This window comes from Acidovorax facilis, from assembly GCF_050626955.1.
Taxonomy (GTDB): Bacteria; Pseudomonadota; Gammaproteobacteria; order Burkholderiales; family Burkholderiaceae_C; genus Acidovorax; species Acidovorax facilis.
This window is the reverse complement of the sequence record NZ_CP192460.1, coordinates 1,181,045-1,294,938: the sequence shown is the minus strand read 5'-3', so window position 1 is coordinate 1,294,938 and position 113,894 is coordinate 1,181,045. Positions and strand designations below refer to the sequence as shown.

General features: G+C 65.2%; 101 protein-coding genes, 1 other RNA gene and 1 pseudogene (2 of these 103 running past the window's edge). 50 read left to right on the top strand and 53 right to left on the bottom strand.

The window, feature by feature from the left end:
• Both aceA and ACQ4MJ_RS05850 read right to left on the bottom strand, forming a co-directional pair.
• Positions 1-1,047, bottom strand: partial view of an isocitrate lyase gene (gene aceA, locus ACQ4MJ_RS05855; RefSeq protein ID WP_055402695.1) — the 5' portion only. It extends 285 nt beyond the left edge of the window; only the first 1,047 of its 1,332 coding nucleotides appear in the window; it begins with the start codon at positions 1,045-1,047; the stop codon falls past the left edge of the window.
• Positions 1,048-1,306: 259 nt separating this feature from the next.
• A complete protein-coding gene (locus tag ACQ4MJ_RS05850) occupies positions 1,307-1,729 on the bottom strand; it encodes a gamma-glutamylcyclotransferase family protein (protein WP_431149567.1) in 423 nt (140 codons plus the stop codon).
• Between the two features lie 38 nt (positions 1,730-1,767).
• Here ACQ4MJ_RS05850 and ACQ4MJ_RS05845 point away from each other — a divergent pair, with 38 nt between their 5' ends.
• Positions 1,768-2,730: a DMT family transporter gene (locus ACQ4MJ_RS05845; RefSeq protein WP_431173695.1), complete on the top strand. Its 963-nt coding sequence runs from the start codon at positions 1,768-1,770 to the stop codon at positions 2,728-2,730.
• Between the two features lie 20 nt (positions 2,731-2,750).
• Here ACQ4MJ_RS05845 and rraA read toward each other — a convergent pair whose 3' ends face one another.
• The gene (gene rraA, locus ACQ4MJ_RS05840; RefSeq protein WP_431149568.1) at positions 2,751-3,266 is read right to left on the bottom strand and encodes a ribonuclease E activity regulator RraA; all 516 of its coding nucleotides are present in this window, start codon (positions 3,264-3,266) and stop codon (positions 2,751-2,753) included.
• Between the two features lie 474 nt (positions 3,267-3,740).
• Here rraA and ACQ4MJ_RS05835 point away from each other — a divergent pair, with 474 nt between their 5' ends.
• The 9 genes from ACQ4MJ_RS05835 (at position 3,741) to hemP (ending at position 11,396) form a co-directional block, all read left to right on the top strand.
• On the top strand, positions 3,741-4,061 hold the full coding sequence (locus ACQ4MJ_RS05835; protein ID WP_055402700.1) for an SWIB/MDM2 domain-containing protein: 321 nt from the start codon (positions 3,741-3,743) through the stop codon (positions 4,059-4,061).
• 348 nt (positions 4,062-4,409) lie between these two features.
• Positions 4,410-6,581 carry a TonB-dependent receptor gene (locus ACQ4MJ_RS05830; RefSeq protein ID WP_431153111.1) on the top strand — a complete coding sequence of 724 codons (2,172 nt, stop codon included), beginning with the start codon at positions 4,410-4,412 and terminating at the stop codon, positions 6,579-6,581.
• Positions 6,582-6,742: 161 nt separating this feature from the next.
• Positions 6,743-7,426, top strand: a complete 684-nt coding sequence (locus ACQ4MJ_RS05825) for a Fe2+-dependent dioxygenase (RefSeq protein WP_431149569.1) — start codon at positions 6,743-6,745, stop codon at positions 7,424-7,426.
• Positions 7,423-8,556 carry an alpha-hydroxy acid oxidase gene (locus ACQ4MJ_RS05820; protein WP_431149570.1) on the top strand — a complete coding sequence of 378 codons (1,134 nt, stop codon included), beginning with the start codon at positions 7,423-7,425 and terminating at the stop codon, positions 8,554-8,556. Before ACQ4MJ_RS05825 ends, ACQ4MJ_RS05820 begins: the two co-directional genes overlap by 4 nt.
• Positions 8,557-8,672: 116 nt before the next feature.
• Positions 8,673-8,945, top strand: a complete 273-nt coding sequence (locus ACQ4MJ_RS05815; RefSeq protein WP_055402706.1) for a (2Fe-2S)-binding protein — start codon at positions 8,673-8,675, stop codon at positions 8,943-8,945.
• A gap of 98 nt (positions 8,946-9,043) precedes the next feature.
• Positions 9,044-9,733 (top strand): energy transducer TonB, encoded by a 690-nt coding sequence (locus ACQ4MJ_RS05810; RefSeq protein ID WP_431149571.1) that lies wholly within the window; start codon positions 9,044-9,046, stop codon positions 9,731-9,733.
• 39 nt (positions 9,734-9,772) lie between these two features.
• Positions 9,773-10,492, top strand: a complete 720-nt coding sequence (locus ACQ4MJ_RS05805; protein WP_055398135.1) for a MotA/TolQ/ExbB proton channel family protein — start codon at positions 9,773-9,775, stop codon at positions 10,490-10,492.
• A 3-nt stretch (positions 10,493-10,495) separates the two neighbouring features.
• Complete coding sequence (locus tag ACQ4MJ_RS05800) at positions 10,496-10,906, top strand: ExbD/TolR family protein (RefSeq protein ID WP_055398136.1); 411 nt, start codon at positions 10,496-10,498, stop codon at positions 10,904-10,906.
• A 268-nt stretch (positions 10,907-11,174) separates the two neighbouring features.
• Complete coding sequence (hemP, locus tag ACQ4MJ_RS05795) at positions 11,175-11,396, top strand: hemin uptake protein HemP (protein ID WP_431149572.1); 222 nt, start codon at positions 11,175-11,177, stop codon at positions 11,394-11,396.
• Between the two features lie 290 nt (positions 11,397-11,686).
• On the opposite strand, the gene ACQ4MJ_RS05790 is transcribed toward hemP, so the two are convergent.
• Complete coding sequence (locus ACQ4MJ_RS05790; protein ID WP_121420472.1) at positions 11,687-12,094, bottom strand: GlcG/HbpS family heme-binding protein; 408 nt, start codon at positions 12,092-12,094, stop codon at positions 11,687-11,689.
• Between the two features lie 250 nt (positions 12,095-12,344).
• On the opposite strand from ACQ4MJ_RS05790, the gene ACQ4MJ_RS05785 reads away from it, so the two are divergent.
• Both ACQ4MJ_RS05785 and ACQ4MJ_RS05780 read left to right on the top strand, forming a co-directional pair.
• Complete coding sequence (locus ACQ4MJ_RS05785) at positions 12,345-13,040, top strand: Bax inhibitor-1/YccA family protein (protein ID WP_055398139.1); 696 nt, start codon at positions 12,345-12,347, stop codon at positions 13,038-13,040.
• A gap of 117 nt (positions 13,041-13,157) precedes the next feature.
• Positions 13,158-13,532 carry a hypothetical protein gene (locus ACQ4MJ_RS05780; protein ID WP_055398140.1) on the top strand — a complete coding sequence of 125 codons (375 nt, stop codon included), beginning with the start codon at positions 13,158-13,160 and terminating at the stop codon, positions 13,530-13,532.
• Between the two features lie 61 nt (positions 13,533-13,593).
• Here ACQ4MJ_RS05780 and rlmD read toward each other — a convergent pair whose 3' ends face one another.
• From rlmD to ACQ4MJ_RS05765, 3 genes are all read right to left on the bottom strand, one after another.
• The gene (gene rlmD / locus ACQ4MJ_RS05775) at positions 13,594-15,057 is read right to left on the bottom strand and encodes a 23S rRNA (uracil(1939)-C(5))-methyltransferase RlmD (protein WP_121420473.1); all 1,464 of its coding nucleotides are present in this window, start codon (positions 15,055-15,057) and stop codon (positions 13,594-13,596) included.
• Between the two features lie 55 nt (positions 15,058-15,112).
• On the bottom strand, positions 15,113-15,424 hold the full coding sequence (locus ACQ4MJ_RS05770) for a hypothetical protein (RefSeq protein WP_055398142.1): 312 nt from the start codon (positions 15,422-15,424) through the stop codon (positions 15,113-15,115).
• A 109-nt stretch (positions 15,425-15,533) separates the two neighbouring features.
• Positions 15,534-16,007: an Lrp/AsnC ligand binding domain-containing protein gene (locus ACQ4MJ_RS05765; RefSeq protein WP_431153112.1), complete on the bottom strand. Its 474-nt coding sequence runs from the start codon at positions 16,005-16,007 to the stop codon at positions 15,534-15,536.
• Between the two features lie 139 nt (positions 16,008-16,146).
• Here ACQ4MJ_RS05765 and putA point away from each other — a divergent pair, with 139 nt between their 5' ends.
• A complete protein-coding gene (gene putA, locus ACQ4MJ_RS05760; RefSeq protein ID WP_431149573.1) occupies positions 16,147-19,893 on the top strand; it encodes a trifunctional transcriptional regulator/proline dehydrogenase/L-glutamate gamma-semialdehyde dehydrogenase in 3,747 nt (1,248 codons plus the stop codon).
• A 100-nt stretch (positions 19,894-19,993) separates the two neighbouring features.
• Here the strand turns inward: putA and ACQ4MJ_RS05755 are convergent, their stop codons facing one another.
• Entirely contained in the window at positions 19,994-21,064 is a 1,071-nt protein-coding gene (locus tag ACQ4MJ_RS05755; RefSeq protein WP_431149574.1) for a DUF6352 family protein, read from the bottom strand.
• A 401-nt stretch (positions 21,065-21,465) separates the two neighbouring features.
• Between ACQ4MJ_RS05755 and ACQ4MJ_RS05750 the strand changes: the two genes are divergently transcribed.
• Complete coding sequence (locus ACQ4MJ_RS05750) at positions 21,466-22,368, top strand: hypothetical protein (RefSeq protein ID WP_218300113.1); 903 nt, start codon at positions 21,466-21,468, stop codon at positions 22,366-22,368.
• A 65-nt stretch (positions 22,369-22,433) separates the two neighbouring features.
• Here the strand turns inward: ACQ4MJ_RS05750 and ACQ4MJ_RS05745 are convergent, their stop codons facing one another.
• The 5 genes from ACQ4MJ_RS05745 to guaB all read right to left on the bottom strand — a co-directional run bounded on the left by ACQ4MJ_RS05745 (position 22,434) and on the right by guaB (position 27,510).
• A complete protein-coding gene (locus ACQ4MJ_RS05745; protein ID WP_431149575.1) occupies positions 22,434-23,435 on the bottom strand; it encodes an acyltransferase in 1,002 nt (333 codons plus the stop codon).
• 32 nt (positions 23,436-23,467) lie between these two features.
• Positions 23,468-25,087, bottom strand: coding sequence for a glutamine-hydrolyzing GMP synthase (guaA, locus tag ACQ4MJ_RS05740; protein WP_431149576.1), 1,620 nt, complete (start codon positions 25,085-25,087; stop codon positions 23,468-23,470).
• A 12-nt stretch (positions 25,088-25,099) separates the two neighbouring features.
• On the bottom strand, positions 25,100-25,534 hold the full coding sequence (locus ACQ4MJ_RS05735) for a type II toxin-antitoxin system VapC family toxin (RefSeq protein WP_431149577.1): 435 nt from the start codon (positions 25,532-25,534) through the stop codon (positions 25,100-25,102).
• Positions 25,531-25,788, bottom strand: a complete 258-nt coding sequence (locus tag ACQ4MJ_RS05730) for a type II toxin-antitoxin system Phd/YefM family antitoxin (protein ID WP_431149578.1) — start codon at positions 25,786-25,788, stop codon at positions 25,531-25,533. The genes ACQ4MJ_RS05735 and ACQ4MJ_RS05730 overlap by 4 nt, the downstream gene beginning before the upstream one ends.
• Positions 25,789-26,034: 246 nt before the next feature.
• Positions 26,035-27,510: an IMP dehydrogenase gene (gene guaB / locus ACQ4MJ_RS05725; RefSeq protein ID WP_055398151.1), complete on the bottom strand. Its 1,476-nt coding sequence runs from the start codon at positions 27,508-27,510 to the stop codon at positions 26,035-26,037.
• A 108-nt stretch (positions 27,511-27,618) separates the two neighbouring features.
• On the opposite strand from guaB, the gene ACQ4MJ_RS05720 reads away from it, so the two are divergent.
• Positions 27,619-28,158, top strand: coding sequence for a DUF4124 domain-containing protein (locus ACQ4MJ_RS05720; RefSeq protein WP_431149579.1), 540 nt, complete (start codon positions 27,619-27,621; stop codon positions 28,156-28,158).
• Positions 28,159-28,179: 21 nt separating this feature from the next.
• Here ACQ4MJ_RS05720 and ACQ4MJ_RS05715 read toward each other — a convergent pair whose 3' ends face one another.
• Complete coding sequence (locus ACQ4MJ_RS05715; RefSeq protein ID WP_228897896.1) at positions 28,180-28,542, bottom strand: RnfH family protein; 363 nt, start codon at positions 28,540-28,542, stop codon at positions 28,180-28,182.
• Positions 28,535-28,975, bottom strand: coding sequence for a type II toxin-antitoxin system RatA family toxin (locus tag ACQ4MJ_RS05710; RefSeq protein ID WP_121420481.1), 441 nt, complete (start codon positions 28,973-28,975; stop codon positions 28,535-28,537). Before ACQ4MJ_RS05710 ends, ACQ4MJ_RS05715 begins: the two co-directional genes overlap by 8 nt.
• A 118-nt stretch (positions 28,976-29,093) precedes the next feature.
• Between ACQ4MJ_RS05710 and smpB the strand changes: the two genes are divergently transcribed.
• From smpB to ACQ4MJ_RS05690, 4 genes are all read left to right on the top strand, one after another.
• Positions 29,094-29,567, top strand: a complete 474-nt coding sequence (smpB, locus tag ACQ4MJ_RS05705; RefSeq protein WP_055398252.1) for an SsrA-binding protein SmpB — start codon at positions 29,094-29,096, stop codon at positions 29,565-29,567.
• Positions 29,568-29,712: 145 nt separating this feature from the next.
• A complete protein-coding gene (locus ACQ4MJ_RS05700; protein ID WP_199726981.1) occupies positions 29,713-30,084 on the top strand; it encodes a COG4315 family predicted lipoprotein in 372 nt (123 codons plus the stop codon).
• A 33-nt stretch (positions 30,085-30,117) separates the two neighbouring features.
• Positions 30,118-30,663, top strand: coding sequence for an RNA polymerase sigma factor (locus ACQ4MJ_RS05695; RefSeq protein ID WP_431149580.1), 546 nt, complete (start codon positions 30,118-30,120; stop codon positions 30,661-30,663).
• Between the two features lie 9 nt (positions 30,664-30,672).
• Entirely contained in the window at positions 30,673-31,590 is a 918-nt protein-coding gene (locus tag ACQ4MJ_RS05690) for an anti-sigma factor family protein (RefSeq protein ID WP_431149581.1), read from the top strand.
• Positions 31,591-31,641: 51 nt separating this feature from the next.
• Here ACQ4MJ_RS05690 and ACQ4MJ_RS05685 read toward each other — a convergent pair whose 3' ends face one another.
• The 12 genes from ACQ4MJ_RS05685 to ACQ4MJ_RS05630 all read right to left on the bottom strand — a co-directional run bounded on the left by ACQ4MJ_RS05685 (position 31,642) and on the right by ACQ4MJ_RS05630 (position 48,336).
• Positions 31,642-32,736, bottom strand: coding sequence for an enoyl-CoA hydratase/isomerase family protein (locus ACQ4MJ_RS05685; RefSeq protein ID WP_431149582.1), 1,095 nt, complete (start codon positions 32,734-32,736; stop codon positions 31,642-31,644).
• Positions 32,733-33,608 (bottom strand): DMT family transporter, encoded by an 876-nt coding sequence (locus ACQ4MJ_RS05680; RefSeq protein WP_121506028.1) that lies wholly within the window; start codon positions 33,606-33,608, stop codon positions 32,733-32,735. The genes ACQ4MJ_RS05685 and ACQ4MJ_RS05680 overlap by 4 nt, the downstream gene beginning before the upstream one ends.
• 91 nt (positions 33,609-33,699) lie before the next feature.
• Complete coding sequence (gene typA, locus ACQ4MJ_RS05675) at positions 33,700-35,526, bottom strand: translational GTPase TypA (protein ID WP_055398157.1); 1,827 nt, start codon at positions 35,524-35,526, stop codon at positions 33,700-33,702.
• Positions 35,523-36,515, bottom strand: a complete 993-nt coding sequence (gene truB / locus ACQ4MJ_RS05670) for a tRNA pseudouridine(55) synthase TruB (protein WP_218300145.1) — start codon at positions 36,513-36,515, stop codon at positions 35,523-35,525. Before truB ends, typA begins: the two co-directional genes overlap by 4 nt.
• Positions 36,516-36,518: 3 nt before the next feature.
• Positions 36,519-36,890 carry a 30S ribosome-binding factor RbfA gene (rbfA, locus tag ACQ4MJ_RS05665; RefSeq protein ID WP_010458038.1) on the bottom strand — a complete coding sequence of 124 codons (372 nt, stop codon included), beginning with the start codon at positions 36,888-36,890 and terminating at the stop codon, positions 36,519-36,521.
• Positions 36,891-36,908: 18 nt separating this feature from the next.
• Complete coding sequence (infB, locus tag ACQ4MJ_RS05660) at positions 36,909-39,782, bottom strand: translation initiation factor IF-2 (protein WP_121506026.1); 2,874 nt, start codon at positions 39,780-39,782, stop codon at positions 36,909-36,911.
• Between the two features lie 24 nt (positions 39,783-39,806).
• Positions 39,807-41,291 (bottom strand): transcription termination factor NusA, encoded by a 1,485-nt coding sequence (gene nusA, locus ACQ4MJ_RS05655; protein ID WP_121420486.1) that lies wholly within the window; start codon positions 41,289-41,291, stop codon positions 39,807-39,809.
• A gap of 79 nt (positions 41,292-41,370) precedes the next feature.
• The gene (gene rimP / locus ACQ4MJ_RS05650; RefSeq protein ID WP_218300146.1) at positions 41,371-41,967 is read right to left on the bottom strand and encodes a ribosome maturation factor RimP; all 597 of its coding nucleotides are present in this window, start codon (positions 41,965-41,967) and stop codon (positions 41,371-41,373) included.
• Positions 41,968-42,243: 276 nt separating this feature from the next.
• Positions 42,244-45,621 (bottom strand): SNF2-related protein, encoded by a 3,378-nt coding sequence (locus ACQ4MJ_RS05645; protein WP_431173694.1) that lies wholly within the window; start codon positions 45,619-45,621, stop codon positions 42,244-42,246.
• A gap of 160 nt (positions 45,622-45,781) precedes the next feature.
• Positions 45,782-46,186 carry a thioredoxin family protein gene (locus tag ACQ4MJ_RS05640; RefSeq protein WP_431149584.1) on the bottom strand — a complete coding sequence of 135 codons (405 nt, stop codon included), beginning with the start codon at positions 46,184-46,186 and terminating at the stop codon, positions 45,782-45,784.
• 51 nt (positions 46,187-46,237) lie between these two features.
• Positions 46,238-47,518 carry a c-type cytochrome gene (locus ACQ4MJ_RS05635; RefSeq protein ID WP_431149585.1) on the bottom strand — a complete coding sequence of 427 codons (1,281 nt, stop codon included), beginning with the start codon at positions 47,516-47,518 and terminating at the stop codon, positions 46,238-46,240.
• A gap of 14 nt (positions 47,519-47,532) precedes the next feature.
• Positions 47,533-48,336: a c-type cytochrome gene (locus ACQ4MJ_RS05630; RefSeq protein WP_431149586.1), complete on the bottom strand. Its 804-nt coding sequence runs from the start codon at positions 48,334-48,336 to the stop codon at positions 47,533-47,535.
• A 166-nt stretch (positions 48,337-48,502) separates the two neighbouring features.
• On the opposite strand from ACQ4MJ_RS05630, the gene ACQ4MJ_RS05625 reads away from it, so the two are divergent.
• Positions 48,503-49,990, top strand: a complete 1,488-nt coding sequence (locus ACQ4MJ_RS05625; protein WP_431149587.1) for a PLP-dependent aminotransferase family protein — start codon at positions 48,503-48,505, stop codon at positions 49,988-49,990.
• 188 nt (positions 49,991-50,178) lie between these two features.
• Here the strand turns inward: ACQ4MJ_RS05625 and ACQ4MJ_RS05620 are convergent, their stop codons facing one another.
• A complete protein-coding gene (locus ACQ4MJ_RS05620) occupies positions 50,179-51,990 on the bottom strand; it encodes a methyl-accepting chemotaxis protein (RefSeq protein ID WP_431149588.1) in 1,812 nt (603 codons plus the stop codon).
• Between the two features lie 332 nt (positions 51,991-52,322).
• On the opposite strand from ACQ4MJ_RS05620, the gene ACQ4MJ_RS05615 reads away from it, so the two are divergent.
• Complete coding sequence (locus ACQ4MJ_RS05615) at positions 52,323-53,129, top strand: esterase/lipase family protein (protein ID WP_055398168.1); 807 nt, start codon at positions 52,323-52,325, stop codon at positions 53,127-53,129.
• A 187-nt stretch (positions 53,130-53,316) separates the two neighbouring features.
• On the opposite strand, the gene ACQ4MJ_RS05610 is transcribed toward ACQ4MJ_RS05615, so the two are convergent.
• Positions 53,317-55,164: a methyl-accepting chemotaxis protein gene (locus ACQ4MJ_RS05610; protein WP_431149589.1), complete on the bottom strand. Its 1,848-nt coding sequence runs from the start codon at positions 55,162-55,164 to the stop codon at positions 53,317-53,319.
• A 273-nt stretch (positions 55,165-55,437) separates the two neighbouring features.
• Positions 55,438-55,974, bottom strand: a complete 537-nt coding sequence (gene ppa, locus ACQ4MJ_RS05605) for an inorganic diphosphatase (RefSeq protein WP_055398170.1) — start codon at positions 55,972-55,974, stop codon at positions 55,438-55,440.
• Between the two features lie 259 nt (positions 55,975-56,233).
• Between ppa and ACQ4MJ_RS05600 the strand changes: the two genes are divergently transcribed.
• Together ACQ4MJ_RS05600 and ACQ4MJ_RS05595 are read left to right on the top strand one after the other, a co-directional pair.
• Positions 56,234-58,315 carry a sodium-translocating pyrophosphatase gene (locus ACQ4MJ_RS05600; protein ID WP_121420493.1) on the top strand — a complete coding sequence of 694 codons (2,082 nt, stop codon included), beginning with the start codon at positions 56,234-56,236 and terminating at the stop codon, positions 58,313-58,315.
• A gap of 105 nt (positions 58,316-58,420) precedes the next feature.
• Positions 58,421-60,811 (top strand): DUF1631 family protein, encoded by a 2,391-nt coding sequence (locus ACQ4MJ_RS05595; protein WP_431149590.1) that lies wholly within the window; start codon positions 58,421-58,423, stop codon positions 60,809-60,811.
• Positions 60,812-61,118: 307 nt separating this feature from the next.
• Here ACQ4MJ_RS05595 and ACQ4MJ_RS05590 read toward each other — a convergent pair whose 3' ends face one another.
• From ACQ4MJ_RS05590 to ACQ4MJ_RS05580, 3 genes are all read right to left on the bottom strand, one after another.
• Complete coding sequence (locus ACQ4MJ_RS05590; RefSeq protein ID WP_431149591.1) at positions 61,119-62,546, bottom strand: sensor histidine kinase; 1,428 nt, start codon at positions 62,544-62,546, stop codon at positions 61,119-61,121.
• Positions 62,543-63,217, bottom strand: coding sequence for a response regulator transcription factor (locus ACQ4MJ_RS05585; RefSeq protein ID WP_121506015.1), 675 nt, complete (start codon positions 63,215-63,217; stop codon positions 62,543-62,545). Before ACQ4MJ_RS05585 ends, ACQ4MJ_RS05590 begins: the two co-directional genes overlap by 4 nt.
• A 125-nt stretch (positions 63,218-63,342) precedes the next feature.
• Positions 63,343-63,720 carry a PepSY domain-containing protein gene (locus ACQ4MJ_RS05580; protein WP_431149592.1) on the bottom strand — a complete coding sequence of 126 codons (378 nt, stop codon included), beginning with the start codon at positions 63,718-63,720 and terminating at the stop codon, positions 63,343-63,345.
• Positions 63,721-63,837: 117 nt separating this feature from the next.
• Between ACQ4MJ_RS05580 and ACQ4MJ_RS05575 the strand changes: the two genes are divergently transcribed.
• The 6 genes and pseudogenes from ACQ4MJ_RS05575 to ACQ4MJ_RS05550 all read left to right on the top strand — a co-directional run bounded on the left by ACQ4MJ_RS05575 (position 63,838) and on the right by ACQ4MJ_RS05550 (position 68,941).
• Entirely contained in the window at positions 63,838-64,251 is a 414-nt protein-coding gene (locus ACQ4MJ_RS05575; protein ID WP_431149593.1) for a DUF1924 domain-containing protein, read from the top strand.
• A gap of 11 nt (positions 64,252-64,262) precedes the next feature.
• Entirely contained in the window at positions 64,263-64,787 is a 525-nt protein-coding gene (locus ACQ4MJ_RS05570; protein WP_431149594.1) for a diheme cytochrome c, read from the top strand.
• 157 nt (positions 64,788-64,944) lie between these two features.
• Entirely contained in the window at positions 64,945-65,700 is a 756-nt protein-coding gene (locus ACQ4MJ_RS05565) for a cytochrome b/b6 domain-containing protein (protein ID WP_431149596.1), read from the top strand.
• A 40-nt stretch (positions 65,701-65,740) separates the two neighbouring features.
• Positions 65,741-65,896 (top strand): annotated as a pseudogene (locus ACQ4MJ_RS05560) (rubredoxin); the annotation flags it as partial.
• A 100-nt stretch (positions 65,897-65,996) separates the two neighbouring features.
• Positions 65,997-68,537: a cation-translocating P-type ATPase gene (locus tag ACQ4MJ_RS05555; RefSeq protein WP_431149598.1), complete on the top strand. Its 2,541-nt coding sequence runs from the start codon at positions 65,997-65,999 to the stop codon at positions 68,535-68,537.
• Positions 68,538-68,554: 17 nt separating this feature from the next.
• On the top strand, positions 68,555-68,941 hold the full coding sequence (locus ACQ4MJ_RS05550) for a VOC family protein (protein WP_431149600.1): 387 nt from the start codon (positions 68,555-68,557) through the stop codon (positions 68,939-68,941).
• Between the two features lie 4 nt (positions 68,942-68,945).
• On the opposite strand, the gene ACQ4MJ_RS05545 is transcribed toward ACQ4MJ_RS05550, so the two are convergent.
• A complete protein-coding gene (locus ACQ4MJ_RS05545; RefSeq protein ID WP_228897876.1) occupies positions 68,946-69,563 on the bottom strand; it encodes a TetR/AcrR family transcriptional regulator in 618 nt (205 codons plus the stop codon).
• Positions 69,564-69,699: 136 nt separating this feature from the next.
• Between ACQ4MJ_RS05545 and ACQ4MJ_RS05540 the strand changes: the two genes are divergently transcribed.
• The gene (locus ACQ4MJ_RS05540) at positions 69,700-70,521 is read left to right on the top strand and encodes a metal-dependent hydrolase (RefSeq protein WP_431149601.1); all 822 of its coding nucleotides are present in this window, start codon (positions 69,700-69,702) and stop codon (positions 70,519-70,521) included.
• 22 nt (positions 70,522-70,543) lie between these two features.
• Here the strand turns inward: ACQ4MJ_RS05540 and ACQ4MJ_RS05535 are convergent, their stop codons facing one another.
• Positions 70,544-71,425, bottom strand: a complete 882-nt coding sequence (locus tag ACQ4MJ_RS05535) for a bile acid:sodium symporter family protein (RefSeq protein ID WP_121506008.1) — start codon at positions 71,423-71,425, stop codon at positions 70,544-70,546.
• 16 nt (positions 71,426-71,441) lie between these two features.
• Entirely contained in the window at positions 71,442-71,966 is a 525-nt protein-coding gene (locus tag ACQ4MJ_RS05530) for a DUF962 domain-containing protein (protein ID WP_431149602.1), read from the bottom strand.
• Between the two features lie 133 nt (positions 71,967-72,099).
• Here ACQ4MJ_RS05530 and ACQ4MJ_RS05525 point away from each other — a divergent pair, with 133 nt between their 5' ends.
• From ACQ4MJ_RS05525 to ACQ4MJ_RS05500, 6 genes are all read left to right on the top strand, one after another.
• On the top strand, positions 72,100-72,804 hold the full coding sequence (locus tag ACQ4MJ_RS05525; RefSeq protein WP_055398183.1) for a Crp/Fnr family transcriptional regulator: 705 nt from the start codon (positions 72,100-72,102) through the stop codon (positions 72,802-72,804).
• 104 nt (positions 72,805-72,908) lie between these two features.
• Positions 72,909-74,342, top strand: coding sequence for an aldehyde dehydrogenase family protein (locus ACQ4MJ_RS05520; protein WP_218300166.1), 1,434 nt, complete (start codon positions 72,909-72,911; stop codon positions 74,340-74,342).
• Positions 74,343-74,474: 132 nt separating this feature from the next.
• Positions 74,475-75,098, top strand: a complete 624-nt coding sequence (locus ACQ4MJ_RS05515) for a DUF2889 domain-containing protein (RefSeq protein ID WP_431149603.1) — start codon at positions 74,475-74,477, stop codon at positions 75,096-75,098.
• A gap of 50 nt (positions 75,099-75,148) precedes the next feature.
• Entirely contained in the window at positions 75,149-75,910 is a 762-nt protein-coding gene (locus ACQ4MJ_RS05510) for an SDR family oxidoreductase (RefSeq protein ID WP_431149604.1), read from the top strand.
• 379 nt (positions 75,911-76,289) lie between these two features.
• A complete protein-coding gene (locus ACQ4MJ_RS05505; RefSeq protein WP_228897870.1) occupies positions 76,290-77,264 on the top strand; it encodes a hypothetical protein in 975 nt (324 codons plus the stop codon).
• A complete protein-coding gene (locus ACQ4MJ_RS05500; RefSeq protein ID WP_431149606.1) occupies positions 77,261-77,941 on the top strand; it encodes a hypothetical protein in 681 nt (226 codons plus the stop codon). Before ACQ4MJ_RS05505 ends, ACQ4MJ_RS05500 begins: the two co-directional genes overlap by 4 nt.
• A gap of 28 nt (positions 77,942-77,969) precedes the next feature.
• On the opposite strand, the gene ACQ4MJ_RS05495 is transcribed toward ACQ4MJ_RS05500, so the two are convergent.
• A complete protein-coding gene (locus ACQ4MJ_RS05495; protein WP_431149607.1) occupies positions 77,970-78,821 on the bottom strand; it encodes a type IV pili methyl-accepting chemotaxis transducer N-terminal domain-containing protein in 852 nt (283 codons plus the stop codon).
• A 169-nt stretch (positions 78,822-78,990) separates the two neighbouring features.
• Between ACQ4MJ_RS05495 and moaA the strand changes: the two genes are divergently transcribed.
• From moaA to ACQ4MJ_RS05465, 6 genes are all read left to right on the top strand, one after another.
• Positions 78,991-80,127 carry a GTP 3',8-cyclase MoaA gene (moaA, locus tag ACQ4MJ_RS05490; RefSeq protein ID WP_121506001.1) on the top strand — a complete coding sequence of 379 codons (1,137 nt, stop codon included), beginning with the start codon at positions 78,991-78,993 and terminating at the stop codon, positions 80,125-80,127.
• A gap of 66 nt (positions 80,128-80,193) precedes the next feature.
• The gene (locus ACQ4MJ_RS05485) at positions 80,194-80,577 is read left to right on the top strand and encodes a DUF6713 family protein (protein WP_121506000.1); all 384 of its coding nucleotides are present in this window, start codon (positions 80,194-80,196) and stop codon (positions 80,575-80,577) included.
• Positions 80,578-80,607: 30 nt separating this feature from the next.
• Complete coding sequence (gene mobA / locus ACQ4MJ_RS05480; RefSeq protein ID WP_121505999.1) at positions 80,608-81,252, top strand: molybdenum cofactor guanylyltransferase MobA; 645 nt, start codon at positions 80,608-80,610, stop codon at positions 81,250-81,252.
• 15 nt (positions 81,253-81,267) lie between these two features.
• Positions 81,268-81,813, top strand: coding sequence for a GNAT family N-acetyltransferase (locus tag ACQ4MJ_RS05475; RefSeq protein ID WP_431149610.1), 546 nt, complete (start codon positions 81,268-81,270; stop codon positions 81,811-81,813).
• A 19-nt stretch (positions 81,814-81,832) separates the two neighbouring features.
• Positions 81,833-83,191: a molybdopterin molybdotransferase MoeA gene (gene moeA, locus ACQ4MJ_RS05470; protein ID WP_431149612.1), complete on the top strand. Its 1,359-nt coding sequence runs from the start codon at positions 81,833-81,835 to the stop codon at positions 83,189-83,191.
• A 162-nt stretch (positions 83,192-83,353) separates the two neighbouring features.
• Positions 83,354-83,686, top strand: a complete 333-nt coding sequence (locus ACQ4MJ_RS05465; protein ID WP_218300177.1) for a thioredoxin family protein — start codon at positions 83,354-83,356, stop codon at positions 83,684-83,686.
• A gap of 85 nt (positions 83,687-83,771) precedes the next feature.
• Here the strand turns inward: ACQ4MJ_RS05465 and ACQ4MJ_RS05460 are convergent, their stop codons facing one another.
• From ACQ4MJ_RS05460 to ACQ4MJ_RS05445, 4 genes are all read right to left on the bottom strand, one after another.
• Positions 83,772-86,930 carry an efflux RND transporter permease subunit gene (locus tag ACQ4MJ_RS05460; protein WP_431149614.1) on the bottom strand — a complete coding sequence of 1,053 codons (3,159 nt, stop codon included), beginning with the start codon at positions 86,928-86,930 and terminating at the stop codon, positions 83,772-83,774.
• A 22-nt stretch (positions 86,931-86,952) separates the two neighbouring features.
• Positions 86,953-88,413, bottom strand: coding sequence for an efflux RND transporter periplasmic adaptor subunit (locus tag ACQ4MJ_RS05455; RefSeq protein WP_431149615.1), 1,461 nt, complete (start codon positions 88,411-88,413; stop codon positions 86,953-86,955).
• Positions 88,414-88,616: 203 nt separating this feature from the next.
• Complete coding sequence (gene rnhA / locus ACQ4MJ_RS05450) at positions 88,617-89,066, bottom strand: ribonuclease HI (protein WP_055398194.1); 450 nt, start codon at positions 89,064-89,066, stop codon at positions 88,617-88,619.
• Complete coding sequence (locus ACQ4MJ_RS05445) at positions 89,063-89,932, bottom strand: class I SAM-dependent methyltransferase (RefSeq protein WP_238385594.1); 870 nt, start codon at positions 89,930-89,932, stop codon at positions 89,063-89,065. Before ACQ4MJ_RS05445 ends, rnhA begins: the two co-directional genes overlap by 4 nt.
• On the opposite strand from ACQ4MJ_RS05445, the gene gloB reads away from it, so the two are divergent.
• Positions 89,931-90,707 (top strand): hydroxyacylglutathione hydrolase, encoded by a 777-nt coding sequence (gene gloB / locus ACQ4MJ_RS05440; RefSeq protein WP_218300265.1) that lies wholly within the window; start codon positions 89,931-89,933, stop codon positions 90,705-90,707. The two genes, ACQ4MJ_RS05445 and gloB, sit on opposite strands and share 2 nt — an antisense overlap.
• On the top strand, positions 90,704-92,224 hold the full coding sequence (locus ACQ4MJ_RS05435) for a transglycosylase SLT domain-containing protein (RefSeq protein WP_431149618.1): 1,521 nt from the start codon (positions 90,704-90,706) through the stop codon (positions 92,222-92,224). Before gloB ends, ACQ4MJ_RS05435 begins: the two co-directional genes overlap by 4 nt.
• Positions 92,225-92,275: 51 nt before the next feature.
• Here ACQ4MJ_RS05435 and ACQ4MJ_RS05430 read toward each other — a convergent pair whose 3' ends face one another.
• The 6 genes from ACQ4MJ_RS05430 to dnaX all read right to left on the bottom strand — a co-directional run bounded on the left by ACQ4MJ_RS05430 (position 92,276) and on the right by dnaX (position 97,802).
• Complete coding sequence (locus tag ACQ4MJ_RS05430) at positions 92,276-92,428, bottom strand: DUF3096 domain-containing protein (protein ID WP_082437438.1); 153 nt, start codon at positions 92,426-92,428, stop codon at positions 92,276-92,278.
• A gap of 201 nt (positions 92,429-92,629) precedes the next feature.
• Positions 92,630-93,685 carry an ABC transporter substrate-binding protein gene (locus tag ACQ4MJ_RS05425; RefSeq protein ID WP_121505991.1) on the bottom strand — a complete coding sequence of 352 codons (1,056 nt, stop codon included), beginning with the start codon at positions 93,683-93,685 and terminating at the stop codon, positions 92,630-92,632.
• 188 nt (positions 93,686-93,873) lie between these two features.
• Entirely contained in the window at positions 93,874-94,299 is a 426-nt protein-coding gene (locus ACQ4MJ_RS05420) for an MAPEG family protein (RefSeq protein WP_121420522.1), read from the bottom strand.
• Between the two features lie 102 nt (positions 94,300-94,401).
• Positions 94,402-94,992: a recombination mediator RecR gene (gene recR / locus ACQ4MJ_RS05415; protein ID WP_121505989.1), complete on the bottom strand. Its 591-nt coding sequence runs from the start codon at positions 94,990-94,992 to the stop codon at positions 94,402-94,404.
• Between the two features lie 243 nt (positions 94,993-95,235).
• A complete protein-coding gene (locus tag ACQ4MJ_RS05410) occupies positions 95,236-95,568 on the bottom strand; it encodes a YbaB/EbfC family nucleoid-associated protein (protein WP_055398201.1) in 333 nt (110 codons plus the stop codon).
• A 230-nt stretch (positions 95,569-95,798) separates the two neighbouring features.
• Positions 95,799-97,802 (bottom strand): DNA polymerase III subunit gamma/tau, encoded by a 2,004-nt coding sequence (gene dnaX / locus ACQ4MJ_RS05405; RefSeq protein WP_218300270.1) that lies wholly within the window; start codon positions 97,800-97,802, stop codon positions 95,799-95,801.
• A 98-nt stretch (positions 97,803-97,900) separates the two neighbouring features.
• Between dnaX and ffs the strand changes: the two genes are divergently transcribed.
• An RNA gene (gene ffs, locus ACQ4MJ_RS05400) (signal recognition particle sRNA small type) lies at positions 97,901-97,997 on the top strand.
• A 117-nt stretch (positions 97,998-98,114) separates the two neighbouring features.
• On the opposite strand, the gene ACQ4MJ_RS05395 is transcribed toward ffs, so the two are convergent.
• From ACQ4MJ_RS05395 to ACQ4MJ_RS05385, 3 genes are all read right to left on the bottom strand, one after another.
• Positions 98,115-99,440, bottom strand: coding sequence for a TIGR03862 family flavoprotein (locus tag ACQ4MJ_RS05395; RefSeq protein WP_228897765.1), 1,326 nt, complete (start codon positions 99,438-99,440; stop codon positions 98,115-98,117).
• 107 nt (positions 99,441-99,547) lie between these two features.
• A complete protein-coding gene (locus ACQ4MJ_RS05390; protein ID WP_431149621.1) occupies positions 99,548-103,090 on the bottom strand; it encodes a UvrD-helicase domain-containing protein in 3,543 nt (1,180 codons plus the stop codon).
• On the bottom strand, positions 103,087-105,693 hold the full coding sequence (locus ACQ4MJ_RS05385) for a PD-(D/E)XK nuclease family protein (protein WP_431149623.1): 2,607 nt from the start codon (positions 105,691-105,693) through the stop codon (positions 103,087-103,089). The genes ACQ4MJ_RS05390 and ACQ4MJ_RS05385 overlap by 4 nt, the downstream gene beginning before the upstream one ends.
• A gap of 109 nt (positions 105,694-105,802) precedes the next feature.
• Between ACQ4MJ_RS05385 and trxA the strand changes: the two genes are divergently transcribed.
• From trxA to ACQ4MJ_RS05360, 5 genes are all read left to right on the top strand, one after another.
• Positions 105,803-106,135, top strand: a complete 333-nt coding sequence (gene trxA / locus ACQ4MJ_RS05380; RefSeq protein WP_008906761.1) for a thioredoxin TrxA — start codon at positions 105,803-105,805, stop codon at positions 106,133-106,135.
• 261 nt (positions 106,136-106,396) lie between these two features.
• Complete coding sequence (rho, locus tag ACQ4MJ_RS05375) at positions 106,397-107,659, top strand: transcription termination factor Rho (protein WP_055398205.1); 1,263 nt, start codon at positions 106,397-106,399, stop codon at positions 107,657-107,659.
• A gap of 271 nt (positions 107,660-107,930) precedes the next feature.
• Positions 107,931-108,185, top strand: coding sequence for a type B 50S ribosomal protein L31 (locus ACQ4MJ_RS05370; RefSeq protein ID WP_008906759.1), 255 nt, complete (start codon positions 107,931-107,933; stop codon positions 108,183-108,185).
• Between the two features lie 106 nt (positions 108,186-108,291).
• A complete protein-coding gene (locus ACQ4MJ_RS05365) occupies positions 108,292-109,992 on the top strand; it encodes a hypothetical protein (RefSeq protein WP_431149625.1) in 1,701 nt (566 codons plus the stop codon).
• A gap of 21 nt (positions 109,993-110,013) precedes the next feature.
• Complete coding sequence (locus tag ACQ4MJ_RS05360) at positions 110,014-111,381, top strand: MATE family efflux transporter (protein WP_431149626.1); 1,368 nt, start codon at positions 110,014-110,016, stop codon at positions 111,379-111,381.
• Here the strand turns inward: ACQ4MJ_RS05360 and phoR are convergent.
• From phoR to phoU, 3 genes are all read right to left on the bottom strand, one after another.
• Complete coding sequence (gene phoR / locus ACQ4MJ_RS05355) at positions 111,335-112,678, bottom strand: phosphate regulon sensor histidine kinase PhoR (protein ID WP_218300288.1); 1,344 nt, start codon at positions 112,676-112,678, stop codon at positions 111,335-111,337. The two genes, ACQ4MJ_RS05360 and phoR, sit on opposite strands and share 47 nt — an antisense overlap.
• 125 nt (positions 112,679-112,803) lie before the next feature.
• Positions 112,804-113,511, bottom strand: a complete 708-nt coding sequence (gene phoB / locus ACQ4MJ_RS05350; RefSeq protein ID WP_431149628.1) for a phosphate regulon transcriptional regulator PhoB — start codon at positions 113,509-113,511, stop codon at positions 112,804-112,806.
• Between the two features lie 21 nt (positions 113,512-113,532).
• Positions 113,533-113,894, bottom strand: partial view of a phosphate signaling complex protein PhoU gene (phoU, locus tag ACQ4MJ_RS05345; RefSeq protein WP_055398209.1) — the 3' portion only. 340 nt of this gene lie beyond the right edge of the window; the window shows 362 of its 702 coding nt (coding positions 341-702); its start codon lies beyond the right edge, outside the window; it ends in the stop codon at positions 113,533-113,535.

The following is a 113,894-nucleotide window of genomic DNA, read 5'->3' as shown; positions in this document are numbered from 1 at the left end:
CGACAGGTCTTCCTGGAACGAAGCGATCTGCTTGTCGTTGAGGTTCTTCTTCCAGTTGAACGATGGCGAGCAGTTGTACGACAGCAGCTTGCCGGGGCAGGCGGCGTGCACAGCTTGCGCAAATTCACGGGCGAAGCCGATGTCTGGCACGCCGGTTTCGCACCACACCAGATCGGCGTAGGGGGCGTAGGCCACGCCACGGCTGATGGCTTGCTCCAGGCCGTTCTTGACGCGGTAGAAGCCTTCTTGCGTGCGCTCGCCGGTCAGGAAGGGCTTGTCGTTGGCGTCGTGGTCGGACGTGATCAGGTTGGCGGCTTCAGCGTCGGTACGGGCCAGAACGATGGTGGACACGCCCATCACGTCGGCCGCGAAACGTGCGGAGATCAGCTTTTCGCAGGCTTCTTGCGTAGGCACCAGCACCTTGCCACCCATGTGGCCGCACTTCTTCACGGCGGCCAGTTGATCTTCAAAGTGAACGCCAGCAGCGCCCGACTGGATCATGTTCTTCATCAGTTCGAACGCGTTCAGCACGCCGCCGAAACCGGCTTCAGCATCGGCCACGATAGGCAGGAAGTAGTCGATGAATTCCTTGTCGCCGGGGTTGATGCCACGGCCCCACTGGATTTCGTCAGCGCGCTTGAAGGTGTTGTTGATGCGGCGAACCATGGTGGGCACCGAGTCGTAGGCATACAGCGACTGGTCGGGATACATGGTTTCGCTGGTGTTGCCATCAGCGGCCACTTGCCAGCCCGACAGGTACACGGCTTCGAGGCCTGCCTTGGCTTGCTGCATGGCCTGGCCGGCGGAGATGGCGCCGAACGCGTTGACGTAGCCCTTCTTGGCGCCGCCGTTGATCTTGTCCCACAACTTTTCAGCGCCGCGCTTGGCCAGCGTGTGCTCAATGGGCAACGAGCCGCGCAGACGCACCACGTCGGCAGCGCTGTAACCGCGCTTCACGCCCTTCCAGCGGGGGTTGGTCGCCCAGTCTTTTTCCAGGGCGGCAATTTGCTGTTCGCGGCTCAGTTGTTCGTTGAGGGATTGGGGCATGAGATCACTCCAGAGGTTGGTTGAAAACGCCGGGCTGCTTGTGCTGCCCTTGGAGACAACTTTAAGTCTTCTATAAGACTTGTGCAAGCTCTTATGTCTTATAGAAGAGATAAATTTTCTCCTTGAAAAACAACAACTTAACCACAGCATTTCTCAATACAGAAATTGATTTCTCATATCGAGAAAAAATGTGGCAATGCAACATCTATCATATTCCACATTGAGGAATCGAAATTCCGCATTGCAAAAAAATCAGCATTCACAACGCGGCCAAAGACGGCGCTTGCAGCCAGTCCCCCCCGGCAATCCGGGGTGCAGAGACTACATACCGGGGATTGATCTCATAGACCAGGCAAGGCACGCCCTGCCCGCCCACATCAACCACGATCTCGCGCTTCACATACTCGTCACTGGGGGTCGCCCCCAGGTCCTCGATCTCGTCCAGTACGGCTTCCAGCGCTGGCTCGATGGCATACACCTCCCCGTGCACCACCCCCAGGGGCCCGCCCAACGCCATGCCGGGATAGGCCCCCAGGTGGTAGAGCACCCCAGGCACCTGGGCGGCCCCCATGAATCTTGGCGCCGGGCGAAGGCGGGTGATGTCATTGGATCCGCCGCGCCGCAAGGTGCCATAGACAAAGACATGGCGTGCAGGGCTGGCGGGCGGGGTTTCGTCGGGCATGATGCGCACCTCCTTTTCGTTGAGCGATCACCAGTCTAGTGAACACCACTCCCAGCCGCCCCTTTGCCTACCTGTGCCTGGCCCTCAGCATGGCGCTGGTGGGCAGCTACGTGGCGCTGTCCAAACCGCTGGCCGCCGTGCTGCCGGTTTTTCTGCTCGCATGGATGCGTTTTGGCATTGGTGGCATAGCCATGCTGCATTGGCTCCGCAAACCTGTGGATGAGCCGCCCCTCGCCCCACAAACCCGGCGGCTGTTGTTTCTACAGTCGTTTCTGGGCAATTTCCTGTTCACCATCTGCATGATCTATGGCGTGAGCCTCACCGATGCGGTCACGGCCGGAGTGACCCTGGCCGCGATTCCCGCCGCGGTGGCGGTGATGGGCTGGCTCTTTTTGCACGAACGCGTGGCGCCACGCACCTGGGCCGCCGTGGTTTGTGCCGTGGCGGGGATTGCCTTGTTTTCGCTATCAAAACAAGAGCATTCAGCGCATATTGGACAAGCGCTAGGCACCCAAAATACTCAAAACCTTGCATGGTTGGGGCCCTTGCTGCTGCTGGGCGCGGTGGTGTGCGAAGCTGCTTACACGGTGATCGGCAAGATGCTCACCAGCAGTCTGGGCCCCAAGCGCATCACCTCGCTCATCAACCTGTGGGGCTTTGTGCTGTCCACGCCGTTCGGGCTGTACGCCGCTTGGCATTTTGACTTTGCCGCCGTAGGCTGGGGCACCTGGACGCTGCTGGTGTTCTACGCGCTGGCCGCCTGCGTGTTGACAGTGTGGCTCTGGATGACCGGGCTCAAGGCCGTGCCGGCTGCTCAGGGCGGCGTCTTCTCGGTCATGTTGCCAGTGAGCGCGGCGCTGGTCGGCGTGCTCGTGCTGGGCGAATCACTGACCGTCTGGCAATGGGCGGCGTTTGCCATCGCGCTGGCCAGCATGCTGCTGGCCACCCTGCCCTCACGCACAGCGCTGCGTGTCGGCCGACGCGACAATCAAGCAAGGTGATGATAGCCCGACCGCGATCGCTACGCAGCCAAGGGCTGTGTGCTGACCACGATGCCATCCGCATCGGCATACAGCCAGTCGCCCGGCCGCACCCAGACCCCCTGGATCTGCACGGCCACATCGCGCTGCCCCTCGCCACGGCGCTCGGTGGGCAATGGCATCAACCCCAGCGCACGAAGGCCGACGGCTGCGGCGTTCAGTTCGGCCACGTCACGCACGCAGCCATCCACCACCAGGCCGGCCCAGCCATTGCGCGCAGCGGCAGCCGCCAGATTGCCACCCACCAGCGCGCGGCGCAGCGATCCACCCCCATCCACCACCAGCACGCGGCCCTCACCCGGCGACTCCACAGCAGCCTTGACCTGCGTGTTGTCCTCATGGCACTTGACCGTGCTCACGGGGCCCGCAAACGCGGCCACACCGCCAAAACTCTGGAAAACGGGGGGCAAAACGCGGAAAGACCCGCTCATATCATCCTTGTGCTCGTCGCAAAAATCACAGGTGCTGAAGGGGGTGGAGGAAGGTGCAGCAGTCATGTTTCGAAAGCCTTTCAGGCGGAATGAACAACAGGGAAAGCGGCTAGGAGGCTGCGCGGCAGAAGGAACATCGGCTGCAACGTGCGATAAACCGGTCTCGCGCGGTACTACCTCCTGCGCCCAAGGGTCCACCCTGGGCTTGTCGGTAGCACCGCGCGATCCCCGGTTTTCGCGCGTTTCGCTTCGATGCCTTCTGCCGCGAAGCCTCCTAGCGCCGGGCCACGCAGGTTGCCCCGCATTGTCATACAGCCCCAGGGGCAGGCCCTCAAACGCGGCCCGCGCAGGCCGCTTTGTCAAGGCAGGAGCGCAGCGTGGGCAACTTATTGGCCTGCACGCGGCACCACGGCTACAAATCGAGGCAAAAAAAGCCGTTTCTCCCTTGGAAACGCGTTTTTTTCCCAGTAGCATCAGCCTGCCAGTGGGAAAGCCTAGTTTTCGCTGGTGAAAATTTACTTCCAACAAGGAAAACCCAACATGGCAACTGCAAAAAAAGCTCCGGCAAAAACAGCCCCCGCAGCCAAGACGGCTGCTGCCCCCGCCAAGAAGCGCACCCCCAACGCTGCTTTCATGAAAGCGCTCACGCCCAGCCCCGCGCTGGCCGCCGTGGTGGGCTCGGCACCGCTGCCACGCACGGAGATCATCAGCAAGCTGTGGGTCTACATCAAGGCCAACAACCTGCAGGACGCCACCAACAAGCGCAACATCAACGCCGATGCCAAGCTCAAAGAGCTGTTCGGCAAGCCCCAGGTCTCGATGTTTGAGCTGGCTGGCCTGATTGGCAAGCACGTCAAATAATCCCCGCACCTGGTGCACCAAAGAAGCCGGCTCAGCCGGCTTTTTTTCGCCTGTACTCCAGCAGACTGTGGCGCATTAACATCAATGCAAATGAGAATGACCCGCATTTGATGTAACATAATGAAGCAAGTCGAAGCACAGCCATGTTGATCTAGCCACTGCCTCTCGCCTGCGCCTGGCGCCCCGCGCGCCATCAGCACATCCCCACCGACGGAGGCCATCTTGGCAAAACCACGCGCTCAGCGCCGCAGCTCCGTGCTGCGCCCACAACAATCCTCTCCTTCCTTCGTGTCCACCACACCGCGCGGCCTGTCGTCCGACAAGGCCCTGCTCCCGCTGGGCGCACTCATGTTGGCTGCCTCTGTGGGCGCCATGGCACAGACCACCACCCCCGAGAAAACGCTGGCCCCCGTGGTCGTCAAAGAACGTGCCGAAGCCCCCGAGGGCAAAGACAGCGTGCGCGCCACCGAGACCACCATCGGCAAGGGCAAGCAGCAGCTGCGTGACATTCCCCAGTCGGTCACCGTAGTCACCGAACGCCTGATCGACGACCGCAACCTCGACACCGTCAAGGAAGCCCTGAAGAACACCGCTGGCATCACCTTCCTGGCGGCAGAAGGCGGCGAGGAAGACATCCGCCTGCGCGGCTTTGCGCTGCAAAGCACGGGTGACATGTTCATCGACGGCATGCGCGACCCCGCGTTTTATGACCGCGATACCTTCAACCTGGACCGCGTCGAACTGCTGCGTGGCTCGGCATCGATGCTGTTCGGCCGGGGCTCCACCGGCGGCGCGGTCAACCAGGTGAGCAAGGCCCCGCGCCTTATCGATTCGCACCAGGTCGACCTGACCCTGGGCAGCCACCAATACCGCCGCATCACGGGCGACTTCAACATCCTCACCGGCGAAAACGCAGCCCTGCGCCTGAACGCGATGAGCACCACGGCCGACAACAACGGCTCGGGCAGCAGCGTCGAGAAGAAGGGCATTGCCGGCACCTACGCCTTTGGCATCGGAACGCGCGACGAGTTCTCCGTGAGCCTGTACCACCTGGACAACAAGAACGGCATGAACTACGGCATGCCCTGGATCCGCCGCAGCGCAGGCGCGCCCGCCAGCGACACCACGCTGCTGCCGCTGGACCCCAAGGCCTACTACGGCGCCGCCAGCGACTACAACGCCGGCAGTGCAAGCTTTGCCACGCTGGGTCACATCCACCGCTTTAACGGCGATGCCGAGCTCAAGACGCAACTGCGCGTGGGCCGCTTCGAGCGTGACCAGCGCGCTGGCGCCATCCGCCTGGCAGCGGCCGCCCAGCAACCCGGCGGCGTGGCTGCCACGCTGGAGAACTTCGGCCCGGCCACGCGCCTGACGCGCGGCACGCACCTGAAGATCCAGGACATGGACACGGTGCACCTGCAAAGCGACTTCAGCAAGAAATTTGAAGCCCTGGGCTACAAGCACGAATTGCTGGCAGGTGCAGACTTTTCCCACGAAAAGAAGACCGTGTATGGCGCACGCACTGCAGCGCAAGGGGGCGTCAATATCACGAAACCGCCGACCACCGTGGGCACACCGAACGACGGCGTCGGCGTGGACGAAACCCTGCGCGTGCTGCGCGACACCAGCAACTTTGAAGCCAAGGGCTTTGGCATCTATGCCCAAGACCTGATCCAGATCGCTCCGCACTGGAAGCTGCTGGCCGGCCTGCGCTACGACAACATGGACGGCCGCTACAACACGTTCGGCATTCCTGCCGATGCGCCAGGCCCCGTCACCACCACCAGCTACCGCCAGAAGATTTCCGAGTGGAGCAAGCGTGCAGGCGTGCTGTACCAGCCCAACGACCTGCAGTCGTACCACTTCTCGTACGGCACGTCGTTCAACACATCGGGAGACACGTATTCGTACAGCGCCCAGACGGTGAACACGCCGCCCGAAGCCAGCCGCAACATCGAAATCGGCGCCAAGCTGGACTCGGCCGACAAGCGCTTCACCACACGACTGGCCGTGTTCCACTCCACCAAGTACCGTGAGCGCAACACGGACCCCGACCTGAACATCGCCGTGCTGTCGGGCAAGCGCCACGCCGCGGGTGCCGAGATCGACATCACCGGCCGCTTGACGTCCAAGTGGGAGATCTATGGCTCGTACATGTGGATGCCCAGCGCAAAGATCGACATCGGTGCTGAAGGCGCCGAAGGCCAGGGTACACGCCCCTCGCTCACGCCCCGCCACAGCGGCACGGTGTGGACCACCTACCAGATCACACCCGAACTGCGCGTGGGTGGCGGCCTGAACTTCCGCAGCTCGCAAACCCCCAACCGCAACCCCGGCTGGGAAGTGCCCGGCTACGTGACCGCCGACCTGATGGCCGAATACGCCATCAACGAGCGCTACACGATCAAGGCCAATCTGAGCAACGTGACGAACAAGCTCTACGCCGACTCGATCTACAGCGGCCACTACATTCCGGGCGCGGGCCGCGTCTTCCAGGTCACGGCCAGCATGAAGTTCTGACAGGGCTCGTGCAGACATAGATGGCCACCTGCAGCTCGACGGGGCAGGCAGGTGGCAACCCTCTGTTTTGCGCGAGTTATCTCTGACCTGCGTCACAACGTTTCTTCAAGGTATTTGCCGCCCCCTTACCGGGGCGGCTTTTTTGCTTTACAACCCCCGCCATGCTCCTCACGCTCCCCGATCTTCTCTCGCCCCATGACCTGCAGACCGCCCGCCAGCTGCTGCGCAGCGCCCCCTGGGCCGATGGCAAGGACAGTGCGGGCACGCAGGCGCGCCAAGCCAAGAACAATGAACAGTTGCCCCGCGACTGCGAGGCTGCGCAGCGCATTTCAGCCCTGGTGATGGCGTCGCTGGACCGCAGTGCGCTGTTCCTGACCGCCACCCTGCCCAAGCGCGTCTTCCCCCCGCGCATCAACCGCTACGGCGGCGACGCCAACCACTACGGCGACCATGTGGACAGCGCCGTGCGTCAGATGGCGGACCGGCGCGAACGCCTGCGCACCGACATCTCGTGCACCGTGTTTCTGTCCGAGCCCGACGAATACGACGGCGGCGAGCTCTGCATCGACGACACCTTTGGTGAGCAACGCGTCAAGCTGCCTGCAGGCCACGCGGTGATCTACCCCGGCACCAGCGTGCACCAGGTGCGCCCTGTGACCCGGGGGCACCGTATGGCCTGTTTCTTCTGGGTTGAAAGCATGGTGCGCAGCGACGAGCAGCGGCGCCTGCTCTACAACATGGACATGGCACTGCTGCGCCTGCGGCAAGAGCACGGCGAATCGCCGGAGACCGTGGCCCTGACGGGGACGTACCACAACCTGCTGCGCATGTGGGCGGATACGTGAGCCAGCCTGCCTCCGATCCCCGCACCGTCCTGCCGCCTGGTATCGTGAACCTGGCGGACCACGAAACCCATGCCGCCACCCACCTGGAGCCTGGAGCCTGGGCCTATTTCAACGGGGCTGCGGCCGACGAGATCACGCTGGCTGCCAACCGCCATGCCTGGGACCGGATGGGTCTGCTGCCCCGCGTGCTGCGCCCGCTGGCGGGCGGGCACACGCGGGTGGAACTGCTCGGCCGCACGCTGGCCCACCCCATCCTGCTGGCCCCCATGGCCTACCAGCGCATGGCCCACCCCGATGGCGAACTGGGCGCCGCCTATGCCGCAGCCGCCCTGGGCGCAGGCATGGTGCTGAGCACCCAGGCAAGCACCCGGCTGGAGGCCGTGGCCAATGCCATCCGGGACGACGCGGGGCGAGGGCCATTGTGGTTTCAGCTGTACCTGCAGCACGACCGAGACTTCACCCGCGAACTGGTCGAACGGGCCGAGCGCGCGGGCTACGAAGCCCTGGTACTGACGGTAGACGCCCCCTGCCATGGCGCACGCGACCGCGAGCGCCGTGCCGGGTTCCGCCTTCCGACCGGCATCACCGCCGTCAACCTGCTGGGCATGCTGCCGGCGCCGGAAGTCCCGCTCGCCCCCGGCCAAAGCGCACTGTTCGACGGCCTTCTTCACCACGCCCCCACCTGGGCCGATGTGCAGTGGCTGCAGTCCATCACCCGGCTGCCCGTGCTGCTGAAAGGCGTGCTGCACCCCGACGACGCCCGCGAGGCCACCAACCTGGGCGTGGCGGGGATCATCGTCTCCAACCATGGTGGGCGCACGCTGGACACCACGCCCGCCACCGCCACCCAGCTGCCGCACGTGGTCGAGGCAGTCCGCGCGGTGAGCGCAGCGATGCCTGTGCTGGTGGACGGAGGCATCCGGCGCGGCACCGACGTGCTCAAGGCCATGGCCTTGGGAGCCAGCGCCGTGCTGGTGGGGCGCCCCGCCGTCCACGGCCTGACCAATGCTGGCGCAGCTGGCGTGGCCCACGTGCTGCGGCTGCTGCGCGATGAACTGGAGATCGCCATGGCGCTCACCGGCTGTGCCACCCTGGCCGACGCATCCCCGGCGCTGCTGGTGCCGCGTTGACGACCTGCCCGCCCCGTGGGCCTTGTCCCCGTTGCAGGAAATGATTTATTGCAAATGCGATAGATTCGTATTTATAATAAGATCACCTTCAACAGCCAGCCACACTGCCTGCCGCCATGATCGTCTGTGTTTGCCGCCGGATTTCCGACCGTGAGATTGCCCGCCACGCACGTGCAGGCATGAGCTTTGACGAAATCCAGTTTGAACTGGGCGTGGCCACCCAATGCGGGTGCTGCGAAAGCTGCGCCCGGGATGTGGTGGCGCAGTGCAGTGCATCGAGTCCGGTGGCCGCCCTGCACAATGAGGCAGCGCCGAAAACGATCCAGCTTGCCAGCTCCATCCTGGAAAGCAAGTCATGGAACTCCTCTCTACACTCGCAGGCAGCCTGATCCTCGTCGCAGGCTCGGCCTGGTGGATCTTTCGCAAATAATCGAGGTCTTTTAGGGCGCTAGCGCTTGATTTACAAGCGCTAGCTGCTATCATTTTTATGTCTCACCCAGATCGATTTGCCACCCCCGGGGGGCTCAGCCGCAATACCGTGATCGTGGGCTCCGTCGTCGCGCTGCATGTTGCGGGCCTCTGGGCCCTGCAATCGGGCCTGCTGCGCAAGGCCGCCGAAGTCATCGTGCCAGCAGAACTGCTGACCGAGTTCATCGCGCCCCCCGCTCCGCCCAAGGTCACCCCCCCGCCGCCAGCGCCACCCCCACCGCCCAAGCCCGCCCCCAAGGTGGCTCCGCGCCCCGCACCCATGCCGGTGGCCATTGCCGACCCCACCCCGGCGCCCAACGCCCCCACGGGCACCACCACACCCCAGCCACCTGCGCCGCCCATTGAGGCGCCCGTCGCCCCGCCTGCGCCTGCGCCAGCCCCCCCGGCTCCGCCCGCACCGCCCAAGATCGAGCTGCCGTCGAGCGACGCCGCTTACCTGAACAACCCCAAACCCAGCTACCCCGCCATCAGCAAACGCATGGGCGAACAGGGCAAGGTGGTGCTGCGCGTACTGATCGGCATCGATGGCACCCCGCAGAAGGTGGAAATCAACAAGTCCAGCGGCTTCGACCGCCTGGACCGGCAGGCCCAGGAGGCCGTCATGCGCTGGCGCTTCGTGCCGGGCAAACGCAACGGCGTGCCCGAGACCATGTGGAACCTGGTCCCTGTCAATTTCGTTCTCGAATAACCGCATTCACCACCAATCATCGCTTTAGGGAGTTTTCTCATGGAATCGCAATTCGGCATCGCCAACGTCTGGATCCAGGGTGACTTTGTCACCCGCGCCGTCGCCATCCTGCTGCTGGCCATGTCGCTGGCATCGTGGATCGTCATCCTCATCAAGGCGCTGGACATCATCAAGTTCAAGAAACACGCCCGCGCCGCACAGGATTTCTGGCACAGCGAAGACTTTGCCGCCGGCCTGACCAAGCTGGGCGCCGACCCCACCAACCCCTTCCGCCACCTGGCGCTGGAAGGCCGCGAAGCCACCGCCCACCACCGCAACACCAAGGCCCACCTGCACGACAGCCTGGACGTGAGCGACTGGGTCACCCGCTGCCTGCGCAACTGCATTGACGAGTTCACTGCACGCCTGCAATCGGGCTTGGCCATCCTGGCCTCGGTGGGTTCCACTGCGCCGTTCATCGGCCTGTTCGGCACCGTCTGGGGCATCTACCACGCGCTGCTGGCCATTGGTACCTCGGGCCAGTCCACCATCGACAAGGTGGCCGGCCCCATCGGCGAGGCGCTGATCATGACCGCCCTGGGCCTGGCCGTGGCCATCCCTGCCGTGCTGGGCTATAACGCGCTGGTGCGTGGCAACAAGTCCATCCTGGGCGGCCTCAACAGCTTTGCGCACGACCTGCATGCCTACTTTGTGACCGGCGCCCGCGTGAATGCGCCCGGCGAGCAAGGCAAGGTCCTGCCCATGAAGAAAGGTGGCTAAGCCATGGCCTTCGGAACCCAAGACGATGCCGATGACGTGATGAACGAGATCAACATGACGCCCCTCGTGGACGTCATGCTGGTGCTGCTCATCATCTTCATCATCACCGTGCCGGTGATGAAACACTCGGTGAACGTGGACCTGCCCCGCGCCACCAACCAGCCCGAGAACATCAAGCCCGAGACCGTGCGCCTGTCGGTGTCGGCCGATGGCAAGTACTTCTGGAACGAGTTCGAGGTCACGGAGGAAGAACTCTTCCCCCGACTGCAGACCGAGGCCGCCAAGGAACCCCAGCCCGACCTGCACATCCGGGGCGACAAGAACGTGCGCTACGAGTTCGTAGCCCAGGCCATGGCCGCAGCGCAGCGGGCCGGCGTGCGCAAGATTGGGTTCGTGACCGAGCCCCAGTCCTGAGTGGGTCGGGCTTTACAGGCGCAGTGAATCCATTTCGCCCGAATCAGCACCGCCTGCAGGTCACTTTCAAGAACGTTTTTACGCCTGTGCCCGGTGCAGCAACGCTGCCCGGGCACAGGCGTTGAAGGCCCTCAGAACCTGTTCAAAGTCTTTTCAGGGTCGCACAGGCCATAAAAAACAACAAAAAGAAACACCAAACCCGCTTGACTCGTAATTGCGAATCGTTATCATTAACAAAACGCACTGCAACGCAACAGGAATACTCTTCATGCAAGCCACACTGACCGCCGCCTCGCTCCTGCGTACTGCCCCTTCAGACCTGCCCGTGCCACACACGGATCGGGACACGCCCCACCCTGCCGACGCAGTGGCTGGCGCCGTGGACAGCAGTGCCCTGCTTCAGGGTCAGAAAGCGGTAGCGATCAGCCACAACGGCTCGGTATATCGCCTGCAGGCCACCAAGCTGGGCAAGCTCATCCTCACCAAGTAATTGCACCAGGAACCAAGTTTCATCGTGGGGCGACTCCCGGGCTTGCAACAAGCTCGAAAGGGTCGTTTTTGCCAGCCAACGGGTTCGCCCGCGTAGCCAGGCTTTTTTTCTCCCCAGCTCTCCTCGCCCCAGGATTCATCGAACCCCATAAAAAAACCGGCCAGTGGCCGGTTTTTTTATGGGAGATGCAGGTCTGCCCTGAAGGTTTAAAGCTTTTTTGGTTGCTAGCGCTTGATGGAAAAGCGCCAGCAGCTATTATTTTTATAGCAATCTCCAGCAACCCGCGGGTATCAAAGCCCCAGCGCTGCAATCCCGGCGCGGGCAATCTGCGCATCTTCCGTGGACTTCACACCGCTCACGCCCACGGCGCCCAGGCACTGGCCGTCCTTGAGGATCGGCACGCCGCCTTCGAGCAGGCCGTCGATGGTGGGGGCGCTCAGGAAGGATGTGCGGCCACCGTTGATCACGTCCTCGTACACCTTGCTCTCACGGCGCCCCAAAGCGGCCGTGCGCGCTTTGGACGGGGCGATGTGGGACGACACCGCTGCGGCGCCATCCAGGCGCTGCAGCCACAGCAGATGGCCGCCGTCATCGACGATGGCGATGGTCACTGCCCAGTTGTTCTTGAGGGCTTCGGCTTCGGCCGCTGCGGCGACGGCCTTGACGTCGGCCAGTTCGAGTTCGTGTTTGGTTTTCATGGTGCGATCCGAGAAATGGAAAAGTAGAGAAACAGAGAGATGAAATGGAGGCTGTGCGGCTGCCAACGGGCCAGCCCGGCACAAGAAGCGGCAAGCATAGCGGCATCCCAACCGCCCTTCACCCCCAACCAGGGTGAAAGAACCCTTACCAAAAGTAGGTGACCGGATGCGGGTATTGCAGGGCCAAAAACCATCACCACCTAAAATTTGTCATGTCTGCGTTGTGCAGGCCAACAAGGAGAGACACAAGATGAATGACCAAGTCACCACCCTGGGCCACTCTGCGGGCTATGGCATCTCGCAGGAAGAGCGCCACAAGGTGCTTCGCAATACTTACTGGCTGCTCGCACTGAGCATGATCCCCACGGTGCTCGGCGCTTGGGTGGGCGTTGCCACAGGCATCACCCAGTCGCTGCGCGGCGGCGTGGGCCTGATCGTGTTCCTGGGCGGCGCGTTCGCTTTCATGTTCGCGATCGAAAAGACCAAGCGCTCGGCCGCTGGCGTGCCTGTGCTGCTCGCCTTCACGTTCTTCATGGGCCTCATGCTCTCGCGCCTGATCGGCATGGTACTGGGTTTCAAGAACGGTACCGACCTCATCATGACGGCGTTTGCCGGCACCGCTGGCGTGTTCTTCGTGATGGCCAGCCTCGCCAGCGTGATCAAGCGCGATCTGTCGGGCATGGGCAAGTGGCTGATGGTGGGCGCTCTGGTGCTCATGGTCGGCGCTGTCATCAACGTGTTCGTGGGCTCCTCGGTCGGCATGATGGCGATCTCGGTGGCGGCCATCGGCATCTTCAGCGCCTACATGCTGTATGACTTGAAGCAGATCCTGGACGGCGGCGAAACCAACTACATCAGCGCTACTCTGGCGCTGTATCTGGACATCTTCAACGTGTTCCAGAGCCTGCTGGCCCTGCTGGGCATCATGGGCGGGGAGCGCGAGTAACCCGCGCACCTGCAAGCAGGTGATTTCCCTCAAAGGCTCCTTCGGGAGCCTTTTTTCTTGCGGCTTTGCACAGCCCGGGGCTCAATAGCGCGCACGGCGTGCCGATAATGCAAGTACATGTATCGCAAACCTTCCTCCACCGCACTACGGCTGCTGGCTCTTTCCAGCATCCTGCTGCTGACTGCCTGCGACAAGATTCCCGGCCTGGGCCCCGATCCGCGCGTCGCCCAGCGTGAGGAGGAAGCCAAGGCCATCGGCGGCGCCTGCCGCCACGCGCTGCGGGGCCTGGAAGACTGCTACACCTTGAACCCCAAGGCCCCCAAGGCCTCGGTGTTTGCCGGGTGGAAGGACATGGACGCCTACATGCGCGAAAACAAGATCGAAGGCGCACCGTCAGTGCTCGGCAAGGTCGAGAAACCCGAGCGCACCGAACGATCCAGCGACATCGAAACCGAGCCACGCGACCCGGCTGCCAGCCGCAATCGCAGCTAGTCCGTCCCGCAATCGACACCTGAGGAGGCAGGCAGCGCCGTTGTCGGCCTCCCCCCTTCGCTCAGTCGCGCTCGAACACCGCCATGCTCTCAACGTGTGCCGTGTGCGGGAACATGTTCACCATGCCCGCCGCCGTGCACCGGTAGCCTGCCAGGTGCACGAGCAGCCCGGCGTCGCGCGCCAGTGTGGCGGGGTTGCAGCTCACGTAGACGATGCGCTTCGGCGGGGCCCAGCCCTCCGCCCCTGTTGGCAGCGGGCCCGCGCCTTCGGCGCCGATGCGCGCCTGCTCGATGTCGGCAAGGGCCTTGGCCAGGGCAAACGCCCCTTCGCGGGGTGGGTCCACCAGCCATTTGTCGGCAGATCCATCGGCCACCAGCATTTCCGGGGTCATCTCGAACAGGTTGCGCGCTACAAAATCAGTAGCTGCTAGCGCTTTATGGTCAGGCGCCACGGCCTGATTCAATGCATAGTTTTCGCGCGAACGGGCTACCAGGGCCTCGCTGCCTTCGATGCCCAGCACCTCGCGCGCCTGTGTGGCCAGTGGGAGCGTGAAATTGCCCAAACCGCAAAACCAGTCGATCACGCGTTCGTGCGGCTGCACATCCAGCAGGCGCAGCGCACGCGACACCAGCACGCGGTTGATGTGCGGGTTCACCTGGGTGAAGTCGGTGGGCTTGAACGGCATGGTGATGCCAAAGTCCGGCAGCGCATATGACAGCAGCTCGCCCCCTTCGTCCAGCAGCTTCACCGTGTCGGGCCCCTTGGGCTGCAGCCACCATTGCACGTGGTGTTCGGCCGCAAAGGCGCGCAACCGGGCGAGGTCATCCGCACTCAGCGGCTCAAGGTGCCGCAGCACCAACGCGGTTACGGTGTCGCCGCAGGCCAGTTCGATCTGGGGGCAGGTGTCGCGCGCATCCATGCCGGCAATCAGCGCGCGCAAGGGCATCAGCATGGCGTCCACATGGGGGGGCAGCACGGGGCACTGCTGCATGTCGGCCACATAGCGGCTCTTGCGTTCGTGAAAGCCGATCAGCACCTGGCCCTTCTTGATCACATGGCGCACTGACAAACGGGCGCGGTAGCGATAACCCCAGGACGGGCCTTCGATGGGCCGCAGCATGGTCTGGGCCTTGACCTTGCCCAGGTGCCAGAGGTTGTCTTCGAGCACGCGCTGCTTGACGGCAACCTGGGCGCCCACGTGCAGGTGCTGCATCTTGCAGCCACCGCAGGCACCGGCGTGCAGGCCAAAGTGCTGGCAGCCGGGGCGCACACGCTGCGACGATTCGCGGTGAATCGCCACCAGGCTGGCCTGCTCCCAGTTGTTCTTTTTGCGGTGGGTGTTGGCGGTGACCAGCTCGAACGGCAGGGCACCGTCGATGAAGATCACCTTGCCGTCGGGCTTGCGGGCAACGCCCTGGGCATCCAGGTCCATGGACTGCACTTGCAGCCAGCCTTCGGGCAAGTCGCTCTGGGAATCCTGCGCGGTGGGTTCAAACGAGGGGGATAGTTCTTTCGGTTCGCTCATCCCCCGATTGTCTCAGGCCCGGGACAGCCCCCGCACGGGCCGCTGAACCGGGCGCTCAGCTGCGGTCTGCGCGGGCGGGACGACCGCCCATGCCCATGGAACCCGTAGCCCCTTGAGCAGACGCCAGGGGAAGCTTGTTGATGGGGAGGTCGCAGTTGTGGTTGTCAGGCGAGAACACCAGCGTGGAGCCCGGGGCAACCTGTGGCAGGGTCTGGTGGATCTGGTAGGACAGGTCCACCGGTGGCTGGGGGGCGCGGTACACGATGTCCTGGTCGGGGCCGTAAACCACGTAGCACGAGGCTGCAGCCGACTGGCTGAAAAAGGCCGCCGCCAGCAGGGCAGCAGTAGCGTATGGAAAGCGGATCATGGTTCTTCTCCTCAATCTGACAGGTCTGCCGGGCATTATGCGGGCTTTGGCAGGCAACGCCAATGTGGCCGCTGGAGGCTGCGGCGCGGCAGCACGAACCCCGTGGCTTTCACCGCAGATGCAGATGGTTGGTGTGTTTGACCTCTTCCATCACCGCATAGGTGCGGGTCTCGCGCACGCCGGGCAACTGCCACAGCACATTGCCCGCGAACACGCGGTAGGCGTTCATGTCGGCTGAGCGGGTTTTGAGCAGGTAGTCGAACCCGCCCGCCACCATGTGGCATTCCATGATTTCGGGGTGCACCTGCACGGCGGCCTTGAACTGGTCGAACACATTGGGCGTGGTGCGGTCCAGCAGCACCTCCACAAACACCAGCATGCCCGCGCCCAGCTTCAGGGGGTTCAGGCGCGCCTCGTAGCCGAGGATGAAGCCATCCCGCGTGAGGCGCTGCACGCGCGCCAGCACGGCCGTGGGCGACAGAGCCACCGCCTCGGCCAGCTTGAGGTTGGCAATGCGGCCGTCTTCCTGCAGGATTGACAGGATCTTGCGGTCAATCCGGTCGAGATCGGTTTCTGCTTGCATCATGATTAGCGATTAATTCGGTGTAGAAGTCAATTTTCGACCATTTATTCACCACCAACCCAAGGATCATCGCCAATAACGCGCCCCACCAACACTTTCCCCCGTGTTGGGCCCCGCCAAACCCCTGAAAGACACCGCCATGACGCAGCCCTCCGCCCCGTTTGCAGACTTCGCGCCCCGCACGCCGCTGAACAACCCGCTGCGCGCCGCCATTACCGCCGCCACCCGCCGCCCCGAGCCCGAGGCCCTGGCCCCGCTGCTGGCCCAAGCCCGCCTGCCTGCCGATCAAGCAGCGTCGGCCGAGCAACTGGCGCTGCGCATTGCCAAGGCGCTGCGCGAACGCAAGGCCAGCGCCGGACGTGCGGGCATCGTGCAGGGGCTGCTGCAGGAGTTTTCGCTGTCGTCGCAAGAAGGCGTGGCGCTGATGTGCCTGGCCGAGGCGCTGCTGCGCATCCCCGACAAGGCCACACGCGACGCGCTGATCCGCGACAAGATCAGCCACGGCCAGTGGGATGCCCACCTGGGCAAGAGCCCGTCGCTGTTCGTCAACGCCGCCACCTGGGGCCTGCTCATCACCGGCAAGCTGGTGGCCACGCACAGCGAAGGCAGCCTGGGCAACTCGCTCAGCCGCCTGATCGGCAAAGGCGGCGAGCCGCTGATCCGCAAGGGCGTGGACATGGCCATGCGCATGATGGGCGAGCAGTTTGTGACCGGTGAAACCATCGACGAAGCGCTGCGCAACGCCCGCACGATGGAGGCCGAGGGCTTTCGCTATTCGTACGACATGCTGGGTGAGGCTGCGCTGACCAGTGAAGACGCCAAGCACTACTACGCCTCGTATGAGCAAGCCATCCATGCGATTGGCAAGGCGTCTGCCGGGCGTGGCATCTATGAAGGGCCGGGTATCTCCATCAAGCTCTCGGCCCTGCACCCGCGCTACAGCCGCGCACAGTTTGGCCGTGTGATGGATGAGCTGTACCCGCTGGTGTTGCGCCTGACCGCGCTGGCCAAGCAGTACGACATTGGCCTGAACATCGACGCCGAAGAAACCGACCGCCTGGAGCTGTCGCTGGACCTGCTGGAGCGCCTGTGCCACGAGCCCACGCTGGCGGGCTGGAACGGCATTGGCTTCGTCATCCAGGCCTACCAAAAGCGCTGCCCCTTCGTCATCGAATGCGTGGTGGACTTGGCCCGCCGCACCCAACGCCGACTGATGGTGCGCCTGGTCAAGGGCGCTTACTGGGATAGCGAAATCAAGCGCGCCCAGGTCGATGGCCTGGAGGACTACCCCGTCTACACCCGCAAGGTGCACACCGACATTTCGTACATCGCCTGCGCCAAGAAGCTGCTGGGCGCGCCGGAAGCCGTGTACCCCCAGTTCGCCACCCACAACGCCGAGACGGTGGCCACCATCTACCAACTGGCGGGCAGCAACTACTACGCGGGGCAGTACGAGTTCCAGTGCCTGCACGGCATGGGCGAGCCGCTCTATGAGCAGGTGGTGGGCGCCATCACTGCGGGCAAGCTCGGCCGCCCGTGCCGCATCTACGCCCCCGTGGGCACGCACGAAACACTGTTGGCCTACTTGGTACGCCGCCTGCTCGAAAACGGCGCTAACACCTCCTTCGTGAACCGCATTGCCGACGAAACCATTGCGCTGGATGAGCTGGTAAAGAGCCCCGTGTTGGCGGTGGACCAGCAAGCCGCAGCAGAAGGTGCCGCCGGCCTGCCCCACCCCCGCATTGCCACACCCCAAGGCCTGTATGGCGCGCACCGCGCCAACTCGCGCGGGCTCGACCTGTCGAACGAGAACACGCTGACCGAACTGACCGCCGCCCTGCAAGCCACGGCGGCCCATGCCTGGAAGGCGACTCCCTTGCTGGGCACCGATGCCCCTGCAGGCCCCAACCAGCCCGTGCGCAACCCTGCCGACCACAGCGACGTGGTGGGCAAAGTTCAAGAGGCCACCACTGCCGAAGTGGACCAGGCCCTGGCCCACGCCCAGGCCGCGGCAGCCCCCTGGGCCGCCACGCCGCCCGCAGAGCGCGCTGCCGCCCTGCTCCGCACCGCCGACCTGCTGGAAGAACGTATGCAGCCCCTGCTGGGCCTGCTGATGCGCGAAGCAGGCAAGAGCGCAAGCAACGCCGTGGCCGAGGTGCGCGAGGCGGTGGACTTCCTGCGCTACTACGCGGCCCAGGTGCAAAGCACCTTCGACAACGCCACCCACATCCCGCTGGGCCCAGTGGCCTGCATCAGCCCCTGGAACTTCCCGCTTGCCATCTTCATGGGCCAGGTGGCGGCAGCGCTGGCCGCAGGCAACCCCGTGCTGGCCAAGCCGGCAGAGCAAACCCCGCTGATCGCCGCCGAGGCCGTGCGCCTGCTGTGGCAGGCTGGTGTGCCCCGTGCGGCGGTGCAACTGCTACCCGGCCAGGGCGAGACCGTGGGCGCGCGCCTGATCGGTGACGCCCGCGTGATGGGCGTGATGTTCACTGGCTCCACCGAAGTGGCGCGCATACTGCAGCGCACCGTGGCGGGCCGACTCGATGCCGCAGGCCGCCCCATCCCGTTGATTGCCGAGACGGGCGGGCAGAACGCGATGATCGTGGACTCGTCCGCGCTGGTGGAACAGGTGGTGGGCGATGCCGTGTCGTCCGCCTTTGACAGCGCAGGCCAGCGCTGCTCCGCCCTGCGCGTGTTGTGTGTGCAGGAAGACGCCGCCGACCGCGTGGTGGAGATGCTGCAAGGTGCCATGGGTGAACTTCGCGTGGGCAACCCTGGCGAGCTGCGCGTGGACGTGGGCCCGGTGATCGACGTCGAAGCACAAGCGGGCATCACCCAACACATCGAGAACTTCAAGGCCCAAGGCCATCGGGTGTTCCAGCACCCGCAGCACCTTGCGACCGCGACCAGCCAAGGCACTTTTGTGCCCCCCACGCTGATCGAGCTGAATCACATCGGCGAGCTGCAGCGCGAAGTCTTCGGCCCCGTGCTGCACCTGGTGCGCTATGCGCGCAACGATCTCGACCAGTTGCTCGACCAGATCAACGCCACCGGCTACGGCCTGACGCAAGGCGTGCACACCCGCATCGACGAAACCATTGCCCGCGTGGTGAACCGGGCCCATGCTGGCAACGTGTACGTCAACCGCAACATGGTGGGCGCCGTGGTGGGCGTGCAGCCCTTTGGCGGCGAAGGCCTGTCGGGCACGGGGCCCAAGGCAGGTGGGCCGCTGTACCTGCTGCGCCTGCTGTCGCAGCGCCCGGCCGATGTGCTGGCGCGCACCTTTGCCGACGCCGACCGCGCTACGCCGCCCGAAGAGGCAGTGCGCGAGCGCCTGCTGGCGCCCCTGGCCACCTTGCAGCAATGGGCGCAGATCCAGGGCAATGCAGCCCTGGCCAACACTTGCCAACAGTTTGCCCAGCAAACCCAAAGCGGCACCGCCCGCACCCTGCCCGGCCCCACGGGCGAGCGCAACGTCTACACCCTGGCCCCTCGTGCCCGCGTGCTATGCCTGGCGCGAAGTGTGGATGACCTGCTGGTACAGACTGCGGCCGTGCTCGCCACCGGTGGCACGGCCCTGTGGCCCAGCGCCCAGGCCAGCCAGCGCACGCCATTGCCCACGCTGGTGCAGGCGCAGATCCAGTTGCAGGACAACACGCTGAACGACGGCACGCTGGAGCTGGATGCCGTGCTGCACCACGGTGACGCCCCCTCGCTGCAGGCCGTGTGCACCGCCCTCGCCCGCCGCGCGGGGCCTATCGTGGGTGTGACGGCACTGCAGCCCGGTGCCACGGACATCCCGCTGGAGCGCCTGCTGATCGAGCGCGCGCTGAGCGTGAACACAGCCGCAGCTGGCGGCAACGCGAGCCTGATGACAATTGGATGAGGGCCCAGCATCGGGCCATCATCCAACCTGGAGAAATTTGAATAAAATTGGCTGCTAGCGCTTATTCATCAAGCGCTATTAGCTATTAATTTAATAGCACTCAAGATACCGATGCCAGCGGCAGATTGAGCAACAGGTTCTGCGGCTTGATGCGCACCACGCCCTCGGCGTTGGTCGCCAGCCCCAGGTACACCGGCTTGCCCGCCACATCGGCACGCATCTCGGCCGGGTTGGCAAAGGTCAGCGTGAACAGGCTCACCAGCCGCGCCATGCGCTCGCCATCCACCGGCCGATCCTGATACAGGTCGTTGAGGATGGCGGTGGACTCCACATCCAGCCCCACATGCCAGCGCCACGCGCTGTCGGTGACCTGGTGCACAGGCTCGATCTGCACTTGCACGCCCAGCAAGTGGCCGACCCAGCGCTCCAGCACCCGCGCCAGCGCCTTCAGGCCAGAACGGGCGCGGGTCATCTTGAAGGTCAGGCCATGGCTCAGGTCCTGCGTCAGCTCATGGGTCAGGTCGAGCAGAAAGTGGTGGCGGTCGCTCTCCTGCCAATATTGCGCCGCATTGTCGGCCGACAGCACCTTGACCTGCGCCGTGGGCTGCAGTGCACCGCTTTGCAGCAGCAAGCGGCCCACCTCGCCCAGGCCCGCGGTCTCGTTGAGCATGTCGAGCGTCGCCCGGTCGCCTGCCAGCATTTGCCCGTCTTGCAAGGTGATGCGCTGCGAGCGAAACAGCATCTCGGCGGCGCGGGCTTCGAAGGCGTCGTTGCAGTTGTCCAGCACTTTGCGCAGCAGGGCCTGCACCACGGCATCGATGAACACGGCAGGCACGTTCACCGCCCCGCTGCGCATGAGCTGCAAGTAATACGCCTCCAACGTGCCGGCGGCCAGCAGGCCATCGCGAAAACGCACGAACACGGTGTAGTTTTCGCGGGCGTCGTCGTCCTGCACCGCTGCCAGTTCGGCCGACAAAACCACCCGTGCAGGCGATAACGCCAGAGATTCGTGCAGGGCGATCTCGGCGGCGCAGGACTCTGGCACCAGCGCCAGTTCAGGCCGGGCAAGCAGCCACTGCAGGTATTCATCGGAAGGCACCAGCCAGCCGCGCGCATCCCGGGCCAGCGCCTGAAAGCCACATCCGGGCCAGAAATCAGCAGCTGGCGTCATGCGAAGGACCTCTGCCCCAGGAAGAAGAACGTTGTGGCGGCGCGGTGGGAAGCGTCAAGGGTCGGACCATGGAAGACGGGAGGTGAATGCTGGGGTGAATGTGGGTGGGCAACAAGTGGCTTCACGGGAAGGTGCGACGCGGCGTTGACACAGTCCGTGAGTGTAGTTGTCGCACTCCTCACGCCTTACGCTGTGTGCGAACGCCTCTCGCTACCCATACCGCCCCATGGACGCAAAGGGGGCCACCTCCTCTCGAAAAGCACCGTTTTTCCGCTGCTTACCTCGGGATTGGCCTGATCGAATTCAGGGACTATCAAGGCAACGTCCACAGAACCCCCATCGGCCCGGTGATCCACCCGATGCCACACCATGGACTGCCAGATCACCCGAGGAGTCGCAACATGCTCGATATTTCACAAGCCACCAACATGCTGACGTCCCTGGGCGTCTCCAGTTCCATGGCGGCCAAGGCGGCAGAGCGCACGGCCCAGAACCACGCGGGCGCGGACCCTGTCACCTTTCTCAAAGAATTGCAGACCACGCTGGAACAACTGTCTGCCGAGGCTGCACAGGGAAAAGCGACTGGCACCAGCACCGCAGGGGCCACCACGGTGGCCGCACAAACCAAACCCTACCAATCCACCGCCGCCCTCTACAGCACCAAAGATGCGGTGGACACCGGGACCACCGAGGCCGCAGTCAAGGCGCCCTTCAGCAACCTGGAAGAATTCCGCGCCTGGGAGCGTGGCCTGGGCGATACGTTTGCCGAAGACTACGAAGTGCCGGACTATGTGCGGATGACAGCGATGTCTTTGAGCGGAGGCGACCAGGAGGTGGTTGGCCGCTACATGTTCTTCAAGAACCACCCCGAGTTTGCGGCGGACTACGAAGCCATTCGCAGCGGCAAACTGTCGCAATTCCCAACGGATGGCTCGACGCTCGTCAAAAGCGACCTGACCGCAATGCCGTCGGAGACCGCCTCGTTCTACAAGAAGAACCCCGACATGCTGCTGGCGGCCGAAGGCTTCAACATGGACCCGACACTCGCCAAGATGCGCACGGACGGGACCGTCGCAACGCCCGAGGGCGTGAATCCCTCTGAATGGCTGATGAGCAATAAATGGACGGCTGATGGGGTAGTCCCCCAAGACAACCGCTTGGTTCTGGCCCAAGCGCCCTACATCGGACTGGACGGCAAAGGTGCCGACACCTACCGGCTGACCACCTACGACTCGGCCACAAACAGCATCATCAACTTCGACGGAACCGCCTACGATCCGGTCACCGGTGAAGCCAGGGCCTGACCGCAGCCTGGCCTGGGGTTTGCCGTCTTCCCAGGGCGGGGAAGACGTGGTCCACCATGATCTTCCTAAATGAGCCGTTTCAACCAGGGGGTACGGTGGAACACCAGCGCCACCACCAGCGCGCCACCAAACACCACAGCGGCCACAAGCGGCACCGTGAGCAGCGGCGCGTGGTCCTCAGGCTTGAAACCGTATTCCCGGAACGATTCCAGCAAAATCGGGTGCACCAGATAGACGCCCAGCGTTAACGGAGCAACCCTCTGAACGCACTGCGCCCATCCCCCCGCCAACGTGCATTGTTTGAGCATCAGCATCAAGCTGATCGACATGGGGATGACGGAAAAGCTCAGGTAGCCATAGAAATACAGTCCCCTGTCCAGCCCCTGCGCGCGGCCCAGCCAGTAGCAGCCCACGGCGGTGACCGCCACAGCCAACCCAAAGACCGCCATCAACACAGCCAGGGGGATTTTCCTGTCACTGGTCTGGATCAGGTAGCCGCAGAGGAAATACGGCAGGTACGGCAGAAACCAGTTGATGAAAAGGCCCGCCCCATCGCCGGAAAAGACGCGGGAAAACTCGTTCACGCCAGACAGCACAAACATCAAGGCTACAAGCCACCACAGATCGCACCGGCTTGTGTTGCGCACCAGCGTCCTCAGGAAGGGAACGAACAGGTACAGGCACAGGATCATGTACAGAAACCACAGGTGGTAGTGAGGCCACCCTCTGGCAACGCTGTGCAAGACATCCATCGCGCGCAGCTCGGCCAGGGCACCCCGGTGGTTCCAAAGAATGTAGACAGCACTCCAGAAGGCAAGTGGCAGCAGGACCCGTGCCGCCCGCTTGCGGTAGAACTCGGCCACGCCCTCGGTCTTGCGCGGGTCGAGCAACAAAGCGCCGCTCACCATCACGAACACCGGCACACACCAGCGCACGAGGGCGTCGTACAGATTGCCGTACCACCAACCAGGGGAACCCAACGCCGCCAGAGTGACCACGCTGCCGACCACGTGCAGGACCACCACAGCCATGATGGAGACGACCCTCGCTGCATCAAGCCAGATCATTGTTTCTAGGTCTTTGGCGTGACAGTGCTTGTTTATTCCCACTCGATCGTCGCTGGCGGCTTGCTGCTCACGTCGTACGTTACGCGGTTGATGCCGCGGACTTCGTTAATGATGCGGCCTGACACCTTCTTGAGCAGCGCATAGGGCAGTTCAGCCCAGTCGGCGGTCATGAAGTCGCTGGTCTGTACGGCGCGCAGGGCCACCACGTAATCGTAGGTGCGGCCATCGCCCATCACGCCCACGCTCTTGACGGGCAGGAAGACGGTGAAGGCCTGGCTGGTGAGGTCGTACCAGGTCTTGCCACTGGCTTCGTCACGGAAGTTGCGCAGCTCTTCGATAAAGATCGCGTCGGCACGGCGCAGCAGGTCGGCGTATTCCTTCTTCACCTCGCCCAGAATGCGCACGCCCAGGCCGGGGCCAGGGAAGGGGTGTCGGTAGACCATTTCGGGCGGCAGGCCCAGGGCAACGCCGAGTTCGCGCACTTCGTCCTTGAACAAATCGCGCAGGGGCTCCAGCAGCTTAAGGCCCAGTTGCTCGGGCAGACCGCCCACGTTGTGGTGGCTCTTGATGGTGACGGCCTTCTTGCTCTTGGCCCCGCCGCTCTCGATCACATCGGGGTAAATCGTGCCCTGCGCCAGGAAGGTGGCACCCTTGTGGCCCCCGTCGCCCGCCTTCAGTTTCGCGGCTTCCGCCTTGAACACGTCCACGAACAGGCCGCCGATGATCTTGCGCTTGGCTTCGGGGTCGCTCACGCCCGCCAGCTTGCCCAGGAAGAGGTCGCTCGCATCCACGCGGATCACTTTGGCGTGCAGCTTGCCGACGAACATGTCCATGACCATGTCGCCTTCGTTCAGGCGCAGCAGGCCGTGATCGACGAAGACGCAGGTCAGCTGGTCGCCAATCGCGCGGTGGATGAGCGCGGCGGCCACGGACGAATCCACACCGCCCGAGAGACCCAGGATCACTTCTTCATCACCCACCTGCTGGCGGATCTGCTCCACAGCTTCGGCGATGTGGTCACGCATCACCCAGTCGGGACGGGTGCCGCAAATCCCGAGCACGAAACGGTCCAGCAACGCCCTGCCCTGCACGGTGTGCGTGACTTCGGGGTGGAACTGCACGGCGTAGAAGCGACGGCTTTCATCGGCCATGCCGGCGATGGGGCAGCTGTCGGTGCTGGCCATGAGCTTGAAGCCCGGGGGCAGCTCGGTGACCTTGTCGCCGTGGCTCATCCACACGTTGAGCATGCCGTGGCCTTCAGGCGTGGTGAAGTCGGCGATGTCCTTGAGCAATGCGGTGTGGCCGCGCGCGCGCACGGCAGCAAAGCCGAACTCGCGCTTGTGGCCCATTTCGACCTTGCCGCCCAGCTGCTGCGCCATGGTCTGCATGCCGTAGCAGATGCCCAAGACGGGCAAACCCAGATCGAACACCGCTTGCGGCGCGCGGTCGGTGGTGTCTTCGGTCACGCTGGCGTGGCTGCCCGACAGGATGATGCCCCTGAGCGAACCGTCCTTGGCATAGTCGCGCACCCATTCGTCAGTCACATCGCAAGGGTGCACTTCGCAGTACACATTGGCCTCGCGCACGCGGCGGGCGATGAGCTGGGTGACTTGCGAGCCGAAATCGAGGATGAGGATTTTCTGGTGTTGCATGGTGGTGGTCCGTCAGAGGCGGGAGAGGTCGAGAAGTGGGACACCGCTGCGCCGTGCGGCAGCGGCCTGTTGGGGATCAAAGGTGGCCAGGGGCAAGCGCAGCGAGCGGGCGAGCCACAGATAGGCTGCATCAAAAGTGGGCAGGCCGGTCTCCAGTGCCACGTCGAGCACAGCCTTGTGCTGGGCAGGGGCCAGTTCGTGGAGTTCCACGCGGTGGCGAATGGCTTCGAGCACACCCCACAGGCCTTCGACAGATGCTGCAGGAATACGCCCGCTGTTCACGCCACTGGCCAGTATGTTGTGGCACTCCCAGTGCCAGAGGTTGGGCGCCTGGGGCTCCACCTCATCGCGGCGGATCAGGGTGTAAAGACGGCGGGTATGTTCACTGGCACTGTCGGGCAGCAGCCAGGCGGCGGTGACCGAGGCGTCCAGTACGAAAGCGGTCATGCGTTGCTCCGACCTGTGCGACGCAGGCGATCCACCGTCGATGACCCTGCGGGTTGAATGCTGGCATGCAGCGCATCCATCTGGCCCAGTTCGCGCGCGATCTGCTCGTCGGAAATCACCGGCCGACGGCGCACTGGCAGCATGCGCACCACCTCTTTTCCGTGGCGGGTGATGCGCACCTCCTCGCCTTGCTCGACCAGTTCGATCAAGGCGGAGAACCTGCTTTTCGCTTCATAGATGCCAACGGACTGCATAAACAAAAAAGTCTGGCCTGAATGATGAATTCAGACCAGACTATATCAGTCTGACCAGATTTTTTCAATCAGGCCAGACTCGGTATCTCCCAAGGTAGATCAGACCCATGCCCTGCTAACGCCCGCGATCCAGGCTAGGGCAGCCGTGCAAGGGCCGCCCCGCCGCACTGGCTGCGTCTCCCTTCCCGAATGGCGCAGCCATTCGAGAGAAGGGGGAAGGCGCGAAGCGACTCAGGGGGTTGTCCCTTAATCAGCGCGGTAGTTCGGCGCTTCCTTGGTGATCTGCACATCGTGCACGTGGCTTTCGCGGATACCGGCGGTGGTGATCTCGACGAACTCGGCCTTGTTGTTCATCTCTTCGATGGTGGCGCAGCCGCAGTAGCCCATGGACGCGCGCACGCCACCGGCCATCTGATAGACGATGGATACCATCGAGCCCTTGTAGGGCACGCGGCCTTCGATGCCTTCGGGCACGAGCTTGTCGGCGTTGGGGTTGCCGGTGCTCGACTCCTGGAAGTAGCGGTCGGCACTGCCCTGCTGCATGGCGCCAATGCTGCCCATGCCACGGTAGCTCTTGTAGCTACGGCCCTGGAACAGGATGACTTCTCCGGGCGCTTCTTCGGTGCCTGCAAACATGCCGCCCATCATCACTGTGCCAGCGCCAGCGGCCAGGGCCTTGGCGATGTCGCCGCTGTAGCGGATACCGCCGTCGGCAATCAGCGGCACGCCCGTGCCCTTGAGCGCGGTGGCCACGTTGTCGATGGCCATGATCTGGGGCACGCCCACACCGGCCACGATGCGGGTGGTGCAGATGGAGCCAGGGCCGATACCGACCTTGACGGCATCCGCGCCCGCCTCGACCAGCGCCAGGGCCGCCGCGCCGGTGGCGATGTTGCCGCCGATCACGTCGATCTGCGGGTAGTTCTGCTTGACCCAGCGCACGCGGTCGATCACGCCCTTGCTGTGGCCGTGGGCCGTGTCCACCACGATGGCGTCCACACCGGCCTTGACCAGGGCTTCGACGCGTTCTTCGGTGCCCTCGCCCACACCCACCGCTGCACCTACGCGCAGACGGCCAGCGGCATCGCGGGCCGCATTGGGGAAGCTGGTCTGCTTGGTGATGTCCTTCACCGTGATCAGGCCCTTGAGCTCAAAGGCGTCGTTCACGACCAGGATGCGTTCGAGCTTGTGCTTGTTGAGCAGCGCCTTGGCTTCGGCCGGCGTGGTGCCCTCTTTTTCATTGACCGTGATGAGCTTCTCGCGCGGGGTCATGATCTGGTGGACCTTGACGTCGTAACGGGTCTCGAAGCGCAGGTCGCGGCCGGTGACGATACCCACCACCTTGCCGCCGTCGCACACGGGAAAGCCCGAAATGCCGAGCTGTTCGGACAACTGCAGCACCTGCAGCACCGTGTGCTCGGGCGTGATGACCACGGGATCACGCAACACGCCAGACTCGTAGCGCTTAACCTTGGCCACATGAGCAGCCTGCTCCTGCGCCGTGAGGTTCTTGTGCACGATGCCGATGCCGCCCTCCTGGGCAATGGCAATGGCCAGACGCGCCTCGGTCACGGTGTCCATGGCGGCGGACACGAGCGGCAGGTTCAGCTGGATATTGCGGGAGAGTTTCGTCGCGAGGGACGTGTCCTTGGGCAGGACCTGGGAGTACGCTGGCACCAGCAACACATCGTCGAAGGTGAGCGCTTTTCCAAGAAGGCGCATGAGAAAGCTCCAAAAGACGGATTGTACCCGCGCCGCGTGTGGTGAAAACGCGCCCGCCCGTCTTCAACGCACTGGCGGGGGGTGAGTCACATGGATAAACTTGTCCGCATGAAAATGCACAAGCTTCTCCTGCTGGCCGTGGCCTGCACCTGGGCCATGGGCGCGGCGGCGCAATGGCAGTGGATCGACAAGGACGGCCGCAAGGTCTTCAGCGACCGCCCTCCACCCCAAGATACCCCGGAAAAGAACATCCTGAAGCAGCCCGGTGGCGGGGTTCCGCGTTCAGCACCCGCTTCAGTGGCAGCCGCGCCAGCGGAAGGAACCCCTGCGGCCACAACCACCGCTGCCGCCTCGGCCACCAAGCCTGCCGCCAGCGCGCCGGGTACCGGCAAAGACAAAGCCCTGGAAGAGAAAAAAGCCCAGGCAGAAGCGGCCGAAGCGGCCAAGAAAAAAGCAGACGAAGAAAAGCTGGCCAAGGCCAAGGCAGACAACTGCACGCGCGCGCGCCAGGCCAAGGCAGCGTTTGACTCGGGCAAACCCATCACCCAGTCCAACGCGCAGGGCGAGCGCATCTTCCTCGACGAAGCTGGCCGGGCGGCGGAATCCAAACGCATCGACGGCATCATTGCCGCCGACTGCAAGCGCTAACCCGAGCCACCCAAGGCGACCTCAGTAGCCCGACTTACCCCCGGGCCGCTGGCGTGCAAAAAGCCCCGTGGTCCGCGCGCCCTGCCGTGCAAAACGTTCACGGCGGGCCACCTTGGGGTCCACTTTCAGTGGGCGGTAGACCTCCACACGGTCCAGATGTCTGATTGCGGCGTCAGGCAACACTGCACGCCCCCAGATGCCCAGGGTCGGCCGGTGGTCTGCACTGCCCTGCGGCCCCAGTGCGCCATCCGCCCCACACGCCCGCAACGCATCAGCCACGGTGGCACCTTCGGGCAGTTGAAGTACCCATTCCTGCGTTTTGCGAGGAGCAATACAGACCACCACCGTGACCTGCACAGTGCTCCCCGGCACCCGCTCAGCCATACACCTGCTCCGCACGCTTCACAAAGGCATCGACCATGCTGCCAGCGATGCGGTCAAACACCGGGCCCACAAGCGCCGCGAGCGTGGCACTGTCAAAACCGTAGTTCAGCAGCAACTCCACCTTGCATGCGCGCTGCGAACCATCGCCCACCGGGTGGAAGTGCCAATCGCCATCCAGGCGGGAGAACGGCCCTTTGATGAGATGCATCTGCACGCGCCGACCTGCCTCGTGGGTATTGCGCGTCACAAAGGTCTGGCGGATGCCGCTGAACGCAATGCCCACTTCGGCGGTCATGCCGTCCTCGGTCTGCTCCAGCACGCCCGCGTGATCGCACCATGGCAGAAACTGGGGGTAGTGTTCCACCCCGGTGACCAGGGCAAACATTTCTTCGGGGCTGTACCAAATGAGGACGGACTTGTGAACGGTTTTCATGCAGACTGTGCCTGGCATCGGTGTGCGCCAAGCGGAGGAAATTAGAATCGCTGCCAGCGACACCCACACATTGTAGGGAGGCCTTTTAACTCCCGGTTTGTGCCGCATCTACCTCTTCATGGCCAAAAAACCCGATCCTACGTCCCGCATTGCCGACAACAAGAAAGCGGCCTACAACTATTTCTTCGAGGAACGCCACGAGGCGGGCATGGTGCTGCACGGCTGGGAGGTCAAGGCCCTGCGCGAAGGCAAGGTGCAGCTGACCGATGGCTACGTGCTGATCCGCGATGGCGAGCTGTATCTGCTCGGCTGCCTGATCCATGCGCTCAAGACCGCCTCCACCCACGTCAACCCCGAATCGGCGCGCACCAAGAAACTGCTGCTCAAGAAAGACGACATCAAGCGCCTGATCGGCAAGGTCGAGCAAAAAGGCTACACGCTGGTGCCGCTCAATCTGCACTGGAAAAACGGCTTTGTGAAATGCGAAATTGCCCTGGCCAAGGGCAAGGCTGAGCACGACAAGCGCGACACCATCAAGGACCGCGAAGGCAAGCGCGAGGTGGAACGCGCCATGAAAAGTCGCAGCCGCTGAGGCATGCGTGCGATGCGGTCTGCGCTCACCCAGCCCAGCCCTTGAGATTTTTTTGTGACGCCGTGGAATAAACCGCTGCGCCCATGTGTTTGTCCCGGTGCAAGGCAGCATTCGCCTCCGCCTGCACCACACCCTGGAGAAACCCATGAAAAAACTGATCTCGATGGCCGCCTTCGTCGCAGCAGCCGCACTGGCCGGCTGCGCCACCATGAACGACTCGCCCGTGAAGACCATGGACGGCGTACTGGTCGGAGCGGGCGGCATGACGCTGTACACGTTCGACCGCGACGCGGCAGGCAGTGGCAAGTCGGTGTGTAACGGCCCCTGCGCCACCAACTGGCCACCACTCATGGCCAGCAAGGCACCCGGTGGCGACTACAGCGTCATCACCCGTGACGATGGCAAGACCCAACTGGCCTACAAGGGCAAGCCGCTCTACTACTGGATCAAGGACACCAAGCCCGGCGACAAAACCGGCGACGGGGTGAACCAGGTCTGGCGCACCGCACGGCCCTGAGAACCCTTTAACGCCGCACAGGCCCCACACGGCATGAACCGCACCCAGGTCATCGAACAACTGCCCGGCCTGCGCCGGTACGCGCGGGTGCTCACAGGCGATGCCTGGGCGGCCGATGATCTGGTGCAGGACACGCTGGAACGTGCCTGCAGCAAGTGGTTGCTGTGGCGCACGGGCAGCGACCTGCGCGCGTGGTTGTTCACTCTGATGCACAACCTGTACCTCAACCAACGCCGTGCGCTGCCCGCGCTGGCGCAGGTGGACATCGACGACATTCACGACCAGTTGCCGGGTGCCCGCGCTCCCTCGGATGACGCCCTGGATCTGGAGCGCTGTCTGCAGCGCCTGCCCACCGACCAGCGGGCCGTGCTGCTGCTGGTGGCCATGGAGGACATGAGCTACGAGGACACCGCGCGCATTCTGGGCATTCCGGCAGGCACTGTGATGTCACGCCTGTCCCGCGCCCGCACGCGCCTGCGCGCGCTGATGGACCGAGAGCCCGCGCCCAGCCCTATACCGGCTGACCACGCAGACGCACCCGCAGCAGGCGCAGTGCCTGTGCTGCGTCGCCTCAAATAAAAAAGAGCCATGACCCGCCCCCCCACCATGGACCCGATCCACCCTGCCCCCCACCCACGCGCTGGCGAAAGCAGCACCTGGCACGCCCTCGTGGACGGCCAATTGCCGCCCGCACAGGCGCAGGCGCTGCGCGAGCAATTGCAGGATGATCAGGAAGCGCAGGCCACACTGGCGCACTGGCAGGCACAGCGAGAGCAGCTACACGCCCTGCACCAGGACCTGCTCCACGCCCCCGTGCCCGATACGTTGATGGCCGCAGCATTGCGGGCCACGGACCGCCGGGAGCAGCAGGCGCAGTGGTGGCGTTGGGGTGGCATGGCCGCCTCCGTGTTGCTGGCCTTTGTGCTGGGGTGGACGGGACGCGGCCAGTGGCCCGCCGTGGCACCCGGCAAAACGCTGGCGACGGGCAACGGCACCACGCTGCTGGCTGCCGAACCGGCACAACGCTTTGCCCAGCAAGCCGCAGTCGCCCACGCGGTGTACCAGCCCGAAGTCCGCCACCCCGTGGAAGTTACAGCCGCCCAGCAAGACCACCTGGTGCAATGGCTGTCCAAGCGGCTGGACCGCCCGCTCAAGGTTCCCGCGCTGGGCGCGCAGGGTTATGAACTGGTGGGCGGTCGCTTGTTGCCTGGCGACACCGGGGTGCGCGCGCAGTTCATGTACCAGAACAGCGCAGGCCAGCGGATCACACTGTACCTGGGCGCCTTGGCTGCGGCATCCACCAGCCCTGGCCCCGCCAGCGACAACACGCCCCGTCCACAGCCACCGACCACCGCAAGCACGACCGCATTCCAGTTCACGCAAGAAGGCCCGGTGCCAGGCTTTTACTGGATGGACGCGGGCTTTGGCTACGCCTTGAGCGGACAGCTGTCCCGCACCGAGCTGCTGAGCTTGGCGACAGCGGCGTACCAACAGCTGAACCCCTGACGCGCCGCCAGCGACTCTCCGGGTGGCCTGCCCGGCTACAACCTTCGCCGATCAGGACAAATGGGCCAGCGGGTGGGCGTGTGCAGGCCAGGGACTGGTGAAGAACTGCGCCACCATATCGGGCGTCACGTCTTCGATGCGGCCCGGGTTCCATTGGGGCGCATGGTCTTTGTCCACGGCCAGGGCTCGGATGCCCTCCACCGTTTCGCTCTGGCCGGGGCGCAGGAAGAAGCAGTGGCGCACCATGTCGCGCTCCATGCGCAGGTCGTCGGCCAAGCCCATGTCCCGTGCGCGGCGGATTTGTTCCAGCACCACGTGCAGCATGAGGGGCGAGCGCTTGCGCAGCGTGGCCGCCGTGGCGCGTGCCCAGTCACTGTCGGCCGCTTCAAGCGCCGCCACGATCTCGCCCACGCTGCCCAACGAAAAATATTGGTCAATTTGGCCCCTAGCGCTTTTCTGCAAAGCGCTAGCAGCTACAAATTTAGAAGCAACATAGTCTTTGACGGCAGCACCGCTGGCAAAGCTCTGGGTGCCCAGCGCCTCCCACACGGCCGCTTGCTGGTCAGCAGGCAGACAACCGTCCGCCAACCGGTTTTCGATGGCATCACCGGCGCCAATGGTGTCGCCGGTGAGCGCCAGCCATTCGCCCACACGACCGGGACACCGGCTCAGAAAATAGCCCCCCCCCACATCCGGGAACAGGCCAATGGCCGTCTCCGGCATGGCCATCTTCGTGCGCTCGGTCACCACGCGCAGGGCGGCGCCCTGGCTGATGCCCATGCCGCCGCCCATCACGATGCCGTCCATGAAGGCGATGTAGGGCTTGGCGTAGTTGTGGATCAGGTGGTTGAGCGCGTACTCCTCGGTGAAGAAGTCCTCGATCAGCGGGTTGCCCTGGCTGCCCGCCTGGTGCAAAAAGCGGATGTCTCCACCGGCGCAGAAGGCACCAAACGGGCCTTCCTTGTTGCTGCCACGGATGGCCACGGCCAGCACCCGCGCATCGTTTTGCCATGCCAGCAAGATGCCCATGAGGTCACGCACCATGCCCAGCGAGAGGGCATTGAGCGCACGCGGGCGGTTCAACGTGATGAAGCCCACCTGGCCTCGCACTTCACTCAACACATCAGACAATACCGTCTCCGTCATTTTTGTTCCTTCCAACCCAATAGTTCATTAAAAACCAGCGCACCGATCACGAGCACGCCTCCCGTCAGCACCGCCGGAGCAGGCTTTTCGCCTGCGCCCAGCCAGGCCAGCAAAATTCCAAAGATGACTTCGAGCAAGCCGAGCAACGCCATCTCTGGCGCCTTGAGCACCCGGCCGCAGCGCACGGCCAGCACACAAGGGATGGCCAATTGCACCACGCCCAACAGCGCCAGCAGGGCCAGGTCATGCCCTGAAGCCTGAAAAGGCAGCGCCAACGGCAACGTAGCCACCACCGAGATCACCGCGCCGACCAGCACCGCAGGCACCAGGTCCACCGCATGGCCGTGGCGCTGCGAATGCTGCACCACCGTCCAGTTGATGGCGGCTGCCACCGGCACACACAGCGCCACCAGCGTACCTGCCAGGGGCAGGCCCGCCATCTGCGAACCATACATCCACCCAATGCCCAGCCCCGCCACGGCAATCGCGGCCCAGGTGCGCGGGGCGATGTGGTGGCCGATAAAAATGCGCGCGAACAACGCCGTGAGCAGCGGCCCCACGGCCATCGTGACCAGCACGTTGGCCACCGGCATGAGCACCAGCGCCACCATGAATGCCGTGAACATCACGCTCCAGCACACGCCAGAGATCCACAGCGCACGGCCGCTGTGGCGCATGGAGGCGAACACCGCCCTGCCCTGCAGCGCAGGCAGGATGACCAGCAGCGACAGCAGCGTGAAGAAGCTGCGCCAGAAGGTCACCTCAAAGCTCGCCGCATGCTCCAGGTGGCGCGTGACCACACCGGCAATGGACCACATGAGGGTCACGGCCACCATCAGCGCCACGGCACGGGAATGTGTCAATTTCAACAGAGGCTCCAGGATTCAGACGGCAAAAAGGCCACTGCGTCGCAGTGGCCCCTTTTTGAACGTGCTCTGAGCGCTTCTCTGAACGCTCCGCCGATCAGGACCGTGCAGCGCGCTTGCGCTCGTTCTCGGTCAGGTGGCGCTTGCGCAGGCGCACAGACTTGGGCGTGATCTCGACCAGTTCATCGTCCTCGATGAATTCCACGCCGTATTCCAGCGTCAGGTCGATCGGGGGCGTGATCTTGATCGCGTCTTCCTTGCCAGAGACACGGAAGTTGGTCAGCTGCTTGGTGCGCGTGGCGTTCACGATCAGGTCGTTGTCGCGGCTGTGGATGCCCACGATCATGCCTTCGTACACGGGGTCGTTCGCCTTCACGAACATGCGGCCACGGTCGTCCAGCTTGCCCAGGGCGTAGGTGAAGATTTCACCATCGTCCATGGAGATCAGCACACCGTTCTTGCGGCCACCGATGTCGCCCTTGTGCGGCTCGTAGCTGTCGAAGATGTTGGAGATCAGGCCGGAACCACGTGTCAGGTTCAGGAATTCGTTGGTGAAACCGATCAGGCCACGTGCGGGGATGCGGTATTCCAGGCGTACGCGGCCACGGCCGTCGGACTCCATGTTCACCAGCTCGCCCTTGCGCTCGCCCAGGGCCTGCATCACGCCGCCCTGGTGGCCTTCTTCGATGTCCACCGTCACCAGCTCGATAGGCTCGTGCTTCACGCCGTCAATGTCCTTGAACACCACGCGGGGCTTGGACACGGCCAGCTCGTAGCCTTCACGGCGCATGTTTTCCAAGAGGATGGTCAGGTGCAGTTCACCCCGGCCCATCACTTCGAAGATACCTTCTTCATCGGTCTCGGACACGCGCAGGGCCACGTTGTGCTGCAGCTCCTTTTGCAGACGGTCCCAGATCTGGCGGCTGGTCACGAACTTGCCTTCGCGGCCGGCCAGGGGCGAGGTGTTCACGCAGAAGTTCATGGTCAGCGTGGGCTCGTCCACCTTCAGCATGGGCAGCGGCGACGGGTTGGCGGGGTCGGTCACGGTCACGCCGATGCCGATGTCTTCGATGCCGTTGATCAGCACGATGTCGCCAGGGCCCGCCAGCGGCGTCTGCATGCGATCAAGGCCCTGGAAGGTCAGCACCTGGTTGACACGGCCCTTGACGGACTTGCCATCGGGGCCTTCCATGACGAGCACATCCTGGCCGGGCTTGATGGTGCCCTGGCTGATGCGGCCCACGCCGATGCGGCCCACAAAGGTGGAGAAGTCCAGCGCCGAAATCTGCAGTTGCAGCGGAGCGGCTGGGTCACCCGTGTTCGGTGGAACGTGCGAGAGGATCGTGTCGAACAGGGCCGACATGTCGGGACCCCACTGCTCGCCCGGCGCGCCTTCTTCCAGCGACGACCAGCCGTTGATGCCCGATGCGTACACCACGGGGAAGTCGAGCTGTTCGTCGGTGGCACCGAGCTTGTCGAACAGGTCGAAAGCGGCATTCACCACCTTGTCGGGGTTGGCACCGGGCTTGTCCACCTTGTTCACCACCAGGATGGGGCGCAGGCCCAGAGCCAGGGCCTTCTTGGTCACGAAACGCGTCTGGGGCATGGGGCCTTCTTGCGCGTCGATCAGCAGCACCACGCTGTCCACCATGGACAGCGCACGCTCCACTTCCCCGCCGAAGTCCGCGTGGCCGGGGGTGTCCACGATGTTGATGTGCGTGCCCTTCCAGCTCACGGCGCAGTTCTTGGCCAGGATGGTAATGCCACGCTCTTTTTCAATCGCGTTGTTGTCCATCACGGTGTCAACGACCTTTTCGTGGTCGGCGAAGGTGCCGGACTGGCGCAGCAGCTGGTCGACCATGGTGGTTTTGCCGTGGTCAACGTGGGCAATGATCGCGATATTGCGGATTTGTTTCGTCGTCATAGTTTTTCCAATGTGCCGCTGGCTTGAGGGTGCGGCATGCCTTCCAAAATTTGTTGAATTTCCAGCGGACTCAGGAGCCTGTCCGGCACCAGCTCCCCGCCCACGATGTGGCCCACCCCCAGCAGTGCCGGAGGATTCTCGCCGAACACCGCCACGGCACTGGCATCGGGCCAGGTGCCACGGCGACGCACGCCCGACAGGAATCGGGCTGCATTCTCGCCGTCCAGCGTGACACGCACGTGTTGTGCCAGCAGCGACTCGGGCGCCTCCAGGCTGGCCAGGCGCTCCGCCTCCGGCATGGCTTCCAGCTGGGCCAGCGTGACGCAGCGCTCCACACCGATTCCACCCGTGTCGATGCGGCGCAAGAAGGTCAGGTGCGCGCCGCAACCCAGCGCCGCCCCGATGTCTTCACCCAGCGTGCGGATGTAGGTGCCTTTGCTGCAAGTTACTATTATTTTGATAGCTACTTGCGCTTTATCTGTCTGCGTCAGGGTCAGTTTTAATGCATGAATGACGACATCGCGCGCTTCACGCTCTACCGTGACACCTGCTCGCGCGTACTCGTACAGCGCCTTGCCGTCTTTCTTGAGCGCACTGTGCATCGGCGGCACCTGGCGAATAGGGCCGGTGAACTGCTCTTGCACGGCCGCAAGACGCTCAGGGGTCAGCTGTGCCAAGTCCACATCACAGCGTTGCACCACATCGCCTTCAGCGTCGCCGGTGGTGGTGGTGGTGCCCAGCAGTGCAACGGCTTCGTAGGTCTTGGGCGCATCCAGCTGCAGCTGGCTGAACTTGGTGGCCGCGCCAAAACACAGCGGCAACACGCCGGTGGCCAATGGGTCCAGCGTGCCGGTATGGCCCGCCTTTTCGGCGCGCAAGAGCCATTTCGCCTTTTGCAAGGCGTCGTTGCTCGAAAGGCCGAGCGGTTTGTCGAGCAGCAACACCCCATGCACAGGGCGCCGCTGCACCCTGGTGCGAGGCGCGTGCATGGACTACTCCTCTTTTGCGCGGGAAGAAACTGCCTTGGCGATCAAGGCATTCATGTCGGCCGCACGCTCGGAGGTGCGGTCGAACACGAAGTGCAGCGTGGGCACCGTGTGGATGTGCAGGCGCTTGAACAAGCCGTTGCGCAGGAAACCCGCAGCCTGGTTGAGCGCCGCCTGTGTCTCCACAGGGTCGCCCGTCAACAGGCTGAAGAACACCTTGGCGTGTGCGTAGTCTGGAGTCACCTCCACACCCTGCAGCGTCACCATGCCCACACGCGGATCTTTCAACTCGCGCGCGATCAGCTCCGTCAGATCGCGCTGGATCTGATCGGCGACCTTGAAGGCGCGGTTGGGGGTGGAAGATTTCTTCGCAGCCATGTCGTCGTCACCGATGCCTTACAGCGTCCGCGCGATTTCCTTGATGTCAAAGAATTCGAGGTGATCGCCTTCCTTGATGTCGTTGTAGTTCTTGAGCTTGATACCGCACTCAAAGCCTTCCTTGACATCCTTGACATCGTCCTTGAGGCGCTTGATCGAATCGACTTCGCCGGTGTAGACCACCACGTTGTCGCGCAGCAGGCGGAAGCGTGCATTGCGATGGACCATGCCCGAGGTGATGTACGAACCGGCAATCGTGCCGATCTTGGTCGCCACGAACACCGTGCGGATCTCGGCCGTACCGATGATTTCCTCGCGCTGCTCTGGAGCCAGCATCCCGGACATCGCCACCCGCAGCTCGTCCACAGCGTCGTAAATGATGCTGTAGTAGTGCAGATCGACGCCATTGCCCTCGGCCAGCTTGCGCGCGCCGGCATCGGCCCGCACGTTGAAGCCGATCACGATGGCCTTGGAGGCGATCGCCAGGTTGATGTCCGACTCGCTGATGGCGCCCACTGCGGCGTACACCAGCTGCACCTTGACTTCGTCGGTCGACAGCTTGAGCAGCGACTGCGCCAGCGCTTCCTGCGAACCCTGCACGTCGGCCTTGACGATGATGGGCAACATCTTCACTTCGCCCGCCGTCATGTCGGCAAACATGTTTTCCAGCTTGGCGGCCTGTTGCTTGGCCAGCTTGGTGTTGCGGAACTTGCCGGCACGGTAGGTCGCGATTTCGCGGGCACGGCGTTCGTCCGTGAGCACCATGAATTCGTCGCCGGCCTGCGGCACTTCCGTCAGACCCTGGATTTCCACCGGGATCGACGGGCCTGCCGTCTTGGCGACCTTGCCGTTTTCGTCCAGCATGGCGCGCACGCGGCCATAGGTCTGGCCAGCCAGCACAATATCGCCCACCTTGAGCGTGCCGGACTGCACCAGCACCGTGGCTACAGGGCCGCGGCCCTTGTCGAGCTGGGCTTCGATCACCAGACCCTTGGCCAATGAATCGACCGGTGCCTTGAGTTCCAGCACTTCGGCCTGCAGCAGCACTTGCTCCAGCAGGGTGTCGATGCCCATGCCGGTCTTGGAAGACACCGGCACGAAAGGCGAATCGCCACCGTACTCTTCAGGCACCACCTCTTCGACCACCAGCTCCTGCTTGACGCGGTCGGGGTTGGCATCGGGCTTGTCGGCCTTGGTGATCGCCACCACGATAGGAACACCAGCCGCCTTGGCGTGCTTGATGGCTTCCTTGGTCTGGGGCATGACACCGTCGTCGGCCGCCACCACCAGGATCACGATGTCCGTGGCCTGGGCACCACGGGCACGCATGGCCGTGAAGGCCTCGTGGCCCGGGGTGTCAAGGAACGACACCATGCCGCGTGGTGTTTCCACGTGGTAGGCACCGATGTGCTGCGTGATGCCACCGGCTTCACCCGCAGCCACCTTGGCGCGGCGAATGTAATCGAGCAGCGAGGTCTTGCCATGGTCCACGTGGCCCATGACGGTCACCACAGGAGCACGTGGCAACAATTCCACGTTCTGCTGGGTCGTATCGTCGTCGGTAAAGGCTTCTGGATCGTCCAGCGCTGCCACCACCGCCTTGTGGCCCAGTTCTTCCACCACGATCATGGCGGTGTCCTGGTCCAGCGGCTGGTTGATGGTGACCATCTGTCCCATCTTCATCAGCGCCTTGATCACTTCAGACGCCTTGATCGACATCTTGTGTGCCAGCTCTGCCACAGTGATGGTTTCGGGCACATGCACTTCAATGATGCGCGCCTCGACCGGTGCGGACTGCTGGTGATCGTCGCGATGGTCGCGGCTGTCGCCACGACGGCCACGCGGGCCACCACGCCAGTTGTTGCGACCGACACCGCCGCTGCTGTCGCCACGGGTCTTGATTTCTTTCTTCTTGGCAGTGTCGTTGGCCCAGCTGGAGGACAGCTTGGCCGACTTCACTTCCTTGCCAGCGCCTGGCGCACCCGCGCCTGCCCCGGCAGTGGCGGGTGCGCCTGCGCGCGCCACACCGGTACCAACAGCCGGCTTGTGGAGGGTGCCCTTCTTGGCATCCCCCACGGCAGCGGGCTTGGCCACTGGTTTGGGTTCTTCTGGCTTCTTGGCCACCATGACCGCCTTCTTGGGCGTGGCCATCATGGACCGGATCGCAGCAGCTTCCGCTTCGGCCTTGCGGCGACGGGCGTCCAGGTCAGCAGCGCGCGCTGTTTCCTCGTCGGCGCGTGCCTTGGATTCAGCGGCAGCCTTTTCGCGGGCTTCGGTTTGGGCTGCATTGCGTGCAGCGGCTTCGGCCGCTTGCTCGCGGGTGGCCTCCTGCTTGACAGCAGAGGCTTGTGCCTTCTTCTCGGCTTCCTGGGCGGCATAGGCGGCAGCGCGCTCTTCAGCTTCACGCTCGCGCTTCTCACGCGCTTCGCGCTCGGCACGCTTTTCGGCCAGCTCCGTCTCCTGGCGGCGGATCAGCTCGGCCTGGCGGCGAGCTTCTTCCTCGCGGCGGGACAGTTCCAGGTCTTCGCTGGAAACAGCGGCCTCTTCCGCGGCGGCGGGCGCGTGGGATTCGGCAGATGCCTCGGCACCTTCGTCGCGCTGGATGAACGTGCGCTTCTTGCGCACTTCCACCTGGATCGTGCGGGCCTTGCCCGTGGCATCCGCCTGCTTGATCTCGCTGGTGGACTTCTTCACCAGCGTGATCTTCTTGCGGTCGGCCGAAGCCGTGCCGTGGCTGGCCTGCAAATAAGCAAGCAGCTTTTGCTTGTCCGACTCGGTCAACGCGTCGGAAGGGGCGGCCTTGCCCACGCCCGCAGCTTTGAGCTGGTCGAGCAGGGTTTCAGGCGATTTTTTGAGTTCGGTTGCAAACTCGGCGACAGTATTACTGGACATATGTGGTTCGTGCCTCCCTGACCTTTACTCTTGCCCCGCGAACCAGTGTTCGCGCGCCTTCATGATCAAGGCTTTGGCATCTTCTTCAGACTGTCCGGTCAGGTCGGTCAGTTCATCAATGGCCAGATCGGCCAGGTCGTCACGTGTGTGCACACCGCCTTCAGCCAACTTGGCAATCAGCTCGGGGGTGAGGCCTTCGAGGTCGCGCAGGTCCTGGGAGACCTCTTCCACGCTTTCCTCACGGGCGATTTCCATCGTGAGCAGCGCATCCTTGGCACGGGCACGCAACTCGTTGACGGTGTCTTCGTCGAAGCTTTCGATCTCCAACATTTCCTGCAGCGGCACATAGGCCACTTCTTCGAGGCTGTTGAAGCCTTCGGAGATCAGGATGTCGGCGATTTCCTCGTCCACATCGAGCTTTTCCATGAACAGCTTGCGGGCCGTGTCGGTCTCGTTGGCCTGCTTTTGCGCGCTTTCGGCGGCGTCCATGATGTTGATCTTCCAGCCGGTCAGATCGGACGCCAGACGCACGTTCTGACCACCACGGCCAATGGCGATGGCGAGATTTTCCTCGTCCACGACCACATCCATGGCGTGTTTTTCTTCATCGACCACGATGGAGGACACGTTGGCCGGGGCCAGGGCTCCGATCACAAACTGTGCGGGGTCTTCGGACCACAGCACGATGTCCACGCGTTCGCCAGCGAGTTCGTTGGTCACCGCATTGACGCGGGTGCCACGCACACCGACGCAAGTGCCAATGGGGTCCACGCGCTTGTCATGGCTCAGCACGGCGATCTTGGCGCGCGAGCCGGGGTCACGGGCGCAGGACTTGATTTCCAGCAGGCCTTGTTCGATCTCAGGCACTTCGTTGCGGAAGAGTTCGATCATGAACTCGGGGGCCGAGCGCGACAGGATGATGGGAGCGCCGCGCAGCGTCAGGTCCACTTCCATGATCATGGCACGCACACGGTCGCCACTGCGCAGGTTTTCCTTCGGGATCATCTCGCCACGGCGCAGACGTCCTTCCACACGGCCGGATTCGACAATGATGTCGCCCTTGTCCATGCGCTTGACGGTGCCGGTAAAGATTTTCTCGCCGCGCGACATGAAGTCGTTGAGCAGCATTTCACGCTCGGCGTCCCGGATCTTCTGCAGGATGACCTGCTTGGCAGCCATGGCGCCGATGCGGCCGATCGGCACGGACTCGACACCTTCTTCGATGTACTCGCCCACTTCGATATCCGGAATGCGGTCCTTCGCATCCATCAGCAGCTCTTCGGCCTCGGGGTTTTGCAGGCCGGCATCATCGGGCACCACCAGCCAGCGACGGAAAGTCTCATAGTTGCCGCTGTCGCGATCCACGGACACACGAATGTCCACCTCGCCCTGGTACAGCTTCTTGGTAGCCTGGGCCAGGGCCGACTCCACGGCGCCCAAGACCACATCACGCTCCACGTTCTTTTCGCGCGAAATGGCCTCAACCAACATCAACAATTCGCGATTCATGCGACGACTCTCCTGTTTCAATCACCCGAAGGCGGAGGCTGCGCGCGGCTGCCACCCACCCCAATTTTTCAGCAGCCACTCAGGCGGGTGCCGCCCCAGCCTTGCCTGCACGCCCCTTGAAATCCACGATGGGCGCCAGGCGCACATCCCGAACCTCGTCCAAGGTAAAGCCCAGCGCCTGCAATGGGGCGGGCACACGTTTCTTGCTGACCCTTTGACCTGGCTTGACCGGCGGCTCGTCACTCCAGACGATCTGCCACCCCCCAGCCTCGGCGCGCTCCAGCGTGCCGCGAAATTTCTTGCGGGTGGCATTCACCTGCCCCGCCGCCGCCGCAACGCCGATGGGCGCCTTCAGGGTGACGTCGATGACCGAACCCTCGAAGCGGACAAAGTCTTGCTCATGGCGCAAGGGGCGATCGATGCCGGGGGACGACACTTCGAGGCGCTTGTACTCGACGCCATCGACCTCCAGCGCAAACTGCAGCTGGCGCGTGACCTTCTCGCAATCCTCGACGGTCACGAACTGCTCAATCACGGGCTGGGGCGCATCAGCGGCCGGCTGCACCCAGGGCAAGTCGATGGTGACGCGCAGCAAACCGCCAGCGGAGCGTTCGATCTCCACCAAGTCATACCCCAGGCCCGTCACAATTTGTTCAACGACTTGCTGCAATGCCACGTGTTCAGTTCAATCCCGGAAAAACAAAAAACCCGATAACCCCCGGAGACTCTTCCCCGACAGCTTCGAGCTCCAAAAGCGTTCGACCAAAAAAAACGGGCGGTTGGTACCCGCCCGTTTGGTCGTGAGAATCGTATTGTAGCGCGCAAAGTGTTGATTTGCAAAGGCGCGGACGGGCAAAACTGTTGTCAACGCGCCCAGGCCAGTGTGCATGCGGCCTGCCGGACGATATGGTGCCAAAACGGCACCTGGCGCTTATCCAATCGGCGCGAGCAGCTATGACAGTGATAGCGGCTGCAGCAGCTCGGCCAGATCGCCCTCGGTGAACAGCGGCTCCTTGCGTGCAGCGGAGTCGCTGTACAGACTGCCCGCCAGCTGCGCCTTGCGCTCCTGCAGCGCCAAAATTCGCTCCTCAATCGTGCCCTGCGCAACCAGTTTGATCACCCATACGCTCTGTGTCTGTCCAATGCGGTGGGCGCGGTCGGTGGCCTGGTTTTCCACCGCCGGGTTCCACCAGGGGTCGTAGTGAATCACCGTGTCGGCCTGCGGCAGGTTCAGCCCCACCCCGCCCGCCTTCAGGCTGATCAAAAACAGCGGCACCTGCCCGCTGGTGAACTGTTCGATGATCGCGTCGCGCTTCTGGCTCTGCCCCGTGAGCTTGACCCAGGGCAGGTTGCGTTTTTTCAGCTCACCCTCGATCAGCGTGAGCATGCTGGTGAACTGCGAGAACAGCAAAATGCGCCGCCCCTCGGCCAGCATCTCGGGCAGCAGCGCCATCAGCTGGTCCAGCTTGGCCGATGTCTTGACCTTCTTGGCAGCATCCAGCGGCACGAGTTGCGGGTGGCAGCACACCTGGCGCAACTTGAGCAGCGCATCGAGGATGGTGATCTGCGACTTGGCCAGCCCCTTGGTCTGCAAGGCTTCGCGCACGGTTTTTTCCATACCCAGGCGGATGGTTTCGTACAGATCGGCCTGCGTGCCGGTCAGTTCCACGGGCATCACCGACTCGACCTTGGGCGGCAGCTCGCCCGCCACCAGGGCCTTGGTCCTGCGCAGCATAAAAGGCGTGACGCGCGAGCGCAGCTGCGCCATGCGCGCGCCGTCGCCCTGCTTTTCGATGGGCGTGCGAAACACCTCCTTGAAGCGTGTTTGACTGCCCAGAAAACCTGGCATCAAAAAGTGGAACAGGCTCCAGACTTCGCCCAGGTGGTTTTCCATGGGCGTGCCCGACAGGCACAGCCGGTGGCGCGCCTGCAGCTGGCTGACCACCTGCGCGGCATGCGTGCTGGCGTTCTTGATGTTCTGCGCTTCATCCAGCACCACCAGGTGCCACTGGTGCGCCAACCAGCGCTCGCGGTCGCGCTGCAGCAGCGAATACGGGGCGATGACCAGATCGTGTTCGGTGACTTCATCGGCCACTGCATGGCGACCCGCGCCATGCAGCACCAAGCATCGCAGGCCTGGGCAAAAGCGCGCGGCCTCGCGCTGCCAGTTGCCCATCAGGCTCACGGGCGCAATGACCAGTGCAGGGTCTGTCAGCCGCCCCGCATCTTTTTCGACCTGGATGTGTGCCAGGGTCTGCAGCGTCTTGCCCAGGCCCATGTCGTCGGCCAGCACACCGGCCAGTCCGTGGGCATTCAGAAACTGCAGCCAGTTCAGCCCCTGCTGCTGGTACGGCCGCAAGGTGGCCTGCACGCTGGCGGGCAAAGGCACCTCCGGCAAGGCGCCGACGCCCTGCAACTTGGCCGCCATGGCGCGCAAGGCATCGGCGCCCTGCCACACCGCGCCCTCGCCCAACGCGGCGCTGGTGCGCAGCGCGTCCATGCGCGAGAGCTTGAGGCTGTCGCCGCTGAAATCGTGCGCGCGGTCGCCCACCAGATCCAGCAAGGCCGCCATCCAGGGGCGCAGGGTGTTGGTGGGCAGGCGCACAAAGCCTGGGCCGTTGTGCGATGGCAGGTACACATGCGACGGCAGTTGGGGCAGCCCCGTCGCAGGGTCCAACGGCTGGGCCGCCGCGGCGGCAATCAGCTCGGGCAGCCAGGGCAGGACGTTGTGGCGCACGCCGTTGATTTCCATGCCCAGCGACAGCGCAAACCAGGGGGATGTGGCCTCATCGTCGCCGCTGGGCTGCAGCGCCACGTCCAACGTGTCGGCATGGGTGATCCAGCCGTTCAGCGCGGCATCCCGCGTGAGTTCAAACCCCGCGTCGCGCAGCACCGCAAAGCCGTTGTCGGCCCAGTGCATCCAGTCGTTTTGCGATTGCTCGCCGGGAATGCCGAACAGGCCATCGTCCGTCCCCAGCAGGCCCAGGTCCATCAGGCGCTCGATGGCATCCAGCTCGGCCATCGCATCGCGCTGCAACAGCACCTGGCCGCCGTCAGCGCCCGACACCAGCACGCCCAGCTCCTGCCCGGCCCACCAGCCCACATGGCCCTGGTAGTCAAACCGCAGCTGGGCGGTGATGAGGCCGAGGTAGGGAACATCGGATTCAGGCACGGGCGCCAGGTGCAGGCGCGCCACGGGCTTGGCACCCTGCAAACGCGTCAGGGGGCTGAGCACCGGCGGCAGCGGCAGCATGCCGCCCAGGCGGCTGACCACATCGGCGTGGTGCTTTTGCAGCGCGGCGGTGCCCAGCGGGGGCGCCTGCAGCAGCAGCTGCAGTTGTGCGGCACTCAGGCCCTCGGCCAGCACGGGGCCACACAGGCCCTGGTCGGTGTCCAGGTACAGCGGCGGGTCGTTGGCGCACAGCGTGGCGCTGGGGCTGGGCAGGCGGGCCTGCAAGGTCCAGGCGTTGTCGCCACCGTCGCCACCACCGGACGCGACTTTTTCTTTCCAGGCCCAGGCAATGGGCAGCGGATCGCCCCAGCGCAGCGGCACGCCCACCGTGGAGCCGCCTGCATCCACAAACAGACGCCCCGTGGCAGCCGCCTGCTGCAGTGCCAGCAGGCCTACAGCTCCCTCCAGCACGCCCGACGGCGCGCCGCTGTAGGCCGAGTAGTAACCCAGGCTGCGCGGCATGGCACGCAGCAGCTGCAGCAGCTGGCGGTCGGCATCGGTGGCGCGGTCGTACACCGCCTGGCCGGGGCCGGGCTGGGTGCGGATGGTCTTGGGCTTGGCCCAGCCGCCGGTCACTTTGGCGTAAGACACCACGGCCTCGATCTGCAGCTGCGGCGCGCCAGAGCGCAGGCGCCCCACGGTGGAGAGCAGATAGAGATAACACTCGGGCCGGTCTGCGCGCGCGCCCGGCGGGGGCGGCACAGCGTTGTCGGCGGCCAGGTCCCAGTCGTGCAGCCAGCGCACCAGGCGCGCCTCGGCCTCGGCGCGGGCCTGGGCGGCCACGCGGTCTTGCATGGCCTGCAGCGCCTGCACAGCCTGGGCCGACAGGGGCGCGGATGAGGGTGCGAGTGCCGGGCCCGAGCGCAGATGCGCCGCCTTCAGCGTCAGCGCCACAGCATGTTTGCAGTCTTCACCGACCGGGCAGCTGCATTCGCCCGACCACGCGCTGACCTGGCCGTTGGGCGCCAATTGCAGTTCTACCGACAGCCCATACGGCTCGGGCTGGGTGCCCTGCACCTCGCCATGGATGGTGAAGGCGCTGTCGCCGCGTTCCTCGATGTCGATGTGGACCACCGCCGCCTGGCGAAAAAGATCCATGCCCCGCAACCAAGCGCCTTTTTCGCACCGGGCCTGCAGCGAGTTGACGGGAAACCAGGGTGCGGAGGAGGAAGACACAAAGTTCAAAGAAAAAACGCCTCTTGCGCGCGACCATCAAGCCCAATTAGCTATCAAAACAGGAGCAAAAACTCGCAGTGCCTCAGCGCCCGCGCGCGGCCCGCACGCGCTCGAACACGCCCTGGGCATCGGCCCCTGCCCCGGCACCGCTGCCGGGGGTGGCCGACTGCAGGCTGGCCAGCAGCCGCGCCAGCACCGGCGCCTGGGGCAGCAAGGGACCCAGGAACAGCGCACGCTCGCCGTCGGCAATCAGCAGCGTGGGGAAGGTTTCCACGTCGAGGTCGCCGGCCAGATCGGATTCGTCCTCGATGTCCACCCATTCAAACCGCACGTCCGGATGCGCGCGGGCCAGCTCGTCAAACAGCGGGCGATAGATGCCGCAGGTGCCGCACCAGGCCGCACACAGGCACACGGCCCACCAGTCACCGGGCGTAGCGGCCGCAGGGCTTGAGGGGGTGGACGGGGGCAGTGTGGCGGGGCTGGACATCAAACGGGCTCCTGGGGCTGGCGCAGCAGTCCGTCAACACCAGCGGACCCGCTACAAACCACGCCGTTCGCGGGCGCGGTAAACCTCGATGGTACCCACACCCGGCGCCTGGTTGCCCCAGCTGTTGCGCACAAAGGTCGTCACCGCCGCCACGTCCTCGTCGGACAGAAACTGCTGGAACGGTGGCATGCCGTGCGGGCGCGGGTTGCCCGCCGTGGCAGGCAGGTAGCCGCCCTGCAGCACCACACGCACCAGGTTGGTCGGGTCGCTCAGCGTGATGGCTCGGTTGCCCGCCAGCGCCGGGAAGGCGCCGGGTTCGCCCTGGCCTTCGTCGCCATGGCATTGGGCGCAGTGTTGTTCGTACACCTTGCTGCCACGCGCCATGGCGCTGGCCGGGGGCGCGGCTGGCGTGGCGGGCGCCTTGCGCTCTTGCTGCGGCAAGGCCTGCAGGTACACGGCCATGGCGCGCGCATCGGCATCGGTAAGGTACTGGGTGCTGCGGAACACCACCTCGGCCATGGGCCCCAGCACTGAGCCCTGCGGGGCCACGCCGGTTTTCAGCAAGGCCACCACGTCGTCGGTCGCCCACTCCTTCACGCCCGCCTCATGCGCGGCATTGAGCGCAGGGGCATACCAGTTCTGCACCGGGATCAGCCCGCCGGTAAATGCCTTGGCGTCGGTGGTGGCGCCCAATGCGTTGCGCGGCGTGTGGCAGGCGGTGCAATGGCCCAGGCCGTTGACCAGGTAAGCGCCCCGGTTGTATTCAGCCGACTGCGTGGGTTCGGGTTGAGGCGCCCCGGGCGTGAAGAACAGCGCCCGCCAAACACCCAGCGCCGCCTGCGTGTTGTACGGAAAACGCAGCGCGTGGTCGCGGTTGGCTTCAGCGGCGGCGGGCAGGCTGTGCAGGTAGGCAAAGATGGCGTCCGAATCCTCGCGCGTCACCTGTGTGTAGTTGGGGTACGGAAAGGCCGGATACAACAGCCGCCCGTCCTTGCTGCGGCCGTGGTGCATGGCGCGCCAGAACTCGGCCGAGGTCCAGCTGCCGATGCCATGCGACTTGTCGGGCGTGAGGTTGGAGCTGTGCACCACACCAAACGGCGTCTCGATGCCGCGCCCGCCCGCAAACGGCGCTCCGCCCTGCGTGGTGTGGCAGGCCATGCAGTTGCCCACGCGGGCCAGGTATTCGCCGCGCTGCACCAACTCGGGCGTGGATTGCAGCGTCTCGCCAGCGGGCAGAGGCTCTTCGCCGCGCAAGTTCAGGCTGATCAGCAGTGCTGCCGCAATGCCCAAGGTGGCCAGAACGGAAGATATTGTCCAGAGGATGCGTTTCATCGGTGCATCCCTTCTCAACGTGCAGCCGCAGCGGCCACGGGCACTTCGGCCACACCACCGCAGCGCGCGGGCATCGCAGCAGGCAAGGTGCGGGCGGGCTTGCCCCCCGCCGCCACGGGCTGGGCGGCCAACCAGGCCGAGACAGCACTCACATCGTCGGGCGTGAGCTGGCGGGCAATGTCGGCCATGCAGTCGGGCAGATGCGCCCCGCGCTGGCCGGTCTTCCAGGCGCCCAGCTGGCTGTTGAGGTAGTCGCGCGGCAGGCCTAGCAGGCCGGGTATGGACGGGGTCACACCCGTCATGGCTGCGCCATGGCAGGCCACGCAGGCGGGGATATTGCGGGCCACATCGCCCCCTTGCACCAGCTTGCGGCCTTGCTCCAGCACAGCGGCGGGCGCTTGTGGTGCGGGCGGCGGCGGGTAAGGCAAGTCCAGCGCTGCAAAGTGCTCGGCCATCTCGCGCAGGTAGTCGTCGGTCAGGTGTTCAATCAGGTAAGTCATCTGCGGGTAGCTGCGCCGCCCGTCCCGAAAGTTGAGCAGTTGGTTGGCCAGGTAGCCCGCCGGTTTGCCCGCAATGCGCGGAAAGTACCCATCTGGCGTGGCCCGGCCCTCTTTGCCGTGGCACGCGGTACAGGCCAGCACGCGCGAGGACATGGACGACACGGGCACCGTGGCCGCAGGGGCGGCAGGGGCGGCAGGAGGCGTGCTGGCGGGCACCGTCTGGGCCGCAGCGCCAGCCGTCAACGCCAGCGCCACCAGGGCAGCCGCGCCGGGTGCGGAAAAAACAGGGCGCAGCAAGCCGCGCAGGCAATCGATCATGGGGATTTTTCCGTGGGGAAACGGTCGGCGGGCACCTACAAGCCGTGCGCTCGGGGCATGCATCAACACAAGCCGACACTCTACGCCCAGCGGCAAAAACAGTACAGATTCAGTTTCCTGTTAAAAATACAGATCAGTTTGACAAGCAGCCAGCCCCACCACCCCAATGAAACGCTACGAACGCCACGCTGACACCATCGCGCAGCTCATCCACAGCGGCGCGCTGCGGCCTGGCGACCGCGTGCCTTCGGTGCGCGAGGCCAGCCGCACGCGGGGCATCAGCCCGTCCACCGTGTTCGAGGCGTACTACCTGCTGGAGGCCCAGGGCCTCATCCACGCCCGCCCGCGCTCGGGCTACTACGTGAGCGCCCGGCTGCCCAGCACGGCCGAGGCCCGCCCCGCCGAGCCCCTGCCCTCGCAGCCCGCCGCCATCTCCACCGGCGTGGCGATCAGCGACCTGGTGTTCGAGGTCCTGGGCCTGGCCCGCGACCGCGACCTGGTGCCGCTGGGCTCGGCCTTCCCGGGGCTGGAGCTGTTTCCGCTGGACCGCTTGGCGCGGTGCCTGGCCAGCGGCATGCGCAAGCTCGACCCGTGGAACATCGTGCAAAGCCTGCCACCGGGTGACGAACGCCTGCGCCAGCAGATCGCACTGCGCTACGGCCTGCACGGCATGGCGGTGGATGTGGAAGAAATCATCATCACCAACGGCGCGATGGAGGCGCTCAACCTCTGCCTGGAGGCCGTCACCCAGCCGGGCGACGTGGTGGTGGTCGAATCGCCCACCTTTTACGCCGCGCTGCAGGCCCTGGAGCGGCTGAGCCTGCAGGCGCTGGAAATCGCCACCCACCCGCGCGAAGGCATTGACCTGGCCGCGCTGGCCGAGGCGCTGGAGCGCCAGCCCCCCCACCAGCCCATCAAGGCCTGCTGGCTCATGCCCAGCTTTCAAAACCCTCTGGGTAGCCTGATGCCGGAGGACAAAAAACGCGAACTCGTGGCACTGCTCGCCCGCCACCAGATCCCGCTGATCGAGGACGACGTCTATGCCGAGCTGCACTTCGGCCCCCAGCGCCCGCCGCCTGCCAAGGCGTTTGATGGCACGGGGCTGGTCATGCACTGCAGCTCGTTCAGCAAAAGCCTGGCGCCCGGCTACCGCGTGGGCTGGGTGGCGGCGGGCCGCTTTGCCACGGCGGTGCAGCGGCTCAAGCTGATGACCACCCTATCAGCCGCCACACCATCGCAGCAGGCGCTGTCCGAATACCTAGCCCAGGGCGGCTACGACCGGCACCTGCGCGCGCTGCGCCGCAGCCTGGAACAGCAGCAGGCGATTGCGCTGGCGGCGGTGGCCCAGCACTTCCCGCGGGGCACGCGCGTGTCGCGGCCCGAGGGGGGCTACTTTTTGTGGGCAGAGCTTCCGCAGGAGGTCGATGCACTGGCGCTGCATCGCCAGGCACTCGCGCAGGGCATCAGCCTGGCGCCCGGGCAGATTTTTTCGGCCGACCGGCGTTTTGCGCACTGCGTGCGCATCAACTACGGGCACCCGGCACACGACCGCCTGCAACCCGCCCTGGAATGCGTGGGCCGCCTGGCCACTGTTCTGGCGGCCGAGGGTGCGCGCACACCCCCTGGTGAGCGCACCAACAACTCAAATCTATAGAGCGGCGACGCAGCACAACCTGTCCGGCACAGACACGGGTCTGAGCCAGGGCGAAAACAAAAAAGCACGCTGAGGATGCCCCTCAGCGTGCTTTTCTTTTGATAGCTACCTGCGCTTGATGGGCAAGCGCCAGGGCCTGTTTTTATCCATATCCCTCGTCGCTATCCCTCAGGCGGGGGCATGCCCGCTCAGAAGCTCTCCCATTCGTCGTCGTTGCCCCCCTTGGCTGCGGCTGCAGGCGCTGGCGCGCTGGCAACCGGGGGCCTGGTGCTGGCGGCAGGGGCGGCTGCAGGGGCGGCCGCGCTGGCCTTGGGCGCTGCCAGGCTGGCCTGGGGTTTGGCGGGCTTTGCGCTGCCGATCTTGCTGGCGCCTTTGGTCGCGCCTGCACTGCGTTGGGCGGTGAATGCAGGGGCAGCGATGGGCGCTCGGGGTGCCGGTGCTGGCGCGCTGCGCATGGCGTTGGCGTCGAGCTTGAACACGGCCACGGCGTTGACCAGTTCGCCCGCCTGGGCGTTCAGGGCGCTGGCAGCAGCCGCCATTTCTTCCACCAACGCTGCGTTTTGCTGCGTGGCCTGGTCCATCTGCGTGACCGCTTCTCCCACCTGGCCCACTCCTGCGCTTTGTTCGCTGCTGGCGGCGCTGATCTCTCCCATGATGTCCGTCACTCTGCGGATGGAGGCCACCACTTCGGTCATGGTGGCCCCTGCCTTGTCCACGAGGGCCGTGCCTTGTTCCACGCGCTCTACGCTGGCGGTGATGAGGGCTTTGATTTCCTTGGCGGCTTCTGCGCTGCGCCCTGCCAGGCTGCGCACTTCGCCGGCCACCACCGCAAAGCCCCGGCCTTGTTCTCCGGCCCGGGCGGCTTCCACGGCGGCGTTCAGGGCCAGGATGTTGGTCTGAAAGGCGATGCCGTCGATCACGCTGATGATGTCGGCGATCTTTCTGCTGCTGTCGTTGATGCCTTTCATGGTCTCGACCACTTCGGCCACCACCTCGCCGCCTTGCACGGCCACGGTGCTGGCGCTCACCGCCAGCTGGTTGGCGGCCCGGGCGTTGTCGGCGTTCTGGCGCACGGTGGAACCCAGCTCTTCCATCGAGGCTGCCGTTTCTTCCAGCGCACTGGCCTGCTGCTCCGTGCGGGCCGACAGGTCGTTGTTGCCCGAGGCAATCTGTGAGCTCGCCGATGCAACCCCTTCCGCGTTCTGGCGCACCGAGCCCACGGTGTTCACCAGACTTTGCTGCATGCGCTGCAAGGCGCCCAGCAGGTGGCCGGTTTCGTCCTTGGAACTCACGGTGATCTGGCCACTGAGATCGCCGCTGGCCACACGGTCGGCAGCCTCCACGGCCTGCGCCAGGGGGCGGGTGATGGAGCGGATGATGGTGATGGCGAGAAAGACGGCAATCGCAATGGCGAGCACGCCAGCGATCAACACATCCCGTTGCAGCGCAGCGGCGGCAGCTTCGGCCCGCTCACCTGCTTTGACCGTGGTCTGGGCCTGAAACTCAACCTGTTCGTCGATCGCAGCCTGGTAGGCCCGCTGTGCCGGGCGGTATTGCTCTTCCAGGAACTTGGTGGCTTCGTCCCTTTGACCTTGTTGGATCATCGTCAGATATTGATCCCTCAACTTCACGAAATCGGCACGCCGCTGCTGCATGCGCGCGAGGAGTTCCTTGCCTTTTTCAGAGGTGATCAGCGCATTCAAGGTTTTGTATTGCGCCTCCACGTCCACTGCGGCGGCAGATATCTGGCTTGTTGCCGACTTCACGACGGACTCCGTGGTGAAAATCGCCAGATTACGCACCTGGATGGCTTGCTCATTCACGCCATCAGTGAGTGCGCCCAAAGCCTTGGTAATCGGTATACGAACGTCAATCACGTCCTTCAGCTCTGCGCGCTGGCTCGCAGACTGGATCAGGCTGACCGCCCCCAGCGCGATGAGCAGCAGCACCATGACGGCAAACGCTACGGTAAGTCGGGTTGATATCTTCAGCTGATTCATCCTGCTTCTCCTCTGGACTGGTGGTGGTTTGAAGGTGGTTTTTTTGGCTGTCACCACCTTATCCGTGAGCGATCTTTGTCACCAGTGCTATTTCGCCGCAGCGCAGCAACTCCGGCCTGGGCGCCACAGATCACCCTGCACTCGCCCCGGCATTTATTGACAAAACGCCGCATCCGGTCGGTTCAGTGCGCTCCCCCCCTGTCGCAGCCCCGGCCTGCCCGGTTGGGATTGGAGAGCTAGCTCCAGTCCCAGCCCCGGTGCGCAGGCAAAAAAATGCTACCTTCCACAGCGGCCCTACCGCCGGTGCGCCCCCGCTTTTGACTGACGATCCGATGCCCCTTTTCAGCAACAAAGAAACCGATCCCAACCACATCCCCGCCCCGGGCCTGCCCCTGCTGGCACTGGAACTGCGGGCGCCCTGGGAGTTTGGCGCGGTGCTGCCGGCCTGGCCGGTGCTGCAGCGCGCCCCGCTAGGCGACGGCCACACGGTGATCGTGTTTCCGGGCCTCACGGCAGGTGACGCCACCACCGTGCCGCTGCGCCGCTACCTGGATTCGCGCAACTACGACACCCTGGGCTGGGGCCAGGGCCTGAACCTGGGCCCCCGCGATGGCGTGCTGGAAACCGCCAAGCGCCAGCTGCAGGAGGCAGCCCAAGCCAGCGGCGGCAAGGTGAGCCTGGTGGGCTGGAGCCTGGGCGGCGTCTATGCCCGCGAGCTGGCCAAGGAGATGCCCGACCTGGTGCGCTGTGTGATCACACTGGGCACGCCATTCGCAGGGCACCACACCTCGACCAATGCCTGGCGCATCTACCAGTTCGCCAGCGGCCGCAACATCGAGCGCGAAACCGAGAGCTACAACCTGCCCGAAGCGCCCCCCGTGCCCACCACCAGCATCTACTCGCGCACAGATGGCGTGGTGGCCTGGCGCGGCAGCATCCAGGCCCCGGCGGCGCACAACCCGCACACCGAAAACATCGAAGTGGTGGCCAGCCACTTTGGCATCGGCCTGAACCCCAGCGCCTGGTGGGCCGTGGCCGACCGCCTGGGGCAACCGCATGGGCCGCAAGTGGTCTGGCAGCCTTTTCAGCGCCCCCGGGTTCCGGGCTTGCACCTGGTGTATCCAGATCCCCACCGCTAAGCGACTTGCGCGGGGCTATGCAGCCAGTCCGCCCACAGAAATAGAAAACAGAGAACAAAAAAAGCACGCTGAGGATGCCCCTCAGCGTGCTTTTCTTTTGATAGCTACCTGCGCTTGATGGGCAAGCGCCAGGGCCTGTTTTTATCCATATCCCTCGTCGCTATCCCTCAGGCGGGGGCATGCCCGCTCAGAAGCTCTCCCATTCGTCGTCGTTGCCCCCCTTGGCTGCGGCTGCAGGCGCTGGCGCGCTGGCAACCGGGGGCCTGGTGCTGGCGGCAGGGGCGGCTGCAGGGGCGGCCGCGCTGGCCTTGGGCGCTGCCAGGCTGGCCTGGGGTTTGGCGGGCTTTGCGCTGCCGATCTTGCTGGCGCCTTTGGTCGCGCCTGCACTGCGTTGGGCGGTGAATGCAGGGGCAGCGATGGGCGCTCGGGGTGCCGGTGCTGGCGCGCTGCGCATGGCGTTGGCGTCGAGCTTGAACACGGCCACGGCGTTGACCAGTTCGCCCGCCTGGGCGTTCAGGGCGCTGGCAGCAGCCGCCATTTCTTCCACCAACGCTGCGTTTTGCTGCGTGGCCTGGTCCATCTGCGTGACCGCTTCTCCCACCTGGCCCACTCCTGCGCTTTGTTCGCTGCTGGCGGCGCTGATCTCTCCCATGATGTCCGTCACTCTGCGGATGGAGGCCACCACTTCGGTCATGGTGGCCCCTGCCTTGTCCACGAGGGCCGTGCCTTGTTCCACGCGCTCTACGCTGGCGGTGATGAGGGCTTTGATTTCCTTGGCGGCTTCTGCGCTGCGCCCTGCCAGGCTGCGCACTTCGCCGGCCACCACCGCAAAGCCCCGGCCTTGTTCTCCGGCCCGGGCGGCTTCCACGGCGGCGTTCAGGGCCAGGATGTTGGTCTGAAAGGCGATGCCGTCGATCACGCTGATGATGTCGGCGATCTTTCTGCTGCTGTCGTTGATGCCTTTCATGGTCTCGACCACTTCGGCCACCACCTCGCCGCCTTGCACGGCCACGGTGCTGGCGCTCACCGCCAGCTGGTTGGCGGCCCGGGCGTTGTCGGCGTTCTGGCGCACGGTGGAACCCAGCTCTTCCATCGAGGCTGCCGTTTCTTCCAGCGCACTGGCCTGCTGCTCCGTGCGGGCCGACAGGTCGTTGTTGCCCGAGGCAATCTGTGAGCTCGCCGATGCAACCCCTTCCGCGTTGCTGCGCACGCCGGACACCACGTGCGCTAGGTTGGCACGCATGTCACCGAGCGCGGTGAGCAACTGGCCCATTTCGTCCTTGCCGCCAGGCGGCACGTCGGTGGTGAGGTCGCCCTCGGCAATTGCGCGGGCCGCCCGCACAGCATGGTGGGCCGGCCGGGAGACGGTGCGCGTAATGCCCACGCCCAGCAACGCCGCCAGCACCACACACACCGCCAGGGTGCCCAGCAGCCACAGGCGCGCCGTGGCGAATACTTCACGCCCTTCGGCACTGGCTTGCAACGCGGCCTCGGAATTGATCTTCTGCAGTTCGCCCAGCGTTTCTGCCGCGGCGACAAAAGCGGCTTCCGACTCGCCCGCATAGAGCATGCCCAGGGCGTCGCCGGTGAGTTCCAGCGTCTCGGCGTTGGTGAAGTCCACGCCCGAGGCGATCTCCAGCAATTTGGCCTGGAGCTTGATGTACTCGGCTTTGCGCTGCTTGTAGACGGTATAGACCTCGCGCTCCTTGTCCATGTCGATGAGGGCCTCGTACGCAACCTCGACCTTGTCCAGATCCTTGTGGCGCAGGGTTACCTGCTCGGAAAACGCCTTGACTTCCGCCACGCTGCGCGAGGTGACCACCCCCGCCTCGGAGCGCCGCATGCGGTTGAGCAACACGCGCAGCTCCCCCGTTTGCGCCACGCTGGGCAGCAAGTTGGTGGCGATCTGGTCCGCCCCCTGGTGGATGCGGGACATCTGCACCAGCGCCATCACGCCCAGCAAGGTGGTGAACAGCACCACCGCCAAAAATCCCGCTCCCAGCTTGACACCGATGCGCAGATCGGAAACTCTCATGGATCACCCTTCACATTGCGTTTGCCCAAAAGGCACTTCGACGCATGCCAATCTGTATTGCTCAGCACCGCATACTTGTAACCAAATGCAGTCTAGCAGTGCCTGCCGCGCTGCAAAGTGGGCTTTCCCCTTACAGAACAACACCGCGCGGCCAAAAAAAAACATGCGGGCTTGTGGCTCGCATGCTTTGTCGGGGACGCTGGAAGGCTATTGTATTTGTAGCTAATCCCGCTTTATCAAAAAGCCCTGGAGGCTATTTGATGCCCAATTTTTTCAGGCATTCGACTTCTTGAAAGCCTCGATGCCGTCCGTGATTTCCTTCTTGGCGGCGTCAATGCCTTCCCAGCCCAGCACCTTGACCCACTTGCCCTTTTCCAGGTCCTTGTAGTGCTCGAAGAAGTGGGCGATGGCGTTGCGGCGCATGGCATTCACGTCGTCGATGTTCTGCCAGTGGTCGTACATGGGCAACACTTTGGAGGTGGGCACGGCAATGACCTTGCCATCCACACCGGCCTCGTCTTCCATCATCAGGATGCCCAGCGGGCGGCACGGCACGACCACACCGGGGTGCAGCGCGTAGGGGGTGATCACCAGCACATCCACCGGGTCGCCGTCGCCCGACAGCGTCTGCGGCACGTAGCCGTAGTTGGTGGGGTAATGCATGGCCGTGGTCATGAAACGGTCCACGAAGATCGCGCCCGATTCCTTGTCCACTTCGTACTTGATCGGGTCAGAGTTCATCGGGATCTCGATGACCACGTTGAAGGCTTCGGGGACGTTCTTACCTGGGGGGACGTTGTTGAGGGACATGTCTTTGGAGAGTGGTTTGTTGACGGTAACCCGCGAAGCGGCCGACGCTGACACAGCGCAACGAACCGTCGGGATTAACCCTGATTTTAGGCGCACGCCCCTTTCTGCCCGCTTGCAAACCGGCGTTTGCCTGTAAATTGGGTCTGTTGGCCAATCGACTCCTCCCGCACAACGCACGGGGAGCACGAGGAAGCAACGCAGCGGGGATGCCACCGATGCGTTGGTCCCCCTCCGTGCAACACAACCCTAGGAGAATTGAATGGCTGCAAGTTCAGCACTGACATCCCCTCTCATCCTCGCCCTCGTTTGCGGGCTCATCGCGGTGGCCTACGGCATCTGGGCTCGGGGCTGGATTCTTTCCAAAGACCCGGGCAACGCCCGCATGCAGGAGATCGCCGCCGCCATCCAGGCCGGCGCGGCGGCCTACCTCGCCCGCCAGTACAAGACCATCGCCATCGTGGGCGTGGTGCTGGCCATCCTGATTGGCATCTTTCTGGACATGACGACGGCCGTTGGCTTCGTGCTGGGCGCCTTTCTGTCGGGGGCCTGTGGCTTCATCGGCATGAACGTGTCGGTGCGCGCCAACGTGCGCACCGCGCAGGCGGCCACCCACGGCATTGGACCGGCACTGGACGTGGCGTTTCGCGGCGGGGCCATCACCGGCATGCTGGTGGTGGGGCTGGGCCTGTTGGGCGTCACGGGCTTTTACTGGTTCCTGGCCGGCAATGGCAACCTCACACCCACGGCCAACCTGGCCACGCTGCTCAACCCGCTGATCGGCTTTGCGTTCGGCTCGTCGCTGATTTCGATCTTTGCGCGCCTGGGCGGCGGCATCTTCACCAAGGGCGCCGACGTGGGCGCCGACCTGGTGGGCAAGGTGGAGGCCGGCATTCCTGAAGACGACCCGCGCAACCCCGCCGTGATCGCCGACAACGTGGGCGACAACGTGGGTGACTGCGCCGGCATGGCGGCCGACCTGTTCGAGACCTATGCGGTGACGCTGATCGCCACCATGGTGCTGGGCGCGCTGCTGGTGGCCACCGCGCCCGTGAACGCCGTGGTCTACCCCCTGGCGCTGGGGGCTGTGTCCATCATTGCATCCATCATTGGCTGCTTCTTCGTCAAGGCCTCGCCCGGCATGAAGAATGTGATGCCCGCGCTGTACAAGGGCCTGGCGATTGCGGGTGCGCTCTCGCTCGTCGCCTTCTACTTTGTCACCGTCTGGATCATGCCGGACAACTCCATCACCGCCACCGGCAGCCAGATGAAGCTGTTCGGTGCCTGCGCCACCGGGCTGGTGCTGACGGCCGCGCTGGTGTGGATCACCGAGTTCTACACCGGTACGCAGTATTCGCCGGTGCAGCACATCGCGCAGGCATCGACCACGGGCCATGGCACCAACATCATTGCAGGACTGGGCGTTTCCATGCGGTCCACCGCCTGGCCCGTGATCTTTGTGTGCCTGGCCATCCTGTCGGCCTACCAGCTGGCGGGCCTGTACGGCATTGCGGTGGCGGCCATGTCCATGCTGTCCATGGCGGGCATCGTGGTGGCGCTGGACGCCTATGGCCCCATCACCGACAACGCAGGCGGCATTGCCGAAATGGCCGAGCTGCCCAGCAGCGTGCGCGACATCACCGACCCACTGGACGCCGTGGGCAACACCACCAAGGCCGTGACCAAGGGCTATGCGATTGGCTCGGCGGGCCTGGCCGCGCTGGTGCTGTTTGCCGACTACACACACAAGCTGGAGAGCTACGGCAAGGCCATCACGTTTGACCTGTCCGACCCGTTGGTCATCATCGGCCTGTTCATCGGCGGGTTGATCCCCTACCTGTTTGGCGCCATGGCGATGGAGGCCGTGGGCCGCGCGGCCGGGGCCGTGGTGGTGGAGGTGCGCCGACAGTTCCGCGATATTCCCGGGATCATGGAGGGCACCGCCAAGCCTGAATACGGCAAGGCGGTGGACATGCTGACCACCGCCGCCATCAAGGAGATGGTGATCCCCAGCCTGCTGCCTGTGGTGGTGCCCATCGTGGTGGGCCTGCTGCTGGGGCCCAAGGCGCTGGGCGGTTTGCTCATGGGCACCATCGTCACCGGCCTCTTCGTTGCCATCAGCATGTGCACGGGCGGCGGCGCATGGGACAACGCCAAGAAGTACATCGAGGACGGCCACCATGGCGGCAAGGGCAGCGAGGCCCACAAGGCCGCAGTGACCGGTGACACCGTGGGCGACCCCTACAAGGACACGGCCGGCCCGGCCATCAACCCGCTGATCAAGATCATCAACATCGTGGCGCTGCTCATCGTGCCGCTGGTGGTCAAGTTTCATGGTGGGTGAAGCCACAGCCCCGGTCTGACAAGCCGGGAATCCAGGTAAACAAGGGGCCGCGGGCCCCTTTTTGCCGCGTACCATGGCGGGCACCGGTTCCCGTCCTCCCAGAAGATGGCCTTGAAACACACCACACCGTCGGCCCCTGCCCCCTCCGCCAGCGACACCACGCCCTACCAGCACATCGTGCGCGACGTGCTGGCACAGGCTCGGCCCCTGATGGAGCGCGTCGCCGAGGCCACGCGCATGTCCCTGCTCACGCGCCAGGACCAGGCCCGCACACCGGGCGAACACAACGCCATGCACGAAGCGCGGCAGCAGCTGTCGCGGCTCGCGTCCGTGATGGGCGAGCGTTACCCCGACGCGCTGCGCAAGGCACTCGACCAGGAGGCGGCACAGAACGAGGAAAAGCCCACACGCTCCCTGTTCACCGTCCATTTCGACGACCTTGAACTGATGGACGAGGCGCAGATCAACGACAGCGTTGAGCGCGCCCGCGCCCGGCAGGTGCTGATCTCGGCCGTGGAAGGGCCGCTGGCCGACCTCGACGCCCTGGTGTGCGCGGCCCTGGGCCTGGCCCGCGTTCAGCCGGAGCACAACCCCCTGCGCCCCGAAGTCTTTCTACAGGCGCTGCAGACCGTGGTGTCGCAGATGCAGGTCACGCCGCAGGTGCGGCACGACTGGATGGGCCCCATGGCCCAGGCGCTGGGCACGGAGCTGCGGGGGCTCTATCTGGCGCAGATTGATCGGCTCAAGCTCAGCGGCGTGCAGCCCGTGGGCTATGCGATGCGCCAGGCCGATGGCCAGGTGGTCTACGTGGCGCCCACCGAAGGCGGTGCATCCCCCGGCTTTGCAGCAGACAACGACCTGTCCACAGCGGAAGGCCACGCTGACTCCCTGCTCACACTCGACCGCCTGCGCCGCCTGCTGCTGGGCGAGTTCAGCGAGAACCCGGCCCCCACGTCGGCGCCAACACACACGCCCTCCCCCCATTCAGACGAGAGCTTCGCGGACCAATTCGCACGCGAGTTCGATAACCCCAACCAGCTTCCCCCCATCGACCCACCCGCCACGGACTTCGCAGCCACCGTGCCCGCCGCCTTCGAAGCGCTGCAGGCCATGAACCAGGTCGGCCACATGATGGAGCGACTGGGTGGCCAGCGCCCGCAGCAGGTCGGCAGCAGCACAGAGGGCAGCCCTGCAGCCCCGCCGCGCAAACATTCCGGCGGACTGGGAGAGGCCTTGAGCATGGAGGTGGTGGCGCTGATGGTGGACAACATCGCGCGCGATGGTCGGCTGCTGTGGCCGGTGCAACAGTTCATCCGCGCGCTGGAGCCGGCCTTGATACAGCTGGCCGTAGCCGACCCCCGTTTCTTCAGCCACAAGGAGCACCCCGCGCGCCGACTGCTGCAAGACATCACCGACCGCAGCCTGGCCTTCAACAGCCCCGAAGCTCCCGGCTTCCAGAGCTTCATGCGCTCGCTCATGAACATCGCGGGCCCGCTGGCCACCGCCACCATCGACGGGCCCGACGATTTCGAGCACGTGCTCCAGCAATTGCACGCCAAATGGGCAGAAAAGGACCAGCAGCGCAAACAGGAACGCCAGCGCGCCATCGAGGCCTTGCAGCACGCTGAACAGCGCCACCTGCTGGCCGCCCGGATTTCGCGCGACCTCTCGCTGCGGCCTGATTTCGGCAAGGTGCCCGACGAAATTTCCCGTTTTCTGCTCGGCCCCTGGTCCCAGGTCATGGCACAGGCGCGCCTGACCGACACCACCCGCAGCGCCGACCCAGGCCGCTACGAGGAGCTGGTGGACGCCCTGATCTGGAGCACGCAGCCCGCCTTGACCCGCGCGAACACAGGCCAGCTGGCGCGCCTGCTGCCCAAACTGCTGGCCAAGCTGCGCGAGGGCCTGGCGTCCATCGACTACCCGGCTGCGCGAACCGAGGCCGTCTTCGAACTGCTGATGGAACTGCACCAGCAAGCCTTCAAGCCCGGGCCCCGGGTGGCCACCAAGCCCGCCGCCCCGCCGCCCCAACCACCGGCTCTGGCGCAGCCCGCCCCGCTGGAGGATGACGATCCGTGGGTCGCCCCGTCCGAGGCCAGGGAGTCGGGCTATGTGGATATCTCTCAGTCCCCCGTATCGGAGAGCGCCGAGCTTGTGCCCGAATCCACCAGCACCACCAGCACCACCAGCGGCCCGGCCACTTTGCCCCACCTGGCCTCAAGCGCGCCCTTGGCCCCATTGGCTGTTGGGACCTGGGTCAACCTGCAAGTGGCAGGCCAGTGGGAACGCACCCAGCTGTCCTGGATCGGCTCGCAAGGCCAGCTTTTCCTCTTCACCAGTGCCTCGGGCCGGACCCAATCGATGACCCTGCGGCTGCTGGAGCGGCTCTTCCACCAGGGCGCCGTGCAGGTGCTGACCGAGCAGACCGTGGTGGACGGCGCCCTGGATGCCGTGGCCCAGGCGGCCATGCGCAACAGCGTGGAGAGCAGGCTATGAATTTACTCCTAAAAACATAGCTTATAACGCTTGATGGATAAGCGCTAGAGCCCATTTTCAATCAAAATTAATATCCCATCTCCTTGGCCATCCGGCCAAGGCCCGCCACCTTCGCGGCACACCCTGGTGTTCCCCGGGTAGTCAAACTCCAACGGGGGTGCTACGCTGGGGGCGTCCAGTCCAAGGCTTTGCGACATTCGAGAGATTGAAGGGATTTGTCAGGGCCTTAGCCCGCTTCGGCGGGCTTTTTTACGTCCTTCCGCTTCGGCGGGCTTTTTTACGCCTCTCTCACTGACAGGCGGGCTTTTTACGCCGTCTCCCGAGCGGCGGGCAACACAAGCACCACACGCAGGCCGCCCAGGTCGGCAGGCTCCAGCTCCAGCCGCCCGCCGTACAGGGCCGCCAGGTCCTGCACGATGGCCAGGCCCAGCCCCGTGCCCGGCACCGTTTCGTCCAGCCGCACGCCACGCTCCACCGCCTGCGCACGCTGCGCCGCACCGATGCCGGGGCCGTCGTCCTCGACACTGACGACCATCTGGGGCGGCAGCCCGCCAAGGACCTGCGCCTGCAAGCGCACGGTGGACTGCGCCCATTTGCAGGCGTTGTCCAGCAGGTTGCCCAGCATTTCCTGCAGGTCCTGCGCCTCGCCCGCAAAGAACAGCGGGGCATCGGGCAGCGCGACCGTGATGTCCACCCCGCGCCCGGCATGCACCTTGTTCATCACGCGCACCAGTCCGCCCACCGCCGGCTCCAGCGCCGTGCGCTGGCCGGGCAGGTGTGCCGATGCAGCCACGCGGGATCGCGCCAGGTGCCAGTCGATGTGGCGCCGCGCCACCTGCACCTGCTCGCGCACCAGTGCAGCCAGCGCTGCGCCATCACTGGGTGCTGGCGCGCAGGCCGCGTTCTCCAGCACCGAAAGCGGGGTTTTCAGGGCATGCGCCAGATTGCCTGCCTGGGTGCGCGCGCGCTCCACCACTTCTGCATTGCGTTCCAGCACGGCGTTGAAGTCATCCACCAGCGGCTGCATCTCGGCAGGGAATGCGCCCTGCAACCGTGTGGTGCGTGCCTGCTGCACATCCTGCAAGCCCCGCTGCAACGCCTGCAGAGGCTGCAGGCCCACGGCCACCTGGGCCCACGCGGCCGCTGCCAGCAGCACCAGCAGGGCCGCCAGCGACAGCGCCAGCACGCGCGTGAACTGCGCGGTGGCCGCTTGGGTGGCCTGCAGATCGGCCGCCACGATCAGCCGCCAGCGCGCCGCATCCGTGCCCTCGGCACGCACGGTGCGCTCCAGCACCAGCAAGGGCGCGCCCTGCGGGCCTGCCACTTCGTGCACATGCACGGCACCGTCAGCCAGCGCATCCACCTGCAGGGCCAGGCTGGTGTCCCACAAGGAGCGTGAACGCAGCACCCCAGCCCGGCCGCGCCCATCGGGCGCCATGGCGTCCACCTGCCAGTACAGGCCCGAATAGGGTTTGAGCCAGCGCGGGTCTGACAAAGCCTGCGCGGCAATCACCGGCTGGCCCTGGGCATCAAACTCCAGCCGCGCCGTGACCTGGTCCAGCTGCTGCACAAGGGCCGCCTCGAACTGGCGCTGCACATGCTCGCGGAACAGCCCACTCAGCACCAGGCCCGCCAGCACCACCGCCACCGTCAGCCCCGTCACCGTCACGGCCAGCAGCCGGAACCGCAGGGAGCGTGACCAGTGCAAACCGCCCCGGTTCGCGCCCCGTTTCATGGCGGCACCAGGCGGTAGCCCATGCCACGCACCGTCTCGATACGGGCCGCGCTGGCCGACGGCGACTGCAGTTTTTTGCGCAGGCGCCCCACAAAGACTTCGATGGTGTTGGAGTCCCGGTCAAAGTCCTGCGCGTAGATGTGTTCGGTCAGCTCGGCGCGTGACACCAACACGCCAGGCCGGTGCATGAGGTAGTCGAGCACCTTGTACTCGTGCGCCGTGAGTGCCACGGGCTGCCCTGCGCAGGTGACGCGGCCGCTGCGGGTGTCCAGCGACCAGTCGCCACACTGCAACACCGCAGACGCCTGCCCGCTGGCGCGGCGGATCAGCGCACGCAGGCGTGCCAGCAACTCTTCGAGGTGAAAGGGCTTGGTCAGATAGTCATCGGCACCCGCATCAATGCCCGCCACCTTCTCGTGCCAGTTGTCGCGCGCGGTGAGGATCAGCACCGGCATGTTGCGCCCCTCGGCCCGCCAGCGCTTGAGCACCGTGAGCCCATCCACCACCGGCAGGCCCAGGTCCAGCACCACGGCGTCCACGGCCTCGGTGTCGCCCAGGAACTGCGCGTCGCGCCCGTTGTCGGCCTCGTCCACGGTGTAGCCCGCGCCTTGCAGCGCGGTGCGCAACTGGGTGCGCAGCTGCGTGTCGTCTTCTACGAGGAGGATGCGCATGGGCTTTAGAACCTGTTCAGTGTCTTTTTAGGGTCGCACAAGTACCTTGCCCGAAGGGTTGGAGTGAAATCGGGCGATTGGAAGCCTCGGCTGCTTGCATGGGCATGCGCCCACGCGGGGCAGTCTTAGCGGTGTTCTCGGCCGGTACGTTGATCGTCGCGCGATTTGACGCGCAGCACCTCGGCCGTGCGTGCATCGAGCTTGACCTTGGTCAACTGCCCCGCAGGTGTGAGCAGCTTGATCTCGTAAATCCAGCGATCCCGCTCCTGCTCCAGCTCCACTTCGAGCACCTGGCCGGGCACTTCGCGCTGCAGGCGCTCCAGCACTGCAGGCAGCGGCAGCACCTGGCCCGCCTGCACGGCCTGGCGGGCGCGGTCGTGGTCGTCCTTGCCGCTGGCCAAGGCGTTTTGTGCGAATACCGCTGCCGCCCACAGCAGACAAGCTGCCGCGCCCCAGCGCATGGCGTGGCGGCGCTCTGAAGCACGGTGGGGGGAAAAAAGCATGGGTGCATTGTCCCGCGCAGTGTCTGAACGGCCGATGAACAGCTCTTTCACGCGCCGTTCAGGCTGGGGTTTCAACAATGGCTGCATAGGACAACCAACACCTACAAGGACACCACGATGACAACCGTTCGCACTCTGGCCCTGGCTGCACTGTGCCTCTGGGCCGCAGCCAGCCCCAGCCACGCCGCCGACACCACCGCCGTCCAGCAACTCGCGCACTGGAGCGCGCAGGCAGGCAGCCCCGGCAATGCCGACAAGGGCAAGGTGTTCTTCACCACCCGGCACGGCGGCGAGTGGTCTTGCGCATCCTGCCACGGCACGCCGCCCACCGCGCAGGGCAAACACGCCAGCACCGGCAAGTCGATAGCGCCCCTGGCCCCTGCCTTCAACCCCAAGGCATTCACCGACACCGCCAAGGTGGACAAGTGGTTTCGCCGCAACTGCAACGACGTGCTGAGTCGCGAATGCACGGCTGTGGAGAAGGCCGATGTGTTGGCCTACGTTAGCGCCTTCAACGCACTCAAGCCTTGAATCTCAACACCATGAAGAAACTTACCCCCATTCGCCCCGCCCCCATGGCCGCAGCACTGTGCATGCTGGCCCTGCAGGCGATCCCCAGCGCCCACGCCGACAGCGGGCGCGCCATGCCCCGCAACGTGCCCAGCGCCTACACGCAGGAATGTGCCGCCTGCCACACCGCCTACCCACCCGGGCTGCTGCCCGCCGCGTCGTGGAACCGCGTGATGACGGGGCTCGACAAGCACCATGGCACCGACGCATCGCTGGACGCGGCCACCGTGCGCCAGCTCAACCAGTGGCTGCAGGCCCACGCCGGCACCTACAAGCGCGTGAGCGAAGAGCCGCCCGAGGACCGCATCACCCGCTCGGCCTGGTTTGAGCGCAAACACCGAAAGATCGAGCCCTCCGCCTGGAAGCTTGCCAGCGTGAAAAGCGCCGCCAACTGCGCGGCCTGCCACACGGGTGCCGACCAAGGGCAATTTGACGACCACGACCTGCGCATGCCGGCGGGGCTGGATGCCCGATCACGCCGCGCCTGGAACGACTGAGAGCGGTGAACAGGACTCTTCTGGCGTCGTTGCTGTGTCTTGTCGTACTGGCCGTACTGCCTGCGACACAGCGCCTAGCCAGAACCGCTTCGCTGAGCCCTGTTCGCCGCTCTCGCTCTGCGTTGAATCTGAGATGCATCCCATCAAGGAAAACACTATGAACAACACCCCTTCCCTCCAACCCGCCAGCGCCGCAGCGCAGCCAGCCGCTGCCAAGGGCCCCAGCCGCCGGGTCACCGACGCGCCCACGCGCATGTTCCACTGGCTGTTTGCGCTCTGCTTTGTGGGTGCCTACGCCACCGCCGATGGCGAGTACTGGCGGCTGCTGCACGTCACGCTGGGCTACACCATTGCGGGCCTGCTGGGCTTTCGCGTGCTGTACGGAATCTTTGGCCCGCGCACTTCGGGCCTGGGCCTGCTGTGGCGCAAGCTGGCCGGGGCGCCCGCGTGGCTGCGCGCCCTTCCCCAGGCGCGTTCAATGCAACAGGTGAACTGGCGCCAGGGGCAAAACCTGCTGATGGCACTGGCGGTGGTGCTGCTGCTGGTCCTGGTCGTTCCTATCACCTTGAGCGGCTATGCCACCTACAACGATTGGGGCGACATGTTGGGTGGCGACTGGATCGAAGAAGTGCACGAGTTCTTCGGAGAAGCCATGCTGTTTGTCGTGCTGGCCCACCTCGCATTGATTGCCGGCATGAGCATGCTGCGGCGCAAGAATCAGGCGCTGCCCATGCTGACCGGGCGCGTGGAAGGCCCAGGGCCTAACCTGGTGCAGAAAAACCGCACCTGGCTGGCGGCAGCGCTGCTTCTGGCAGTGCTGGCCTTTGGCGCATGGGAGTGGCAGCAATCGCCCAATGGGTTGATGGCCAGCGGCACGACGAGCGAGCGCAGCAGACACCATGATGACGATTGAAGCCCGTCAAAACAACTTTCAGGATCAACCCATGAAAATCTATATGTGTGTGGTCTGTGGCTGGATCTATGACGAAGCTGCGGGTTTGCCCGATGAGGGCATTGCGCCAGGCACCCTGTGGGCCGATGTGCCCGACGATTGGCGGTGCCCTGAGTGCAATGTGGGCAAGGCAGACTTTGTGCTGTGCGAGATGTGAGGTGCAAGGTGCGATCTGGAAAACAGCAGCACCAGCACACTGACACTTTCACCGATCAAAGGTATAAGAAAGATCGCCTCAAGACTCCCTACGCCCCCAGATGCCCGTACAACCCCCACCGACTGGCCTTGACGCGGCCGTTGCCGCCCAACGCCTGCGTGAAGAAGGCCCCAACGAACTGGGCATCAGCCAGCGCCGCACGCTGCGCGACATGGCCTGGGACGTGGTGCGCGAGCCCATGTTCTTGCTGCTGCTGGGTGCAGGCGGCATCTACCTGGCGATGGGCGACGCGCACGAGGCGCTGATCCTGCTGGGCTTTGTGGTCATCATCATGGCGATCACAGTGCTGCAGGAGCGCCGCACCGACAACGCGCTGAACGCCCTGCGCGACCTCTCCAGCCCCCGCGCGTTGGCGCTGCGAGGCGGCACCATGGTGCGCATCGCAGGCCGCGATGTGGTGCGCGAGGACCTGCTGATGATTGCCGAGGGCGACCGCATCCCGGCTGACGGCACCCTGCTGCAGGCGCACGAACTGGCCACCAACGAATCGATGCTGACCGGTGAGTCCGAGCCCGTGGCCAAGCAGATTGCCGACAAGGTATTTGCAGGCACGCTGGTGGTCAGCGGCCAGGGCCTGCTGCGGGTGACTGGCGTGGGACGCCACACCGAACTGGGCCGCATTGGCCAGTCGCTCGACACCATTGCGCTGCAGGCCTCGCCCTTGCGTGAAGAAATGGCACGGCTCACCCACAAGCTCGTGCTGATCGGCCTGTCGCTGTGCGTGCTGCTGGTGGCCCTGTTCTGGGCACTGCGCGGCGACGCGTTGCAAGCCGTGCTGGCAGGCATCACGCTGGCCATGGGCATCCTGCCGCAAGAGCTGCCGGTGATCATGATCGTCTTCCTGGCCCTGGCTGCACGGCGGCTGGCGGCGCAGCAGGTATTGACACGGCGGCTCAACGCCATCGAAACGCTGGGGCAGACCACCGTGCTGTGCGTGGACAAGACCGGCACCCTCACGCAAAACCGCATGGCCGTGGCCGCACTGTGCATTGCGGGCGAGGAGCTGGATGTGCAGAACCTGCCCGAAAAAGCAGCCGAAGCAGGTGGCACGGCGCTGCCAGAGGCCTTTCACGAACTGCTCGAATACGCCGTGCTGGCCAGCGAGATCGAACCGCACGACCCCATGGAGCAGGCCTTTCACCGCATGGCGGGGAATCATCTGGCAGGCACCGAGCACCTGCACCCCGCCTGGTCGCTGGCGCGCGAATATGAGCTCTCGCCCCAGCTGCTGGCCATGACCCACTTGTGGCGCGATGGCACATCCGCGCACGACACCGTGGCCACCAAGGGTGCGCCCGAAGCCGTGGCCGACCTGTGCCACCTGCCTGACGCCGAGCGCGCCACCGTCAGCGCCCAGGCCGCCCGGCTGGCCGATCGGGGCCTTCGGGTGCTGGGCGTGGCCAAGGCCCGGCACCGCGTGCAAGACGACTGGCCAGGCATTCAGCACGACTTTGACTTTGAATGGCTGGGCCTCGTGGCCCTGGCCGACCCCTTGCGACCCGAGGTGCCCCAGGCGATCGCAGAGTGTCACCAGGCGGGTATCCGCGTGGTGATGATCACGGGCGACCACCCCCGCACCGCACGCGCGATTGCAGCCCAGGCGGGCATCGCCCACGACCAGGTCGTCACCGGCGATGAAATGGCCCTGATGTCCCCCGACATGCTCACCGGCAAAGTCCGGCAGATCAGCGTGTTTGCACGCATCAAGCCGCACCAGAAGCTGGCGCTGGTCGAAGCCCTCAAGGCCCAGGGTGAGGTGGTGGCCATGACGGGCGATGGCGTGAACGACGCCCCCGCCCTCAAGGCCGCCCACATCGGCATCGCCATGGGCCAGCGCGGCACCGACCTGGCGCGCGAGGCCGCAGCGCTGGTGCTGCTGCACGACGACTTCGCAGCCATTGTTCAGGCCATCCACCGGGGGCGGCAGACCTTTGCCAACCTGCGCCAGGCCATGGTCTACACGCTCGCCGTGCATGTGCCCATCATCGGGCTGGCGCTGTTGCCGGTGTTGTTTGGGCTGCCGCTGGTGCTGGCACCGCTGCACATTGCGTTTCTGGAACTGGTCATCGACCCGGCCTGCTCCATCGTCTTTGAGGCCGAGGAAGGTGCGGCCGACCTTATGCAGCAGCCGCCGCGCCGCGCCGATGAGCCCCTGCTTTCAACCCGCCACATCCTGCTGAGCCTCGTGCAGGGCGGCGTGGTGACGGCTGCCGTGGTGGGCCTCTATGCCTGGCTGCTGGGCCAGGCCGCGCATGCCGCCACGGCCAGCACGGTCGCCTTCGTGGTGCTGGTGGCTGCCAACGCAGCGCTCATCCTGCCCAGCCGCAGCAACCAGACGAGCTGGCGCAGCCTGTGGGCGGGCCTCACACCCGTCAGCCTGTGGGTGCTGGGCGGCACACTGGCGGCGCTGACTGCCATCACCACAGTACCTTGGCTGGCCTCAGCCTTCAAGTTTGCGCCGTTGCCGCCCCTGCATTGGCTCATGGCGATGGTGGCCGGGTTGACATTGACAGGGCTCTTTGCAGCCAACAAACGATGGCTCCGCCCCACAACGCTGGCGCACAATCATCCGACCGTCTGACCATCCCGCCACACGCCATGCCCATTGTTCTGGAATCGCTCGACCACGTTGTACTCACCGTTGCCAGCATTGAAAAAACCATCGCGTTCTATGAGCGTGTGCTTGGCATGACTGCGCGGGAGTTCAAGCCCCGGCGGTATGCGCTGCACTTCGGCGATCAAAAGATCAATCTGCACGAAGTAGGCACGGTGGTGGACCCGAACGTGCGACATGCCACCGCGGGTTCTGTCGACCTGTGTTTTCTCACGCAAACCCCGTTGGAAGAAGTGGTGACACATCTGCAAGCTGAAGGCGTCTCCATCGTGCAAGGCCCGGTGGGTGCTACGGGAGCGTGCCACAAGTTGCTGTCGGTTTACATCTATGACCCGGACGAAAACCTGATCGAGATCGCCAACGAAGTGTGAACGGTCAAAGATCCGTCGAGGTGGCCGCGCGCAGCAGCGATGCAGCGGGCGCCACCAGCTCCTGCAGCTGTCCGGCGCGCCCCTGCTCGATGGACTGGAGCACCATCTCGTTGATACCTCCCACCACCGCCATGGCCATCATGGGCTGCAGCGGGGCCTTGCGCAGGGGCGCCCCCGGGCGGTTGTTCACCACCTCCAGCATCAGGTCCACCAACTGCTGGTTGACGCGCCGCCGCGCGGCCAGGCCGGGCATGCCCAGGCCCAGGATTTCAATGAACAGAGTGCGCAGCAGAACCGGATTGCAGGCCAGCGCACCAAAGTACGCCGACAGCGCCTGCTCCACCTGGGCCTGCCAATCGCTTTGGGGGTTGATGGCACCACGCAGCACCGCCAGTGCGTTGCCGCTGGCCGATTCGTACAGCGCTGTCAGGCATTCGGCCTTGTCGGCAAAGTTCTCGTAGAAAGTACGCCGCGAGACGCCAGCCTCGCGCACGATGTCTGCAATCGTGGTGTCGGCATAGCCTTTGGTCGCCACGGCGCGGGCCATGCCCTGCAGCAGGCGATCCCGATGTTCCCTACCCTCGGTGGCGCCAGGTCGGGGGGCGGCTTGCAGTGCGGTCATGCTGGCAGATTCCCTCGGGGTTAACAGGTACTTGACAGTACCACATGCGCACCCCATGATCCCTCACCACTGGTACTACAACGTACCAAACCACAAAGACGTTATCTTTTTACCGAGCTCCCGGAGATCCATCCCCATGACCGAACTCGTCGTGCGACGCCTGCTCATTGACCTGGAAACGCCTTTTGACCGCCACTGGTGCGGCGGCGATGCGTTTCGCACGGCGTTCTTCAATGCGCTGTCGATGAGCTTCCCGGTGGGCGAACAGTTCTTCATCGACGCTGTGAAGGGCGGGCACAAAGCCATGCCGCCCGAGCAACACGCGCAATTTGCCGACGAGGTGCGCGGCTTCGTCGGGCAAGAGGCCACTCACCGCCGCATCCATGCGCTGTTCAATGGGCACCTCGAAAAGCAGGGCCTGGTCAACGAATGGGCGTCCCGCGCGCAGGAGCGCATGAAGCTTTTTGCCGGAGCCGACCCACGCCACCCCCTGGCCGTGACGGCTGCCAACGAGCACTTCACCGCGCTGCTGGCCGAATGGCTGCTGGCCCACCCCGAAACACTGGCGGGCGCCGAACCCCGCCTGGCCACGATGTGGCAATGGCACTGCGCCGAAGAGGCCGAGCACAAGAACACGGCGTTCGACATCTACCAGGCGCTGGGCGGCAACCACGAGTGGCGCATCACCTGGTTCCGCCGCATCACCCTCGTCTTCTTGGGCGACGCCCTGCGCCAGACGGTGCTGAACCTGCGCCGCGACGGAACGCTGTGGAAATGGACCACCTGGGCCAGTGCGGCGCGCACGCTGTTTGGCAAGGGCGGCCTGGTGCGCGAAACCTGGCGCCCATGGCGCGAATACCTGCGCCGTGACTTTCACCCCAGCCAGCACGGCACGGACCTGTCACAGCAATGGCTGACCCAGCACAGCGACGCCTACGTGCCCGTGGGCGCACGCTGAGCCACAACGTCAGAATGCGGTTTCAGGCGCTGACGGCGGCCGCTGGCTGGGCACCACGCCGCAGCACCAGCCCACCAAACAGCGTCGCCAGTATGTACATGCTGACCGAGTAGATGGCCGCAGGCAGTGCCAGCTGAAAGTTGCCCAGCACCGACAGCGCGATGAAGATGGCCAGCGTGGAGTTGTGGATGCCGATCTCGAAACTGATGGCCGTGGCCATGGACTTGTCGAGCCCCGCCGCCCGCGACAGGTAGTACCCCGACGCAAGACTGATCGCGTTGAACAACAACACGGCCGGACCGATGCCCGCGAAGGACTCGACCAGCGCCGTCCACTCCTTGGCAATCGCAATCAGCGCAAAAGCGGCCAGCACCACGGCGCTGAAAATCTTCATGGGCTTTTCCATGCGGGCGCTGAAGGCCGGCGCGCGCCGGTGCACCGCCATGCCCAGCACCACCGGCACGAGCACGATGATGATCACCTCGACCACCTTGCCAAATTGCAGCGGCACCACCTGGCCCGTGTGCGCAAAGGTGTTGATCGCCCAGTTGGTGATGAGCGGCAGGCTCACGATGGACAACACGGTGTTGATGGCGGTGAGCGAGATGTTCATCGCCACATTGCCACCAAAAAGGTGGCTGAACAGGTTGGCCGACACCCCACCCGGTGAAGCCGCCAGCAGCATCAGCCCCACCGCGTAGAGCGGCGCCACGCCCAGCAGCACGATGAGGGCGTAACAGGCCGATGGCAGCACCAGCACCTGCAGCACCAGGGCCAGCACCACGGCACGCGGATGCTGCAGCAGGCGCTTGAAGTCGCCCACCGTGAGCGAAAGGCCCAGGCCGAACATGACCAGCCCCAGGGCGATGAACAACAAGGTGGGAAGTATGGAAACAAAGCTCATGGGTCACGCGCGGGGCTTATGCAGGTGCCTGGCCGGTGCGCAGTCGCACCGGGCCGCTGCGCTGCTCGATCGCCGCCTGCACTTCCTTGCGCAAACCCAGCGCAAAGGCCCACTCGGCCACCACAAACAGCGGGCCGACGATCAGGCCCACCAAGTCGTCCACAAACGCGGGCTTGCGACCTTCGTAGTAGTGGCCCACGAACTGAATCACCCAGCCCACCGCAAACAAGCCGATGCCCGTGGCCAGCCACACCGCCATGCTCTGCAAAGCTACCCAATGCCCCCCCACCAGCATGGCCGCCAGCAGGGTCGCCATGGCCAGGCCAAAACGCATATCCAGCCGGAAGTAGAAGACGCTGGCCGCCAGCGCAGCGAACAGCGCAGGGCTCAGCGGCAACGCGCCCGCCATCCAGGTCGGGCGCGACAGCAGGATGACCACCGCAAACATGATCATCGGGACGCCCACAAAATGGGTGTGGATGTTGCGCGGGTCGCGGTGGTAGTCGGCGTACTGCGCAAGGTGGTCGATCAGGGTTTTCATGGGTGTCTCCGGCTGTTGTTTTGAGCAGCATCAATACTCCCCCCGGGGCATTGCCAGCGTCTGTCGTGCAGACGACAAAAAGGCACACTCCCACGGCACCGCCCCACCCTGCCTCGCGCCCAATCTGCACTGCATGACCGACCCCGCCACCTATCTGCCCGTCCTCCAGTCCGGCCGCTGGTTTGCCCACCTGCCGCCCGACTTTGCCCAGCCGCTGCTGGCCATGGCACAGGTGCGCCATTTGCAGACGGGCGAAGTGCTGTTTCTGCGTGGCGATGCGCCCTGCGGGCTGTATGCGGTGGTGCGCGGCGCGGTCAGCATCTCGGGCACGGGCGGCCGGGCCGACGAGGCGCGGGCCGCGCTGCTGATCCGCCTGGAGCCGCCGCACTGGTTTGGCGAAATCTCGGTGTTCGACAACTCCGCACGCACGCACGACGCGCAGGCCACCGAGCCCACCACGCTGCTGCACATTCCGCACGAGCGGCTGCAGGCGTGGCTGCAGGCCCACCCGCAGCACTGGCATGCGCTCGCGCTGCTGCTCACCGACAAGCTGCGCTCGGCCTTTGTGGCCATGGAAGAGCTGGCCCTGTTGCCTGCGCCACAACGCCTGGCGCGCCGCCTGGTGATGATGGCCGAGGGCTACGGCCAGTGGACGGCCGAGGGGCGGTCGCGCCGCGTGCTGTCCATCTCGCAAGAGCAGTTGTCGCTGATGCTGGCCATCTCGCGCCAGACCACGAACCAGATCCTCAAGGACCTGGAATCGCGCCACCTGGTGCGCGTGCAACGCGGCGAGCTGGAGATTCTGGACCTGGCGGCGCTGCGCGCCACCTGCTATTGAATTGCTATTAAATATATAGCTACCAGCACTTTACCAACAAGCGCCAGAAGCATTTTTTACTTAAATAATAAGCACACATTTCATTTCCGGGCAAAATGACGGCCATGCAACTGAACTACATCGCCAACGCCTCGGTGCCGTCCGCCTCGGGCCGCACGATTGCCATGATCGACCCGTCCGACGGCCAGCCCTTCGACGAGATCCAGCGCAGCAACGCCGACGACATCGACGCGGCGGTGCATGCGGCCCGCCAGTGCTACAACGCGGTGTGGCAGAAGTTGGCCCCGGTGGAGCGCGGCCGACTGCTGCAAAAGCTCTCGGCCAAGATCCTGGAGCATGCGGACGAGCTGACGGCGCTGGAGCAGCGCGACTGCGGCAAGCCCACCAAGCAGGCACGCGCCGACGCGATTGCGCTGGCGCGCTACTTCGAGTTCTACGCCGGTGCGTGCGACAAGTTTCACGGCGAGACGATCCCCTACCCCGACGGCTACAGCGTGCTGACCTGGCGCGAGCCCCACGGCGTGACGGGCCATGTGATTCCCTGGAACTACCCCATGCAGATCTTCGGCCGCAGCGTGGGCGGCGCGCTGGCGGCAGGCAATGTGTGCGTGGTCAAACCGGCCGAAGATGCCTGCCTCTCGCTGATCCGCGTGGCGCAGCTCGCGGCCGAGGTGGGCTTTCCCTCCGGCGCGCTCAACATCGTCACCGGCTACGGCCATGAGGTGGGCGACGCATTGGCGCGCCACCCCGGCATAGACCACATCAGCTTCACCGGCAGCCCCAAGATCGGCACGCTGATCCAGCAGGTGGCCGCCGAGCGCCACTGCCCCGTGACGCTGGAGCTGGGCGGAAAAAGCCCGCAGATCATCTTTGCGGATGCGGACCTCGATGCCGCCATCCCCGTGGTCATCAACGCCATCGTGCAGAACGCCGGGCAGACCTGCTCGGCCGGCTCGCGCGTGCTGATCGATTCGCTGATTTACGAACCGCTGCTGGAGCGTCTGGGCAAGGCGTTTGAAAAGTTGCGCGTCGGCCCCGCCGCCATGGACCTGGACGTGGGCCCGCTGATCCGCCAGACGCAGCAGCAGCGCGTGTGGGATTTCCTCTCCGACGCGCAGGTGGCAGGCATCCCCATGGTGGCGCAGGGCGTGGTGGTGGACGAAGCGCCCGAGACCGGCTACTACCAGGCCCCGACCCTGCTGCGCGATGTACCGGTAGGCCACCGCCTTGCGCAGGAGGAAGTGTTCGGCCCCGTGCTGTCGGCCATGGCCTTCCAGGACGAAGACCACGCGGTGGAGCTGGCCAACGCCACTCAATTCGGCCTGGTGGCCGGCATCTGGACGCGTGACGGCGCGCGCCAGTTCCGCATGGCCAAGCGTGTGCACAGCGGCCAGGTGTTCATCAACAACTACGGCGCGGCCGGCGGTGTGGAGTTGCCGTTTGGCGGCGTCAAATCCAGCGGCTATGGACGCGAAAAGGGCTTTGAGGCGCTGTACGGCTTCACCACCTTGAAGACCGTTGCTATCAAATATGGATAACCCCCTGTGTCGCTGCGCGCCTTCCCCCTTGGGGGGACGCCGCCAGCGCGGCGGGGCGGCCCTTGCGCGGCGGCCCTGGCGTAGGCCGCGCCAGTTCCAGTCTCTCGCTACCTAGTCACCATAAAAAAACGCATGCCCCTGAGTCCCCCCGCCCCCCGCACCCTGAAACATGTCCGCCGGGTGAACTATCAGGGCTTTGAACGCGACGATGGACTGTGGGACATTGAAGGAGAGCTGCACGACAGCAAGGCCTACGACGCCACCTCTTTTCGCGACCCTACTAAACAGCGCCTCGCGGGCGAGGCCATCCACCACATGTGGCTGCGCGTGACCGTGAACCGCCAGCTGGTGGTGCAGGCGATCGATGTGGCGATGGATTCGCACCCGCTCCAGGGCTGCACCGAGGCCCAAACTGCACTGCAGCACATGGTGGGCTGCAGCATGGCGCGCGGCTGGCGCCAGTCCATCCAGAAGCACCTGGGCGGCGTGGCGAGCTGTACCCACCTGCGCGAGCTGTTGTTCAACCTGGCCACGGCGGCGTTCCAGTCGGTGCCCGCCGTGTTTTCGTCCAGCCACCCCGACGAGCCACCGCGCCACCTGGGCCAGTGCACGGGGTGGGACTTCAACGGCCAGGGCGTGAAAGAGTTTTTCCCCCAGTTCTACGGCCGTGCGCAGCAGGCCCCCAAGCTGGCGGAGCAAGCCGCAACCACTGATTCCACTGCAAAAATTTCAGCCAAACAAGACCCTAGCGCTTGATACTAAAGCGTCAGTAGCTATCAATTTTGAATAATTCAAGGAGCCATTCCATGCGCGTTTCGAACAAATCCCTCATCGTCACCGGCGCTGGCAACGGCATTGGCGAAGGCATCGCCAAACGCCTGGCCGCAGAGGGCGGCAAGGTCATCGTCAACGACATCAATGAAGCCGGTGGCCAGCGCGTGGTGGCTGAGATCACGGCCGCCGGCGGCACCGCCGCGTTCTTCAAGGCCGACGTGACGAAGTCCGCCGAAGTGAAGGCGATGGTCGACGAAGCCGTGCGCCTGTACGGCCGCCTGGACGTGGTGGTGAACAACGCAGGCTGGACGCACCGCAACCGCCCCATGCTCGAAGTGAGCGAAGACGAGTTCGACAAGGTCTATGCCATCAACATGAAGAGCATCTACCTGTCGGCCATCCACGCCGTGCCTGCATTGCGCCAAGCCGGTGGCGGCAGCATCATCAACATCGCCTCCACCGCCGGGCTGCGTCCGCGCCCAGGCTTGACCTGGTACAACGGCTCCAAGGGCGCCGTCATCATCACCAGCAAGTCCATGGCGGCCGAGCTGGGCCCGGACAACATCCGCGTGAACTGCATCAACCCCGTGTTCAACCCCGACACCGGACTGGCCGCCGAGTTTGCGGGCGGCCCGGTGGACGAGGCGCGCCGTGCCAAGTTTCTGGCCACCATTCCGCTGGGGCGCTTCTCCACCGCGCTGGACGTGGCGAATGCGGCGCTGTACCTGGCCAGCGACGAGGCGTCATTCATCAGCGGCGTGTGCATTGAGGTGGATGGCGGGCGCTGCGTGTAAGTCAGCAAGCAAACAAACAGGCGTCGCGGCATGCTCTCTGAAGCAGCCACCACGCCCCTTTTTGAGCGTCCCAATCCGCACTAGGGCAGTGCGGATTGATTTGACGGTGCAGGCCCTGCTGCCTATAGTGCCGCCGATGTTTGCGAGCCACTCTCCCGCCACAGCCGCCAGCGCGACCGCGCCGCTGCGCCGTGCCGCGCGCTCGCAGGCCACGCTCCAGGCCGGTGACCGCCAAGTCTGCACGCTTGCTGCAGATTCCTGAGCCCGGCGACACCCCCTCCCCTTCGCATTCTTTTCGCGCACCTCCTGTCGCCGGGCCCCACGCCCAGCGCCAGCTTGCGCCTTGGCCACGGCCGGGGCGCGAACGCCAGGAGTGTCCATGCCCCCGTTCCCTTCGGGCGAGATTTCGCTCGCCCCGTGCGCCCCTGCGCGCAGCCTGCCCGCCGATGAGGCCATCGCCAGCGCGGCGGTCGCCCCCGACATCACCCGCAACTTCATCCGTGCCAAGCAGCCCTGCGCCGACGGCTACCGCTGGTACCTGCGCCGCCAGGAGGGCGCCAGCAACTACCAGGCGCTGCTGGACGACCTGGTGCGCGAAGGTCGCGTGGAAGACGCTTGCTGGATGCTGGACCAGTTCGGCCCCACCAACGATGTGCTGGAAATAGACCACCTGGAGGCCGACGCGCTGGTGTTTGCCGGCAGCGTGCGCTGCCGGGGCCACGCCGACGTGGAGGGTGTGCTGCGCACGGGCCGCAGCCTCAGCGTGCTGGGCGGCCTGCGGGTGGGTAGAGCACTGCGCGTGGGCGAAGACCTGCGCGTGGCGGGCGCAGTGCGCTGCGAGGGCAGCGCGCGGCTGCACGGCGATGCGCGCGTGGGCTGGTCGCTGACAGTGGCGCAGCGACTGCAGTGCACAGGCAGCCTGCGTGTGGGCGGCGAGCTGGACTGCGGGGCTGCCGCCCACGTCGGTGGCCACTGCCGGGTGACCCAGGATCTGCGGGTGGTAGGCGACCTGGGTTGCGACGGCGGCATCAAGGTGGGTGGCCACTTGCAAACCGATGCTGCCGTGCAGGCTGCCCGGGGCGTGTGGGTAACGGGCGACGTGGACTGCAAGGGCCACCTGCAAGCGGGCTGGGGTGTGCGGGCCGGTGGGCACATTCACGCCGGAGGGGCCATCCGTGCGGGCGAGAGCCTGTGGGCGGGCGAAACCATTGCGGCGGGTGAGGCCTACGGCGTATACGCAGGCCTGGTGGTGCCGCTGCCCGACTGGCCCCACAGCGCCCAGGTGTGCGCCCGCGAACAGCCTGCACGCCTGCTGAGCGGCTGCTGGACCGATGGCCAGGGGAACACGCCATGATGGCCATCGCCTGCAGCCTGTGCGACCCACGCGACGCCACCTTCATCGCCAATACGTGGCCCGGCCAGGGCTTGCTGGGCCGGTGGGCCCAGCGGCTGACCGAACTGCGCATCGACGTGGATCTGTCGGGCCGCGACATCCAGCGCGAGTTCGAGGCGCTGTACGACCGCATCCGCACCAACCACCGCACGCGCGATGCGATGCAGCCGTTGCCCTTGCATCTGCATGGGCTGGTGTTTCGCCTGCGCGAGGCCGGCGGCGAATACTTTGTGTATGCCATCGACCCGCAGCGCAACCGCATCGTGGCCTACACCGTGTTCAACCGGCTGGTCGAGGTGGACCGCCGCACCGACCGCCACCTGCGTGCGCCCCACACCAAGGTGGTGGACGGCTACCGCCGCATGGGCATTGCATCCGCCATCTACCGATGGTGGCTGGACTCAGGGAGGAGCCTGATAACAGGCGCACGCCAGTCGGCTGGCGCCCATGGCCTGTGGATGGCCCTGGCACGCGACTACGAACTGGCAGCGGCGCGCATCGACACCCACAAACGCGTCCAGCAGCTGCCGCTTCCACCTCCCCCAGGGTTTTTCAACGCGCTGGACACCCGGCTGGTGCTGGTGGGGCGCGATTGCCGCCTTGCGGACTTCATGCAGCATGCGGCCTGGGGCGGCTGATCGGGTGACCCCGGCCGTTCCGTGCCTCTCAGCCCAGCACCTCGCGCAGGGCAGCGTCGTACAGGCCGGTGAGCTTGTCCATCACCCCCAGCAGGCGTTCGCTGGTGGTAGCCACGGCGTTCAGCCCCGCGTCATCGGCCGGGCGGCGCAGCGCGGATTCAAAAAACAGCCACTGTGAGTCGGCCAACTCCAGCTCGTTGCGGACGGACGATGTGGACACGGGCGCCGCCTTCAATGTCTGCAAGGCCTGGCGGAAGTCCGCCGCATCGGACGCCAGCTGCGCCTGCACCACCTTGGAATCCACCTTGGCAGCACTCAAAAAGTAGTTCTTGGCCAGGCGCTGCGACAGCATGCGCTGGCGGCCCGCCAGGTTCACCAGGCGGGCACTGGGGGCCTGTGCCAATTTTTCGATGGCCTCGGTCACGGCCTGCGCAATGAGCAGCGTTCGATCGGCCTGTTCCGATGCCGCCGCTACCAGGGCCGTGGTGGTGGCGGGCGCCGAAGTCATCTGGTTGAGCAGGGCAAACTGCTTTTGCACTTCTGCCAGCTGCCGCCCGACTTCTGCAGGCCACTGGCCCGACTGCATGCCTCGGGCCAGTTCGCCGCTACCCGTCTGCACCATCTTGCGCGCCAAACCCATCACATCCACCGCCGCAGCAGGCAGCACCTGCAGGTACTGCTGGCAATAGGCCTTGGCCATGCGCTGCGACAGTGCGCGAAACCAGCCCGCATAGTTGATGGCCCCCGACAACCCCATCTGCGCCTGGGCTCCTGTCGCCCAAGTTGCCCAGGTGGGCAGCAGAACACCCGCCGCCACCCGCTGAAGGGCCACACGGCGCTGGCATGGCACGGCATCGGCAGAAAATTCGCGCGTCAACATGGGAATCCCCTTGAAATCGAATGGGCAGATTGTTGCAACGCAGCAAACAGAACGCCCTGCGCCATGTCAAAGGCGGGCCATACCAGCGCCTGGGCAAAACTTGACCGCGATCAACTCCGCGCGCAGGGGCTTGCCCCCTCTGCAGGCCCCCTTGCGGCAAAATCACGCCATGGCCGAACGTGTGATTCCTCTGGTGGACCAACGCATCGCCGCTCTGGCGGCGCGGGTGCCCACACACCCCGTGGCCCCCACCGGCCTGCTCACCGACACCCGGGGCCGCCCGCTGCGCGACCTGCGCATCAGCGTGACGGACCGCTGCAACTTCCGCTGCAACTACTGCATGCCCAAGGAAGTGTTCGACAAGGACTACCCCTACCTGCCCCATGGCGCGCTGCTGAGCTTTGAAGAGATCACGCGGCTGGCAAAGCTCTTCCTGGCGCATGGCGTGCGCAAGATCCGCCTGACTGGTGGCGAGCCCCTGCTGCGCAAGAACCTGGAAGCGCTGGTGGCGCAACTGGCCCAGCTGCGCACGGTGGACGGGCTGGCGCCCGACCTCACGCTGACCACCAACGGATCACTGCTGGCGCGCAAGGCCAAAGCGCTGAAAGACGCGGGCTTGAACCGCGTGACCGTGAGCCTCGACGGCCTGGACGACGCCGTGTTTCGCCGCATGAACGACGTGGACTTTCCGGTGGCCGACGTGCTGGCGGGCATCGAAGCGGCGCACGCCGCCGGGCTGTCGCACATCAAGGTCAACATGGTGGTCAAGCGCGGCACCAACGACCACGAAATTTTGCCCATGGCCCGCCACTTCAGGGGCACGGGCACCACGCTGCGTTTCATCGAATACATGGACGTGGGCGCCACCAACGGCTGGCGCATGGACGAAGTGCTGCCCTCGGCCGAGCTGATCAACCGCCTGCGCGCCGAGCTGCCGCTGGTCCAGCTCGACCCGAGCAGCCCCGGCGAAACTGCAGAGCGCTGGGGCTATGCCAATGCCGCAGGCCAATATGACCCCGCCCTGGGCGAGGTGGGCGTGATCAGCAGCGTGACCCAGGCGTTTTGCCACGACTGCAACCGCGCGCGCCTGTCTACCGAAGGCAAGCTCTACCTGTGCCTGTTTGCCTCCGAGGGCTACGACCTGCGAACCCTGCTACGCGGCGGCGCCAGCGACGAGGCGATTGCCTCGGCCATCGCGCCCATCTGGCAGCAGCGCGCTGACCGCTACTCCGAGCTGCGCAGCACCCTGCCGGCAGACAACACGCCAGGGGTGCGGCGTGTGGAAATGAGCTACATCGGCGGGTAAGCAAAGTGCCGACTTTTTAGGGCACCATCGGTGGCTTCGGTCCTCGCGTTGCCCTTACAGCCACCCATGTCCCTTCAACCCAAACACCGCGCACTGTTTCTGGCCAACGCCGCCGTCCTGGTCACCCACCAGATCGACGCCGCGTACTGGCACGAGTGGGAGCTGTTTCACATCCCCGGCGGCAACCAGGTCAACTTGCTGCTGAACCTGCCCATCATTGCGCTGGTGCTGTACGCGCAGTCGCAAGTGGCCCGTGGCGAGGGTTCAGCGGCCCTGATGTTCTACAAACTCATGCCTTGCCTCGGTGCCTTGACCGTGGTGATCCACGGGCTGTTTTTTGCCCTGGGACACGAGGCCTTTGTACAACCTGTGTCCCTGGGCCTGCTGGTCGGCACGGCCGTCCTTTCCTGCCTGCAGTTGACCGCGCTGCGTACCCGGCCGCTGCGGTAGCCCTCTATTTCACGCTCCATCGCGCGCACCATGACCAAGATTGACACCCAAGACATTACCGGCATCGTCCTTGCCGGCGGCCGCGGCTCCCGCATGGGCGGGGTCGACAAAGGCCTGCAGAACTTTCGGGGCCTGCCCCTGGCCCTGCACACCCTGATGCGACTGCAGATGCAGACCGGCGCCACCATGGTCAACGCCAATCGCAATCTGGCCGCCTACGAAGCCTTCGGCGCACCGGTGTGGCCCGACGTGCTGAGCGACTATGCCGGGCCGCTAGCAGGTTTTTTGACAGGACTGGAGCGTTGCGAAACGCCCTGGCTGCTGACAGTGCCCTGCGACACCCCGCTGTTCCCCCTGGACCTGGCCCAGCGCCTGGCGGCGGCGGCTGACGCCCAGGACGCTGACATCGCCATGGCCGCAGCGCCCGAGGACGATGGCACGGGCCGCACCACCGTGCGCACCCAGCCGGTGTTCTGCCTGCTGCGCGTGGACCTGCTCGAAAGCCTGGTCGCTTTCACCCAGGCCGGTGGCCGCAAGATTGATGCATGGACGGCACAGCACCGCTGCGCCATCGTGCCGTTTGACCAGCCCGGCGACGACCCCAAGGCCTTTTTCAACGCCAACACGCTGGCTGAGCTGCACGCGCTGGAAAGCGCGAGCGCGCCGCAGGCCTGATCACGCACCGCTGCGATGAACGCGCATACGCCTGCGGTCGCCCGTGCAGTGTTGATCCGCCCGTTGGTCGCATCGGACGCTGTGGCCTACAAAGCCCTTCGCGACGAGGCGTTGCGCACCGCGCCGGATGCGTTCACGTCCGACTACGAATCCTCGGTGGGCCGCGATGCCAGCGAGTACGTGGCGCGTTTTGGCGCGCCGGAGTCGGGTCAGTTCTTCCTCGGTGCCTTCGATGCCGCAGGCCAGCTGGTCGGCTGCCTGGGCTGTGAGCGCGAGCAGCGCACCAAGCAGCGGCACCTCGCTACGCTGGTAGGCATGATGGTTGCGCCACAAGCCCAGCGCCAGGGCGTCGGCCAGCAGCTGGTAGTCGCCTGCGTAGAGGCAGCCAGCCGCGTGCCCGGGCTGACCCAGCTGGTGCTGACGGTCACGGTCTCCAACACTCATGTCGTGCGCCTGTACGAGCAGGCTGGGTTCCGCGCCTGGGGCCTGCTGCCCCATGCCATCGTGGTGGACGGCGTGGGCTTTGACAAGCTGCACATGGTGCGCGTGCTGCACGACTGATTGAAAGTTACTGAGCCCCATGAAAACCATTGCCCAGATTGCCGCCGAACTGCAAGGCTACGACCCGCAGGCCCTGAGCGCTGCCGATGTGAACACGTTCTTGGAACGGCTGGTCGAGCCCGTGAGCGCCACCGAAGACTTGCCCCTCTTCAGCGCCCTGGGACGCGTGCTGGCGCAGGACGTGATTTCACCCATCAGCGTGCCACCACACGACAACTCGGCCATGGACGGCTATGCGTTTGCCGGCGACCAACTGATTGCAGGCCAGCCTCTCACGCTGCGCGTGGTGGGCACGGCGCTGGCGGGCAAGGCCTGGGTGGGCACCGTGGCGGCGGGCGAGTGCGTCAAGATCATGACCGGCGCCATCATGCCCACGGGCCTCGATACCGTGGTGCCGCAGGAGTTCACCACGGCCGCCGCAGCTGACGGGCACATCACCATCGCGGCCGATGTGCTCAAGACCGGCGACAACCGCCGCTTCAAGGGCGAAGACCTGATGGAGGGTAGCGTGGCGCTGGCCAAAGGCACGCTGCTGGCGCCTGCTGCGCTGGGCCTGGTCGCCAGCCTGGGCCTGCCCACCGTCACGGTATACCGCCGCCTGCGCGTGGCGTATTTCTCGACCGGCGACGAGATCCTGAGCCTCGGCGAACCACCCCGCGAAGGCGCCGTGTACGACAGCAACCGCTACACCGTGTTCGGCCTGCTCACGCGGCTGGGCGTGGAGGTGATCGACCTGGGCGTGGTCCGCGACGAGCCGGAATTGTTGGAGGCCGCATTTCGCAACGCGGCGCAGCGCGCGGACGCCATCATCACCAGCGGCGGCGTGAGTGTGGGGGAGGCCGACCACACACGCACCATGATGAAGAAGCTGGGCGACGTGGCCTTCTGGCGCATTGCCATGCGGCCGGGCCGCCCTATGGCGGTGGGGCGCATTGCCACCACAGAAAATCAAGCCAAATTGGCCTCCAGCGCTTACCCATCAAGCGCTAACAGCTATCAAAATGATACCAACCACCCCCACAGCGGTGCGGTGTTGTTCGGCTTGCCGGGCAACCCCGTGGCGGTGATGGTGACGTTTCTGGCCTTTGTGCGCCCCGCCCTGCTGCGCATGATGGGCAGCAACCACAGCACCCCACCGCTGCTGCGCGCCACCAGCACCGAAGCCATGCGCAAGAAGCCTGGCCGCACGGAGTACCAGCGCGGCACCATCACCACCGCCGCCGACGGCACCCTGCAGGTGCGCACCACGGGTAACCAGGGCTCGGGTGTGCTCAGCTCGATGGTGCAGGCCAACGGACTCATTGTGCTGCACCACGGCCAGGGCAACGTGGCCGTGGGCGACACGGTGGATGTGATGGTGTTTAACGGCGTTATTTGACCCCCTGAGTCGCTTTGCACCTTCCCCCCGGGGGGACGGCCTTCACTGCGGGGCGGCCCTTGCTAAGCATCTCTCACAGGAGCCGCGCCCGTGGCACCCCGCGCGGGCGGAGCACAGCACAATGGCTTTTTTCATTTGCGCCCGTTTGGAAATCTTGCGCCTATGCCCTACACCGCCCAGCACCTTGCGCAACCCCCATCCCGTGACGAGGTGGACCGCCTGACAGGCGCCGCCGTTGTGGAATTTGGCACCCCCTGGTGCGGCCACTGCCAGCGCGCGCAGCCACTGATCGAACAAGCGCTGAAGGACCGCGCAGACGTAGCGCACATCAAGGTGGAAGATGGCCCCGGCCAGCGCCTGGGTCGCACCTTCGGCGTCAAGCTGTGGCCCACGCTGGTGTTCTTGAAGGACGGCAAGGAGGTCGCTCGCCTGGTGCGGCCTCAGGGGCAGCAAGACGTTCTGGACGCCGTAAACACCGTCTCGGCACCTGCATGAGGCACGCGTCCGACTCCGAATAGGAAGAAGCCCCATCGGGGCTTCTTATTGGGTCGCAACGCTCCGCCGTTGGGGCTCCGCATGGCTACTTGGCCACGTAATCGTGCGGCGGGTGCAGCGGATGCTCAGGCTCCTCGGCAGCCACGGCCGTGTTCGCACCCGGCACTGCCTTGCGCGCAAACAGGGTGTACATGGTGGGCACCACAAAGATCGTGAGCAGCGTGCCCAGCGACATGCCTCCCACAATCACCCAGCCGATCTGCGTGCGCGTCTCGGCGCCCGCGCCTGAAGCCAGCGCGAGCGGGATGGCTCCCAGCACCATGGCGCCGGTGGTCATCAGGATGGGGCGCAGGCGCTGGGCCGAGGCCTTGACGAGCGCATCCACCATCTCCATGCCCTGCTCACGCAGCTGGTTGGTGAACTCCACGATCAAGATGCCGTGTTTGGTGATGAGCCCCACCAGCGTGATCAGCCCGATCTGCGAATACACGTTGAGCGAGCCGCCGCTCCACTTGAGCGCCAGCAGCGCACCAATCATCGACAGCGGCACCGAGACCATGATGACCAGCGGGTCGATGAAACTCTCGAACTGCGCGGCCAGCACCAGGAAGATAAAGACCAAAGCCAGTACGAAGACGATGCCCAGCGCCCCCTGCGAGCTCTTGAACTCGCGCGAGGTGCCGTTGAGTTCGGTGGTGTAGCCGGGCTTGAGCACTTTCGCCGCCGTGGCGTCCATGAAGCTCAGCGCCTCGCCCAGCGAGTAGTCAGGCGACAGGTTGGCCGTGATGGTGGCCGAGCGGCGCTGACCAAAGTGGTTCAGCTCGCGCGGGCTCACGCTTTCGCGCACGTTGACCAGGCTGGACAGCGGGATCATGGCTTCGTTGCGGCCGCGCACGTAGATGGTGTCGATGTTCTCGGGCGTGGTGCGGCCCCTGGCCTCGGTCTGCACGATCACGTCGTACTGCTCGGCATCGCGCTTGTAGCGCGTCACTGTGCGCCCTCCCAGCATGGTTTCGATGGCCTTGGCCACCACATCCACGCTCACGCCCAGGTCGGCGGCGCGTTCGCGGTTGACTTCGATGCGCAGCTCGGGCTTGTTCAGCCGCAGGTCCACGTCGGGGCCGACGATGCCGGGGTTCTGCGCGATCTCGGCCATGAAGGCGTTGGTGACGGCGTTGAGGTTTTCGTAGCTGTCCGAGGTCTGGATCACGTAGGTGAGCGGACGCGAGCGAAAGCCCTGACCCAGCGACGGCGGCGTGATGAGAAAGGCGTTGACGCCAGGCAAGCCCGACACCTTGGGCTGCAGTTCGCGCGCCAGCTCCAGCGTGGTGCGGTCACGCTTCTCCCAATCCACAGTGCGGTAGATCACGCTGCCCTGGGCCACGGTGGGGTTGCCGATGTTGGCGAAGATGCGGTCGAACTCGGGGTAGTCCTGGCCGATCTTTTCCAGCTCCAGTGCGTAGCGGTTGGTGTAGTCCAGCGTGGCGCCGTCGGGGGCGGTGACGCTGGCCAGGATGGTGCCCCGGTCTTCCAGCGGCGACAGCTCTTGCCGCATGCTGGGGTAAACCACCACCAGCGCCGCACCACTCACCGCCATCACCGCCAGCACGATCCAGCGGGCCTGGAAGATGGCGCCGCGCACGCCCCCGCGCTCGCTGCCCTTGGCCGACCAGCGGGCCGTCACCAGCCACCGCAAAAGGCGGCCATAAGCGTCTGACAAGGCCGTGAGCCAGCGCTCCATCGAGCGGTCGAACCAGTTGGGCTTCGGGTTGTGCTTGAGCAGCAGCGAACACATCATGGGTGACAGCGTCAGCGCCACGAAGCCGGACACCACCACCGCGCCCGCCAAGGCCAATGCGAATTCCACAAACAACCGGCCCGTGCGGCCCGGGGTAAAGGCCAGCGGGGCATACACCGCCACCAGCGTGAGCGTCATGGCCACGATGGCAAAGCCGATTTCGCGCGCGCCCTTGATGGCGGCTGAGAACGGGTCCAGCCCTTCCTCGATGTGGCGGTAGATGTTCTCCAGCATCACGATGGCATCGTCCACCACCAGGCCGATGGCCAGCACCAGCGCCAGCAACGTGAGGGTGTTGATCGAAAAACCCGCCAGCGACATCAGCGCAAAACTGCCCACCAGGCTCACCGGGATGGTGATGATGGGAATGATGGACGCGCGGAAGGTACGCAAGAAGACAAAGATCACCAGGGCCACCAGCACCACGGCCTCGGCAATGGTGGTGTAGACGCTTTTGATGGACCGGTCGATGAACAGCGAGTTGTCGTTGGCAATGTCGATGCCGATGTCCGGTGGCAGGTCGGCCTTGAGCGTGGGCAGCATGGCGCGCACGCCCTGCGACAGCTCCAGCGGGTTCGCGGTGGCCTGTCGGATCACGCCCACGGAAATGGCTTCGCGCCCGTTCAGGCGCACGCGGCTGCGGTCGCTGGCGGCGCCCTCTTCCACCCGCGCGACGTCGCGGATACGGACCGGGAAGCCGTTCACGGTGCGGATCACCACCTCGGAAAACTGCAACGGCGTGGCCAGGTCGGTCTGCGAGGTGACGCTGAACTCGCGCTGCTGCGACTCGATGCGACCTGCGGGCAGCTCCAGGTTGTTGCGGCGGATGGCGTCTTCCACGTCCTGCGTGGTCAGGCGGTAGCCCGCCAAACGCTCGGGGTCCAGCCACACGCGCATGGCGTATTTCCGCTCGCCGTAGATGGGCACATCGGCCACACCGGTCACCGTCTGCAGCCGGGGCTTGACGATGCGGTTGATGAGGTCGTTGATCTCCAGCGGCGTGCGTGTCTCGCTGCTGAAAGCCAGCCACATCACGGGCGAGGCATCGGCCTCCACCTTGGCGATCACGGGCTCATCCACAGCATCGGGCAGGCGGTTGCGCACCCGCGCGGTGCGGTCGCGCACCTCGGCGGCGGCGTTGTCGGCGTCTTTTTCGAGGCGAAAGCGCACGCTGATCTGGCTTTGCTCGGCCCGGCTGATGGAGGTGATGACGTCCACCGCGTCAATGCCCGCAATGGAGTCTTCGAGCGGCTTGGTGACCTGGGATTCGATCACCTCGGCCGACGCGCCCGCATAACGCACGCTGACGGTGACCACGGGTTCGTCGATCTTGGGGTATTCGCGCACCGACAGGCGCGTGAAGCTCACGGCGCCGATCAGCAGCACCAGCAGCGAGAGCACGGTCGCAAAGACCGGTCGGCGTATCGATATTTCAGCGAGTTGCATGGCAGTCCTGGAACTTCATCGATCACGCAGGATGGCGTGGGCTGCCTTGTGGTGCGCGGCCGGGCCTGCCCGCAAGCTGGCAAGGATTAGGGCCGGGCAACGGCGCCACTACGGCATTGGCCGATGCTGCAGTGGCAGTGGCAGCGGCGGCGGTAGCAGCATTGGCAACGGGTGCGGTTGCCATCGGCTGCGCCGCTGCCCGGGGGCTGCTGGCGCTGCCAGCCCCGGTGGGCGTTGGTGCATCGGTTGGTGCCACGGCACCTGCAGCACGGTCTGCACCTGCCGCCCCGGCCGAGGCGGCTGCGCGCGCTGGTGATGGCGCACCGCCATTGCTCTGCTTGCCTGGCTTGCCCAGTTCCACCACACGCACTGGGGTGCCATCCTTTTGGATGCGCTGCTGGCCTGCGGTCACCACCACATCTCCCATGGCCAGACCATCCACCACTTCCACAAACCCGGGGGTGCGCGCACCCAGCTTGACGGGTGTGCGCCGCGCCACGCGGCTGCCAGGCTCCTTGCCATCCACAATCTTGAACACATACGGGCTGCTGCCGTCGGGCACGATGGCTTCCTCGGGGATCACCCGGGCATCGCTGCGCTCGGAAAACACGGCCGTCACGCGCGCAAACATGCCGGGGCGCAGCTGCAGACGCCGGTTGTCAATGCAGCCGCGCACCACCACCGAGCGGCCATCGGCGTCAATCTGGGGGTTGATGGCCTGCACCACGGCGCTGTAGCGCACGCCGGGCAAGGCGTCGAACGCCACCTGGGCGGTCTGGCCCGTGCGGACCTTGCTCTGCAAACGCTCGGGCAGGCGGAAGTCCACATACACCACATCCAGGTCTTCGACATTGACGATGTCGGCACCGTCCTTGAGGTAGTCGCCCACGTTCACCCCGCGAATACCGGCGATGCCGTCAAACGGCGCCACGATCTTCAGGCGCGAGGCCGTGGCCTGCGCCAAGGACAATTTGGCCCGCGCCACTTCGAGGTTGGCGGCACTTTCATCCACCGAACGCTGGCTGATGAAGCCCTGGGCCACCAGTTCCTGATTGCGCTTGTGGTTGGCCTGGGCGATGGAGAGCTCGGCCTGGCTCTGCTGCACCTGGGCGCGGGGTAACTGGTCGTCAAACTGCACCAGCACCTGCCCGCGCCGCACGCGCTCGCCGTCGCGAAAGTTGAGCGCCGTGATGCGACCGCTCACCTCGGGGCGCAGCACCACGCTCTGGCGCGACCGCAGACTGCCCACGGCCTCGGCATCGTCGCGCAAGGCCATCTGCCGCACGGCCACGGCCTCTACCGCCACGGGGCGGCCTGCGCCCCCACCCTTGGCCGCCGCACCAGCCGGCGCGGCGCCACCCCTGCCGTCGGCAGGCGCCTCGCTGCGCACGGACTGGGCCGGTTTCTGAAGCCACCAGGCTGCGCCCGACGCGGCAGCGATGCCGATGACAGCGAAAACGATGTATTTGTTCTTGGACGCCATGGGTCGATGAAGCGGGTGATGTGGGGAAGGCAGCCAAACAATGTATCAGTGCGTGTCTTGCGCTGCAGCAAACCTTGGCATACCCACAAGGGCAATTGCGGCAGATTTACGCAGGCTTTACATGCTGCAGAGACAAAAAAAGCCCCGGAGGGGGCTTCTGATGCCGTGGTGCACAGACGCTGCGCACCGATAGACGCCCACCGTCACCCACGCCCCAGGGCTTTTTCGACACCCCGGTTGGCCAGTGCATCGGCCCGCTCGTTGCCTGGATCGCCCGAATGCCCTTTCACCCAGCGCCATTCGATACGGTGACCAGCCGTGCTCACCAGCGCGTCCAGCCGCTGCCACAGCTCCACATTCTTGACCGGCTGCTTGGAGGCCGTGCGCCATCCCTTGGCCTTCCAGCCGTGAATCCACTCGGTGATGCCCTTGCGTACATATTCGCTGTCGAGGTACAGCGTCACGGCGCAGGGGCGCTTCAAGGCCGACAGCGCCTCGATCACGGCCATCAGCTCCATGCGGTTGTTGGTGGTGCCCAGCTCACCCCCAAAAAGCTCTTTTTCTGTCGATCCCGAACGCAACCATGCACCCCATCCCCCAGGGCCGGGGTTGCCCTTGCAGGCGCCATCTGTGTATATCTCTACCTGGTTCAAACTGTGTTCCTGTCTCTGTCGTCGCTGTCTGTGAATATGCGCGAGGTGCTACCCGTTGCACCCGCCGGGCCTGCCCGGTTGGCAATGGGCACTGTGGAGGCGGCACGCTGTCGGCTGGACCGCCAGGCGGGCTCCAGCAAACGCATGCCGTGAACCCGCTTGACCGCCACCAGAAAATAAGCCGCGCCAAAAATAGGCCACCACCGCTCGCCCAACGGGTCCATGAAGCCAAAACGCTCCAGCCACTGGGTGCTGCGCACCGCCGGACGATAACAGCCAAACCGGGCCGACTCGACCTCAAAACTCAAAAGCCTGAGCCAGTCGCGCAGGCGCCGGTAGCCAATGAACTCGCCCACATCCGGCAGGTACAAAGTGCCCCCACCCAGACGCTGGATCATGCGGGCACGCCACTGGCGCAGCCCCCACAGGCTGGTCGGGTTCAGCCCGCTGATGACCACCCGGCCCTCGGGCACGAGCACGCGCTCCACTTCACGCAGGGCGGCGTGGGGGTCAATGCTCAACTCCAGGGTATGGGGCAGCACCAGCAGATCGAGGCTCGCCGCCGCAAACGGCAAGGCCACGGGCTCTGTCAGCAGATCCACCGCGCGGCGCTGCAGGGGGGCATCGCCATTACCGGTCTCTAGAAAGGCGATGGAACCCCGCACCGCCTCCTGCCCCAGCGCCAGCCATTGGTGCGGCATGCGGTTGGTGCGAAGGCCATCCAGCAAGGGCATTCCAAGCTGCAGGCTGTGGTAGCCAAAGATATCGGCCACCGCCTCATCGAAGCGCGCCTGCTCCCACGCCAGCAGGTACCGGCCCGGCGGGGAATCGAACCAGTGGTGCAAACCTATAATTTGATCGCTCATGAACTTGCTGCCGCTGCCCGCCTTTACCGACAACTACATCTGGATGCTGCACGACGGCCGCCAGGCGATCGTTGTGGACCCGGGAGATTCCGCGCCTGTGCTGCAGGCCCTGCAGCACCTTGGCGTGCAGTTGAAGGCCATTCTAGTCACGCACCACCATGCCGATCATGTCGGCGGTGTGGCTGCCGTGCGCAGCGCCACCGGCGCCGTGGTCTACGGCCCCGCACGCGAGAAAATCCCCGAGCCGCTGCACCGCCTGGCGCACGGTGATGCCGTGGAAACCATGGGACTTCGGTTCGAAGTCATGGATGTGCCTGGCCATACCGCTGGCCACATTGCCTACTACTGCCCCGACATCGACGGGGAGCCCCTGCTGTTCTGCGGCGACACGCTTTTTTCGGGCGGCTGTGGCCGGCTGTTTGAAGGCACGCCCGCCCAAATGCTGAACTCCCTGGACCAGCTGGCGGCGTTGCCCGGCAACACCCGCGTATGCTGCACCCATGAGTACACCCTCTCCAACCTGAAATTTGCGCGGGCCGTGGAACCCGGCAATGCGGCCTTGCTCCACTACAGCAGCCAGTGCGAAGCACTGCGGGCCCACCACCAGCCCACACTGCCGTCGCGCATGGCCCTGGAGCAAGACATCAACCCCTTCCTGCGCGTGCGACAGCCTGCAGTGGCCCAGGCGGCCCATGGCTACGACGCAAAGGTGAATCAAGACGATGCCGTGGCGGTACTGGCCGCACTGCGTCAATGGAAAAACGAGTTTCGATGAAAATTTTGCACATCGCCTGCCTGGCGTGCGCGCTCTGGCTCACGGGCTGCGCCACCACCGGGCCTTCGCAGGACAGCGCGGCTGACAGCGCACCCTCCACACCCACCGGTGCACCACCCCGGACCGCACACACCCCCGTCATCCCCAACGGCCCGCTCAGGCCCATCACCGCCGCGCAGGCCTCCAGCGGCGAGGTCGCATCGCTCTCGGCCCCCGCCGACCTGTGGGACCGCATCCGCCGAGGCTTTGCCATGCCAGACCTGCAGCACGAACTGGTGCAGGACCGCGAGCAGTGGTACGCCACGCGACCCGACTACATGCAGCGCATGACCGAGCGCTCCAGCAAGTACCTTTTCCATATCGTTGAAGAGCTGGAGCGACGCGGCATGCCCACCGAGTTGGCACTGCTGCCCTACATCGAAAGCGCGTTCAACCCGCAGGCTGTGTCCAGCGCCAAGGCGGCCGGCATGTGGCAGTTCATGCCCGCCACCGGCAACTATTTCGACCTCAAGCAGAACGCCTTCCGCGACGACCGCCGCGATGTGCTCGCATCCACGCGCGCTGCACTCGACTACCTGCAAAAGCTCTACGGCATGTTTGGCGACTGGCACCTAGCCCTGGCCGCCTACAACTGGGGCGAAGGCAGCGTAGGCCGGGCCATTGCCCGCAACCAGAAGCAGGGACTGGGCACCAGCTACACCGACCTGAACATGCCGGCCGAAACCCGCATGTATGTGCCCAAGCTGCAGGCCGTGAAGAACATCGTAGCCAACCCCGAGGCCTTCCGCACCGAGCTGCCCCTCATCGAAAACCACCCCTATTTCCAGACGGTGGACATCACCCATGACATCGACGTTGCGCTGGTGGCCACGCTGGCAGGCATTCGCGAGGAAGATTTCCGCGCGCTGAACCCGTCGTTCAACAAGCCTGTCATTCTGGCTGCCGGTACACCACAAATCCTGCTGCCCTGGGACAACGCCAAGGTGTTCCAGCGCAACCTTGAAGCGCGCCGCGAGGGCCAGTATGCAAGCTGGACCGTGTGGTCCGTGCCCTCCACCATGACGGTCTCGGAAGCCGCGCAGCGGGCAGGCATGAGCGAGAACGACCTGCGCAGCATCAACAACATTCCTCCCCGCATGCTGATCAAGGCAGGCTCGGCGTTGATGGTCCCGCGTTCATCCGCCATCCGGCAGGACGTCTCCTCGCACCTGGCAGACAACGGCCAGGTCGCTTTCTCGCCAGAGATCGTGACCCGCCGCACCACGGTGCGAGCCCGCAAGGGTGAAACCGTGGCCAGCATTGCCCGGCGCTACAAGCTCAGCGCTGCCAGCGTGGCCGACTGGAACGACGTGCGCGCCAGTGCGGCCTTCAAGCTCGGCGAGCAGGTGGTCGTATACCTGCCCGTGCGACAGGCCACGCAGGCGCGTGGAACGGTGGCCCGCTCCGGATCTGACAAGCGCTCGGCTGCTGCGCCTGTACGCCGAGGGGGAACCCCCTCCAAGGTCAAGCGCCGCTAAAACGCCATTGAAACGCCGCGGGCAGCGCGCAAGAAGGCGTCACCAGGCGCCTCAGAACTTCAGCGAGTGCATGCCCAGCAGCCCCAGAATGCCCATGATGATGAGGTACAGCGCCACGATGGTGCTGAGCAGACGGGGCATGACGAGGATGAGAATGCCCGCGATCAAAGAGACAAGCGGGCCGATGCTGAGGGTAAAAGACATGGAGCAATCCTGGTGAGGTAGATGACTGGTAGGCCGAGGCTACGGCAAACCGAACGCCGACGAATGTAAGCCATCTTCCCGACCCGGATGCCGACGCATTGCGACAGCGCGCTGCATCCACTGATCAATCTGGGTCCTGCACTGCCACCGCTCCCCTGCGGTTACCCCTAAAGTGGCCCAGCGGGTATCCGGCGCGCAAGCTCAGACGTTGAATTTCTGCCGCGCCTTGCGCACGAAATCGTTGGTGTAGGTGCGTGCCAGCTCCACCTTGAAATCCGCCAACTCGGGGTGCACGCGCGAGAGCACGCGCAAGGCCGTGGCTGCGCCATCGTCGGGCATCATCCCGTGGGTCGAATAGGTCTCGCGCACCCGGCTGAAGGCCGCCAGGTACAGCCCCCGGTCTCCCATCAGGTAGCCCGGAGGCACCGCCTTGACAAGGTCTGCCGGGGCAGCGGTCTGCAGCCATTTGAGGGCATGCACGATGCCGTTGGCCAGTGCCTGGGCCTGGGCGGCATGTTTTTGCAGGAAGGGCTGCGGCGCATAAAGACAGCTGGCTGGCAGGGCGCCGCCAAACATCTCCTGCGCGGCCTTGAGTGAGCGCATGTCGCCGGCAATGCGTGTGTCTGCCTTTTGCTCCAGCAGCGTCATGATCGGGTCGGCATGGCACAGCGCATGCACCTGTCCGGAACGCAGCGCATTCATCGCGGCCATACCAGATCCCACGCCCACAAACGCCACATCACGCGGCCCCATGCCCGCTCGGGCCAGCACCACGCTGGCCGCCAGGTGCGTAGACGACCCCACCGATGACACGCCAATGCGCCGTCCCTGCAGATCCGCCAGATCCTTGTACGCAGGCAGCGAGCGTTGCGAAACCCCCAGCGCCAGTTGAGGCGCACGCCCCATCACTACCAGCGAGCGGTAGGACTGGCCACGCACCTGCTGCCGGATGGTGTGCTCGAAGGCTCCGGCACAGACATCGGCCCCACCCTCCTGCACCGCCTGCAGGGCCAGGGCGCCGGCCGAAAAATCGCGCACCGTCACGTCCAGACCTTCCGCCTTGAAGTAGCCCAGCTGGTCGGCCAGCGCCAGCGGCAGGTGGTAGAGCACGCCCTGTCCGCCCACGGCAATGGTGACGTTGCCCAACGCTGCTGCCCCCTCTGCCTGCGCCCGCACAATGGCAGGCGCAAACACCCCCGCCGCCGACAGGGCGGAGACGGCGCCAAAGGCGCGGCGGGTGAGCAAGGGGCGGGTCATGACAATCCGTGAGAATCAGTGGAAACAGTAATGCTGCATTGCAACAATCGTGCCCCAGAGCCCACAAACCCGCATCAGGGGGAATCCCTGCGGGTTTCTACGTACCAGGGTTGAAAGAAACTGGAGCCCGACCAGCAGCCCCCGAAAGAGTGGCGCCAGCCCTTGTTCAAAGGCCGGGCTGGCAAAGATCAGCGGTAGCCGACGAACAGGATGCCGATATTGACCAAAAACGCTGCGGCCCAGACCACACTGCGCACGGTGGGCATGTCGGACACATACATCATGATGTAGAAGATGCGCAGCATGACGTACAGCAGCGCCAACATGTCCAGCAACGTCTGCCCCGCCCCGAGCAGGTGCGCGATGATCACGGCACCGATGAAGAACGGCAAGCCTTCGAAACTGTTGGCCTGCGCCGCATTGGCGCGGGCCCGCCAGTCGGTCTGCCGAGCCATCCAGGCGCGGGGGTCACGGTTGTCAAAGCCACCGTCCTTGCGCGACTTGCCGAAGCTGCCACTCTTGGCCAGCCAGGCGCAGCCCATGGGAAGCAGGGCTGCGATCAGCACGCACCAGTAGGCCACTGTGAACCGTGCGACATGCATGGTGGTATTCATTTTTTAGCCTTTTTTGGCTCTAGCGCTTGATACACAAGCGCTAGCAGCTATTAAATTATGAGTATTCTAGCCGCCGCAGGCACAAGTTTCGCGAACAAACACCTAGCGACGATCCACCAGCGCATGCGCAATCGTGCCCAGGTCCACGTACTCCAGCTCGCTGCCCACGGGCACGCCGCGCGCGAGCCGTGTCACGTGCAGCCCCCGGCTCCTGAGCGCCTCGCTGATCACATGGGCCGTGGCCTCTCCTTCGGCATTGAAGTTGGTCGCCAAAATGACCTCCTGCACGGTGCCGTCGGTGGCCCGGTCCATGAGCTTTTGCAGGCCAATTTCCTTGGGGCCAATGCCATCGAGGGGGCTCAGCCGCCCCATCAGCACAAAGTAAAGCCCCTTGAATGCCCCCGTGCGCTCCAGCGCCGACTGATCGGCCGGTGTCTCGACCACGCACAGCCGCGTCGCATCGCGCTCAGGGTCCAGGCAGGTACTGCACACCTCGGCCTCGGTGAATGTGTGGCAGCGCGCGCAATGGTGCACGGTGCCCACCGCATCGCCGAGCGCCCGCGACAAGGCCAGCGCCCCCTCCCGATCATGCTGCAGCAAATGAAACGCCATGCGCTGCGCAGACTTCACCCCCACCCCCGGCAAGCGGCGCAGCGCCTGGATCAGAACGTCGAGGGAGTTGGTGGTGGACATGGAAACGAGCGATGCAGGAAAGAGGTGAGGAGCGAGCTGGGCAAGGCTTCGACAAGCTCAGCCCGAACGGATGCAGGCAAAACAACAGGCATGTGGTCCTTGCCTTCACACCCCGCCCCCAAGGGCGTAGCGAGCGGGATCAGCTGCTAGGCGGACGGAGCACAGCCACCGGAACGTACTTGAAGTACGTGAGGATGGCGAGCACCGCCCAACGACGCAGATGGCCCGCTCGGTAGCCACCCCTCAGAAAGGGAATTTCATGCCGCCGGGGAGGCCTGGCATGCCTTGGGTGAGCTTGCCCATCTTCTCCGAAGAAGTCTCTTCCGCCTTGCGCACCGCAGCATTGAACGCCGCCGCAACGAGGTCTTCCAGCATGTCCTTGTCTTCGGCCAGCAGGCTCGGGTCGATGGTGATGCGCTTGACGTCGTGCTTGCACGTCATCACCACTTTCACCAGGCCCGCGCCCGATTCACCCTCCACCTCGATGAAGGCCAGCTCGTCCTGCGCCTTCTTGAGGTTGTCCTGCATCGCCTGGGCTTGCTTCATGAGGCCTGCAAGTTGTCCTTTGTTGAACATGGTGTGGTTTCCTTTGCTTTCTTTCTGGTTGATCGATTCCCACGAAGGGAGAGAGATTCGGTATCCGAGATGCACGGTATTGTGCTGTGCAATGTCAGCGGCCCTCGAAACTGGCACACGCCAATCCAGTGCACTCGTGGAGCTGGCTTTGCCAAGCCACCGAGTGCGTCCCCCTCCCGCGAAGCGAGAGAGGGGGAAGGCGCCGCAGGCGACTCAGGGGGCGCTTCATCTCACGCAGGCTTGATGCTGCCCGGCACGATTCTCGCGCCATAGTCGCGCACCAGCGACTGCACATAGGGGTCGTTGTTCACAATCTCCTCAGCACGGCGCTGGCGCTCGGCCGCGGCAGCGGCATTGCGGCGGGCGGGGCTGTCGATGACGTGGCCCACCTCCACACTGATCTGGGTGGCATGGCCCGCAGCCTCCAGCGCGGCGCGCAGGCGCTCGCGTGCAGTAGGCTGGTTCAGCGACTCACGCTCCACACGCAGCAGCCAGTGGCCTCCGTCGCGCGCCACCAGTTGCGACTGCAGGGCCAGTTCGCGCACCAGGGCGGTAATCGATTCTGCCGCCACCATCTGCTGCACGGTGGCATGCCAGACATCGCCCTCCTCGGTGGGCGTGTAGCGCGCAGAGACGGGCGTGGGCGCAGAAAGCGGCAACGGTTGCAGACGCTCCCCTGGTTCGGGCGATTCACGCACCGGGATTGCTACATATTCAGGAGCGCCTTGCGCTTGCTGAGGTTGCGCTGGACGCTGATTTTGCCCAAATCTCTCGGGCGTACGCACCGGCAGTGCCGTGGCGGCGGAGTTTGCAGGTGATGCAGCACCCGGCTCTTCCGAGCCTGGCCAGGGTGGTGGCTCCGAGGAGTCCACGGATTCGGCGGGTTCTGCAGAAATCTCCGGTGGCAATGCGGGCGAGGCACCTGCTGCAGGCGCTGCGGGAGGCACCGCTGGTGGCACCTGGGGAGCAGGCGCGGGCGTCGGCGCCGTTCGCGCCACGGGGGCTGGCACCGCCACGGCAGCCGCTGCGGGAGCGGCAGAAACCGCTGCTGGTGGGCTGGAAGACGCCGCTTCAGCCCGCGTCAGAGTTTTTTTTTCAGCCGATTCGCCAACGCCGCCAACACCGCTTACAGGCTTGAACGCCAGCAAGCGCAGGAGCACCATGGTCAGTGCCGCGTACTCATCGGGCGCCAGACCCAGTTCACCGCGCCCGTGCAGGCACAGGCTGTAGAGCAGCTGGGTTTCGTCAGCAGGCATCAGCGCGGCAAGACGGGCCGTTTCTGCGGCCTCGGGGTCGTCGGCATCCACGGCGCCTGCCAGCTGCGGCACGGCCTGGAACACCGCCATACGCTGCAGCACGGCGCTCATTTCTTCGAGCGTGGAGGCGGCCGACAGGCCATTGAGACGCAGCGTGTCCGAGGTTTCCACCACGGTCTTGCCGTCGCCCTCGGCCAACGCGCCGATGAGGCGGAACACGTAGGAGCGGTCCACCGCGCCCAGCATCTGGCGCACGGCGGCTTCCTGCAACTGGCCGCTGCCAAAAGCGATGGCCTGGTCGGTGAGCGACAGTGCATCGCGCATGGAGCCCCGCGCGGCGCGCGACAGCAGCCGCAGAGCCTGGGGCTCGGACGATACGTTTTCCGACGCCAGCACCTGCGTGAGGTGGCTCAGGACCGTCTCGGGCGCCATGGGCCGCAGGTTGAACTGCAGACAGCGGCTCAGCACCGTCACCGGCACCTTCTGCGGGTCGGTCGTGGCCAGCACGAACTTGAGGTATTCAGGAGGCTCTTCCAGCGTCTTGAGCATGGCGTTGAACGCCGTATTCGTGAGCATGTGCACTTCGTCGATCATGAAGACCTTGAAGCGGCCCTGCACTGGCTTGTAGACCGCCTGCTCCAGCAGGCTCTGCACCTCATCCACACCCCGGTTCGATGCAGCATCCAGCTCGGTGTAATCCGGGAAGCGACCACTGTCGATATCCGTACAGGCCGAGCACACGCCGCAGGGTGTTGCGGTGATGCCGCCCTGACCGTCGGGCCCCTGGCAGTTGAGCGATTTGGCCAGAATGCGCGACACCGTCGTCTTGCCCACACCCCGCGTGCCTGTGAACAGGTAGGCATGGTGCAGGCGCTGTGTGTTGAGCGCATTGGTGAGGGCCTGCACCACATGCTCCTGCCCCACCATTTCGGTGAAATTGCGGGGGCGGTACTTGCGGGCGAGCACGAGGTAGGACATTCGGCAGATTCTACGGGCTGTGCCGAGTGTCCTTCCAGCGCCCACGGCAGCGGGGCTGTTCAGAAAAGTGCATCCGCATCCGTCGTACAATCGACGGTGACGGGCCTCCTCGCATGGTGAAGCGGCCAACCGGGTCAGGTGGGGAACCAAGCAGCCCTAACTGTGGAGTCAGTGCCGGGGGTAAGGCTCGTCAACTTCTTTTTTTGCGCTGTCGCGCAGCCCCCTCCCATAGGCGACATCCTTCGCGATGTCCTCTTGCCTGGCGAGGCCAGGCCCTTCGCCTCAGGCGCAAGCACCTTTCGTTCAGCGTGTTCAAGTTCCGGCAGCTTGGCGCAGCCAGTGCAGCGCGCCCAACCCCGCCACGCGGCCACTGGCCAAGCTGGCCGTGAGCAGATAGCCCCCGGTGGGCGCCTCCCAATCGAGCATTTCGCCCGCGCAGAACACGCCCGGTAAGGCATGGGCCATGAGGTGCGTGTCCAGCGCCTCAAAAGCCACACCACCGGCGGTGCTGATGGCTTCGTCGATGGGCCGTGTGGCCACGACCGTGATGGGCAGTGCCTTGATGGCGTGTGCCAGAGCCACCGGGTCGTTCATGCCGTCCTTGCCCAAGTGTTCATACAGGATGCCCGCCTTGATGCCATCGAGCCCCAGACGGCTCTTGAGGTGGCTGGACAATGAACGTGATCCGCGTGGATGGCGCACTTCCACCAGCACGCGTTCCGGCGTGTGGTCGGGCAGCAAATCCAGATGAAAAGTGGCATGGCCGTGGGCCTCGATCTCATCGCGCAGCAGGTGCGACGCGGCGTAGACCAGGCTGCCCTCGACGCCTGTCGCTGTGGCCACGAATTCACCTCTGCGGCTGAACGTGCGGCCCTGGCTGTCGGTGAAAGCCAGCGCCACCGTCTTGAAGGGCTGGCCGGCAAAACGCTCGACAAAATGGGGCGTCCAGCCCACAGCGGGAACGGGGGTGCGGCCGATCAGCTCCTGCAAGAACGCGCGGCGCGTCTCACCCGCCGGCGCATCGGCGCGCAGCACGTCAAAACCACAGTTGGAGGGCCGCAGCGGCGCCACAGCCACACCGCGCTGCGCCAGCAGCGGCACCCAGGCACCATCCGACCCCAGGCGTGCCCAGCTGCCGCCGCCCAGCGCCAACACCACCGACCTGGCGGCCACAGGCACCTCGCCCGCAGGGGCTGCAAAACGCAGGGCACCATCGTCCGACCAGCCCAGCCAGCGGTGTCGCATGTGGAACACCACGCCCTGCCCGCGCAGGCGCTGCAACCAGGCGCGCAGCAAGGGCGCGGCCTTCATGTCAGCGGGGAACACGCGGCCGGAGGTGCCCACGAAGGTCTCCACACCCAGGCCTTGCGCCCAGGCCCGGACCTCGGGCCCGCCAAATTCCTGCAGCAAAGGTTCGAGCTGAGGCTGGCGCTCTGCATAGCGGCTGACAAACGGAGCATGGGGCTCGGAATGTGTGAGGTTGAGCCCGCCCTTGCCCGCCAGCAGAAACTTGCGCCCCACCGAAGGCATGGCGTCGAACAGATGAACGGCCACCCCCGCCTGGGCCAGCACCTCGGCCGCCATCAGGCCCGCCGGGCCACCGCCGACGATGGCCACATCGCACCGCAAAGTCCCCATAGGCAGGGCTGGTGCGACGGGTGAATCGGAAGGAGAAAGGGTGTGAGACACAGGAGAACCTTGCTAAAAATGGGGGCGTTGCGCGGGTTGGAAGCCCTGGGTGCGGGTCAAAACAAAGAGCCTTGCGCAGAATCTGCAGGCCCCGGCGCGGGGCGTGGACGCTCGGGCTTTGCCGGGGCAGCGGGGGCAGCGGGGGCAGCGGGGGCAGCGGGGGCAGCGGGGGCAGCGGGGGCAGCGGGGGCAGCGGGGGCAGCGGGGGCGAGAGTATGCCCGACGGCGGCAGGGGTGGGCCCGCCGCCTGCCCGCACCAAACGCCCATCGCCTGTGAGGAAGGCCGCGTGCACGGCCTCGCCCGGCATCAGGGCCTGTACGGCTTCTTGGTAGCGCTGCAGTTGCGCCACCAGCGCTTGCTGGCGCTGAGGCTGGGCGGCACTTTTGTAATCGAGCACCCACCAGCCTGCCACGGCGTCATCTGCAGACAGGGCACGGCGCAGCACCAGCCGGTCGATGCGCAGGCTTTGGCCCTGGTAATGCAGCGGGGCTTCGTTGATGGCGGTCTGCACCTGCTCCGGGTCCCACGCCCAGGCGCCCTCCCCGGCCAGGATGCCCTGTGCCATGCGGGCCGCCAACTCGGCCGCTGCAGGGGCAATGTCGTGGTCGCTGGCCAGCCTTGCAATGCGCGCAGCAGGCCAGCCGTGGGTGCGCAGGTCGGCCAGCGGGGCACCGGCCACACCGGCCTGCTCCAACAGCTGGTGCATGGCGTCGCCCTGGCGTGACAGGGGGGTGGACTCGGCGTCGCCAGGCATGGCCACGGGCGTAGCACTGGTGGGGTCGGCAGCTGCAGCACCCGGTTTGGTGCGGGCGCTTTGCAGGGCTTCGGGCAGGGGGTGCAGCGCGGCGATGGTGAAGGTGTCGGGGGTCGCACCGGCTTCAGCGGAAAGCGCAGGGGCCGTGCCCGTGTCCACCTCGGTCACCAGTGGTGCCAGTCGGTTCCACCAACTGCCCGGCGCCGAATTGCTGGGCAACACGGACGACAGCGCCAGGCAATGTTTGGCGCGCGTCATGGCCACGTAGAGCATGTTCAGCTCCTCGCGGCTGCGGGCCTGCTGCTCGGCGGCCAGCGCGGCTTCTGCGCTGGGCGGCGGGTTCGATTCGCTGGCCAGAAAGACAAAGGCCGACGGCACGGCCTGCTCGCCAGGCCAGTCCACCAGCACACCCATGGTCTCGGCTTTTTGCGGGCGGGTGTCGGTGTCGAGCAGCAGCACGCAGTCGGCCTCCAGCCCCTTGGCGCCGTGCACCGTCAGCAGGCAAACGGCCTGCGCATCGGCCCGGCCAGGCGCGCGCACGCCGCCCTTCTTCATGGCCCGCACAAACGCATAGGGCGTGAGGTAGCGGCCGCCATCGTGCTGCAGCGATGCCGCCAGCAGCGCTCGCAAGTTGGCCTGCACTGCCTGGCGCTGGGTGACCGGGGCAGCAGCGGCGAAGCGGGCCAGCACGTCACCGTGCTCGTAGATGGCATGCAGCGCATCGTGCGGCGGCAGGCCACTCACCCAGTCTTGGTATTGAGTCAAAACAGTCCCCAGCGCTTTCAAGTCAAGCGCAAGCAGCTCACTTTTTAATAGCAAATCAAACCAGCTGCAGCCCGCATGCTCCGGCTGGCGGCGCAGCACGGCCAAGGCCACCAGCGCATCATCGCCCACGCCAAACAACGGCGACTTGAGCGCGCGGGCCAGTGACAGGTCGTGCGTCGGCGAGACCAGTGCATCCAGCAGCGCCACCATGTCCTGCACCTCGGGTGCGTCGAACAGGTCGGCCTTTTCAGGCTGCACACAGGGCAGGTGCAGGGCGCGCAGGGCGTCTTGCATGCTGGCCAGGCGATCACGCTTGCGGGCCAGCACCAGCACCTCTTTGGGCGGGGTGCCGCTGGCAATCTGCGCAGCCACCCAGGCGGCGGCCTGGGTGCACTCGCGCATGCGCTGGGTTTCTTCGGCCTCGTGGCGGGGTTCGGTCAGGCTATCGCGCCAGGCCAGGGGGTCGCGGCCTGCGCCTTGGCTGTCGTCGTCCGCGTCGGTGATGGCAGGCAGGCGCAGCAACTGGCCGGGGTGTTTCGATTCGGTGGTGTGGTCGCGGAAGCCAGTGGTCTCGTTCTGGGCTTGGGCCTGGCCCATGACGGCGTTGACCGCGGCAATCACGCCCTGTGCGTTGCGGCGCGTGTGATCGCAGCTGAGCAGGTCGCCGCGCAGCCCATCGCGCACAAACGCCTGCGCAGCGATGAACACCTGTGGTTCGGCGCGGCGAAAGCGGTAAATGCTCTGCTTGGGGTCGCCCACGATGAACACGCTGGGCGCGGCCGAACCACCGCCCGAGCCCGCATAGCCGGACAGCCACGCGTGCAGCGCCTGCCACTGCAGCGGGTTGGTGTCCTGGAACTCATCGACCAGCAAGTGGCGGATGCGCGCGTCCAGCCGCTCCTGCACCCAGCCACTGAGCACCGGGTCGGCCAGCATGACCAGGGCCGTGCGCTCCACATCGTTCATGTCCACCCAGCCGTGCTGCTGCTTGACGGCCACAAACTGCGCAATCAGGCAGCGCGCCAGCCGGGCCATGCGCTGCTGGTGCTGCCAGGCCTCGTGCTGGCGGCGGGCGGTGAGCAGGCGCCGCAACTCGGGCTCGGCCTCCTGCGCGGCGGGGAACTTCTCCAGGTTCTTGGAGAGGCGGTCTTCCTTGGCGACGAACATTGCCTTGCGCAGCATGTCCAGGCGCTGGTTCAGGTCGGTGCAGCCCAGCGCGTCGATGATGGCGTCCGCCGCCTTCTGCGGGGTCTTGTTGGCCTCTGCGCCCAGAGCGCTGGCACAGTTGCGCCAGCGTTGCAGGGCGGCTTTGGTCTGCAGGGCCTCGGCGGGCTCGACCAACGCGGCCAGCTCGGGGTATGCCTGCTGGAAGGGCGGCACGGATGCATCCACCACGCCTGCCGCGTCGGCCAGATCAAACTCAACCCGCTTGGCCAGTGCCGCCGCCAGCGCCTTGTGCGTTTGCGAGCGGCCGTGGCGGGCCACCACGGCTTCATAGTCGGCACGCAGGCTGGCGCTTTCGGCCACGGTCTGCAAGAACGGGGGCCAGACCTCGCGCACGGCCTCGGCATCGTCTTCGAGCAGCTCAAAGTGCGCGGGCAGGCCCTGTTGCTGCAGCAGCGCCAGCGGGGCTGTGCCCAGCAGCGCGGCAAACCAGCTGTGGAATGTGCGGATTTGCACCGGGCGGCCCGCTTCGAGCAGCTGGTGGTATAGATTTTGTAGCGCCTCGCGCTTTTCCAGCGCGCCTTGGGGGCTGATTCCGCGTGCAATCAGCTCGGCCGTCAGTTCTTCCAGCGGCTTGTGGCTGAACTGCTCCAACCATTCTTGCAGGCGCTGGCGCATCTCGCCCGCGGCCTTTTTGGTGAAGGTGATGGCCAGGATCTCGTGCGGCGCGCAGCCGTCGAGCAGCGCTCGCAGCATGCGCGAGACCAGCATCCAGGTCTTGCCCGCCCCCGCGCAGGCCTCCACCGCCACGCTGCGTGCGGGGTCGCAGGCAATGGCGTAGAAGGCTTCGCGCGAAACGGGGCGGCCGTTGTGTTCGTAGGCGGCCTGGGTGGGTTGTGGAATGCTGACGGTCATGGCGTCTCTTGCGCAGGCAACGCCTGTTCAGCGTCCGCCCAGTAGTCTTTGCGGCACAGGCCGCGCACGGCGCAGAACTCGCACACCGAGCCCTCGCCCAGCGCGGGCAGCGGCGCACCGGCGGCGATGCGGGCCATGTCGTGCTGGATGCCTTCGATCAGCACATCGCGCAGGTGCACCACCTCGTCCTGTTCGTGCATTTGCGTCTCGCCGCGCTCGCCCACGTTGACGTAGGCAGCGCGCAGGGTGTCGTGGCTCAGCAGGGCGGCGTAGAAGGCCAGTTGCGTGTCCTCCGCTCCGCTCTTGATGCGCTGGCGGGTCACGCTGTCGCTTTCGGTTTTGTAGTCAATGACCAGTACCGTGGGCTCGCCAGTGGACGAGACACCATCGATTCGGTCGAGGGTGCCAACCAGCTCCAGGTCGCCCAGCGGCTGGCGGGCCTTGACCTCGGCCTGGCGGAAGGTGGCGCCCCGCTGCTCGTGCCCTGCCAGCCATTGCAGGTAGCCGTCGCGCAGTTGCGCCCAGCCTGCGGCAAAGGGCAGAAAGTCTCCGTCTTGCAACCGCTGTTCGCGGGTGACAGCCTCGGCGGCGGCGTCCATGCGGGTGCGGCGCTCGTCCGGGTGGTCGGTGGGCTCAGCCAGCAACGCCTCGTGAAAGTGTTGCAGCACGGCGTGCAGCCAGTTGCCAAAGTCGCGTTTGTCCACTTCGGCATCCAGTTCCTCGGCCTCGCGCAGACCCAGCTGGCGCTGTGCAAAGAAGCGGTACGGACAATGGCGCAGGTCGGAATACGTGGTGGACGACAGGTGCGCCACCGGCAACGCCTGGCCCACGGGCTGGGGACGCAGTGTGGGGGTGGCGGCCACTGCACGGGACGCACGGTCGTCCGTGCCGGGTGTAGCGGCGCCATCCAGTTGCAGGGCCAGCACCAGGGCGCTGGCCAACAGGGGCTCACCGCCCTCGTCGCCGGTGCGCCACAGCACGTCCACCACGGGCGTGCGCAGGGCGTGGGCCCAGGCGGCCCGCTGGGCGGCCTCCAGCGACTGGCGTGTGGGCAGGCCCCAGGCATCGCGCTGAGCCTGCGACCAGTCGCCTGATGGCTCAGGTGCGGCTTGCAAACGCTTTTCATCGCAGCCCGGCAGCACGGCGGCGGCAAAGGGACGGGCCAGTAGTTGCGGCAGGGGCACCACCACCACGGGCGCATCGGCGGCCTGCGCGGCCACGTAGCGCCCGGCTTCGAGCACGTCCTTGGCCCATCGGGTGAATTCGGCCAGCGTCATGCGCCGGCCCGCGCTGTCACCCCAGGCGTCCAGCTCGGCCTGCTGGCCGTCTTGCAGGCGAAGGGCAGCCAGCACACGCATGCCGGCCGGGTCGGCCGAGAGTCCTTGCCACTGGCCCGCCTGCTCCAGCACGGCGCGCAGGGCGGGCAGCCACTGCGCCAGCGGGCGAGCGGTGCGCAGGGTGTCGCGCCAGACCTCCACGGTGGCCACGGTGCGGGCCAGGTGGGGCTGCGCACTCAGATCCCGCGCGGTGGCGGCGCTCCAGTGCTGCACCACGCCCTTGCGCAGCCATTGCTCCAGGCGGTTGACCTCGCCCGGCATCAGCGCGGGGGTGTGTTTGACCCAGTCCAGCACCTCGTTGGACGAGGCATTCCACGCAGCGGCCTGCAGCGCGGCCATGACCCGCGAAGCAGCGCGTGTGGTCGAGAGAATCCAGCCACTTTCATCGCGCACCAGCACGCCGCTGCTGTCCAGGTGAGCGAGCACGCGGCGGATCAGTGCGCGGTCGGTGGCGGCCAGCGCGACGGGCACCCGGCCATCTCGCACATGGGCCAGCACGCAGGCAGCGGCGCGGTGGGCTTCGTCTTCGGCATCGGTGGCGGCATGCAGAGAGCGTTTTGGCGGCGCGGGAGCTTCATCGACCAATGCTGGCAGCGCAACACAAGCCCCCTGCTCGCCCCAATGGGCCAGCAGGGCCTGGGGCAGCGCGTCGGATTGAAAGCCTTCGAGCACCACCAGCGCATCCACCGCCGCGCGCACACCGGGCTCGAACAGCACATCAGTGGCGTGGCGTGAGGCCAGCACCCATTCCAGCGCCAGGCGCGCCGCCAGGGCCTCGTAATGCAGGCTGCTGCCCTCGTCGGCGGTGGCCAGCAGTTTGCGGGCCTCGTCGCCCCAGGCCGCGCGCTGCGCGGGGGGCACAGCGGCCACGGCGGTGGCCAGTTGGGCGGCGGCTTCTTGCAGGGGCGTGGCCAGCATCTCGCGCTGGGCGCCCTGCCCCACACGATCGAGCAAGGCGCGGGCCGTGAGGGTGTCGCGCGCCACGTCGCCCGCAAAGTCGTCGGCCGAAGGCTCAAACACCTGCAACTGGCGAGCCCAGTTGCGGGTGGTTTCAAAGCGCGGCGCAAAGCCTTGCGGAAACTGCAGCGCCCAGTGGCGCTGGGCCCAGGGCATGAGCTGGGCGTAGGGCACCAACACCACTGTGCGCGCCAAATGGGCGCCATGGGCCTGGGCATGTGCGGCAACCTGGGCCAGAGCACGTTGCCACAAGGCGGTGCTGGCGACAGCAAACCCACTGGTTTGATCGCTTTTCGCTATGACTGTCATAGCGTCGCAAGGCCCGGCCACACCGGTGAACGTGGGATTGGTTTCTGTCACAATGCCCAGACTTTAAACGTACACCGGTCACAACCCGCTCAAAATCAAGGAATCCGCCATGGCCAGCGAACTCATCAAACATGTCTCTGACGCCAGCTTTGAAGCCGACGTGCTGCAACCCGGCTCCGCCGTGCTGGTGGACTACTGGGCCGAATGGTGCGGCCCCTGCAAAATGATTGCCCCCATCCTGGACGAAGTGGCAGGCACCTACCAGGGCAAGCTGCAGATCGCCAAGATGAATGTGGACGAAAACCGCGAGATCCCCGCCAAGTTCGGCATTCGCGGCATTCCCACACTGATGCTGTTCAAGGACGGCCAGCTGGCCGCCACCAAGGTCGGCGCCATGAGCAAGGCACAACTGACCGCCTTCATCGATCAGCAACTGGCCTGATCCGCACCCACAACCCCGCGCCTGCCCATGCACGCGGGGTTGTTTGTTTTCACGACACCACTTGCAGCGCCAGACACAGACCGAATTCGGATCCCGTGAATCTCCCGCTTTTTTTCCTGTCATAATTCCTTCAGATCACCGGCCTGCACGCATTGGCAGCCGGACCGAGATCCCCGGCGAGCCAGACCTGCAAACAGCAGCCCATCTGACACCAGCCCTCCTCCCCCAAGATTCATACCAGCTCCGCCAAGGAGTCATTCCATGCACTTAAACGAACTCAAGGCACTGCACGTGTCTGAAGTCCTGAAGCAAGCCGAAGAACTCGAAATCGAAAATACCGGCCGCATGCGCAAGCAGGAGCTGATGTTTGCGATCATCAAGAAGCGGGCCAAGACCGGGGAACAAATCATTGCCGATGGCGTGCTGGAAATTTTGCCCGACGGTTTCGGCTTCCTGCGCAGCCCGGACACGAGCTTTACCGCCAGCACGGACGACATCTACATCAGCCCGAGCCAGGTGCGCCGTTTCAATCTGCACACCGGCGACATGATCGAAGGTGAAGTCCGCACACCCAAAGATGGTGAGCGCTACTTCGCCCTGAACAAGCTCGACTCCGTCAACGGCGGCCCGCCGGAGCAGAACAAGCACAAGGTGATGTTCGAGAACCTGACGCCCCTGTTCCCCAAGGAACAGATGAAGCTGGAGCGCGACTTCAAGGGCGAAGAAAACATCACAGGCCGCATCATCGACATCATTGCGCCCATCGGCCGTGGCCAGCGCGCGCTGATCGTCGCCCCGCCCAAGAGCGGCAAGACGGTGATGATGCAGCACATCGCCCACGCCATCACGGCCAACAACCCCGACGTGCACCTGATGGTGCTGCTGGTGGACGAGCGCCCTGAAGAAGTGACCGAAATGCAGCGCACGGTGAAGGGCGAGATCATCGCCTCCACCTTCGACGAGCCCGCCGCCCGCCACGTGCACGTGGCCGAGATGGTGATCGAGCGCGCCAAGCGCCTGGTCGAGCTGAAGAAGGACGTGGTCATCCTGCTGGACTCCATCACCCGCCTGGCCCGTGCCTACAACAACGTCGTGCCCTCCAGCGGCAAGGTGCTTTCGGGCGGTGTGGACGCCGCCGCACTGCAGCGCCCCAAGCGCTTCTTCGGTGCCGCGCGCAAGGTCGAAGAAGGTGGCTCGCTCACCATCATCGCCACTGCGTTGGTCGACACCGGCAGCCGCATGGACGAAGTGATCTTTGAAGAATTCAAGGGTACGGGCAACTGCGAAATCCACCTGAACCGCCGCCTGTACGAAAAGCGTGTATTCCCCGCCATCGAACTCAACAAGAGCGGCACGCGCCGCGAAGAGCTTCTGCTGGCGCCCGAGATCCTGCAAAAGACCCGCATCCTGCGCCAGTTCATGTACAACATGGACGAGATCGAGTCGATGGAGCTGATGATCAAGAACATGAAGGCCACCAAGACCAATGTGGACTTCTTTGACATGATGCGAAGAGGAGGGTGACAACCCTCTGAGGCGCTTTCGCGCCTTCCCCTTCTCTCGAATTGCTACGCAATTCAGGAAGGGAGACACTGCCAGCGCGGCGGGGCGGCCCTTGCGCGGCGGTTCTGGCCAAGGCCTTGCCCGTTTCAGCCGTTACGGGCCGTCGCGAAAATGCCATCAGACCGCCTGTGCAATAATAGAGGGCTTTTTCTGCGGAAAGTACGTTGGATGTTCCACGGAGCAAAGGTTGCTCCGGGTTCAGCGCGGCTCCCGCACTTGACAAGGATTGATCATGAAAGAAGGCATTCACCCCAACTACCGCGAAGTCCTGTTCTCGGACCTGTCCAACGGTTTCAAGTTCGTGACCCGTTCGTGCGTGAACACGAAGGAAATGGAAACCTTCGAAGGCAAGGAATATCCGCTGTTCAAGCTGGATACGTCCTCTGAATCGCACCCCTTCTACACCGGTACGCAAAAGTCAGTGGACAACATGGGTGGCCGCGTGGAGCGCTTCCGCAACCGTTTCGGCAAGACCGCAGCGAAGTAATTCGCCCTTGCGTTCCCGCCAAAAAGGCAGCCCGGGCAACCGGGCTGCCTTTTTCCGTTGGTTTTGCCCTTATTCTCGGTGGCTTCGCTTTGCCGCCCTCTGACGCGTGAATCCACCGACCCCCGCCATCGTTACCCAGAACGCTGTCAGCCCCCTGCCACGCTGGGCACTGGTACTGCTGTGTATTGCCTATGTCGTGCCCGGCTTCGTCGGGCGCGACCCGTGGAAAAGTGCGGATGTCACGGCGTTTGGCTACATGCTGGAGCTGGCCCACGGGCGTACGCCCTGGCTGAGCCCCCTGCTGGGCGGCATGCCCCCGGAAACCGAGGGACTGCTGCCGTACTGGCTGGGCGCTTGGGCAATTCAGCTGGCGCCCCAGTGGGTTTCTGCCGAGATGGCGGTGCGCCTACCCTTCGCACTCCTGCTGGTCATCACCCTCATTGCCACGTGGTACGCCGTCTACTACCTCGCACGCAGCCCCGGCGCCCAGCCTGTGGCCTTTGCCTTTGGGGGCGAAGCCAATCCACCCGACTACGCCCGCGCCATTGCCGATGGCGGGTTGCTGGCCCTGATTGCCTGCCTGGGCCTCGCGCAGCTCTCGCATGAGGTCACCAGCTATCTGGTGCAGCTCAGTTGCACGGCGCTGATCTTTTTTGCGGTTGCAGCCATGCCCCACCGCACCGTAGCCCCTGCCGTGGCGCTGGCCACAGGCATGGTGGGGCTCACGCTGGCAGGCGCGCCGGCGCTTGCAGCATTGCTGGGACTGGGCAGCATGGTGGTGGTGGTGTATGCGCCAGGCAGCCAGACAGACCATCGCCTGCGCTGGGCCCTGGCCCTCGGGGCAATCACGTTGGCAGCGGCGCTGATCGCCTGGGGGCTCGATCTCTGGCGCTGGCGAATTGTGGATTCCGGCTCAGGCGGCAAAGAGTGGCAGAGCCTGGCGCGGCTGCTGCTGTGGTTTGGATGGCCCGCCTGGCCCCTGGCCCTGTGGACGCTATGGCGCTGGCGCAAGCAGATCATCAGCCGCCAGGGGCACAGGCACCTGCTGCTCCCGCTGTGGTTCTCGGCAGTCTCCATTGCCGCCACCATCACCACCCAACCTGCAGACAGGGCCCTGCTGCTGGGGCTGCCGGCCCTGGCCGCACTGGCAGCGTTTGCACTGCCCACGCTGCGGCGCAGTGTGGGGGCGCTGATCGACTGGTTCACGCTGCTGTTCTTCACCGTTTCTGCGCTGGCGATCTGGGTGATCTGGATTGCCATGCAAACGGGCGTTCCAGCCAAGCCTGCAGCCAATGTGGCCAAGCTGGCCCCTGGTTTTGTGCCGCAGTTTTCCGCACTGGCGCTGGTCGTGGCCCTGGCGGCCACCGTGGGCTGGTGCAGCCTGGTGTGGTGGCGCGCCGCGCGCAACCGGGCGCCCATCTGGAAGAGCCTGGTGCTGCCAGCCAGCGGCGCTGCGCTCGGCTGGCTGCTGCTGATGACCTTGTGGTTGCCGCTACTGGACTACGCCCGCAGCTATCGCCCCCAGGTTCGCAGTGTGATGGCCGCACTGGGCCCATCCCCGGGCTGTGTGCAGACGTTAGGGTTGAACCGTGCCCAGGTGGCGGCTCTGCAGTACCACGGTGGCCTCTCGCTGCAGAGGGCGGGCCTGCAGGACGAGTGCGACTGGCTGGTGGCTGACATCGCCTCCTGGCCTCCGTCCGAGCGCATGGTGAATGTGGCGCGCTGGGAAGCCCGGGCCACCATTCCACGCCCCACTGACAAGAACGATCACCTTCTGGTGTTTCACCGTGCGGGGCCTGCACGCTGATGCCCGAATGATGCCGGAGTAATGTCGGAGCTTTCGACCATCTCGCGCCACGCCATCACGGTGCTGGCCGGGCAACTGGCGGTGATGGCGTTTGGCGTGACAGACACCATCGTCGCCGGGCGCCATGGACAAGCCTCGCTGGCGGCACTCTCGGTGGGCAGCGCCATCTTCATCAGCGTGTATGTGGCGCTGATTGGCGTGCTGCAGGCGCTGCTTCCGGTGTGGGCCGAGTTGCGCGGCGCCCGGCAGACCGACAGCCTGGGCCGGTCTCTGCGGCAGTCGCTGTACCTGTGCGGCGCGGCCTCACTGGTGGGCATGGCCATCCTGCTGTCCCCCGCCCCCCTGCTGCGCTGGACCGAGGTGCCGCCAGCCCTGCGCACCGAGGTGGAGAGTTACCTGGCCGTGCTGGCCCTGGCACTGCCGCCTGCCCTGCTTTTTCGCATCTACAGCACCTTGAACCAGGCCCTGGGCCGCCCCAAGCTGGTGACCTGGCTGCAGGTGGGCTCGCTGTTCATCAAGCTGCCACTGTCGATCTGGTTCACCTTTGGCGGCGCAGGGCTGCCTGCGCAAGGCGTGGTGGGATGCGCGTGGGCCACCCTGGTGGTCAACGGCAGCATGCTTGCGCTGGCCATCTGGCTGCTGCGCACGCAGGACATCTATGAACCCCTGCGCATCTGGCGCCGTATGGAGCCCCCGCACTGGCCCACCATTGCGGGCTTTGCCCGCCTGGGCATCCCGGCCGGGCTGGCTGTGATGGTGGAGGTGACGTCGTTCACGCTGATGGCGTTGTTCATTGCACGCCAGGGCACCACCGCATCGGCGGCGCACCAGATCGCGGCCAATGTGGCGGCTGTGCTCTACATGGTGCCGCTGTCGCTGGCCATCGCCACCAGCGCCCGCGTCAGCTACTGGCTGGGCACTGGCGATCCAGCACGCGCGCGCAAGGTGGTTTTTATAGGTTTTAGGCTTTCAGCGCTTATTGGTATTGCGCTAGCAGCTATATTATTAATAGCAAAAAATCAGATTGGCGGTTTGTATTCCACCAACACCGGCGTGGTGGCCCTGACGGGCGGGGTCATCGTGTGGGTGGCTGCGTACCACGCAGCCGATGCACTGCAGACGCTGTGCGTGTTTGTCTTGCGCTGCTACCGCATCACCGTGGCGCCGCTGGTGGTGTATTGCGTGTTGCTGTGGGGTGCGGGTTTGGGGGGCGGCTACCTGCTGGCCTACCGGGGCCTGGGGCCTTGGGCAGCGGAGCCATCGCCCACACCTTTCTGGGCCGCAAGCGCTGCGGCGCTGTGGTTCACTGCCGCGCTGTTCCTGGCCATGCTGTGGCGTGCGGTCAGACCGGCAGCGAAAACCCGCGCAACCGGTTCGCGGGGAAGGTGACCGAGAACACCGAGCCCTTGCCCAGCGTGCTGGCAATGTCCAGCGTGGCCCCGTGCCGCTGCAGCACATGCTTGACGATGGCTAGCCCCAGGCCGGTGCCACCGGTCTCGCGGGAGCGGCTGCGGTCCACGCGGTAAAAACGCTCTGTCAAACGCGGAATGTGTTCGGGTGCGATTCCCGGGCCTGTGTCCTGCACCGAGAAAACTGCGCAGCCATCTTCCATGCGGTGCCACGCCACCGTGATCACCCCACCCGCAGGCGTGTAGCGCACAGCATTGCTGATGAGGTTCGACAATGCGCTTTGCAACTCGGTGGGCACGCCTGCAATGTCGCCCTCGGCATGCAACGCGTCCTTCGACGGAAACACCATTACATGCTGGCGCGGCTGGTTTTGCGAGAGCACGGCCGACAGCGCACGCCCCTCCTCCTCGCACCGCTGCATGAGCGCCTGCACGGGCGTCCACTCCGCCATGCCCGGTGGCGGACTGCCCTCCAGGCGCGACAGGGTCAAAAGGTCTTGCACCACACTTTGCATGCGCAGCGCCTGCTGGGCCATCATGCCCAGGTAGCGCGAGCGCTCGTCGGCACTCAGGGGCAAGGTCTGCAGCGTTTCGACAAAACCGGTCAGCACCGTCAGGGGCGTGCGGATCTCATGGGACACGTTCGCCACGAAGTCGCGCCGCATGGCCTCGGCCTGCTCCAGCGCCGTGACATCGCGCGACAGCAGCAGGGTGCGCCCGTCGCCATAGGGGTGCAGATGCACCGAGATGCGCACCGGCCGCGATGGCGTACTGAATCGCCCCTCCAGCACCACGTCGTGGTTGAAATCCTGGGCGGCATAGTAGGCCGTGAACTCGGGGTCGCGCACCAGATTGCCGATCGACTGCATCACATCGCGCTGGGCGTCAAAGCCGAACTGGCTGGCGGCCATCTGGTTGCACCACTCGATGCGGCCTTGCGCATCCAGCAGCACCACCCCATTGGGCGTGGCCTGCAGCGCGGCCAGGATCTCCTGCAGCCGGTCCTGGCTGTCGCGGATCTGGGTCTCCTGTCTGCGCAAAAGGCGCCGCGCACGGTCTGCCGCCTCACCCCAGATGCCGCGCATGGCCGGGACTTCGGACAGGTCACCCGTGCGCAGCCAGCGCAGCACACGCGCGCCACGCAGCAGATCCCAGACAAACCAGGCCCACGCCGCCAGAGCGGCGCCCAGGGCTGCGCCCCAGGGACCACCCTGCCACCATCCCAGCCCGCCACCCGCTATCTGCCAGAGCAGGAAATACGAAATACGCCACAGCATGCGGTCAGCAACGCCTTCTCAGAAAAACAGGGGCGCATCCTGTGCGCCCCATCGACAACATCAGGCCCGCGCCCTCAGCACCTGTTCACACTCTCGCTGGAGATCATGACCAGACTCTCAGCCTCTCAGGCCTGCAACTGCACCTGGGGCTGGGCGGTGAGCCGGTAGCCCGCGCCACGCACGGTTTCCACCATCACGGAGGCGGCGCCCAGGGCTTCGCGCAGCCGCTTGACGTGCACATCCACTGTGCGCTCCTCGATGAAAACATGGTCACCCCACACCTTGTCGAGCAATTGCGAGCGGTTGTGTACACGTTCGGCGTGTTTCATGAGAAAGTGCAGCAGCTTGAACTCGGTGGGGCCCACCTTGAGCGGCTGCCCCTGGAAGGTCACGCGGTAGGTCCCGGCGTCGAGCACCAGCTCGCCAATGGTCACGCTGTCGCTGACCTGCTCGGGAGCACGACGGCGCAGCACGGCACGGATCCGCGCCAGCAGCTCCTGCGTGGAGAACGGCTTGGTGATGTAGTCGTCGGCACCCGCATCGAGCCCAGCGATCTTGTCGGGTTCATCGCCCCGGGCCGTCAACATCAGGATCGGGATCGGCTTGGTGCGGCTGTCCGCACGCCACTTGCGTGCCAGCGACAAGCCGCTTTGCCCCGGCAGCATCCAGTCGAGCAGGATGACATCCGGCAGCACGGCATCCAGCTCGCGCTGGGCCGAGTCACCATCTTCCGCCCAAAAGGGCTGGAATCCGTTGTGGCGTAGATTGACTGCAATCAACTCGGCAATCGCAGGTTCGTCCTCAACGATGAGGACGCGTGGGAGCTTTCTCATAGTTTTGCCAAAGCTCTTTTTTTACAGAACGGCTGACTCGATCTCATCGAGGGCAGTGTGGCGCACATCCTTGCCCTTGACCAGATAGATGATCAACTCAGCCACGTTCTTGGAATGGTCGCCGATGCGCTCAATCGCCTTGGCCAGGAACAGCAGGTCCAGGCTGGGGGAGATGGTGCGCGGGTCTTCCATCATGTAGGTGATGAGCTTGCGCACGAATCCATCGAATTCCTTGTCGATCAGGTCGTCTTCCTTGAGGATGGCCACCGCCGCCTTGACGTCGAGGCGCGCAAAAGCATCCAGCGTCTTGCGCAGCAGGCCCGACGCCAGCTCGGCTGCCGTGCGCAGGTCGCTCGACGGCAGCGAGCGCGGTGCACCACTCT

Coding starts and splice junctions, on each gene's coding strand:
- ACQ4MJ_RS05850 (WP_431149567.1), bottom strand. CDS start 1,729: ATGCCCGACGAAACCCCGCCCGCCAGCCCTGCACGCCATGTCTTTGTC.
- rraA (WP_431149568.1), bottom strand. CDS start 3,266: ATGACTGCTGCACCTTCCTCCACCCCCTTCAGCACCTGTGATTTTTGC.
- ACQ4MJ_RS05835 (WP_055402700.1), top strand. CDS start 3,741: ATGGCAACTGCAAAAAAAGCTCCGGCAAAAACAGCCCCCGCAGCCAAG.
- ACQ4MJ_RS05830 (WP_431153111.1), top strand. CDS start 4,410: ATGTTGGCTGCCTCTGTGGGCGCCATGGCACAGACCACCACCCCCGAG.
- ACQ4MJ_RS05825 (WP_431149569.1), top strand. CDS start 6,743: ATGCTCCTCACGCTCCCCGATCTTCTCTCGCCCCATGACCTGCAGACC.
- ACQ4MJ_RS05815 (WP_055402706.1), top strand. CDS start 8,673: ATGATCGTCTGTGTTTGCCGCCGGATTTCCGACCGTGAGATTGCCCGC.
- ACQ4MJ_RS05810 (WP_431149571.1), top strand. CDS start 9,044: ATGTCTCACCCAGATCGATTTGCCACCCCCGGGGGGCTCAGCCGCAAT.
- ACQ4MJ_RS05805 (WP_055398135.1), top strand. CDS start 9,773: ATGGAATCGCAATTCGGCATCGCCAACGTCTGGATCCAGGGTGACTTT.
- ACQ4MJ_RS05800 (WP_055398136.1), top strand. CDS start 10,496: ATGGCCTTCGGAACCCAAGACGATGCCGATGACGTGATGAACGAGATC.
- hemP (WP_431149572.1), top strand. CDS start 11,175: ATGCAAGCCACACTGACCGCCGCCTCGCTCCTGCGTACTGCCCCTTCA.
- ACQ4MJ_RS05790 (WP_121420472.1), bottom strand. CDS start 12,094: ATGAAAACCAAACACGAACTCGAACTGGCCGACGTCAAGGCCGTCGCC.
- ACQ4MJ_RS05785 (WP_055398139.1), top strand. CDS start 12,345: ATGAATGACCAAGTCACCACCCTGGGCCACTCTGCGGGCTATGGCATC.
- ACQ4MJ_RS05780 (WP_055398140.1), top strand. CDS start 13,158: ATGTATCGCAAACCTTCCTCCACCGCACTACGGCTGCTGGCTCTTTCC.
- rlmD (WP_121420473.1), bottom strand. CDS start 15,057: ATGAGCGAACCGAAAGAACTATCCCCCTCGTTTGAACCCACCGCGCAG.
- ACQ4MJ_RS05770 (WP_055398142.1), bottom strand. CDS start 15,424: ATGATCCGCTTTCCATACGCTACTGCTGCCCTGCTGGCGGCGGCCTTT.
- ACQ4MJ_RS05765 (WP_431153112.1), bottom strand. CDS start 16,007: ATGCAAGCAGAAACCGATCTCGACCGGATTGACCGCAAGATCCTGTCA.
- putA (WP_431149573.1), top strand. CDS start 16,147: ATGACGCAGCCCTCCGCCCCGTTTGCAGACTTCGCGCCCCGCACGCCG.
- ACQ4MJ_RS05755 (WP_431149574.1), bottom strand. CDS start 21,064: ATGACGCCAGCTGCTGATTTCTGGCCCGGATGTGGCTTTCAGGCGCTG.
- ACQ4MJ_RS05750 (WP_218300113.1), top strand. CDS start 21,466: ATGCTCGATATTTCACAAGCCACCAACATGCTGACGTCCCTGGGCGTC.
- ACQ4MJ_RS05745 (WP_431149575.1), bottom strand. CDS start 23,435: ATGATCTGGCTTGATGCAGCGAGGGTCGTCTCCATCATGGCTGTGGTG.
- guaA (WP_431149576.1), bottom strand. CDS start 25,087: ATGCAACACCAGAAAATCCTCATCCTCGATTTCGGCTCGCAAGTCACC.
- ACQ4MJ_RS05735 (WP_431149577.1), bottom strand. CDS start 25,534: ATGACCGCTTTCGTACTGGACGCCTCGGTCACCGCCGCCTGGCTGCTG.
- ACQ4MJ_RS05730 (WP_431149578.1), bottom strand. CDS start 25,788: ATGCAGTCCGTTGGCATCTATGAAGCGAAAAGCAGGTTCTCCGCCTTG.
- guaB (WP_055398151.1), bottom strand. CDS start 27,510: ATGCGCCTTCTTGGAAAAGCGCTCACCTTCGACGATGTGTTGCTGGTG.
- ACQ4MJ_RS05720 (WP_431149579.1), top strand. CDS start 27,619: ATGAAAATGCACAAGCTTCTCCTGCTGGCCGTGGCCTGCACCTGGGCC.
- ACQ4MJ_RS05715 (WP_228897896.1), bottom strand. CDS start 28,542: ATGGCTGAGCGGGTGCCGGGGAGCACTGTGCAGGTCACGGTGGTGGTC.
- ACQ4MJ_RS05710 (WP_121420481.1), bottom strand. CDS start 28,975: ATGAAAACCGTTCACAAGTCCGTCCTCATTTGGTACAGCCCCGAAGAA.
- smpB (WP_055398252.1), top strand. CDS start 29,094: ATGGCCAAAAAACCCGATCCTACGTCCCGCATTGCCGACAACAAGAAA.
- ACQ4MJ_RS05700 (WP_199726981.1), top strand. CDS start 29,713: ATGAAAAAACTGATCTCGATGGCCGCCTTCGTCGCAGCAGCCGCACTG.
- ACQ4MJ_RS05695 (WP_431149580.1), top strand. CDS start 30,118: ATGAACCGCACCCAGGTCATCGAACAACTGCCCGGCCTGCGCCGGTAC.
- ACQ4MJ_RS05690 (WP_431149581.1), top strand. CDS start 30,673: ATGACCCGCCCCCCCACCATGGACCCGATCCACCCTGCCCCCCACCCA.
- ACQ4MJ_RS05685 (WP_431149582.1), bottom strand. CDS start 32,736: ATGACGGAGACGGTATTGTCTGATGTGTTGAGTGAAGTGCGAGGCCAG.
- typA (WP_055398157.1), bottom strand. CDS start 35,526: ATGACGACGAAACAAATCCGCAATATCGCGATCATTGCCCACGTTGAC.
- truB (WP_218300145.1), bottom strand. CDS start 36,515: ATGCACGCGCCTCGCACCAGGGTGCAGCGGCGCCCTGTGCATGGGGTG.
- rbfA (WP_010458038.1), bottom strand. CDS start 36,890: ATGGCTGCGAAGAAATCTTCCACCCCCAACCGCGCCTTCAAGGTCGCC.
- infB (WP_121506026.1), bottom strand. CDS start 39,782: ATGTCCAGTAATACTGTCGCCGAGTTTGCAACCGAACTCAAAAAATCG.
- nusA (WP_121420486.1), bottom strand. CDS start 41,291: ATGAATCGCGAATTGTTGATGTTGGTTGAGGCCATTTCGCGCGAAAAG.
- ACQ4MJ_RS05645 (WP_431173694.1), bottom strand. CDS start 45,621: ATGGATCTTTTTCGCCAGGCGGCGGTGGTCCACATCGACATCGAGGAA.
- ACQ4MJ_RS05640 (WP_431149584.1), bottom strand. CDS start 46,186: ATGTCCAGCCCCGCCACACTGCCCCCGTCCACCCCCTCAAGCCCTGCG.
- ACQ4MJ_RS05635 (WP_431149585.1), bottom strand. CDS start 47,518: ATGAAACGCATCCTCTGGACAATATCTTCCGTTCTGGCCACCTTGGGC.
- ACQ4MJ_RS05630 (WP_431149586.1), bottom strand. CDS start 48,336: ATGATCGATTGCCTGCGCGGCTTGCTGCGCCCTGTTTTTTCCGCACCC.
- ACQ4MJ_RS05625 (WP_431149587.1), top strand. CDS start 48,503: ATGAAACGCTACGAACGCCACGCTGACACCATCGCGCAGCTCATCCAC.
- ACQ4MJ_RS05620 (WP_431149588.1), bottom strand. CDS start 51,990: ATGAATCAGCTGAAGATATCAACCCGACTTACCGTAGCGTTTGCCGTC.
- ACQ4MJ_RS05615 (WP_055398168.1), top strand. CDS start 52,323: ATGCCCCTTTTCAGCAACAAAGAAACCGATCCCAACCACATCCCCGCC.
- ACQ4MJ_RS05610 (WP_431149589.1), bottom strand. CDS start 55,164: ATGAGAGTTTCCGATCTGCGCATCGGTGTCAAGCTGGGAGCGGGATTT.
- ppa (WP_055398170.1), bottom strand. CDS start 55,974: ATGTCCCTCAACAACGTCCCCCCAGGTAAGAACGTCCCCGAAGCCTTC.
- ACQ4MJ_RS05600 (WP_121420493.1), top strand. CDS start 56,234: ATGGCTGCAAGTTCAGCACTGACATCCCCTCTCATCCTCGCCCTCGTT.
- ACQ4MJ_RS05595 (WP_431149590.1), top strand. CDS start 58,421: ATGGCCTTGAAACACACCACACCGTCGGCCCCTGCCCCCTCCGCCAGC.
- ACQ4MJ_RS05590 (WP_431149591.1), bottom strand. CDS start 62,546: ATGAAACGGGGCGCGAACCGGGGCGGTTTGCACTGGTCACGCTCCCTG.
- ACQ4MJ_RS05585 (WP_121506015.1), bottom strand. CDS start 63,217: ATGCGCATCCTCCTCGTAGAAGACGACACGCAGCTGCGCACCCAGTTG.
- ACQ4MJ_RS05580 (WP_431149592.1), bottom strand. CDS start 63,720: ATGCTTTTTTCCCCCCACCGTGCTTCAGAGCGCCGCCACGCCATGCGC.
- ACQ4MJ_RS05575 (WP_431149593.1), top strand. CDS start 63,838: ATGACAACCGTTCGCACTCTGGCCCTGGCTGCACTGTGCCTCTGGGCC.
- ACQ4MJ_RS05570 (WP_431149594.1), top strand. CDS start 64,263: ATGAAGAAACTTACCCCCATTCGCCCCGCCCCCATGGCCGCAGCACTG.
- ACQ4MJ_RS05565 (WP_431149596.1), top strand. CDS start 64,945: ATGAACAACACCCCTTCCCTCCAACCCGCCAGCGCCGCAGCGCAGCCA.
- ACQ4MJ_RS05555 (WP_431149598.1), top strand. CDS start 65,997: ATGCCCGTACAACCCCCACCGACTGGCCTTGACGCGGCCGTTGCCGCC.
- ACQ4MJ_RS05550 (WP_431149600.1), top strand. CDS start 68,555: ATGCCCATTGTTCTGGAATCGCTCGACCACGTTGTACTCACCGTTGCC.
- ACQ4MJ_RS05545 (WP_228897876.1), bottom strand. CDS start 69,563: ATGACCGCACTGCAAGCCGCCCCCCGACCTGGCGCCACCGAGGGTAGG.
- ACQ4MJ_RS05540 (WP_431149601.1), top strand. CDS start 69,700: ATGACCGAACTCGTCGTGCGACGCCTGCTCATTGACCTGGAAACGCCT.
- ACQ4MJ_RS05535 (WP_121506008.1), bottom strand. CDS start 71,425: ATGAGCTTTGTTTCCATACTTCCCACCTTGTTGTTCATCGCCCTGGGG.
- ACQ4MJ_RS05530 (WP_431149602.1), bottom strand. CDS start 71,966: ATGAAAACCCTGATCGACCACCTTGCGCAGTACGCCGACTACCACCGC.
- ACQ4MJ_RS05525 (WP_055398183.1), top strand. CDS start 72,100: ATGACCGACCCCGCCACCTATCTGCCCGTCCTCCAGTCCGGCCGCTGG.
- ACQ4MJ_RS05520 (WP_218300166.1), top strand. CDS start 72,909: ATGCAACTGAACTACATCGCCAACGCCTCGGTGCCGTCCGCCTCGGGC.
- ACQ4MJ_RS05515 (WP_431149603.1), top strand. CDS start 74,475: ATGCCCCTGAGTCCCCCCGCCCCCCGCACCCTGAAACATGTCCGCCGG.
- ACQ4MJ_RS05510 (WP_431149604.1), top strand. CDS start 75,149: ATGCGCGTTTCGAACAAATCCCTCATCGTCACCGGCGCTGGCAACGGC.
- ACQ4MJ_RS05505 (WP_228897870.1), top strand. CDS start 76,290: ATGCCCCCGTTCCCTTCGGGCGAGATTTCGCTCGCCCCGTGCGCCCCT.
- ACQ4MJ_RS05500 (WP_431149606.1), top strand. CDS start 77,261: ATGATGGCCATCGCCTGCAGCCTGTGCGACCCACGCGACGCCACCTTC.
- ACQ4MJ_RS05495 (WP_431149607.1), bottom strand. CDS start 78,821: ATGTTGACGCGCGAATTTTCTGCCGATGCCGTGCCATGCCAGCGCCGT.
- moaA (WP_121506001.1), top strand. CDS start 78,991: ATGGCCGAACGTGTGATTCCTCTGGTGGACCAACGCATCGCCGCTCTG.
- ACQ4MJ_RS05485 (WP_121506000.1), top strand. CDS start 80,194: ATGTCCCTTCAACCCAAACACCGCGCACTGTTTCTGGCCAACGCCGCC.
- mobA (WP_121505999.1), top strand. CDS start 80,608: ATGACCAAGATTGACACCCAAGACATTACCGGCATCGTCCTTGCCGGC.
- ACQ4MJ_RS05475 (WP_431149610.1), top strand. CDS start 81,268: ATGAACGCGCATACGCCTGCGGTCGCCCGTGCAGTGTTGATCCGCCCG.
- moeA (WP_431149612.1), top strand. CDS start 81,833: ATGAAAACCATTGCCCAGATTGCCGCCGAACTGCAAGGCTACGACCCG.
- ACQ4MJ_RS05465 (WP_218300177.1), top strand. CDS start 83,354: ATGCCCTACACCGCCCAGCACCTTGCGCAACCCCCATCCCGTGACGAG.
- ACQ4MJ_RS05460 (WP_431149614.1), bottom strand. CDS start 86,930: ATGCAACTCGCTGAAATATCGATACGCCGACCGGTCTTTGCGACCGTG.
- ACQ4MJ_RS05455 (WP_431149615.1), bottom strand. CDS start 88,413: ATGGCGTCCAAGAACAAATACATCGTTTTCGCTGTCATCGGCATCGCT.
- gloB (WP_218300265.1), top strand. CDS start 89,931: ATGAACTTGCTGCCGCTGCCCGCCTTTACCGACAACTACATCTGGATG.
- ACQ4MJ_RS05445 (WP_238385594.1), bottom strand. CDS start 89,932: ATGAGCGATCAAATTATAGGTTTGCACCACTGGTTCGATTCCCCGCCG.
- ACQ4MJ_RS05435 (WP_431149618.1), top strand. CDS start 90,704: ATGAAAATTTTGCACATCGCCTGCCTGGCGTGCGCGCTCTGGCTCACG.
- ACQ4MJ_RS05430 (WP_082437438.1), bottom strand. CDS start 92,428: ATGTCTTTTACCCTCAGCATCGGCCCGCTTGTCTCTTTGATCGCGGGC.
- ACQ4MJ_RS05425 (WP_121505991.1), bottom strand. CDS start 93,685: ATGACCCGCCCCTTGCTCACCCGCCGCGCCTTTGGCGCCGTCTCCGCC.
- ACQ4MJ_RS05420 (WP_121420522.1), bottom strand. CDS start 94,299: ATGAATACCACCATGCATGTCGCACGGTTCACAGTGGCCTACTGGTGC.
- recR (WP_121505989.1), bottom strand. CDS start 94,992: ATGTCCACCACCAACTCCCTCGACGTTCTGATCCAGGCGCTGCGCCGC.
- ACQ4MJ_RS05410 (WP_055398201.1), bottom strand. CDS start 95,568: ATGTTCAACAAAGGACAACTTGCAGGCCTCATGAAGCAAGCCCAGGCG.
- dnaX (WP_218300270.1), bottom strand. CDS start 97,802: ATGTCCTACCTCGTGCTCGCCCGCAAGTACCGCCCCCGCAATTTCACC.
- ACQ4MJ_RS05395 (WP_228897765.1), bottom strand. CDS start 99,440: ATGGGGACTTTGCGGTGCGATGTGGCCATCGTCGGCGGTGGCCCGGCG.
- ACQ4MJ_RS05390 (WP_431149621.1), bottom strand. CDS start 103,090: ATGACCGTCAGCATTCCACAACCCACCCAGGCCGCCTACGAACACAAC.
- ACQ4MJ_RS05385 (WP_431149623.1), bottom strand. CDS start 105,693: ATGACAGTCATAGCGAAAAGCGATCAAACCAGTGGGTTTGCTGTCGCC.
- trxA (WP_008906761.1), top strand. CDS start 105,803: ATGGCCAGCGAACTCATCAAACATGTCTCTGACGCCAGCTTTGAAGCC.
- rho (WP_055398205.1), top strand. CDS start 106,397: ATGCACTTAAACGAACTCAAGGCACTGCACGTGTCTGAAGTCCTGAAG.
- ACQ4MJ_RS05370 (WP_008906759.1), top strand. CDS start 107,931: ATGAAAGAAGGCATTCACCCCAACTACCGCGAAGTCCTGTTCTCGGAC.
- ACQ4MJ_RS05360 (WP_431149626.1), top strand. CDS start 110,014: ATGTCGGAGCTTTCGACCATCTCGCGCCACGCCATCACGGTGCTGGCC.
- phoR (WP_218300288.1), bottom strand. CDS start 112,678: ATGCTGTGGCGTATTTCGTATTTCCTGCTCTGGCAGATAGCGGGTGGC.
- phoB (WP_431149628.1), bottom strand. CDS start 113,511: ATGAGAAAGCTCCCACGCGTCCTCATCGTTGAGGACGAACCTGCGATT.